The organism is Virgisporangium aurantiacum (assembly GCF_016863635.1).
In the GTDB taxonomy this organism is placed as follows: Bacteria; Actinomycetota; Actinomycetes; order Mycobacteriales; family Micromonosporaceae; genus Virgisporangium; species Virgisporangium aurantiacum.
The window spans coordinates 173,015-287,042 of record NZ_BOPG01000003.1; the positions used below are offsets into that span (position 1 = coordinate 173,015).

The following is a 114,028-nucleotide window of genomic DNA, read 5'->3' on the forward strand; positions in this document are numbered from 1 at the left end:
CCGCGGGCCGGCGTAGCCGCCGGTCTCCAGCGCGTCGACGGTCCAGAACGCCCCGCGTAGGTTGCCGGCGCCGAACCGGAGGTCCTGGTCGAAGCGCGGACCGTGCTGGCCGTTCAGGTCGATGTGGTAGAGCTTGCCGTGCCACATGGCCTGCGCGATGCCGTGGGCGAAGTTCAGCCCGGCCATCTCCTCGTGCCCGATCTCGGGGTTCAGCCCCACCCGGTCGGGTTCGTCCAGCGACGAGATGAACGCCAGCGCGTGCCCGATCGTCGGCAGCAGGATGTCGCCGCGCGGCTCGTTGGGCTTGGGCTCCAGCGCGAACCGGATGTCGTAGCCCTGCTCCCGCACGTACTGGCAAAGCACGTCGACGGCTTCCTTGTACCGGTCGAGCGCCGCCGCGACGTCCTTGGAGGCGCCCGACTCGGCGCCTTCCCGGCCGCCCCACATCACGTACGTCGGCGCGCCGAGTTCGGCGGCCAGATCCAGGTTCCGGGCGACCTTGGCGATCGCGAACCGGCGCACCGCGCGGTCGTTGGCGGTGAACCCGCCGTCCTTGAAGATCGGGTGCGAGAACAGGTTCGTGGTGGCCGTGGTGACCACGACGCCGGTGGCGCTCAGCGCCTCCTTGAACCGCGCGATCAGCTTGTCGCGCTCGCCGTCGCTGGTGCCGAACGGGATGACGTCCTCGTCGTGGAAGTTCACCCCGTGCGCGCCGAGTTCGGCCAGCTTGTGCACGGCCTCCACCGGGTCGAGCGGCGGCCGGGTCGCGGAACCGAACACGTCTTGGGCACCCCACCCGACGGTCCACAACCCGAAGGAGAACCGGTCGGCGGGGGTGGGCGTGTAGTCGCTCATGCGGGGGCCTTTCACAACACGGTGGCGGAACCGGATGCGAGCACCTTACGCCCGGGAGGGGGGTTAGTTCAAGCTCCTGATTAAGCTCGGAACACCACGCGGTAGTAGGTCTCCGACTGCTGCAACGCGAGCAGCACCGCGCCGCGCACCTCGGCGTCGGGCCCCAGCGCCGACACCCTGATCTCCGTTCCCGCAGGCCCCAGCGTGAACTCCGTCGACGTCTCGGTCATGTGCGGCAGGAGCAGGTCGGCGATCGCGGCCAACCCGCCGCCGAACACCAGCACCGCGGGGTTGTACGCGTTGACCACCCAGGAGGCGGCCAGCCCCAGGTTGCGTCCCACCTCGGCGACGGCCCCGGCCGCGACGGCGTCACCGCCACGCGCGGCCGCGGCCACATCGGTCGCCTCAAAAAGATCATCCAGGACGCTGTGCGCACCGCCCTCGATGGCCCGTCGCGCGAACCGCACGAGCGCCGGACCCGACGCGACCGTCTCCAGGCACCCGACGTTGCCGCACTTGCACGGCTCGGTGCCGCCCGGAACGCGGCAGTGGCCGATCTCGCCGGCGGTGCCGCCGGTGCCGTGCAGCACCCGGCCGCCGGAGAGCACCCCGGCCGACAGCCCGGTGCCCGCGTACAGCAGGGCCAGGTCGTCGACCCGCCCGCCGACCCCCTCCAGGTTCTCGGCGACGGCCGCCGCCTGCCCCGCGTTGTGGACGTGCACCGGCGCGTCGAGTTCGGCGGTGAGCAGCTCGGCGACGGGCACGTCGCGCCAGCCGAGGTTCGGGGCGAGCAGGCACACGCCGCGGTGGAAGTCCGTCAGTCCCGGAAGCACCGCACCGACGGCCGCGAGTTCCGCTCCCGCCGGGAGCACCGCGCGGGCCTTCTCCGCGATCACCGTGAGCGAGTCGCCGGCCGGACCGGACGGGGTGTCGAACTGACGCCGGGCCGACTCGGCGCCGCTGCCGTCGGCCACCGCCACGGTGGTGCGCCGGGCGCCGATGTGCACGCCGAGCACCAGCTGCGAGGACGCGTTGTACTCCAGCATGATCGGCGGACGCCCGCCGCTGGTGGCGGTGGTGCCGGTGCCCACCTCGCGCACCAGCCCGTCGGCGATGAGCTCGTCGACGATCGCCGACACGGTCGGCTTGGCCAGCGTGGTGGCCCGGGCGATGCTCGCCCGTGACACCCGGCCGCCTTCTTTGACCACCGCCAGCACGAGCGACCGGTTGACCTCGCGCATCACGTTGTGATCCGCCCCGCGGCGAGGCTCCGGATTGCCCATCGGGTAAAACTACCGCGCCGATCATTCACGCAGGAGACACCCGTATGCTGCGATGGGCGGGCTTTTGGAGGCAGGGCAGAGTGCATATCTCGGCGCGTAGCGACTATGCGGTACGGGCGGCGCTGGGTTTGGCGTCCAAATATCCGGCCACCGTGTCCAGCGCCACTCTCGCGACGGAGCAGGATCTTCCCCGCAAGTTCCTCGAAGCGATCCTGGCCGATCTGCGGCGGGCCGGGCTGGTCCGCGGCCAGCGCGGCGTCGAGGGCGGCTACGTGCTCACCCGCGCGCCCGACGAGGTCACCATCGGCGAGGTGCTGCGCGCGGTCGACGGCCCGCTGGCCGAGGTGCGCGGCCGCCGCCCGGAGGAGACGAGCTACGAGGGCACGGCCGAGCACCTACAGCAGTTGTGGGTCGCGGTGCGGGCCGCCGTCCGCAACGTCCTCGACGAGGTGTCGCTCGACGACATCGTCCGGGGCCGGCTGCCCGGCCACATCCGCCGCCTGATCACGGCGCCGGACGCCTGGCAGCCCCGTTAGCTCAACCGCCGACGCGGCGGAGCAGACCCTCCTGCACGGCCGTCGCGATCAGGCGGCCGTCCTCGGTGAACATCCGGCCCCGGGCCAGCCCGCGGGCGCCCGACGCCGACGGGCTCGTGCAGTCGTACAGGAACCACTCGTCGGCCCGGAACGGGCGGTGGAACCACAGCGCGTGGTCGAGGCTCGCGCCGATGAAGCCGCCCTTCCCCCAGACCTTGCCGTGCCGCGACAGCACGGCGTCGAGCAGGGTCAGGTCGGAGCAGAACGTCAACGCGCAGGCGTGCACGAGCGGATCGTCGGGCAGCGTGCCGTCGACGCGCAGCCAGGCCCGCTGGTTCTCCTCGACCGGCCGCTCGCCGGGTGAGGCGAAGCCGGCACCGCTGAGGTACCGCACGTCGATCGCGCGCGGCATCCGGTTCCACTCCTCCAGCAGCTTGGGGAACGGCGCCAGGCGCTCGGCCATCGTGGGCACGTCGTCGGGGCCGGGCAGGCCGGTCGGCATCTCGTCGGCGTGGTCGAGGCCGGGTTCGGCCCGGTGGAACGACGCCGACATGAAGAAGATCGTGCGGCCGTCCTGCTCGGCGACCGACCGGCGGACGGAGAACGAGCGCCCGTCCCGGATGTTCTCCACCCGGTACGTGATCGGCGCGGACTCCTCCCCCGCCCGCACGAAGTACCCGTGCAGCGAGTGCACCGTGCGCGACGGGTCGACCGTGCGGCCGGCTGCCACGAGCGCCTGCGCGGCCACCTGGCCGCCGAACACCCGTAGCCGCCCGGCCGGTGGGTTCACGCCCTGGAACGTCATGTCGTCGACCTGGGCCAGGTCGAGCAGTTTCACCAGGGCGTCGACGGGACTCACTCTTCGACCAGCGACCCGAGCTGGTGCATCCGCAGCGTGTTCGTGGCACCCGGCGAGTTCGCCGGCGTACCGGCGACGACCACCACGTAGTCGCCCCGACGGAACTCGCCCAGCCCGATCAGCGCCTGGTCGACCTGGCGGAACATGTCGTCGGTGTGCTCGACGAACGGCACCAGGAACGTCTCGACGCCCCACGACAGCGCGAGCTGGTCGCGCACCGCGGGAACCGGGGTGAACGCCAGCAGCGGCAGCTTGCAGTGCAGCCGGGCCAGCCGGCGCACGGTGTCGCCGGTCTGCGAGAACGCCACCAGCGCCTTCGCGCCGGTGACGGTAGCGATGTTCGAGGCGGCGACGGTGATCGCGCCGCCGCGGGTCCGCGGGTCGTGCTGCAGGCGCGGGACGTCGAACGAGCCGCCCTCGGTGGTCGCGACGATCTTCGCCATGGTGCTCACCGTGAGCACCGGGTAGCGGCCGACGCTGGTCTCGCCGGAGAGCATGACGGCGTCGGTGCCGTCGAGCACGGCGTTGGCGACGTCGGACGCCTCCGCCCGGGTGGGCCGCGAGTTCTCGATCATCGAGTCGAGCATCTGGGTGGCGACGATGACCGGCTTGGCCTGCTCGCGGCACAGCTGGACGGCCCGCTTCTGCACCAGGGGCACCTGGTCGAGCGGCAGTTCGACGCCGAGGTCGCCGCGGGCCACCATGACACCGTCGAACGCGTCGACGATCGGCTCGAGCGCGGCGACCGCCTCGGGCTTCTCGATCTTCGCGAGCACCGGCCGGCGGACGCCGACCTCTTCCATGATCTCGTGGACGAGCTTGATGTCGCCGGGCGACCGCACGAACGACAGCGCGACCAGGTCGACGCCGAGCCGCAGCGCGAACCGCAGGTCTTCGGTGTCCTTGTCGGACATGGCCGGGACGCTCACCGCGACGTTCGGCAGCGAGATGCCCTTGTTGTTGGAGACCGGGCCGCCCTCGACCACGAGGGCGGTGATGTCGTTGCCGTCGACGCCGGTGACCTCGACGGCGACCTTGCCGTCGTCGATGAGCAGCCGGTCGCCCGCCTTCACCTCCTGCGGCAGCTTCGTATAGGTGCAGGAGACCCGGTCATGGGTGCCGACGATGTCGTCACTGGTGATGACGACCGTTTCGCCGGTACGCCATTCGACCTTGGTCTCGGCGAACCGACCCAGGCGGATCTTCGGGCCCTGCAGGTCGGCCAGAACGCCGACGGCCCGCCCGGAGGCTTCGGCGGCCTCCCGGACCAGGCGGTACGTGTTCTCGTGGTCGGTGTGGCTGCCGTGGCTGAAGTTCAGCCGGGCGACGTCCATACCGGCGTCGACGAGCCCCCGGATGCGGTCCGCGTCTGATGTTGCCGGACCGAGTGTGCAGACGATTTTTGCGCGACGCGTCACATTCACGAGGCTAAACCGTGGAGGTTACGACCGATCGCCCGGCCCGCCAACAGCGGTAGCATGTGGGATTCGACGTGTGGGGTGGTGACGGGTGACCAGCAGGCTGCGTGTGCTGTCGGCGCCGCTCGTCTGGCTCCTGGTCGTGTTCGCCCTCGCCGGCTTCGCCGGCTCAGCCGGCAGCGCCGGGCCGCTTGCGCTGAGAAGCCAGGAGAGCCCGGGAATCCAGCCGAACCACGCCGTCACGAACCCGCACCTGCAGGCGGCGGCACCGGAAACGTCAGACGACGACACCGAGGGGTCACCCGGCGTCCTCGGCCTGCCGTCGAGGATTCATCTCGTCGTCAACCGCACCGGCACCGGAACGGCTCCGACGGCTCCGGTGCTCGCCGTGCTGTCGGCACCGGTCGACCGCACCGACGCCGGCATCCGGATCGTCACCGACCGGGCCGGCACCACGCCGGCCGACGCACCACCGGCGAACTCCCGTTGGGAACGGGCTCCGCCACGCGCATGAGCGTGACGTAGCAGCCCACACCGTTCCCAATTTCATAAGGAGTTCACTACCGTGACGCGCGCCACCACCGTGCGCGCGGTCCTCGCCCTCGCGGTTCTCGCGGTCTCCGGGTGGCTCGTCGCCACCCGACCGCCGAACCTCGGCCTGGACCTGCGCGGCGGCACCCAGATCGTGCTGGAGACAAAGGACGGCGAGCTGGCCAAGGCCAACGCCGACACCACCGACGAGGCCCTGGAGGTCCTCCGGAGAAGGGTCGACCAACTCGGCGTCAGCGAGCCATCGCTGGCCCGGTCGGGCGAACGGCGGATCATCGTCGAACTGCCCGGCGTCACCGACCCCGAGGAGGCCGTCAAGGTCCTCGGCCGCACCGCCCAGCTCACGTTCCATCCGGTACTCGGCCTGGCCGATCCAGCCAAGAGCGGATCAACGACGCTGATCGACGAGGACGGCCGCGACACGCTCGAACTCGGGCCGGCCGCGATCGACGGTGCCCTCATCGAAGAGGCCCGCGCCGTCACCGGCCAGCTCGGCGAGCGCACCATCGACATCGAGTTCCGCGGCCGCGGGCCCGGTGCCTGGCAGGACCTCACCGGCAAGGCCGCCTGCGCCCCGGTCGGCGACCCGACCCGGCGCGTCGCGATCGTGCTCGACGGGAAGATCATCTCCTCGCCGCAGGTGAACCCGGACATCGCCTGCGACGTCGGCATCACCGGCGGCCGCACCAGCATCACCGGCCAGTTCACCGCCGACGAGGCGAAGGACCTGGCGCTGCTGGTCCGCGCGGGCGGGCTGCCGGTGCCGGTCGAGGTCATCGAGCAACGGATCGTCGGGCCGAGCCTGGGCGCCGCCGCGATCGAGGCGTCGGCGCGGGCCGCCGTCATCGGGCTGATCGCCACGATCCTGTTCATCATCGCCGTCTACCGCCTGGTCGGCGGCCTGGCGGCGATCGCGCTGGTCGCCTACGGGCTCATCTCGTACGCGGCGCTGCTGGCGATCGGCGCCACGCTCACCCTGCCCGGCCTCGCCGGGTTCGTGCTCGCGATCGGCATAGCTGTCGACGCGAACGTGCTCGTGTTCGAGAGAGCCCGGGAGGAGCACGCGGAGGGGCGGAGATCGCTGTCCGGCTCGATGACCACCGGCTTCAAACAGGCCTGGTCGGCGATCATCGACTCCAACATCACCACCCTGCTCGCCGCCGGCCTGCTGTTCTTCCTGGCCGCCGGCCCGGTGCGGGGCTTCGGGGTGACGCTCAGCATCGGCGTCGTCGCCTCGATGTTCACCGCGCTCGTGCTCACCCGCGTCCTCACCGGGTTCGCGCTCAGGCGGGGCCTCATCAAGCGGCACCCGAAGGTGTCGGGCCTGGCCGGCATCGGCGCCGTCCGCCGCTGGCTGGAGGCGAAGGGCCCGGACCTGATGGGCCGCCGCCGGCTGTGGATGGGCATCTCGGCCGGCCTCGTGGTCGTGGCCCTCGCCGGCATCCTCGTGCGCGACATCAACTGGGGCGTCGAGTTCACCGGCGGCCGGCTCGTCGAGTACTCGACCACCGACCCGGTGAGCGTCGACAAGGCCCGCGAGGCGGTCGGCGACGCCGGCCTGGACCGGGCCGTGGTCAACGCGTCCGGCGACGGGAACGTCAGCGTGCGGTCCGGGTCCTTCAGCGACGCGGACGAGAGCCGGGTCCGCGCGGCCCTGGCCGAGCTCGGCGGCGGCGCGGAACGGATCCGCGACGAGACGATCGGACCGAGCCTCGGCGTCGAACTGCGGAACAAGGCGCTGATCGCGCTCGGCGTGGCGCTGCTGGTGCAGTTGGCCTACCTGGCGATCCGGTTCCGCTGGCAGTGGGCGCTGGCCACCGTGCTGGCACTCGCGCACGACGTCATCCTGCTGGTGGGGGCGTTCGCGTGGTTCGGGCGTCCGGTCGACGGGGTGTTCCTGGCGGCCGTGCTCACCGTGATCGGATATTCGGTGAACGACACCGTGGTGGTGTTCGACCGGGTTCGCGAACTGGTCCGCAATCCGCAGCGGCGCCAGTTCGCCACGCTCGCGAACCTGGGCTGCCTGCAGACCGTGCCCCGTACCGTGAACACCGGCCTCGGCGCCCTGTTCGTGCTGGTGGCGCTCGCCGTGCTCGGTCGCGACTCGCTCGTCGATTTTGCCGTGGCGTTGTTGATCGGGATCATCGCCGGCACCTACTCTTCGGTGTTCCTGGCCGCGCCGCTCGCGATCGTCTTCGAGTCACGACCGGGCGGCCTGGTCGGGAAGCTCGCGGTCCGCGCTTCGGTGAAAACGACCGGTGGACGCGCGCAGCAGCGCCGCCGCGCTCCCACGAGAACCACTCCCGCCGCATCTCGAAAGGGCTGAAATGGACATCGAACGGGTCAACCTCCCGGGAATCGGGATGCGCCACGCCATCACCACCGAGCGCGGCCGGCGCATGGGTGTGGTGTCGCACCACACCGGGCGGCGCGACCTCGTCGTCTACGACGCCGACGACCCGGACAGCGCGGTGGTCTCCGTGGCTCTCACCGGCAACGAGGCGAACGCGCTGGCGGAGCTGCTCGGCACCGCCCGGATCGTCGAGCGGCTCACCGAGCTGAACCGGCAGGTGGAGGGGCTGGTCACGGAACAGATAGTGCTCGCCGAGGGCTCCCCGTACGACGGGCGGACCCTCGGCGACACCGCGTCCCGCACCCGCACCGGCGCATCGATCGTGGCCGTCGTGCGGGGCGGGCAGGTGTTCGCCAGCCCACGGCCGGACTTCCGGTTCAGCGCCGGCGACGTCGTCGTCGTGGTAGGCACGGCCGAAGGCACCACCGCGGTCGCCCAGATCCTCACCGACGGATAGGGGGCGGATGTGCATCATGGCTCGGTTCTGCTGATCGAATTCGGAGCGATCGTCCTCTGCCTCGGGCTCCTGGCCGCGTTCGCGGCCAGGTTCTCGATCTCGCCGATCCCCTTCTACCTGCTCGCCGGGCTGGCCTTCGGCCAGGGTGGCGTGCTCGACCTGGAGACCAGCAAGGAGTTCGTCGAGGCGGGTGCCGAGATCGGCGTGATCCTGCTGCTGTTCACGCTGGGCCTGGAGTACACCGCGCAGGAACTGGTGGGCACGCTGCGCTCGTCGGCCCTGACCGGCGTCATCGACCTGGCACTGAACGCGGCGCCCGGCGTGGCCGTGGCGTTCATTCTCGGCTGGGGACCGGTGGCGGCGCTCGTGATGGGCGGCGTCACGTACGTGACGTCGTCCGGCATCACGGCGAAGGTCATGGGCGACCTGGGCTGGCTGGGTAACCGCGAGACGCCGGTGGTCCTGTCGTTGCTGGTGTTCGAGGACCTGACCATGGCCGCCTATCTGCCGATCCTCACCACGATGCTCGCCGGCGTGGGGCTGGCGTCGGGATCGGTCTCGCTGGCGATCGCCGCGGCGACCGTCACCGTGGTGCTGATCGTGGCGCTGCGGTACGGCCGGTTCGTCGAGAAACTCGTGCACAGCGACAGCGACGAGGTGCTGCTGCTCAAGGTGCTGGGGCTCACCGTGCTGGTCGCCGGCGTGGCGCAGGAACTGCAGGTGTCGGCGGCGGTCGGCGCGTTCCTCGTCGGCATCGCGCTGTCGGGTCCGCTGGCCCATACCGCCCGCGACCTGCTGAACCCGCTGAAGGACCTCTTCGCGGCGGTCTTCTTCGTGTTCTTCGGCCTGCAGACCGACCCCACCGACCTGCTACCGGTGGCCGGAGTCGCCCTGGCCCTGGCCGTGGCCGGGATCGTCACCAAGGCACTCACCGGCTGGATCGCCGGCGCCAGAGCCGGCCTGGGCGTGGCCGCGAGAATCCGCACCGGAGCCGCGATGATCCCGCGCGGCGAGTTCAACATCGTGATCGCCGGCCTGGCCCTGGGCGTCACCGGAATCGACCCCAGGCTGGGCCCGCTGGCCGCGGCGTACGTCCTGATCCTCGCGGTGACCGGCCCCCTGGCCGCGAGGGCCGCCGAGCCCCTGGCCAAGTGGGTCGTGTCCCGCCGGGCCGGGGGGACCCCCTCCCACCGTTAGGCGGGAAGGGGTTCCAGCTGGAAGTGCTGCTTCAGCCACGGAAGGAGGATCTTGTACGCCTCGATCGTCGTGGGCTGCTTGTTGTCGTGCGACAGGACGATCGCGCCGGGTTTCGTGTCGCGCTTGATGTCGTGCACCAGGCGGTCCACGTGGGCGGTCGCGGATTCTTCCTTCTTGTGCTCCCAGTCGCGCGGGTCGACCTGCCAGTAGATCGAGGTCATGCCCAGCTGCTTGGCCGCGCGCACCAGGTCCTTGGTGAAGTTGCCGCCCGGTGCCCGGAAGTACGGGATCTTCGCGTCCGGCACCGCGGCCCGGATCACCTCGTTGGTGTGCTCCAGGTCTTGGGCGATCTCGGCCGGCGGCCGCTTCGCGAGGTCGAGGAGGTGCTGCCAGGAGTGGTTGCACAGCGTGTGACCCTCGGCCACGATGCGACGCACCAGGTCGGGATTGTCGCGGGCGCGGAACCCGACGAGGCAGAACGTCGCCTTGACCCCCTCCTGCTTCAGGAGGTCGAGGATCAGCGGCGTGTTCACGGGGTCGGGCCCGTCGTCGAACGTCAGGGCGACCGCGTCGGACCCGGTCCGGCGCAGCGCACCGGTCGACGTGAACTGCGGCTGCTTGACGGGTCCCGACGCCGACGCCGAGGGCGAGGGCGTACCGGGGCCGCCACCCGCCGAGGTCGTCGGGGCGGGATTCGCCGGGGCGGCCGTGCTACCCGCGTCCGACACCGGTGGCGCCACCGCCCTGTTGGCAGGCAAATCGGGCGCATACCGCGCGACCGCATTGTGCTTGCTGAATCCGTTGAGCTGCCCGGCGTTGGACGGGCTGAGCAACAGGGCGAAGGCCGCACCGACGAGGACGCCGAGGCCGACCCGACGTTGAGTGAGACTCAACCGACGGAAAGTCATCAGTCTCCGGAGGGATCGGGGACACGAACCCGGACACGCTAGCGCGAACGCGAACACCGATCAACGTCGGTATTCGCGTCCGATACAAAGCGTCAGGTCGATGCCTGTCATCATGGCGGCGTCGCCTGAGCGGACGGAGTCGATGTGAGACGCGGCCTGGGGTATCGCGATGCTGTTCGATTGCTGGGCGGAGATCCGCCGTTACTCAGCGCACTCGATCGGGCCAGCGGGGCGGCGTTGTCGATGGCCACGGGCGGGCTCAGCGACACCGTCCTCGGCGTCTTCAACGCGCAGGGCCGCATCCTCAGGTTGGGCCGGGGCCTCGCCGCCGGACTTCGCGACCGGCTCACCGGCGCCGGCCGGGTGGCCCGGAGCCAGCGGCTGGAGGCCGCGCACGCGGTGATCGTGGTCGCCGCCTACTTCGAGGCGCTCGGCGAGGTCGACCTGCCGTTCCGGGTCGACGACCTGAACCTGACGGCGGCCGACCAGTTGCGCCTGTCCGGCGACGACGGCGCCGCCCGCGACCTGCTCGAGACGCTGCTCGACGCGGCGCTGCCCTGCCCGGCGCCGCACATGTCCAGCGAGCGGCTCGCCGACCAGTTGCGGCAGTGGTACCTCGAGCTGTCGGTCCGGGTCGTGACGTTCGTGGAAGGGCTGGCGGTCTGGGACGGCCTGACCGAGGCCGACCGGCGCCGGGCCAGCCGCGCCCTGCGTGAGGAGGTCCCGCCGCAGGCCCTGGTCCGGTACCAGGAGCTGTTCGCGCAGCTCTCCCAGGAGATTCCCGAGTTCGCGTTGTGGACCGGTCAGCTGGACCACCAGGCGACCCGGGAACAGGTCCGGTACGCGCTGTCGGAGGTGCGGTCGCTGCTGCGCTCGATGTCGTCGGCCACGGCGCCGTCGGCGGCGGCCCGGGCCCTGTCGAGCACCTACCGCGCGATGCTCGACCGGCCGATCCTCAGCGACGGCGACGCGCCCGGCGTCGTCCTGCCGACCCTGGGAGCCGGGTACGTCGATCCGGACTTCCGGGTCCGGTCCGTCCGCTCCGGTGCCCGTCCCGCCGACGAGGAGTGGTGGGTGCAGGCCCGGGTCCGCAGCGACCTGTCGGTGTACCTGGCCGGCGCGATGACGGCACCGGCCTCCTGGGCCGCGCCGATCGTGGTGCTCGGCCAGCCGGGTGCCGGGAAGTCGGTGCTGACGAAGATGCTCGCGGCGCAGTTGCCCGACACCGACTTCCTCGTCGTCCGGGTGATCCTGCGTGAGGTCCCCGCCGACGCCGACCTGCAGGACCAGCTCGAGGCCGCGGTCCGCGCGGCGACCGGCGAACGGACCAGCTGGCCCGACCTCGCCCGGGCCGCCGCGGGAGCCCAACTCGTCGTGCTGCTCGACGGCTTCGACGAGCTGCTCCAGGCCACCGGCGTCAGCCACAGCGACTACCTCGTCCGGATCGCCGCCTTCCAGCAGCGGGAGGCGGACCTCGGCCGGCCCGTCGCCGTCGTCGTCACCAGCCGGATCGCGGTGGCCGACCGCACCCGCTATCCCAGCGGCTCCGTCGCGTTGCGACTGGAGCCGTTCCGCGCCGACCAGGTGGCCGAGTGGGTCCAACGGTGGAACCGGCACAACGAGAGCCAGTTGCGCGACCGCGGCCTGGAACCGTTCCCGGCCGACATCGCGCAGCGGTACCCGGGCCTGGCCTCCCAGCCGTTGCTGCTGCTGATGCTCGCGCTCTACGACGCCGAGGCGAACGGTCTGCACCGCGGATCCGCCGTCGGGGCCGTGCCGCTGGACGAGTCGGCCCTCTACGAGCGGCTCCTCACCGCCTTCGCCGCCCGGGAGGTCGCCAAGACGGTCCCGGAGCCGACCGGCCCGCTGGTGGAGGCCGAGCTTCAGCACCTTTCGCTGGTCGCGTACGCGATGGTCAACCGGCGCCGGCAGTGGGTGACGGAAGCGGAACTCGACGCCGACCTGCGCGCCCTGCTCGGAGAGAGCCGGTCGACCGGCCGCACCGACTTCCGCACGCCGATCACCCGGGCCGGCCGCGCGCTCGGCAGGTTCTTCTTCATCCAGCGCGCCCAGGCCGTCCGCGACGGCATTCCGTTGCAGACGTTCGAGTTCCTGCACGCCACGTTCACCGAGTACCTGGTCGCCCGGCTGGCGGTCCGCCTCGCCGCCGGACTCTCCCGGCAGGGATCGGCGCTGGTCGTCGGCCCGACCCACGTCGACGACGACCAGATGTTCGCGCTGCTGTCGTTCGCACCGCTGTCGTCGCGCCAGCAACTCCGGTTCGTGCGCGGCTGCGCCGCCCGCATGATCGACGCCGACGAACGGCAGCGGTTGGCCGGCGTGCTGCTCGACCTGTTCGGTGCGAGCCAGTTCCGGGCGGAGCACCGGCTCGCCGCCTACGAGCCGGTCGCCCGGCCGGTGTTCGTGCGGCACGGGATGTACAGCCTGAACCTGCTGCTGCTCCTGCTCGCCCTGCGCCCGGTCGTCCACGCCGGCGACCTGTTCCGCACGGACGCCGATCCCGGCGACGCCTGGGCCCGCACCGTGCTGCTGTGGCGGTCGGCCATCGAGGAACAGGACTGGTCGGACCTCGCGCAGGCGTTGGTGTTCGGCTACGCCTGGAACGGAGCGCGCCGCGATCTGGAGCTGCGGCTGGCATCCGAGCCGCCCGAACCGGCTCCGCCGGTCGACCTGCACTGGCACTACGGTGTTCCGCCGGGCGATCCGCGCCGCGGCAACAGTCTGTGGAGCCGCGAGTTCGTGCCGGCGATCGCGGCCATTCAGTCCGCGTCGAACGGATCGGCGGCCGCGGCCGCGAAACATGCGATCGAACCGATGATCGACCGCTTCGCCCCCGCGCTGATGCTGTTCTCCAGCCACGGCGACCGGGCCACCTCGGTCGCCCACGACCTGCTCGACGTGTGGCTCGCCGGCGCCCTCGACGCCGGGGACCTCGACGCCCGGTACGCCCGGCTGGCCACCCACCTGAGCGCGGCGAGCGGTGACGCGATCCGCCCGGTTCTCCTCGTCGCGCTCAGCCAGCTCCGGCACGACATCGACCGGCTGACCGGGTCGGCCGAACTCGTCCTGGACCGGGTGCTGAACAGCCGCGCCAGCCGGGACCCGGAGATCGCGACCGCGTTGGCCGAGTGCGTCCTCGTGGGGCTGAGCGCGGGTCGCCACGGGAGGTTCGACCCCGTGGCCCGTGAAGTGATCCGGAACGCGTTCCTGAACTGCGCCCCCAGTGACCGCCTGCGCGTGTGGACGAGGCTGCACGAGTCCGGGCGTCCCCCCGAACTGATCCTGCAGAACCCGTTGGCGGCCCTGGTCAGGATTCTCCACGACGGCCGGGTCCCGAGCGAGGACGCTCAACGCGCGCGGGACCTCGCCGCGACCCGCTACCCGGGAGAACCGCTACCGCAGCACTGACAGCGGTCGCGACCCCGGCACCACCGGCGCCGGCAGAGAGCCGGCACCACCGAGATAGCTGTGGATCGCCGCCGCCGCGGCGCGGCCCTCGGCGATCGCCCACACGATCAACGATGCGCCGCGGTGCATGTCGCCGGCCACGAAGACGCCCGGCACCGAGGTCTGCCAGTCGGGACCGCAGTCGACCGTGCCGCGGGTGGCCAGGCCCACCTGGCCGAGCAGCTTGTGGGCGTCGGTGCCCTCGAAGCCGATCGCCAGCAGCACCAGGTCGGCCGGCAGGTCGCGCTCCGTCCCCTGGCGGGGCGTCACCACCCGGCGGCCGTCGTGCTTTTCGACCTGGACCTCGGCGACGCGGATCGCGCCCACGACGGACGGATCGGACCCGGACGGCACGAACCTCTGCACCGCCACCGCGAACAGCCGATCCCCGCCCTCCTCGTGGGCCGGGTACTTGAGCAGGACCTTCGGCCAGGTCGGCCACGGGTCGCGCTCCTCGTCGCGCTTGCCCGGCGGTTCGGGGTAGATGTCGAGCTGGGTGACGCTCGCCGCGCCCTGGCGGTGTGCGACGCCGAGGCAGTCGGCCGCCGTGTCGCCGCCACCGATGATCACGACGTGCTTGCCGCGCGCGTCGATCGGCGCCTCGGAGTCGAGGCCGGCCACCACCCGGTTCGAGCCCACCAGGTGCTCCATCGCCAGGTGCACGCCGCGCAGCCGGCGGCCCGGCGTCTCCGGTGTGTCGCGGCCCTTCAGGGCACCGCAGGCCAGCAGCACCGCGTCGTGACGCGAGCGCAGCTCCGCCATCGTCATGTCGACGCCGATGTTGCACCCGGTGACGAACGCGACGCCCTCGGCCTCCAGCTGGAGGAGACGGGCCTCGATGACCCGCTTCTCCAGCTTGAAGTCCGGGATGCCGTAGCGCAGCAGCCCGCCGACGGCGTCGTCGCGCTCGTACACGGTGACGTCGTGACCGGCCCGCGCGAGTTGCTGCGCGGCGGCCAGCCCCGCCGGGCCCGACCCGATGACGGCCACCGACCGGCCCGACCGCTCCGGCGCCGGCCGCGGGCGCACCATCCCGCCGTCGAACGCGTGGTTGGCGATCTCCACCTCGACCAGCTTGATCGCGACGGCGCCGCCCGAGTTGGACGACTGGAGGGTGTCACCGATGTTGAGGACGCAGGCGGCCTCGCACGGCGCCGGGCACAGCCGCCCGGTGAGCTCCGGGAAGTTGTTGGTCGCGTGCAGCGACTCCGACGCGGCCCGCCACGCGCCCGTGCGCACCAGGTCGTTCCAGTCCGGGATGCGGTTGCCCAGCGGGCACCCGTCGTGGCAGAACGGGATGCCGCAGTCCATGCAGCGGGTAGCCTGTTCCCGGGTCAGCGCGTCGGGCGCCGGCGGGTACACCTCGCCCCAGTCGCGCAGGCGCAGCGGCACCGGCCGGCGGGCCGGCTGTTGCCGCGTGTGCTTGAGGAATCCACTCGGGTCAGGCACGGAGGGCCTCCATCACGGCCGTGTCGGGGTCCTGGCCGTTCGCTTCGGCCTGCCGGATGATCGAGAGGACCCGCGCGTAGTCGCGCGGCACCACGGCGGAGAACTCGCCCACCGCGTCCTCCCAGCGGGCGAGCAGCCGCGAAGCCACCGCCGAGCCGGTCTCCTCGAAATGCCGCAACACAAGCGCATGCACGTCGGCGACGGCGGAACCCTCCAGCGGCCCCACGGACACCAGTTCGTGGTTCACCAGCGACGAATTGAGCTTCCACACGAACGCCGTGCCGCCCGACATGCCGGCCGCGAAGTTGCGGCCCGTCGGCCCGAGCACCACCACGGTTCCGCCGGTCATGTACTCGCAGCCGTGGTCGCCCACGCCCTCGACCACCGCCACGGCGCCGGAGTTGCGCACGCAGAACCGCTCCCCCACGCGTCCCCGCACGAACAACTCACCGGCGGTCGCGCCGTACAGGACCGTGTTGCCCGCGATGATCTGATCCTCGGCCGTGAACGCGGCCGACTCGTCGGGCCGGATGATCAACCGGCCGCCCGACAAGCCCTTGCCCACGTAGTCGTTGCCGTCGCCGAGCAGCCGCAGCGTCACCCCGTGCGGCACGAACGCGCCGAACGACTGCCCGGCCGTGCCGCGCAGCACGATCTCGATGGTGTCGTCGGGCAGGCCGGCCCCGCGGTACCGGCGCACGACCTCGCCGCCGAGCATCGCGCCGACCGAGCGGTTCTCGTTGCGCACCGGGAACTCGACCTTCACCGCGCGGCGTTCGTCGAGCGCCGGGCCGACGGCGGCGATGAGCTGGTTGTCCAGGGCCCGCTCCAGTCGGTGGTCCTGCTTGGTGGTCTGGCGCCGGGCCGCGGCGTCGTCAAGTTCGGGGACGTGGAGCAGCGCGGCCAGGTCCAGTCCGTGTGCCTTCCAGTGGTGGACGGCGGGACGCGTCTCGATCAGGTCGGCGCGCCCGATGGCCTCGTCGATGGTGCGGAACCCGAGTTCGGCCAGGTATCCGCGCACCTCCTCGGCGAGGAACAGGAAGAAGTTCTCGATGAACTCCGGCGTGCCGGTGAACCGCTTGCGCAGCTCGGGGTTCTGGGTGGCGATGCCGACCGGACAGGTGTCGAGGTGGCAGACCCGCATCATGATGCAGCCGGCCACGATCAGCGGCGCGGTGGCGAAGCCGAACTCCTCGGCGCCGAGCAGCGCGGCGATGATCACGTCGCGTCCGGTCTTCATCTGACCGTCGACCTGCACCACCACGCGGTCGCGCAGCCCGCTCAGCAGCAGCGTCTGCTGCGTCTCGGCGAGGCCGAGTTCCCACGGGGTGCCGGCGTGCTTGAGCGAGTTCAGCGGGGACGCGCCGGTGCCGCCGTCGTGCCCGGAGATGAGGATGACGTCGGCCTTGGTCTTCGCCACGCCGGCGGCGACCGTGCCGACACCGACCTCGCTCACGAGCTTGACGTGGATGCGCGCGGCCGGGTTGACGTTCTTCAGGTCGTAGACCAGCTGGGCGAGGTCTTCGATCGAGTAGATGTCGTGGTGCGGCGGCGGCGAGATGAGCCCGACGCCGGGCGTGGCGTAGCGGGTCTTCGCGATCCACGGCCACACCTTGTTGCCGGGTAGCTGGCCGCCCTCGCCGGGCTTGGCGCCCTGGGCCATCTTGATCTGGATGTCGTCGGCGTGCACCAGGTACTCGGTGGTCACCCCGAACCGGCCGCTGGCCACCTGCTTGACGGCGGATCGCCGGGCCGGGTCGTACAGCCGCTCGACGTCCTCGCCGCCCTCGCCGGTGTTCGACTTGCCGCCGAGGCGGTTCATCGCGATCGCGAGCGCCTCGTGCGACTCCGCCGAGATCGACCCGTACGACATGGCGCCGGTGGCGAACCGCTTGACGATCTCGCTGACCGGCTCGACCTCGTCGAGCGGTACCGGTGGCCGTACACCGCTGCGCAGCCCGAACAGGCCGCGCAGCGAGCCGGCCTCGATCGCGAGCCGGTCGACCTCGGCCGTGTACTGCCGGAAGACGTCGAACTGCCTCGACCGGGTGGCGTGCTGGAGGAGGAACACCGTCTGCGGGTTGAACAGGTGCAGTTCGCCCTCGCGGCGCCACTGGTACTCGCCGCCGACCTCGAGCCGGCGGTGGGCGCGCTCGGCGTCGTTGGCCGGGTACGCCTTGTCGTGCCGGGCCTTGACCTCCTCGTGCACCTCGGCGAGGTTGATGCCGCCGATCTTCGACGACGTGCCGGTGAAGTACCGCTGCACGAACTCGGGCGCGAGGCCGACCGCCTCGAACACCTGGGCACCGGCGTACGACGAGACCGTCGAGATGCCCATCTTCGACATGATCTTCAGGACGCCCTTGCCGAGCGCCTTGACGTAGTTGCGCACCGCCTTGTCGGGCGCGATGCCGGTGATGGTGCCCGCCCGGATCAGGTCCTCGACGGTCTCGAACGCCAGGTACGGGTTGATCGCCGAGGCACCGAACCCGAGCAGCACCGCCACGTGGTGCACCTCGCGGCAGTCGCCCGACTCGACGATCAGGCTCACCTGGGTGCGGGTCTGCTCGAAGATCAGGTGCTGGTGCAGGGCGGCGGTGAGCAGCAGCGACGGGATCGGCGCCAGGTCGGGCGTCGAGTCGCGGTCGGAGAGGACGAGGATGCGCACCCCGTCCTCGATCGCCTCGGACACGCCGCGCAGGATCTCGACGAGCCGCGCCTTCAGGCCCTTCTCGCCGTCGCGCAGCTTGTACAGGCCGGAGACCCGCACCGCCTTGAAGCCCGGCTTGTCGCCGTCGGCGTCGATGTTGAGGAGCTTGGCGAGCTCGTCGTTGTCGATCACCGGGTACGGCAGCACGACGCGGCGGCAGCTCGCCGGGCCCGGCTCCAGCAGGTTGCCCTCGGGGCCGATCGTGCCCGCCACGCTGGTGACCAGTTCCTCGCGGATCGCGTCGAGCGGCGGGTTGGTGACCTGCGCGAAGAGCTGGGTGAAGTAGTCGTAGAGCAGGCGGGGACGGGTCGACAGCGGCGCGATCGGCGTGTCGGTGCCCATCGATCCGATCGGCTCGGCGCCGGTGCGGGCCATCGGCGCGATGAGGATCTTCAGCTCCTCCTCGGTGTAGCCGAACGTCTGCTGGCGACGGCGCACCGAGTCCTGCGTGTAGACCATGTGCTCGCGGGCGGGCAGCGTCGACAGGTTCATCAGGCCGGCGTCGAGCCACTCCTCGTACGGCTCGGCCGTGGCCAGGTCGCGCTTGATCTCGTCGTCGTCGAGGATGCGACCCTTGGTGCTGTCGACCAGGAACATCTTGCCGGGCTGCAGGCGGCCCTTGCGCACGATCGTGGCCGGGTCGAGGTCGAGCACGCCGGCCTCGCTGGCCATCACGACGAGCCCGTCGCTGGTCTCCCACCAGCGCCCCGGACGCAGGCCGTTGCGGTCGAGCACGGCGCCGATCACGGTGCCGTCGGTGAACGCGACGCTGGCCGGCCCGTCCCAGGGCTCCATGAGCGTGGCGTGGTACTGGTAGAAGGCCCGGCGCTCCGGGTCCATGCCGCCGTCGTTCTCCCACGCCTCCGGGATCATCATCAGCACGGCGTGGGGCAGGCTGCGGCCGCTGAGGTGCAGCAGTTCGAGGACCTCGTCGAAGTTCGCCGAGTCACTCGCGTCGGGCGTGCACACCGGGAACACCCGGCGCAGCGGGCCGGGGATCTCCTCGGTCTCCAGCAGCGCCTCGCGGGCGGCCATCCAGTTGCGGTTGCCGCGGATCGTGTTGATCTCGCCGTTGTGTGCGATGTACCGGTACGGGTGCGCCAGCGGCCACGACGGGAACGTGTTCGTGGAGAACCGCGAGTGCAGCAGCACCAGCGCGGAGGTGACCCGCTCGTCGGCCAGTTCCGGGTAGAACGTCTCGACCTGCTGCGGCGTCAGCATGCCCTTGTACGTGATCGTGCGCGGCGACAGCGAGACGACCGAGCAGGTGAGGCCGCGTTCGCGGGTCTCGCGTTCGGCCTGCTTGCGCACGCAGTACGCGATCCGTTCGAGGTCGAGGCCGCCCAGCGGCTCGCCGGCGCCCACACCCGTCTTCGGGTCGGCGGCCAGGCGGTCGGCGGCCAGGAACACCTGGACGACGCGGGGCATGCAGTCGAGCGCCGACTTGCCCAGCCCGTCGGGGTTGACCGGCACGGTGCGCCAGCCGAGCACGTGGGCACCCTCGACCAGCGCGTACTTCTCCACGACGCTCTTGACCCGGCCGGCCTTCTTCGGGTCGGTGTCGAGGAACACCAGGCCGACCGCGTACTCGCCGGCCGGCGGCAGGTCGAAGTCGACCACGGCGCGGTAGTACTCGTCGGGAATCTGGATCATCACGCCGGCGCCGTCGCCCGTGTTGGGCTCGGCGCCCCGGGCGCCGCGGTGGTCCATCCGGCAGAGCGCCTCGAGCCCCTTGCGGACGATCCCATGCGATCGCCGGCCCTGGACGTCGGCCACGAAACCCACACCGCAGGCGTCGTGTTCGTTCGCCGGGTCATAAAGCCCTTGGGAAGGCGGCGGCGAATGGATCATCCAGGCCTCCTGACGTCATCGAGCTTTCGAGAAGTGGGACGACGTCGGCCCAGGGCAGCACGGAGCCCCGAGGGGCCGGTCCCAGCAGTGTACGCGAAGGATCTCGGCCCCATGCGCGGTCACATGGGCCACTCCAGCTGTTGTGGACTTCACATTGGTGAAACAGCGCCGGCCGGGTCAGCCTCGGTGTTCGCGTTGCACGCACCCGAAGGAGCTGGCCGATGACTCTACGTATCGCAGAGGGCGCATCGGCGTCCGAAATCATTGCCCGCGCCCGGGCCGCGACGCCCGAGGCGTTCGCCCCGAACGGGATGCCACGCAATCTGATCGCCGGCGAATGGTCCGACGTCGGTGTGCCCGCCCCCGTGCTGACGCCGGTCGACAACACCGTGCTCACGGCGGTGGCCCGGGTCGACGCCGGCACCGCCCGGGCGGCCGTCCGGGCGGCTCTCGACCAGCACCGGGAGTGGGCCGCCACGCCGCTGGCCGACCGGGTCGAACGCGTGTCGCTGGCCGTGGCCGCGATGTCGGGCGAACGCGACCTGCTCGCCCTGCTGCTGGCCTGGGAGATCGGCAAGCCGTGGCGGCTGGCCTGCGCCGACGTCGACCGCGCGCTCGACGGCGTGCGCTGGTACCTCGGCGAGATCGCCGCGATGCTCGACGGCCGCACCCCGCTCGACGGGCCGGTGAGCAACATCGCGTCGTGGAACTACCCGATGAGCGTGCTGGTGCACGCCGAACTGGTGCAGTTGCTGGCCGGCAACGCGGTGATCGCGAAGACCCCGTCGCAGGGCGGCGCCCTGTGCCTCACCGTCGCCCACGCGCTGATGCGCCGCGCCGGCCTGCCCGCGACGCTGCTCTCCGGCGGCGGCGAGGAACTCGGCCAGGTGCTGGTGCGGGCGCCGGAGGTGGGCGCGGTGGCGTTCGTCGGCGGCCGGTCGAACGGCGGCAAGGTGGCCGCCGCGCTCCTTGACACGCCATCGAATTCTTTGGCAAAGCGCCACTTCATCGAACAGGAGGGCCTGAACGCCTGGGGCGTGTGGGATTTCTCGCAGTGGGACCTGCTCGCGGGCTTCCTGAAGAAGGGCTTCGAGTACGGCAAGCAGCGGTGCACCGCGTACCCCCGGTTCGTCGTCCAGCGCGACCTGGTCGACAAGTTCCTGGACATGTACCTGCCGGTGGTCCGCTCGGTGCGGTTCGGCCATCCGCTGGCGGGTGATCCCCTGCCGGACCTCGACTTCGGCCCGCTGATCAGCGCGGCCAAGGCCGACGAGCTGCGCCGCAAGGTCGACGAGGCGATCCGCGGCGGCGCCGTCCCGCTCCACCGCGGCTCGCTCGACCGTGGCCGGTTCCTCGACGGCCAGGACACCTCCGCCTACGTCGCGCCGAGCGTGCTCCTCGCCCCACCCGGCCGCTCGCGCCTGATGCACGCCGAGCCGTTCGGCCCGGTCGACACGATCGTCGTCGTCGACACCACCGACGAGCTGCTGTCGCAGATGAACGCCTCGAACGGCGCCCTGGTGGCGAGCCTCGCCTGCGACGACGAGGAGCTCGCCGCCAAGCTCGCCGTCGACCTGCAGGCGTTCAAGGTCGGCATCAACAGGCCCCGTTCGCGCGGCGACCGGGCCGAGCCGTTCGGCGGCCGCGGCGCTTCGTGGAAGGGCGCCTTCGTCGGCGGCGAGCACCTCGTCCGGGCGGTCACCGCCGGTGTCGACGGCGACCGCCTGTACGGCAACTTTCCCGAGTACTCCCGCTATCCCGTGGTCTAGCAGGTCCAGCGGACGGCCTCGATCACGTCGGTGGTGCCCGGCACCCGCAGGGCACCCACGACCGTGCGGCCGTCGTCGCTCAGTTGCAGCCGGTCGACCACCTGCCGGCCCGGCGGCATCGGCAGCCTGGCGACCTTGCCGTTCGGCAGACCGAGCGCCGCCCGCCCGTCGGCATCGGCGTAGGCGACGGTGCCGTTGGCGCTCACGCCCGGCACCACCGTGCCGTCCGCGCCGGCGATCCGGTCGACCGCGCCGGTGGCGAGGTTGAACCGCACCGCCACCGGGCCGCTGGTCGCACCCCAGACATTGATCCCGACGACCTCCGGGTGCCCGCGCTCCATCGCCGTGCCGACCGCCCAGTCCCCGGTGACCTGCGCCGCGTCGTGCGTCATCAGACCGTCGGGCAGCGCCAGGGTGCGCTCCTGACCCTCGGGGAAGCGGACGACGTACCGGTCCGGGTCCCATCGGATGCCCACCGTGACCCCGGTGGCGCCGATCGCCAGCGGCTTGAAGTCGGGCACCGACTCCGCCTCGTCGTCCGGGAAGTACGGGCGCGGGTACCTCTTCCCCACCTCCGGCGTCGACGACCACACGGCGGCGGCGTACCTGGCCTGGAACGTCCGTTCCTGCTTCCATCCGGCGACCCGGCCGTCCGGCCCGATCCAGCCGAGCCCGATGAAGCCGAGGAGCCGAGGAGCGGTCTCCGCGCGCTCCCCGGTGCGGAGTCTCACCCCGAACGGGAGCCGCTTGCTGCTCGCCAGCACCGTGCCGTCGGGCAGAGCGGTCGCCACCTCCTCGCCGTCTTCGAAATCGACGCCCAGGTCCACCGGCCCGGCCGTGCCGTCCCACCGCACGATCCCGGCTTCCCCCTCGCTCGCCGGGCCCCGGTTCCGGTGGTACTTCCCGATCACGTACCGACCGGACGGGTCGAGGTCGAGCACCACCTTCAGGTTGCGGTTCGGCAGGTTCGGCAGCGTCGCCACCTGGCAGGCAGCCGTCGCCGCCGGTTCCGGGCCGGTCAGGGTCCGGCGGACCGCGACGGTGCCCAGTCCCATCGCCACCGTCACCACCGTCGCGGCCGCGACCGCCGCGACCCCGCGCCGGCGGCGGCGCTTGCGGCCGCGCACGACCGCACCCGCCACGTCGGCGTTCGACCGCGGTGCCTCGACCGCCCGCAGCAGGTTGCCCACCCGCCGTTCCTCGTCGGTGATCATGACTTGCCTCCCAGGTCCCGCGTGAGGGCGGGTTCGAGCAGCGGGCGCACGGCCGCGAGCGCCCGGGCCGTCTGGCTCTTGACAGTGCCGGTGGAGCACCCGAGCGCGCGGGCGGTGTCCTCGATCGACTGGTCGCACAGGTAGCGCAGCACCAGCACCGCGCGCTGGCCCGGCGGCAGCCGACGCAGCGCGTGGAGCACGGCGTCGCGGTCGTCGGCGCGATCGGGATCGTCCGGGGGTGGTGCCGGTTCGGGTGCCGGCCACATCAGGCGGACCCGCGCCGCCCAGCCGCGCCGCTTCGAGTCGACGAACTTGCGGGCGAGCATCCGCTGCACGTACGCGTCGAGGTTGTCGGCCCGGCGCGCGCGGTTCCAGTGGACGTACAGCGCCTCGATCGTCGCCTGGACGATGTCGTCGGCCGTGTGCCGGTCGCCGCCGCACAGCAGGTAGGCACTGTGCTGCAGGCTGGGCAGGCGCGCCGAGACGTACTCGACGTAGTCGCCGTCGGGATCAGTCCCCATGGATGTCGGCCTCCTTCACGCCCCCTCGACGTCAGCGGGTCGCCGGAAAGTTGCGTCGCCTGTGCGAGGATTGCAGCCTTGATCGGCAAAGGAGCTGACGTGCGTTTCGGGTTGCTGGGAACCGGCCATTGGGCCGCTGACACGCACGGCGCCACGCTGGCGACCCACGCCACCGCGGAGCTGGTGGCCGTGTGGGGGCGCGACCCGGCCAAGGCCGCCACCGTGGCCGGTCAGCTCGGGGCCCGGGCCTACGACGACGTCGAGGAGCTGTTCGCCGACGTCGACGCCGTCGCGATCGCGCTGCCGCCCGACGTGCAGGCCGGGCTCGCGGTGCGGGCCGCCCGGGCCGGCTGCCACCTGTTGCTCGACAAGCCGCTGGCGCTCACCGTCGAGGCCGCCGACGAGGTGGTCGAGGCCGTCGACAAGGCCGGGGTGGCGTCGCTGGTGTTCTTCACCAACCGGTTCCGGCCGGAGATCGAGAAGTTCCTGGCGAACGCCAACCGGGTCGGCGGCTGGTACGCCGGCCGGGGCGTGATGCACGCGTCCATCTTCCAGCCGGGGAACCCGTACGGTGCCTCGGCGTGGCGGCGGGAACAGGGCGGGCTCTGGGACATCGGGCCGCACGCGCTCTCCGTGCTGCTACCGGTGCTCGGCGACATCACCGAGGTCACGGCCGTCGACGGGCCGAGGGAGACGGTCAACGTGATCGCCCGGCACGCCACCGGCGCGGCCAGCGAACTGTCGATCACCCTGAACGCCGCGCCCAACGCGACCGTCGTCGAGCAGGTCTTCTACGGCGAGCACGGGGTGGCCGTCGTCCCCGAGCGCGGCACCACCGCCCTCCAGGCCCTCAGCGCGGCGATCGACCGCCTCCTCGCGGCGGCGACCGGTCCGGCGCCGCGCCGGGACCCGTGCGATGTCCACTTCGGCCGCACCGTGGTCCGCATCCTGGCGGCGGCCGACACCGCGCGCCGGGAGCGCCGCGCCGTCACCCCCTGAACGAAAATCGTCGAGCGATGGGACCGCGTGCCCGCCTGCAACACGGCCCCATCGCTCAACGTAGGGGTAAAGCTTCTATGCGGCCTCGACGATCTCGGTCGGCGCCAGGTGGTCGCCGAGAACCAGAACCGCCGCGTTGACCAGCTGTCCCATCCGGTCGACCTCGCTGGCGTGGAACGGCGGCGCGATCGCGCCGTCGGCCGCCGACGTGCGACCCGGGCCGTCCGGCCCGCCCCTCGCCGCGACCAGCACCAGGCCGGCCTTCTGCAGCGGCACCGCCACGTAGTGCGTGCCGTCGGCCGAGGTGACCGCACGGGGACGCAGTGGCGCGATGTCGGGGATGGCCGGCGCCAGGGGGGCGCCCCAGCTGGCGTACCGCACCGTCAACGGCGCGCTCGCCGGGGCACCCGCCCAGGCCGGATCGACGGAAGTCACCGCGGCCCAATCCGCCGCGACAAGGCCGGGAATTCCGTCGACGAGGGTTGCCAGGCCTCTTCCTGCGTCGGCCGCCACCTGACCCAGGAGAGCCACATCCCGACCGATCGGCGCGGGCAGTTCAGTGCACCGCCACACCCCCACCACGCGTACACCGGGTACCGCGCCGAGGCCGACCAGGATCCGCCCGACCAGCGCCGAAGCCGGCCAGACGACGGTGAAGTCGTCGACCGCACGTCCCTGGGACCGCTCCAACACGATGACCGACACGATGTCGGCGCCAACGACGCCGAGCGTGCGGGCCACCTGTCCGAGAGATCCCGGCCGGTCGGGCAACTCAACCCTCAACCGCAACAACATGCTGAGTAGATTGCCGGCCGCTCGTTTCGCTGACGTTGCGTCGCCGTATCGACGCCAAGAAACCGTCGCTACCGGGTCAGAGCGGCCAGACCCTCGGCCCAGGAGAAGGATCCGTCGGTTGCCACCAGCACGGTGACGCCCTCGGCGCGCAACGACTCCACCGCACGCCGGAACGGTGCCCGGCTGCCGAGGGCGGCGCCGACGACCGGCATGACGGCCACCGGCTTGCCCAGCCCGATCGCCTCGGCCACCACGCCCAACGCGTAGTCGTCCGCGATGCCCGCCGCGAGCTTGTTGACGAAGTTGAACGTCGCCGGAGCGACCAGCACCGCCGTCGCGGTGGCGGCGGACGCCTGCCGGGGCTGCCCGGGTACGCCGTACGCGCTGCGCACCGGCCGACCGGTGCGTGCCGCCAGCGCCTCGGTGTCGAGGAACGGCAGCGCCGACCGCGTCGCCACCACGAGCACCTGCCACCCGTCGGCCAGCGCCAGCTCGACCAGCGTGTCGGCGTCGGCCGCCGGCCCGGCACCGCACACCACCACGCACAACACCCGCTCGCCCGTCACCTGCTGAGCTTGACACGCCGGTAACAACTGGCTGAACTGCCTGGATGACCGCCGCCGACACGCCCGTTGATCGGGACCCGCCCGGCCTGAACCGCGACGCGCTCGCGGCCTACCTGGCCGGCCACCGCCCCGACCTCGCCACCGGCCCGCTCCGGGCCACGCTGGTGGCCGGCGGCCGGTCGAACCTGACGTACTTCGTCACCGACGGGGTCACCGAGTACGTGCTCCGCCGCCCGCCGCTCGGGCACGTCCTGGCGACCGCGCACGACATGGGCCGCGAGCACACCGTGATCTCGGCGCTGGGCGGCACCGCGGTGCCCGTCCCCGAAACGCTTCTCATGTGCGGCGACGACACCGTGCTCGGCGCGCCGTTCTACCTGATGTCGCGCGTGCCCGGCGAGGTGCTGCGGACCCGCGCGCAGACCGACCCGCTGCCGCTCGACGCCCGCCGCGACCTCGCCCACGCCATGATCGACACCCTCGTGGCCCTGCACCGGGTGGACCCGTACGAGGTGGGTTTGGGCGAGTTCGGCCGGCCCGACGGGTTCCTGGCCCGGCAGGTCCGCCGGTGGGCGGCCCAGCTCGACCGGTCGCGCAGCCGCGACCTGCCCGGCGCCGACGACCTGCGCGACGGCCTCGCCGCCACCGTGCCCACCTCGCCGAAGCCGGCGATCGTGCACGGCGACTTCCGCCTCGACAACCTGATCGTGGACCCGGAGAAGCGCGCGGTCAGGGCCGTTCTCGACTGGGAGATGGCGACCATCGGCGACCCGCTCACCGACCTCGGCCTCCTGGTGACCTACTGGGACGTGCTGGGCAGCGAGACCGCGGCGGACAACCCGATCGCCACCGCGATCGGACCCGCGGCCGGCTTCCCGCCCGCCTCCGACCTGCTCGACCGGTACGCGAAGACCTCACCCGTCGACCTGTCGGCGCTGCCCTGGTACACGGCGCTGGCCTGCTACAAGTTGGCCGTGATCCTGGAGGGCATCCACTACCGCTACACCCAGGGCCAGACTGTGGGCGCGGGCTTCGACCAGATCGGCGCCATCGTGCCGACGCTCATCGCGTCCGGTCGCACCACGCTCGCATCGCTGTAAAGCAGCTGATTTGTCGCCGAGGGAGGCGACGGGAAAGGTAACCCCATGGACTTCAGCTTCGACGAACGCACCGCCGAACTGCACGAGAAGCTCACCGACTTCATGGCCGAGCACGTCTACCCGGCCGAAGCGGTGTTCGAGGAGCAGCTCGCGGCGCAGTCCGACCCCTGGTCACGTCCCCCGGTGATCGAATACCTGAAGCAGAAGGCACGCGAGGCCGGGCTGTGGAACCTCTTCCTGCCCGACCCCCGGTTCGGCGCCGGCCTCACCAACCTGCAGTACGCGCCGCTCTGCGAACTGCTCGGCCGCAGCCCGCACCTGGCCCCCGAGGCGCTGAACTGCGCCGCGCCCGACACCGGCAACATGGAGCTGCTGGCCGACTTCGGCTCCGCCGCCCAGCACGAACGCTGGCTCACGCCGCTGCTGCAGGGCGAGATCCGGTCGGCGTTCTGCATGACCGAGCCCGACGTGGCCAGCTCCGACGCCACCAACATCGCCACCCGCATCACCCGCGACGGCGACGACTACGTGATCAACGGGCGCAAGTGGTGGTCGTCCGGCGCGATGAACCCGAACTGCGCGGTGTTCATTGTGATGGGCAAGACCGACCCGGACGCCGACCGGCACAAGCAGCAGAGCATGATCTGCGTTCCGCGCGACACGCCGGGCATCACGGTCAAGCGGGGCATGCACGTGTTCGGCTACACCGACGGCTCGCACGGCGGCCACGCCGAGATCGTGTTCGACGACGTGCGGGTCCCCGCCGACCACCTCATCGGCGCCGAGGGCGACGGCTTCGCGATCGCGCAGGCGCGGCTCGGCCCCGGCCGGATCCACCACTGCATGCGGCTGATCGGCAAGGCCGAGCGGGCGCTGGAGCTGATGTGCCGACGGACCAGCGAACGGGTCGCCTTCGGCAAGCCGCTGGCCGAGCAGGGCGTGATCCAGGACTGGATCGCCGAGTCACGGGTCCGCATCGAACAGGCCCGCCTCCTGGTGCTGAAGACCGCCTGGCTGATGGACACGGTCGGCAACCGGGGCGCCCACTCCGAGATCCAGGCCATCAAGATCGCCGTTCCCTCGATGACCGAGTGGGTCATCGACAAGGCCATCCAGGCCCACGGCGCGGCCGGCGTCAGCCAGGACACCCCGCTGGCCGTCCTCTGGGCCAGCACGCGGACGCTCCGGCTGGCCGACGGCCCCGACGAGGTCCACAAGGCGTCACTGGCACGGCGTGAGCTGCGCAAATACCGCTGACAAACCCCAGCGCACCGGGCCTCAGGCCGTATTTCAGGCAGAGGCCCGGTGCACGAGGTGCGTCTGAAGGAGGACGTCGGGCACGTCCTCGCCGTTGATCAGGTCGAACAGCAGGCGGGCCATCGCGCGTCCCATGCCCTCCACCGGCTGGTGGATGGTGGTCAGCGGCGGGTCGGACTGCTTCGCGACCCACGCGTCGTCGAAGCCGACCACCGCGATGTCGTCGGGAACCCGGCACCCGGCCTGGCGCAACGCGCGGAGAGTTCCCAGCGCCATCACGTCGCTGCCGACGAAGATCGCGTCGAGATCCGGGACGCGCTCCAGCAGCGCCCGGGTGGCCACCGCGCCGCTCTCCTCGCTGAAGTCGCCCGGCTCGACGTCGGACGGGCGCACCGGCCGGCCGGCCGCCGCGAGCGCCGACCGGTAGCCGGCCAGCCGCTCGATACCCACGGCCATGTCCTGCGTGCCGGCGACGTGCGCGATCCGCTGCCGCCCGGAGGCGATCAGGTACTCGACGGCGGTGCGGGCACCGCCCTCGTTGTCGCTGTCGACCCAGCGGACCGGCCAGTGCGGCGCGATCGCGCTGACGGTGCGGCCACCGAGCACGGTCGGCAGGCCCCGTTCGCCGAGCATCGCCGGCAGCGGGTCGGCGCCGTGCAGCGAGAGCAGCATGACGCCGTCGACGTGCTGGGTGGTGAGGTGGTGCTCGACCCGCTGCCGCTCGGCCGGCCGCTGGGCCATCGCGAGCCAGAGCTGGAGCGGGGTGGTGGCGAGTTCGGCGCTGATGCCGCGCACGACGCCGGCGAAGAACGGCTCACCGAAGACGCGTTCCTCGGATTCGGACACGACCAGGGCCACCGAGTCGGTGCGGCGGGTGACCAGGGCACGGGCGGCGCGATTGGGCACGTAGCCCAGTTCGTCGATGGCGCGCTGAACGGCTTCGCGGGCCTGCGGGCTCACCTGTGCCGAGCCGTTGACCACGCGCGAGACCGTGCCCCGGCCCACGCCGGCACGCGCCGCGACCTCGTCGAGGGTCGGGCGCGTACCGGGGGGTCGGGCGCGGGTCATCGGTTCCTGATCACATCCGAGTACCAGTGTGCACTGGCTTTCGGGACGCGGCGCTGCGCGTCCTCATAGTCGACATACACCATGCCGAACCGGCGGGTGTACCCCCAGGCCCATTCGAAGTTGTCCATCAGGGACCAGGCGAAGTAACCGCGCAACGGTACACCAGCTTCGATGGCTCGTGCGCACGCGCCGAGATGCCCCTCGAAGTAGTCGATGCGCTCCTGATCGTTGACCGTGCCGTCGGCGTCGAGCTTGTCCTCGAACGCGGCGCCGTTCTCCGTGATGTAGATCGGCAGCGACGTGTACCCGGCGACCTGCTGGAGCACCTCGTACAGGCCCTGCGCGTCGATCTCCCAGTCCATCGCGGTGACCGGCACGCCTTCCCGGTGCACGAACTGCACGAACTCGCTGCCCGGGTAGGCGCTGGGCTCGCCGTGGTGGCTCTCCCGCTCGGCGGCGTCGGACCCGGAGACCACGTGCCGGCTGTAGTAGTTGACGCCGAGGAAGTCGAGCGGCGCCTTGATCACGTCGAGGTCGCCGTCGCGCACGAAGCTGAAGTCGCTGAGCGGCGCGAGATCCTGCTTCACGTCGTCCGGGTAGCGACCGAGGAGGACCGGCTCCAGCCAGATGCGGTTGCACATGGCGTCGATGCGGCGGGCCGCGTCGGCGTCGGCCGCGGAGTCGGTCTCCGGGGAGACGGCGTACAGGTTGAGCGTGATGCCCACCTCCGCGCCGCGCGTCTTCAACTCCCGCGCCGCGAGCCCGTGCGCGAGCAGCAAGTGGTGCTGCGCCGGCACGGAGAGCGACGTGTCGTCGGTGCGACCGGGCGCGTGGACGCCGGCCGCGTAGCCGAGGTACGACGAGCACCAGGGCTCGTTGAACGTCGTCCACCGCTTGACCCGGTCGCCGAGGGCGTCGTGCACGGTGACGGCGTACTGGCAGAAGCGCTGGGCGACGTCGCGGTTGGGCCAGCCGCCCGCGTCTTCGAGCTCCTGGGGCAGGTCCCAGTGGTAGAGCGTCAGCCAGGGCTCGATGTCGCGTTCGAGCAGGCCGTCGACCAGCCGGTTGTAGAAGTCGAGGCCCTGGGGGTTTGGCCTGCTGCCGCCGTTGGGCAGGACCCGGGACCAGGAGACGGAGAAGCGGTAGGCCTGGAGGCCGAGATCCTTGATCATGTCAAGGTCTTCGTCGAGGCGGTGGTAATGGTCGCAGGCGACGTCACCGGTGTGCCCTTCGAGCACCTTCCCCGGGGTACGGGAGAACGTGTCCCAGATCGAGGGCGTGCGGCCGTCTTCGGCTGCCGCTCCCTCGATCTGGTAAGCGGCGGTGGCGGCACCGAGGACGAAGTCCGCTGGCAGGGCTGTCACGCGGTCACCTTTCGTCGATATTGGCGATCTTGACTCCGTATGTACCGACATCGATACGCGGAGCCAGGAGCGCGGGCGCTCAAGGGGTGGGAGCGCTCCCACTGGGAGCTTAGGTCATTCTCCGCAATAGCGTGGATGCCTGAGTTGCGTCCCAGCGATCGGGTTCGAAGTCGGCGAGCCAGTCGCGCAGTCCGGCCGGGTCCGGTTTGGCCGGATCCGCGAGGACCTCGATCAGGTCGGCGTACCCGCCGGCGCCGCCGACGTCCTCCGGCGGACCGGCCCGCTCGCCGGCCACACAGGCCGGGTAGCGCTCGTCCGGATCGGCGTCGAACACGCGCTCGACCAGCACTTCGTGCTCCCACCAGTCACCGAAGTCGTAGACATAGGTGATCTTCTTGCCCTCCGCGGCGACCGCGTCGAGCCGCACGTCGAGCTCGTCGGCGAGCTCCAGTTCCTCGAGCGGATCGGGCTCGCCGTACTGCTCGCCGCCGATCTCGAAACTGTGCAGGTGGTACCCCTGCCAACCGAGCGAGAGCTGGATGATCCGACTCACCCGATCGAGGGTGTATCCGCCCGGCACCAGGATCCGCCGCCAGATCGGCGGATCGGTGTCGAGCACGGTGACCTTGAGCTGGTAGATGCGGCGGCGTTGCATGTCGTCCTTTGGGGTCCGTAGTGCGTGCCGACATTGTTGACCGCCGTCGACCGTCGGTGCACGCTATCTGGCGTGATCGGCGCGTGACCAAGATCCTCCAGTTCGAGCGTGGCGAGGCCCCCCTCGGCGACGACGACCTACTGGCCGCGTACGCCACCGACCCCGGCGCGCCGTGGCTGCGGGTCAACTTCGTCACGAGTCTCGATGGCGCGGTAACGGCCACCGACGGGTTCTCCGCGGGCATTTCCGACGAAGCCGACAAGCGCGTCTTCGGCCTCCTCCGCATGACCTGCGACGCCCTGATGGTGGGCGCCGGCACGCTGCGCCACGAGGGCTACGGCGCGATGCGGCTGGGCGAGCGCCGCGAGGACTGGCGGGTCGCGCACGGCCTTCCCGAGAACCCGCTCCTGATCATCGTGTCGAGGCGGCTGGACCTCGACCCCGCGTCGCCGATGTTCACCGACGCACCGGTCCGCCCGTTGATCGTCACCTCCAGCGCCGCACCGGTGGACCGCCGCCAGGCCCTGTCGGAGGTCGCCCACGTCCTGGCCATGGGTGACGACGAGGTGGACCTCCCGGGCGCGCTGGAAGCGATCCACGCGCTGGGCTTCCCCCAGATCCTCTGCGAAGGCGGCCCCCACCTCCTCGGCTCCCTGACCGCAAACGACCTGGTAGACGAGCTCGACCTGACGCTGTCCCCCCTCCTGATAGGCCCCGGCCCCGGCCGAATCACCGCCGGCCAGGCCCCGGAGTCCCCCCGCTCCCTGCAGCTCCACCACATCCTGACGGCCGGCAACCTCCTCCTCCTGAGATACACCCGCCCCCCTGCTCCCAGTTGATCTTGCAGTTGTGGTGCCAGGCTCACCCGTGTTTGTCCGGGTTTGTGGGGCACCACAACTGCAAGATCGACGCGTATGGGGGTGGCGGCAGGGCGTGGTGACGTCGGCTACCCGGCGCATTGGGGCAGGATGCTATGCGAACGTACGTGCGATCATGAGGAGGCGCCGCGTGGACCCTGAGACCGCCGGCAGCCCGGTCGGCCGGGTGCTGGGCACCTCCGACGCCACGCCGCTGCAGTTCTGGGTGGCCGTCGCCAGCGGTGCCTACCTCCAGCTCGACGACGTCGTGGTCACCAGCCGCGAGCTCCCCGACGGGTCCAGCGTGAGCATCGCCGGCGTGGTCACCGCTGTGCGGGCCCGACACGAGGGCGCCGCCTTCGACTCCGACGTGTTCGCGATCGCCGACGGCACGCTGCCCGCCCAGGTGCAGGAGGCGGCCGAGATCACCACCACCCGGGTCACCCCCGAGGTCTACGTGCCGCCGCAGCCGGGCGCGATCGTCCACCGCGCCAAGGGTGAAGCCCGCGCACAGGCGCTCTACTTCGACCGCATGGACCGCCAGGTGCCGATCGGCTTCGGCCGCGACGGCGAGCCGCTGTTCCTCAACGCCGACTTCATCGACGGCCAGCGAGGCGCGCACGTCTCCATTTCCGGAATCTCGGGTGTGGCCACGAAGACCAGCTTCGCCACGTTCCTGATGTACTCGATGCTGCGGAGCGGCGTGCTCGGCGGCGCCGGCGAGAGCGCCAACACGAAGGCGCTGATCTTCAACGTCAAGGGCGAGGACCTGCTGTTCCTCGACCACCCCAACACCAGGCTCGACGATGCCACCCGGGAGAGCTACGCCCGCCTCGGCCTGCCCGCCGGCCCGTTCCCCGACGTCCGGGTCTACGCGCCGCCGCGGGCCGGCGGTGCCGACGCCACGCCCGACACGAACGCGAGAATGACCGGCGTCGACCCGTTCTACTGGACGCTCGCCGAGTTCTGCGCCGACGGCCTGCTCCCCTACGTCTTCGCCGACGCCGACGACGAGCGGCAGCAGTACACGATGGTGGTCCACTCGGTCGCCGCGCACCTCAAGAAGGTCGCCGCACCCGCCGAGGGCGCCATCACGCTCGAGGGCACCCGCATCGCCAGCTACGAGCACCTGGTCGACCACCTGGTCGAGCAGCTCGGCGACGAGGCCACCCGGTTCGCCTGGACCGGCACCGCCGTCGGCCTGGGCACGGTGAACGCGTTCGCCCGGCGACTGATCAACAGCAAGCGCGACCTGTCCCGGCTGATCCGCGGCGACCTCGCCCAGCGGCGGCCGCACTCGATCAACACGGCCGAGAGCGCCCAGCTCACGGTCGTCGACTTGCACAACCTGCCCGACCGGGCGCAGCGGTTCGTCGTCGGCGTCACGCTGAAGACGGAGTTCGAGCGCAAGGAGAAGTCGGGCACCGCGAAGCCGCTGCTGTTCGTGGTGCTCGACGAGCTGAACAAGTACGCGCCGCGCGAGGGCTCGTCGCCGATCAAGGACGTGCTCCTCGACATCGCCGAACGCGGAAGATCACTCGGCGTCGTCCTCATCGGCTGCCAGCAGACGGCCAGCGAGGTCGAGCGGCGCATCGTCACCAACGCCGCGATCAAGGTCGTCGGCCGGCTCGACCCGAGCGAGGCCAGCCGCACCGAGTACGGCTTCCTGCCGCCGGCACAGCGCCAGCGCGCGCTGATCGCCAAGCCCGGCACGATGTTCCTCAGCCAGCCCGACATCCCGGTGCCGCTCTGCATCGAGTTCCCGTTCCCCGGCTGGGCGACCCGGCCGGGCGAGGCGGGCGAGCCACCGGTCAGCGCGTTGCGCTCGATCGTTCAGACGAAGGACCCGTTCGCCGTGGTCGGCGCCTCGGTCGGCGGCCTGTCCGACGACGACATCCCGTTCTAGAGAGGGCCCAGCGTGCGACTGCTGCACACGTCCGACTGGCACGTCGGGAAGGTGCTCAAGGGCCAGTCCCGGCTCGACGAGCAGATCAAGGCGCTCGGCCAGGTCGTCGAGGTAGCCCACAAGGAGCGGCCCGACCTGGTGATCGTCGCCGGCGACCTGTACGACACGGCCAGCCCGACGGCCGACGCCACCAAGGTCGTCACCCGGGCCCTGAGCGCGCTCAAGGCAACCGGCGCCGACGTGGTCGCGATCGGCGGCAACCACGACAACGGGCCCGCCCTCGACGCGCTGCGGCCGTGGGCCGAGGCCGCCGGCATCACCCTGCGCGGCGCGGTCAGCGCGAGACAGAGCGACCACATCGTCGCGGGAACCACCGAGGGCGGGGAGGAGTGGCGGCTGGTCGCGTTGCCGTTCCTCTCGCAGCGGTTCGCGGTGCGGGCGTCCGAGATGTTCGACCTCACCGACGCCGAGGCCACCCAGACGTACGCCGATCACATCGCGCGCCTCCTCGAGAGCCTGACAAGAACCGCGTTCGGCACCGACACCATCAACCTGATCACCACCCACCTCACCGTGCTGGGCGCCACCCAGGGCGGCGGCGAGCGGGAGGCGCACACGATCATGGGCTACGCGGTCCCGGTCAGCGTGTTCCCGCAGAAGGCGCACTTCGTGGCGCTCGGCCACCTGCACCGCGCGCAGACCGTCCCCGGGCCGAGCGTGGTGCACTACTCCGGCAGCCCGCTCGCGATCGACTTCGGCGAGACCGAGAACATGCCCGGGGTGTCGATCGTCGACGTCACGAAGAACACCGCGGCCAAGGTCCGCACGGTGGAGATCACCGCCGCCACCCGCCTGCGCACCATCCGCGGCACGATCGCCGACCTGGAGAAGTTCCCCGACGACGGCTCGTGGCTGCGCGTCTTCGTCCGGGAACAGCCCCGGGCCGGCCTGCGCGAGGAGGTGCAGGCCATGCTGCCGAACGCGCTGGAGGTCCGGATCGACCCGGCGATGCTCCCCGAGACCACCACCGACCGGCCCACCGGAACCCGGGCCGGCCGCTCGCCGCGGGACCTGTTCACCGAGTACCTGAACAGCCGGGGCCACGTCGACGACGCCACCCTGGACCTGTTCGGCACGCTCTACGAGGAGGTGGGCTGATGCGACCGCTGCGGCTCGACCTCGCCGGGTTCACCGTCTTCCGCGAGCCCACCACCGTCGACTTCACCGACACCGACTTCTTCGCGCTGGTCGGCCCGACCGGCGCCGGCAAGTCCACCGTGCTCGACGCGATCTGCTTCGCGCTCTACGGCACCGTGCCCCGGTGGGGCAACCGGACGTCGATCGGCAACGCGCTCGCGCCCAGCGTCACCGAGGGCCGGGTACGGCTGGTGTTCGAGACGGCCGGCGCCCGGTACGTGCTCACCCGCGTGATCCGGCGCGACGGCAAGGGCGCGGTGACCACCCGCCAGGCCGGCATGGAGGCGCTGCCGCACGGCTTCGACCTGAGCCGGTTCGACGACGACGGCGGGACGCTCGACGGCGAGCTCGGCGAGGTCCTGGCCGGCACCCCCGGCGAGGTCGACCAGGCGGTCGCCGACGTCGTCGGCCTGCCGTACGAGCAGTTCACCAAGTGCGTCGTGCTGCCGCAGGGCGAGTTCGCCGCGTTCCTGCACGCCAAGCCGGCCGACCGGCAGAAGATCCTGGTCAACCTGCTGGGCCTGGAGATCTACGGCCGGGTGCGGGAGAAGGCCGGCGGGGTCGCCGCCGAGGCCGACCTCAAGCTGAAGGCCGTCGACGGCCTGCTCGCCGGGTACGCCGACGCCACCGACGAGACCAGAAGGATTTCCGTAGCCAGGGTCGAGGAAACGCGTCATCTCGCAGTTGAAATTGATCTGGCCTTGCCGCAACTCGCCGCCGCGACGCAACAAGCGGCCAACGCCCGCGACTCGTTGAGCGCGCTCGATGCCGAGATCTCGCGGTTGGCCGCGGTGCACAAGCCGCCGGCCGCCGACGGCCTGACCCGGACGGCGCTCGATGCCCGCGCGGCGGCGGCCGAGGCCGCGACGGCGGTGACCCAGGCCGAGGAGCACGAGGAGAAGCTCCGCGCCGAACTGACGGCCGCCGGTGACCCCGCCGCCCAACGGCGCTGGCTCGACGCCCATGCCGAGCGGGCCAAGGTGGAGCGCGAGGCGAAGGCGCTGGAGAAGCAGCTCGCGTCGGCCGCTCAGGAGCATGCGACGGCGGAGGCGGCCGTGGCCGCGGCGCGGGCGGATGCCACCGCGGCCCAGCAGGCGCTCGACGACGCCCGCGAGGCCTACCAGACCGCGCTGGCCCTCGACCGGGCCGGCGAGTTGCGCCCCCACCTGAAGCTCGGCGAGCCGTGCCCGGTGTGCGAGCAGAAGGTCGCCGCACTGCCATCGAGCGGCCAGGGGCACGCGGCCGAAAGCGCGAAGGCGGCGGGTGTCGTGGCCCGGAAACAGGCCGACACGGCGGCCGCTGTCGTCGAGACGCGCGCCACCGCGCTGCGCGACCTCGACCGCGCCGTGGCCGCCGGCCGGGCGCAGGCCGAGGCGTCGGCCCGTCGGATGTCCACATTGGACAGTCAGCTCGCCGGTGCGCCCGACCCCGCGACCCTGAAGCGCTCCCTGGCCGAGCTCGACGCCAAGCGCAAGGCCTGCGACGACGCCACCGCCGCCGTGCGCAAGGCGCGCACGGCGGCACGGGCCGCGGCGGCCGCGGCGGAGACGTCCGAGGCGGCGGTCCGGGCCGCGTGGCGGGAATTCGATGTGACGCGGGATGCGCTCGCTCCGTTCGGCCCACCCCCGGCCGACCGGGAGGACCTCGCGGGTACCTGGACGGCGTTGGCATCGTGGGCGTCCGAGCAGGCCGGCACCCGGCGCGACGCGCGCGACACCGCCGCGGCCGCCGTCTCCGGTGCCGACGCGGCTGTCGCGACGGCGCGGGCCGCCCTGGTCGCGCTGTTCGAGAACGCCGCGGTGCCGGTGCCGGTCGGCGACTACGCGCGGGCCGCGGCGGTCGCCGTGGAACGCGCCGAGGCGGCGCAGCGGCGGATCGAGGAGCGCATCGCCGAGGCGTCCAGGCTCCGCGACGACCGCGCGACCCACGAGCGCACCGCCCAGGTGGCCCGGACCCTGGCCACCCACCTGCGGGCCGACCGGTTCGAACGGTGGCTGCTCGCCGAGGCCCTCGACGCCCTGGTGGCGGGCGCCTCCCGCATCCTGCGCGAGTTGAGCGGCGGCCAGTACGACCTGGTGCACCAGCGGGGCGAGTTCTTCGTCGTCGACCACCACGACGCCGGGTTGCGGCGGGCGGTGCGCACGTTGTCGGGCGGCGAGACGTTCCAGGCGTCGCTCGCGCTGGCCCTGGCGCTGTCCGAGCAGCTCGCCGGCATGTCGGCGGGCACGGCGTCGCTGGAGTCGATCGTCCTCGACGAGGGCTTCGGCACGCTCGACGCCGCCACCCTCGACACGGTGGCGGCCACGCTGGAGAACCTCGCGGCGCGCGGCGACCGGATGGTGGGCGTGGTGACGCACGTGCGGGCGCTCGCCGAGCGGATCCCGGTACGGTTCGAGGTCACTCGGGACGCGCGGACGGCGCGCGTGGAACGGACGGCGCTGTGAAGCTCTTCGTGGAGGCGTGGGACCCGACGTACGGCGCCGCGGTCGAGAGCCCCGACTTCGCGGGCGGCGGCGGCACACCGTCCGAGGCCCGGCTGGAGCTCGACGTCGAGCGCTCCGCCGAGGCGTGGGAGCCGATCTCGCCGCCGCCCGACGTCCGGGCGCCCGACGTGGCCCTGCTGGTCGACGGCGTCCGCCGCACCGACGCCCGGGTGTGGGTCGGCGACGAGAACACGGTCCTGCCCGGGCTGGCCGCGTCGTACGCCGCCGGGGTGGTGCGGTGCGACCTCCGGCGGGCCGTCGCCGAGGTGGTCACCGCCCGGGTGCAGCGCGGGGTGTTCACGCCGTTCACCAACGGCGCGCCGGCGCTGGTCACCTCCGCCGGCCGGTATCCGGTGCTGCCGGCGAAGAGCGGCGACCTGATGGCGATGTCGTCGGCGGTGCAGCAGCACCTCCAGGCGCTGGAGTCGTCGGTGCTGGCCGAGTCCCGCGACGAGTCGACGGCCGACGAACTGCTGGTCGCCGACGGCCCGCTGCGCGGGCGGGCCGGGATCTCGCGCATGCTCGGCTACATCAAGAGCCACGAGAAGCGGTACCTGAACGGCCATCAGTCTTCTGTGGTCATGGCGTTGAAGGCCGGCCAGCGCAGCCCGGTGTTCAAGCTCGGCACCCGGTGGGAGCAGTACACCTGGTACCTGCGCCTGCCCGGCCCGGGCGGCGCGCCGTGGAGCAACCTGGCCCGCATCGAGTGCTCGGTGGAACTGCCGGCGCAGGCCGCGATCGCGCTGGCCGACCTGTCGATGGTGACGCTGCCGCGCTTCGCCGCCACCTCGTACAAGGACCCCCGCGCGCCGCAGAACCTGGTGCCGATCGCGGGGCTGGAGCGCCGCCTGCGCACCATGCTCGGTGACGGGCGGCTGCTGCACCGGGCGCTGACGCTCGCCGCCCACCGGGAGCCCGCGGGTGTCTGACCGTTCGTTCGCGGTTCCGGATCGCTACGACCTCGCCCGGTCGATGCGCCACCTGGCCGTGATCCCGAACGACCCGACGCTGGTGGTGAGTGACCGCGAGGCCTGGTGGGCCACGCGGACGCCCGACGGGCCGGGTTCGCTGCATCTTCGGGTGTCCGGCGCCTCTTTGTCGGCTTTCGCCTACGGACCGGGCGCGTCGTGGCTGCTGTCGCGCGCCGACGCGATCGCCGGCCTGCACGACGACGTGAGCGGGCTCGCCGCGTTCGACCACCCGCTCGTGCGCCGGCTGGCGCGCACGTTCGCCGGGGTGCGGATCCCGGCCACGGGACGGCTGTTCCACCACACGGTGGCCGCAATCCTCGGCCAGAAGGTGACCGGCGGGGAGGCGTCCCGCGGCTACCGCGGCCTGCTGCGACACTTCAAGGCGCCCGTCCCCGGTCCGGCACCGCCCCGCCTGATGCTGTCGCCCGACCCGGCCGACGTCGCGGCCACGCCGTACTGGCAGTTCCACCCGTGGGGCATCGAACAGAAGCGCGCCGACACCGTACGGCGGGCCGCCGCGTTCGCCGTCCGCCTGGAGAAGGCCACCGACCCGGCCCTGGCCACCCGCCTGCTGACCTCGGTGCCCGGCATCGGCGCGTGGACGGCCGCCGAGGTGGTACGGGTCGCCTTCAGCGACGGCGACGCCGTGAGCGTCGGCGACTACCACCACAAGAACGTGGTCGCCTGGGCGCTGGCCGGCGAGCCCCGCGGCACCGACGAACGCATGCTCGAACTGCTCGAACCCTTCCGCGGCCACCGCGGCCGCGTGGTAACCCTGCTACAACTGGCCGGCCACTCCGCCCCAAAATTCGGCCCGAGGATGCCCATCCGCTCCTTCGCCCGCTTCTAACCCCCCTCCCCGTTGATCTTGCAGTTGTGGTGCCGGGTTCAGTGGGTTTTATCCCCGTTTGAGAGGCACCACAACTGCAAGATCGACTGGCTGGGTGGGGTCAGGGGGCGGGGTCAGGCGGACAGGACGCGGCGGAGACGTTGGGTGGAGATGCCGAGTTGCTTGGCGAGGTCGTCCGTGGTGGCGTCGGGTTGCCTCGCGGCCAGCTCGGCCGCCAGGCGACGGGTCTCCTCGACGGGGCGGCCCCGGCGCGCGGGGGCGGCCTGCGCGGGGATGCGGGCACCGGTGGGCACGCGGGCGCTGGCGGTCGCCCGGGCGGTGGCGGGTGACGTGGTGGTGCGTTGACGCGGACGCACGGCGGCCAGCCGTTCACCGAAGTGCTCGCCCAGGTGCTCCCGGAGGTTCTCGCGGAGGTTCTCGCTCAGGACCGGCGACCCGGGCTCCGGCTGGAGCAGCGGCTTGGTCTCGACGAGTTCGGACCCACCGGAGGTGGGGACCTCGGCCATGGCCGAGGTGATCGTGGTGACGCCGTTCCCGGGCAGCGGGGTCGCTTCCGGGACGGGCGCAACGCGTCCCATATTGTCCTTTTCCTGCATGGCCCGCAGCCGCCCCGCGAGCTCGACCAGCGACACGCTCGCGACCACCACCAGGCCGTCGACGCTCAGCGGCAGCAGGTACGGGGCGGCGCCGGTCTCGCCATAGCGGGCGGCGACGCCGGCCATGTGCCAGTAGGAGACCCAGGCGGCGATGCCCGCGATCGTGGCCGTGGCGCCCAGGCGCACGGCGGCGAGCGAGCGCCGGTAGACCGGGACCCGCGAGATCAACTCGACCGTGAGCAGCAGCGCCAGCGGCGGCCAGGCGGCGATGGCCTGCGCGATCGGGTTCTGGTTGGCGTGCAGGATGTTCGCCGCGACACTCGCGGCCACTCCGAGCGTGAGGACGGCGCGAACCGCCCACCTGACGCGTCGTAACTGGCGAAGTGACACGAGAACTCCTCACAATCCGGGTCGGACTGAGTCATCCTCGACAGCGGCCGTCCATAGCGCACGCAGCGACGGCGGCGTGTCGCCGAGGTTGGCGTGGCTGATCACGAATCGATGACAATCGGACACCTTTCTTGCCCCGAGGCGTCACCATCCACCCGTGAAGACCCTGTTCGCATTCCTGCTCCGGATCGCCAACTCCGCCAAGGCGACCGTCGCCACGTTCCTGCTGCTCGTGCTCGCGAGCGCGGTGATCTACAGCCTTCTCGAGAACAAGGGCGTCGGTGACGCCGTGTGGTGGGCGGTCGTGACCGCGACCACCGTCGGTTACGGCGACACCTACCCGACCACTCCCGGCGGGCGGATCCTCGCCGGCGTGCTGATCTCCAGCATGGTGCTGCTGGTGGTGCCGCTGATCACGGCCCACTTCGCCAGCAAGCTCATCGTCGACCAGGACGCGTTCCGGCACGAGGAGCAGGAGGAGATCAAGGCCAACCTGCGGGCCATCCGGGCCTACGTGGACCGGATGGAAGCCGCTTCTAGCGCGCCGGACAGCTCTGACCGACCGGCGGCACCTTGAGGTTGATCAGGTACTCGTTGACGGCGTTGTTGATGCACCGCGTCTGCGGGTACGCGGTGTGCCCCTCGCCCTCCCAGGTGAGCACCACGCCGACCCCGAGCATGGTCGCGAGCGCCGGTGTCTGCTCGTAGGGCGTGGCCGGGTCGCCCTTCGTGCCGACCACCACGATCGGCGGCGCGCCCTCGGCCTTGCCGACCGGGTACGGGTCGCGCTTGCCGGGCCACTGCGCGCAGATCAGGTTCAGCGCGAGCGACGCCCCGAACAGCGGGTACTTGGTGCGCCACTCGCTCTGCAGCCGGCGCGCCTCCTCGACCGTGACCGACTTGTCGTCGTCGGTGCAGTTGACCGCGAGGTTGGCGTCGAACAGGTTCGAGTACTTCCCGCTGGAGTCGCGCTCGGCGTAGCTGTCGGCGAGTTCGAAGATGCCCTTCGGGTCGCCGCCCTTCAGGTTCGCCAGCGCCTCGGCCAGGTCGGGCCAGCGCTGCTCGCTGTACAGCGACGAGGTGACCGCCGTGAAGACCCAACCGGCGGTCGCCTTCCGGCCACCGGGCTGGCCGACCGGCGCCGTGCGGGCCGCCTGCAGCGCCGTGGTGACGGCCGCGCGCGCGTCGGGCCCGATCGCGCACTTCGCCCCCTCCGCCGTGCACCAGTTCGCGAAGTTGGTGAACGCCCGTTCGAAGCCCTTCGCCTGCCCCTCCGACGAGTCCTTGCCGCTCTGCGCGGGGTCGACGGCGCCGTCGAGCACCAGGGCGCGGATCTTCGTGGGGAACAGTTGGGCGTAGGTGGCGCCGAGCAGCGTGCCGTACGAGTAGCCGAGGTAGGTCAGCTTCTCGTCGCCGACGGCGGCGCGCACCGCGTCCATGTCGCGGGCCGCCTGCTCGGTGGAGAACAGCGACAGCGTGTCGCCGTACTTGTCGCCGCACTCCTGCGCCATCTTCCGGGCCAGCGCCACCAGCCCGTCGAAGTCGGCCTGGCTCACCGGGTCGGGGTCGTAGCCGAAGTTCGCGTCGAGGTCTTCGTCGGAGAAGCACTCGACCGGGCTGGACTTGCCCACGCCGCGCGGGTCGAACCCGACGATGTCGAACTTCCAGATGATGTCTTCGGGCAGCCCCTGCGAGAGGTAGTACGCCAGGTCGACACCGGAGCCGCCCGGGCCGCCGGGGTTGACCACCAGCGACCCGATCCGCCGGCTCTGCCGGCTCGACTTCGCCTTGAGGAGCGCGATGTCGAACGTCTTGCCGTTGGGCGCGGTCCAGTTCTGCGGCACCTTCATCACGCCGCATTCCAGCGTGACGTTGGGGACGTCGCGGTAGTCGTCGCACGGACCCCACACGGGCGGCGTGACGCCGGCCGCCGTGGATCCCGAGGGCGCCGGGTCGCCCGAGATCGGCGCCGCCCACCGCGTAGGCGGCGAGACACAGCCGGCGAGCAGCAGGACGACGGCCGCGACGACGGCAAGTCTTGGGGTGGGGTGCCTCACGTTCTTGAGCCTAACTTCGGGGTGGGCGCATGTGCCGCCCCGGACGGAGACCTCAGGCCGTTTTAACGCGGCCTTAGGCTGTTCCGTCGAGGACCGAGTCCACGTCGATCCGTGACGGGCGTTCCAACTGGTCGTAGGTGCACGAGCGGGGCTCGCGGTCGGGACGCCAGCGCTTGAACTGGGCGGTGTGGCGGAACCGGTCCCCCTCCATGGCGTCGTAGCCGACCTCGATCACCAGCTCGGGGCGCAGCGGGACCCAGCTCAGGTCCTTCTTGCCGGTCCAGCGGCTGACGCCGCCGGGCAGCCGCTGGGCCGTTCCGACCGGGTCCGGTACCTCCTCGCCGGGCTTGAGGGGGTCGAACGCGGCGCCGACCGGTGCGTGACCCCACTGCCACGGGTGCGTCTCGGCGGCGTTCTCCCGGTACGGCGCGAGCTCCTCGACCAGTTCCTTGCGGCGCTCCATCGGGAAGCTCGCGGAGACGCCGACGTGGTGCAGGTTCCCCTCGTCGTCGAAGAGGCCGAGCAGCAGCGACCCGATGATCGGCCCGGACTTGTGCCACCGGAAGCCGGCCACCACCGCGTCGGCGGTGCGGGAGTGCTTGATCTTGAACATGAGCCGCTTGCCGGGCTCGTACGCGATGTCGGCCGGTTTGGCGATGATGCCGTCGAGGCCGGCGCCCTCGAACAGCTCGAACCAGTGCTTGCCCACCTCGGGATCGGTGCTCACCGGGGTGACGTGGACCGGGGGTCGCACGTGTCGCATGGCCTCTTCGAGCTTCGCGCGCCGTTCCTTGAAAGGGGTCTCCATCAGGTTCTCGTCGTTCAGCGCCAGCAGGTCGAACGCGATGAAACTGGCCGGGGTCTTCTCCGCCAGCATGTTCACGCGGCTGGCGGCCGGGTGGATGCGCTGGCCGAGCAGTTCGAAGTCCAGCTTGGGCTGCTGACCCTCCTCGCGGCGGATCACCACGATCTCGCCGTCTGTCACTGATCTTTCCGGTAGTTGAGCTCTTGCCTGCTCGACCACCTCGGGGAAGTAGCGCGTGAGCGTCTTGCCGCCCCGGCTGGCCAGTTCCACCTCGTCGCCGTCGCGGAAGACGATGCAGCGGAACCCGTCCCACTTCGGCTCGTACGACATACCGTCAGCGGTGGGGATCTTGGCGACGCTCTTCGCGAGCATCGGTTCCACCGGCGGCGCGATAGGTAGCTTCACCTGGCCATCCTCACATGTCCCGCACCGGGTGACGGAACTGAAATGCCAGCAGATCGTCGGCTTGCCGGGCAAGCTTGCTGAGAACGTTGTCGAGCCGCAGGAAGGCGTCCCACTCCTCGCCGTTCATCCGCTGCAGCACCGCCTGTTCGAGCGCGGTGACGCGGGCGCCCTTCCACACCTTGTCGGCGAGGCTCACCAGGAGATCCTCGGTGGGCGAGTCCGGGTTGTGCCAGCTGCTGCCGTGGGTGCCCGCGAAGCGGGCCAGCTCGTGCGGCACCCCGTAGTTGAGCAGCAGCTCGTACCCGGCTGGCTCGTGCGCGTGCCCGGGCTGTTCCAACTCCTCGGGGTGGCGGACCTTGCCGATATCGTGGGTGGCGGCCCCGAAGAGCACGGCGGCGCGGTCGACGGCGAGCCCCTCCTTCTCGAGGTCGCCGGTGAGCCGGTGCGCGACGTGGTGCACGGCCCGCAGGTGCGCGCCGAGACGCGGTGGTGCGGCGAGCGCCTCGAGCAACTCGGCCGCGGTGGCGGGCAGCGGCAAAATCGTGTCGTCGGAATCCGTCAACGCACGTCGCAAACCCACCCGATGGACGGTACTCCGCGTGGTACGCGTGGGCCGCTTCCATATACGACGCTCGATGCGTGGCCTCGCACGTTGCCCGCGCGGCCTCGCCGCTCCGACGCACTCGCCGTCGTGCCCGTCCACGTGCTGCGCCAGGCAGTCGCGGCATCCCCGGCCTGCGCCGGCAGGTGCCGGTCCGAACCCGGAAACGAACGGTCTACCTCGACGTGTTCGACCCCACCACCCGCACCAACTTCGAACTTGACGGCGCCCACGACCGTCTCACGAGGTCGCCCGACGAGGTTCGGGCGGAGGTGTCGGCAATCCTCACAGCAGTGGCGTAGAGCGCGCGCACCGTGAAGGCGCGGCCTACAGTAGCGGCTGCCGACCAAGGACGGCCGAGAACCGTGGGGGTGACGGGTGACCGCGCAGGGCGCGGGTACGACGCGCTGGTGGCGGCGGGGCCGCGACGAGGCGTTGCTGCGCGCGCGGGACGCCGCGGCGACGGCCGCCACGGCGTTCGTCGACCTCGACAGCGTCCAGCGGTCCACCGCCCTCCAGGTCGACGCGTACGCCGCCCTGGAAAAGGGTCCGACCAGCGCGGTCCTGAGCACCGAGTGGGGGAACGTCCTCGCGGAGGCCGACGGCGCCGCGGCCGGCTATCTGCGGGTCACCGAGCAGTACGACGTCGAGACCGATCTCACCGAGCGCCGTGCCCGCGAGGCCGAGGCGTCGCTCCGCCGCGCCGAGCATGTGATGAAGCAGGCACTCGCGAACACCACCGCGTTCACCGAGCGGCACCGGAGCCGCTTCGCCACGGTCGAGGGTGCGCTCGCCCGTCTCGCCGCCGCCGGACGCGACGCCGACGCCGCGATCGCGGCCGCGCACGCGGCGGTGGCGCGCGCCGATCAGGCGGGCACCCCCGCGCACGATGCGGTCGCGGCGTTGGCCGAGGCCGAGCGGGCCCGCGCCGTCCTGGCCGAGGGCGCCGCGGCGCACGGGCTCCGCGCGGCGGTCGAGGCCGCCGACACGGTCATCGCGGCCGCCGTCCGGGCCCGCGAGCTTGCCGACACGATCAAAGAGCAACGGGACGACGTGACGCGCGCCCTGGCCTCCGCGCATACCCGGTACGACGCGGTGGCCAACCGCCGTCAGCGGCTCGACGAGACGCTCAGCGCGCTCCGCCGCACGTTCGTCAGCAGCTCCTACGCCGACGTCGAGCAACGGCCGGCGGAGGCCGACGCCGCCATGGACACCGCCCGCCAGCAGGTCGCCGAGGCCGAACGCCAGCTGGTGCGGCGCAACCTGCCGGCCGCCCGGGCGGCGATCACCACCGCCCGTCAGGCCCTCGACACGGCCGGTGCCGCCGTCGACGCCGTCACCCAGCGGCACGATCTCCTCCGCGAGCTCAAGCGCGACCCCCAGACGGCCGTGCAACGCACCCGGTTCGCGGTGCGGGAGGCGCAGAAGCTGTTCGTGTTCATGGGCGGTCGGGTCGACCAGCGTTACGCCACGCAACTCGACTCGCTGGTGCGCCGGGTGACCACCGTCGAGGACGCCTTCACGGCACCTCACCCGGACTTCTGGCGCCTCGACCGCGACCTCGCCCGGATCCGCGACGAGACGGCCGATGTGGTCCGCCGCCTGCGCGGAAGCTAAAGCGTTAGGGAGTGGGTTCCCGGGTTCGGGCGCGGCGTAGTTAATGTTGTGGTCGTGGCAGGGGGCTTTCGGCTGGGGGTCGACTTCGGGACGACCAACACCGTCGCCGTGCTCGCCACCCCCACCGGCACGATGCGCCAGTTGCTCGTCGACGGCGCGCCGGTGCTCCCGTCCGCCGTCTGCCTCACCCGCGACCGTCGCCTGCTCGTCGGCCGTGACGCCCTGCACGCGGCCCGCTCCGCTCCGGAGGGCTTCGACCCGAACCCGAAGCGCCGGATCGCCGCCCGCTCGGTGCGGCTGGGCGGCGTCGACGTGGCGGTCGTCGACATGATCGCCGCCGTGCTGGGTCGCGTGGTCGGCGAGGCGCGCCGGGTCGCCGGTGGCGCCATCGAGGGCGCGACGCTGACGTATCCCGCCGGGTGGGACCGCAACCGCTGCGGCGTGCTCCAGGCCGCCGCGAGCCGGGCCGGCCTGCCGTCGGTGACGCTGGTGCCGGAGCCCGTCGCGGCCGGCTGGTCGTTCCTGAACACGCCCGACGTCTCCGTGCCGGTCGGGTCGAGCATCGTGGTCTACGACTTCGGCGCCGGCACCTTCGACGCCTCGGTGGTGCGGCGCAGCCCCACCGGTTTCGAGGTCCTCGCCAGCGACGGCCTGGCCGACACCGGCGGCATCAACATCGACGCCGCGATCGTCGGCTACCTGGGCACCGTGTACGGCCCGCAGGACGCCGCATCCTGGCAACGCCTGGTGGAACCGGGCACGCCGGCCGACCTGCGTTCGTCGATTCTTTTATGGGACGACGTTCGCGCCGGCAAGGAGATGCTGTCCCGCCAACCGGCGACGCTGGTGCACGTCCCCCTCTTCGAAACCGACGCGCCGCTCGGCCGCGAGCAGTTCAACGAGCTGGCCCGGCCGATCCTGGTCCGCACGGTCGAGGCCACCCGGGCGGTGATCGCGCAGGCCCGGGTGGCGCCCGACGGCATCGCGGGCCTGTTCCTGGTGGGCGGGTCGAGCCGCATCCCGCTGGCCGCCACCCTGCTGCACCAGCAGTTGGGCATCCCGCCGACGGTCATCGAGTCCCCGGAACTCGCGGTGGCCGAGGGCGCTTTGCGGTCGCTGGGCGCGGTCCGCGCGGCCCGGCCGAACGAGCGCGTGGACCTGATGCGCGGCGGGGTGGGCGGCCCGTACGCGGCACCGAGCGGCTTCCAGTCCGGGCCGGCCCCGGCCTACGCCGGCCAGACCGGCGCCTACCCGGCCGGTCCCGCCTACGCGACGGGCTCCTACCCGTCCGGCCCGTACTCGCCCGGCCCGACGTCCGGTAGCCCGGCATACGCCGCCGGCCCGACCTCCGGCGCCCCGACGTCCGGTGGCCCGGCGTACTCGCCCGGGCCGACGTACTCGCCGGGGCCGGGATACCAGTCGGGTCCGCAGCAGCCCGCGACGCCACCGACCGCCCCTCCGCACCGGCCCGCGCAGCCACCGGCCGGCCCGCAACCCATCTGGGCCCAGACCGGCACGGTGCAGCCCGCCGCCCCACCGGCACCACCCCGGAACGAACCGTCCCGCCGATCCGAGCCACCCCGAGCCGAACCGCCCCGATCCGGACCGTCGGGCGGTGGACGGCACGCGGCACCGGAAGAGGACCGCACCGCGCCCCTGTGGCCGAGCTCCGGTCCACCGGCCTCCCCACCCCCACCCGCCGGACCCGCCCGCCCCCTGCCCGGCGACGAGCCCACCGGCATGTGGCGGGTTCCGGCCGAGGAGGCCGGCGCCCGTCCGTCCGGCGACGAGCCGATCCCCGACCAGGTCCCGTTCGAGCCGCCACCCCTGCCCGACGCGTCCCGCCCGCTGGCCCCCGTGCCGGCCTCCACCGACGACGAAGACGGCGACTTCGACTTCCCCGACGAGGAGTTCCCGGAGGCGGCGGCCGGTGTGATCTGGGCCGGCAACGTCCCCACACCCCCGCCGCAGGCCGCCGCACCCGCCCCACCCCGCCAGCCGACCCAGCCGTCTCAACCCCGCCGCACCGAGCCGACCCCGCCCGCCGCGGGCCGCGCCGCACCCGGCCGCGCCGAACCCGCCGCACCCGGCACCGGCCGCGCCGCACCCGGCGCACCCGCCGCCGGCCGCTCCGGGCCCAGCGCGCCCACCGCCGGCCGCTCCGGGCCCGGCGCGCCCACCGGTGGCCCCACCGGCCGGGCGACGCCACCGACCGCGTCCCGGGCCACCCCTGCGATGCCGCCGGCCGCCCCGCCGCCGCCGGCGACGCCTCCCCGGGTCCAGAACCCGGTCTCCGGGTCGAGCTCCCGACCCGCCGCCGACCCGGCCGCCGAGCAGGAGGAGCTGCGCCGCGCGCTGAGCTCCGTCCGCACCCGGATCGACGTGGTGGAGCACCACATCACCAAGCTCACCGAGGCCCTGAGCACGATGCGCCGCAGGTTCGTGCACGGCACGTTCCGCGACATCGAGCCGATGGAGCCGCGGGCCAAGCGCCAGTTCCGCACCGCCAAGGAGATGTTCACGATCGCCGAGCGGCACGCCGGGAACGGCAACTGGTCGCTGGTGCGCACGGCGATCGCCGACACCCGTCAGGCGCTGGAGGAGGCGACGGCCGCCGTGGCCGAGGTCACCGGCCGGCTGGCGACGTTGGAGAAGCTCGCCGAAGACCCGAAGGGTCCGGTGGAGCGGGCCCAGTTCGTGGTCCGCGACGCCCAGCGGCTGTTCCAGATGCTCTCACCGGCCGTGCCGGCCGAGTACGGCCAGCGGCTCGACGCCCTGGCCAGCCGCGCGCAGACCGCCGCCCGGGCGGCCTCGGTGCCCCGTCCCAACTACTGGGACCTGCACAACGAGGTCACCGCGATCCGGGACGAGACCCAGGCGACGATCGTCGCCATGCGCGCCGCCCGCGGTTAGAGGTACGTCTTCCGGGCATAGACGGCGTGGGCACCCGCCACCCGGTCGAGGAACAGCAGGCCGGCGCAGTGGTCGATCTCGTGCTGCAGCGCGCGGGCCTCGAACGCGTCGGTCCGGATCTCCACTTGCTCGCCCGTGCCCGGTGCCACCCCGGTGACCACCAGGTTGCCGGCGCGCCGTACGTCGCCGGTCAGGTCCGGCACCGACATGCAGCCCTCGCGGCCCTTCTCCCATTTGCTGGCCGACACGACCTCGGCGTTGCACAGCGCGAAGGGCCCGTGGCAGGTACGGGTCTTCGGATGGTCGACGACATTGACGACGAACACCCGGGCCGACACCCCGATCTGCGGCGCGGCCAGCCCCACGCACCCGGGCGAGACCGCCATCGTGGCGAACAGGTCCTCGACCAGTTGCCGGATCTCGGGCGCCGACGGGTCCACCGGTTCGCCCGCCGTGCCGAGCACCCCGGCCGGCGCCCTGAACACCGGCCGGACGGATCCCGTCACGGCTGCACCTCGCTCCGCGAGATGCAGCCTCGGAGCCGCTGAACCCGCTCCGCGAGTTCACCGGCTCCACTGAACCGAATGGTGCCCTCGCACACGTGCTCGGTCACAGGACGTCGGCTTCGCCGGGGCGCAACGCCACGTCGACGTTCAACACGCCGGCGACCCCGGCCAGCCGCTCGGTGAGCCGCCCGGCATCGGCCGGCGGGATGTCGACCTCGGCCACCAGCAGGTACAGGTCGCCGGCCAGCCGCGTGGTCAGATCGGTGACGTTGCCGCCGAACTCGGCCACCGCGCGGGCCACCGTGGCGACGATGCCCAGGCGGTCGGCGCCGTGCACGGTCAGCACGTACGGCAGCCCACCGGCGGCCGGTTCGGGTTCCGGTCGCACGGGCCGCACCGAGACGTCGAGCGTCCCGTCGGCGGCGAGCGGGGCGAGCCCCGCCTCCACGTCGGCCGGGTCCGGGTCGCCGGTGCAGATGAGCGTCATCGCGAAATGACCGCGCAGGCGCGTCATCGTCGAGTCGGTCAGGTTCATGCCCAGGCCCGAGAGCACCTCCGCCACGTCGGCGATGATGCCCGGCCGGTCGTGGCCGATGACCGTGACGGCCAGTTCCCCCACTATTTGTCCTTCAGGTCTCGGTCCTTGCTCGGCTGCACCCGCTTCGGTTCACCCGGCATCTTCGGATACTCCGGCGGGTACGGCATGTCGCCGCGCCCGTCGGCCTCGTCGCGCGCGAACCACTCCAGCAGCGGCGTGATGTCGACCGCCGAGTCGTCGATGCCGGCGTGCGGGTCGCCGATCTCGGCGAACCGCTTCGGCATGGTGCGCAGGTCGAAGTCGTCGGGTTCCACCTCGGTGAGTTCGTCCCAGGTGACCGGTGCCGACGCGGTGGCGCGGGCGTTGGCGCGCAGGGAGTACGCGCAGGCGATCGTGCGGTCGCGGGCCATCTGGTTGTAGTCGATGAACACGCGCTGCCCGCGCTCCTCCTTCCACCAGTTGGTGGTGACCTTGTCGGGCCGGCGCCGCTCCACCTCGCGGGCCAGGGCGATGCCGGCCCGCCGCGCGTCGACGAAGTTCCAGTCGGGTTTGATCCGCACGTAGACGTGCACCCCGCGCCCGCCGGACGTCTTCGGCCAGCCGGTCCAGCCCAGTTCCTCGAGCACCTCGCGCAGGGCGCCCGCCGCCTCCACCGCGTCGTCGAAGTCGGTGCCCGGCTGCGGGTCGAGGTCGATGCGCAGCTCGTCGGGGTTGTCGACGTTCGCGCTCCGCACCGGCCAGGGGTGGAACACGATCGTGCCCATCTGCGCCGCCCACGCCACGTGGGCGAGGTCGCCCGGGCACAGTTCGTCGGCGGTGCGGCCGCTGGGGAACGCGATCGTGGCGGTTTCGACCCACGGGGGGACGCCGCGCGTCGGCACCCGCTTCTGGAAGAACATCTCGCCCTCGATGCCCTCCGGGAATCGCTGCAACGTCGTCGGCCGGTTCCGGAGCGCCCGGAAGATCCCGTCGCCGACGGCGAGGTAATACTCGAAAACGTCGCGCTTGGTATAACCACGCTGCGGGAAGTAGACCTTGTCTGGGCTGGTCAACCGCACCGGGCGACCGGCCACCTCGATCTGCGCCACTTCCGGTTTCGCCATAGGGGCGACCCTAATGCAGCCCGCCCCGATCCGGGGGCGGGCACCGTCCAGGGCAAAAGCTTTACTGGACGCCGGCAGCCCGCGGCCGCGGCGACGGACGGCGCCGCGCCCGTCCCCCGTACACGAGCAACCCACCGGCCGCGACGAGCGCCGCACCGCCACCCGCCAACGCCCCGACCGGCGCACCGGTCGTGGCCAGACCACCCTGACCGCCACCGCCCGGGGTACCGGTGTCCGGGACGCCGGTGATGCCACCCCCCGGCCCCTCGGGCGACTCGCCGCCGGGCACCTCACCGCCACTGGCCCCACCGTTGCCGGTAGGCACCTCGCCGGGAACCTCACCACCGCTCCCGGTGGGAACCTCGCCGCCGCTGGCTCCCCCGTTGCCGCTGGGCTGCCCGCCCCCCGGCCCGCCGGGACCCTCACCACCGGGAACCTCGCCGCCGCTGGCACCCCCGTTGCCGCTGGGCTGCCCACCTCCCGGCCCACTCGGACCCTCACCGCCCGGCGTGTCCGGCCCCGCACCACCGGTCCCGCCGGGAACCTCGCCGCCGCTGGCACCCCCGTTGCCGCTGGGCTGTCCGCCACCCGGCCCACCGGGACCCTCGCCACCCGGCGTACCCGGACCTTCGCCACCGGTCCCGCTGGGGCCACCGACGCCCGGCCCCTCACCCCCGGTACCGCCGTACCCGTTGCCTCCCTGACCACCGGTCCCACTGCCACCGGTCCCCTGCCCGCCACCGGGCCCGCCACCAGTCCCGGGCCCGCCACCAGTCCCGGGCCCGCCGCCGGTCCCGTGACCGCCGCCGGAACCGTGACCGGACCCGCCCCGTCCCCCACCATTGCCATAACCCGCATCCGACGCCGCACCGCCGCCCGACGCCCGACCGGCCTTGACCACCCGGCCGCCGCCGGACGCCGAACCCGCGCCAGAGGCAGAACCCGGGCCATACGCAGAACCCGCGCCATAGCTCCGGCCCGCACCGTGCCCGTCCGCGTCACCGCTCATGCCGACCCCGGTGCCGGTGTCGCCGCCGGGGAGCCACTGGCCGAAGGCTCCGCAGCCGCACGCCTCGAGCACCGGCGCGGCCGGGACGGCCTGTGCCGAGGCAGGTGCCAGAGCGAGCGCGCCGACCGCGCCGGCCGCGCTCATGGCGAGCGCGCCCACCAGCTTCCTCATTAGGACTCCCCGTCATCATCCGCATCATGAACAGCAGGGGCACCATAGCCGTCAAATAGCAATAAAACGGGCAGGCGCGCCGACGTACCGTTGTGGGATGACCGAAGACACAAACGACGGCGCCACCCGGGAGTTACCCGGCACCGAAGACGAATGGCGGGTCCGGCTGACCCCGGCCGAGTTCCGGGTGCTCCGTCAGGCCGGCACCGAGCCGCCGTGGAGCGGCGAGTACGTCGACACCAAGACGGCCGGCGTGTACCACTGCCGCGCGTGCGGGGCGAAACTCTTCGACAGCACCGCCAAGTTCGACTCCCACTGCGGCTGGCCGAGCTTCGACGACGCGATCCCGGGCACCGTCGTCGAGATCGAAGACCGGACGCTGGGCATGGTGCGCACCGAGATCCGCTGCGCCAACTGCGATTCCCACCTCGGGCACGTGTTCCGCGGCGAGCGGGTGACCCCGAAGGACACCCGCCACTGCGTCAACTCGTTGTCGATCCGCCTCGAACCGGGCGCGTAGGAACGGGTCAGCTCGTGGTCGCGAGATCCGCGTGGCCGGCCAGGAACGCCGCCACCCGGTTCTCGCGCACCGCGGCCAGCAGTTCCAGCGTCAGGTCGTCGAGGGCCTCCGCGCCGCGGTTCTCCGGCGAGGCGTTGAACGTGCCGTTGTTGGTCTTCACGGTCACCACGTCGTCGCCGCCGATGCCCTTCATCGCGAACGCCCAGTCTTCCAGGTCGATGCCGCCGGTATCGACGGTCATCGCCTTGCCGACCACGTCGACCACCTTGTTGAACTGCAACGGGTTGGTGACGACGTCCTTGCTCAGCATCTTCTTGAACAGCGCCTTGATGAACTGCTGCTGGTGCCGCTGCCGGTCGTAGTCGCTGTTCGGCAGCGTCTCGCGCTGGCGCACGTAGTCGAGCGCCTCCCACGGCTCCAGGTGCTGGTACCCGACGTGGTACTTCTTCGGCGTCACGCCGGGGATCGCCTGCAGGCAGGTGGCGCCGCCGTTGCAGTTGTACTGCTTGTACGGAACCTTCTGCTCGCCGCTGGCGGTGAACCCGACGTGCACCGACGTGACCTCCTGGTCGACGTACATGTCGACGCCGCCCAGCACGTTCACCACGTCCTTGAAACCGGTGAAGTCGACGATCGCCGCCGCGTCGAACGTGATCTGCCAGTGCTCCTTGATGGTCAGCGCGAGCAGCTCGATCGCCTTGGCCCGCGCCTTCGTGCCGGTGAGCCCCTTGCCCCCGAGCGCGTACGCGCCGTTGATCTTGTCGTGCTGGCGGCCGAACTTCTCGACGCCGTTGTCGAAGGGCGGGATCTCCACCCAGGTGTCGCGCGGGATCGAGATGAGGTACGCCGACGCGTGGTCGGCCGGGATGTGCAGGATGATGATCGAGTCGGCCCGGATGAGGTCGCTGCCCTCTTCCTCCCACGGCCGCTGGTCGACGCCCACCAGCAGCACGTTCTTCGCGCCGGTGATGTCGACGTGGCCCTTCTGCAGGTTGGCCGACCCAGCCGAGCCCAACAGGTCTTGCTCCGCCACGCTGCGGGTGGCGTAGCTGAACAGCACGTTCTTCCCGACGATCGCGCCACCGGCGGCGACCATCAGCAGGGCACCGAACAACACGAACAGTTTCGCCCAGAGTGGGTCGCGGCGGCGCACGGGTCGCGGTTGACCCGTGCCCGCACGTGCTGGCCGCGCTCCGGCGCTCATCCGTGTGGACCCCATACCTCTAGAACGGGCCAAGCCTCGTGTTCCGTTGTTTGAGTAATGATCAAATCCACGTTAATACGGGCGCGCCATCTTCAAGCTCAAGGGTTGCTGAGAGTAAGTTTAAAGAATGTTCAGGAAGGCCGGCCAATGACAACGATCCATAACGAGTCATTCGCCGATCTGGCCCCGGATGTCCTGTATGCCCTGCTGAAACTGCGGGTCGACGTGTTCGTGGTCGAGCAGGCCTGCCCCTACCCCGAGCTCGACGGCCGCGACACCGAGCCGGGAACCCGACACCTGTGGGTCACAGCCGGTGCCGACCCGGCCGAGCCGCTCGCCTACCTCCGCCTCCTCACCGAACCCGACGGCACGATGCGCATCGGGCGCGTCGTCACCGCGCCGAAGGCCCGTGGCGAAGGACACGCCAGGCGGCTGATGGCGGCGGCCCTGGAGGCCGACCCGGCGGCGCCCACGGTGCTCGACGCGCAGAGCCACCTCGTCGCCTGGTACAGCAAGTTCGGCTTCGAGCCGGCCGGCACGGAGTACCTGGAGGACGGCATCCCCCACATTCCGATGCGCAAGCCTTAGGGCCTAAGGCAATCCGGCCACCAGGTCGACGACGTCACGGCGCCGGCCGGTGTAGAACGGCACCTCCTCGCGCACGTGCCGCCGCGCCCGCGACGCCCGCAGCTCGCGCATCAGGTCCACGATGCGGTGCAGCTCGTCGGCCTCGAACGCCAGCATCCACTCGTAGTCGCCCAGCGCGAAGCTCGCCACCGTGTTCGCCCGCACGTCGGGGTACCCGCGCGCCTGCCGGCCGTGCTCGGCCAGCATGTCGCGCCGCTCCTCGTCGGGCAGCAGGTACCACTCGTACGACCGCACGAACGGATACACGCACACGTACGCCCGCGCCGGCTCGCCGGCGAGGAACGCCGGGATGTGGCTCTTGTTGAACTCGGCCGGCCGGTGCAGCGCCATCGACGACCACACCGGGGTCAGGTGCCGCCCCAGGGTCGTCTGCCGGAACGCGCCGAACGCGTCCTGCAGCAGGTCGGCCGACGGCGCGTGCCACCAGATCATCAGGTCGGCGTCGGCCCGCAGGCCGGCCACGTCGTACAGCCCGCGCACGGTGACGTCTTTGCCGGCGAGCTGCCCGAAGAACTCGTCGGCCTGCGCCGCGACCTCCGCCCGTGAATCCCCGAGCGGCGAGGACACCTTGAACACCGACCACAACGTGTACCGGATGGTGTCGTTCAGGTCCCGGATCCGGGAGGCGTTCGACGTCATGCCATGGATTGTTCCACCGCCGCCACGACGGCCTCCGCCGCCGTCCGGCCCGACCGCACGCACGCCGGAATGCCCACGCCGTCGAACGCGGCGCCGGCCAGCGCGAGCCCGGCCGGCAACGACGCGCGCGCCGCCGCCACCCGCGCCGGATGCCCGGGCGCGTACTGCGGCAGCGCCCCGCCCCAGCGGTGCACCGCCGACTCCAGGGCCCGGCGCGGCGTCCCGACGATCGCGGCCAGGTCGGCCACCGCGATTTCCACCAGGTCGCCGTCGGGCCGCTGCAGCACGCTCTCCTCGCCGAACCGCCCGAGCGAGACACGGGCCAGCGTTCGACCGGGTCGGCGCAGATGGGGCCACTTGCGGTCGAGGAAGGTCGCGGCTTTTATATGATTACGCCCACCGGCCGGCACGAGGAATCCCGAGTACTCGGGCAGGGCTGCCTCCGGCAGCGCCACGGTGACCAACGCCACACTCGCGTAGTCCAGTTTCAGGTCGGCCGGCGCCACGTTCGCCAGCAGCCGCTCGACCGGCCGCGCCGGTATCGCGAGCACCACCCCGTCGGCCAGCAGGTTCTCCGGGTCGCGGGTCGAGCCCACGGTGAGCCGCCACTGGCCGCGGCCGGCCCGGCACAGCTCCCGCACCGGCCGCCCGGTGTGGATCCGGTCCTCCCCCACCGCGGCCGCCAGCGCGTCGATCAGTCCACCCAGGCCGGCGCCCAGCGTCTTGAACAGCGGCGTGGTGTCCTTCGGTCGCGCCGCCAGCACCGCCCGCACCGCGCCGGTGAGCGTCGGGAACTCGGTGCAGGCGGCGGCGAGCGCCGGGATCGTCGCCGCGAGCGACAGGTCGTCGGCGCGCCCGGCGTACACGCCGCCCAGCATCGGGTCCACCAGCCGTTCGACCACCGCGGCGCCCAGCCGCCGCCGGACCAGCTCGCCCACCGCGACGTCGGCGCCCGCCGCCAGCAGCGGCCCGTTGAACGGCGCGGTCTCCAGGGCCGCGTCGCCCGGGATGCCCATCAGCGTGCCGGCCGGGATCGGCTCCAGCCCGCCGGAACCGAGCACCGCGGCCCGGCTCACCTGCGGCGACACCAGATCGCCCGCCATGCCCAGCTCGTGCGCCAGCTGGAACGCCGGGCTCGGCTCCCCGGTCTGCGGATCGCGCACCGCGAACGCCTCGGCGCCGGAGTCGACCCGGGCACCCGACGGCAACGGCACCGTGCGCAGCTTCCCGCCCACGGCCGGCGACTGCTCGACGACGTGCACCTCGGCTCCGAGCTGGGCGGCCCGGTGGGCCGCGGCCAGACCGGCGACCCCGCCGCCGACGACAACGATCCGCATGCGTCCTATTCTGCCCACCATGTCGCGAGTCGCAGTTGTCACGGGTGCCGCACAGGGCATCGGCCGGCGCACCGCCGAGGTCCTCACCGCCCAGGGGTACGCGGTGGCCGTCCTCGATCGGCAGCCGGTCGACGGGTTCGCGCTGAGCGTCACCGGCGACGTGGCCGACGACGCGTCCGTCGACGCCTTCGCGGGCCGGGTGCTGGACGCCTTCGGCCGCGTGGACGTGCTCGTGAACAACGCCGGGATCGCCGACATCGGCCCGGCCGAGGGCATCGAGCCGGCCCGGTTCCGCCGGGTGATCGACGTGAACCTCACCGGCTCGTTCCTGCTGTGCCAGGCGTTCGGCCGGCCGATGCTGGCGGCCGGTGCCGGCTCGATCGTCAACGTCGCCTCGGTGGCCGGGCTGATGGGCATCGCCGACCGGGCCGCCTACAACGCCAGCAAGCACGGGCTGGTCGGGCTCACCCGCACGCTGGCGGTGGAGTGGGGCGGCCGGGGCGTCCGCGTCAACGCGGTCTGCCCGGGCTGGGTCAAGACGGAGATGGACGTCGACGCGCAGGCCAGCGCGCTCTACGTCGACACCGACATCACCGAGCACGTGCCGATGGGCCGGTTCGCCCAGCCCGACGACATCGCGCAGGCGATCGCGTTCCTCGGCGACCCGGCGCGCAGCGGGTTCGTCAACGGCACGATGCTGAACGTCGACGGCGGCTGGTACGCCGACGGGTCGTGGCCGGGCCTACGGCTGGGCGCCCGGAACCGCTGAGTACTCGTGCACCAGCTCGACCACGCGGGTCAGCTTGCCCGGGTCGGTCTCGGGCAGCACGCCGTGGCCGAGGTTGAACACGTGCCCCGGCGCCCGGCGGCCGTCGGCGAGCACGCGACGCACCTCCAGGTCGATCACGTCGTCGGGGGCGAGCAGCACGCACGGGTCGAGGTTGCCCTGCAACGGCGTGCCGGGCACCCGGGCGGCGGCGGCCGACAGCGGGGTGCGCCAGTCGACACCGATCACGTCGGCGCCCGCCTCGGCCATCGCGCCGAGCAGCTCACCGGTGCCGACGCCGAAGTGGATCCGCGGCACCCCGCCCGGCAGGCCCTCGAGCACGGTCGTCGAGTGCGGCAGGACGTAGTGCCGGTAGTCGGCCTCCGACAGCGCGCCGGCCCACGAGTCGAACAGCTGCACCGCCGCGGCGCCCGCCCCGATCTGGATGTTGAGGAAGGTCGACGTGATCGCGGCCAGCCGCTCGCAGAGCGCGTGCCACACCTCCGGCGCCGAGTACATGAGCGCCTTGGTCTTCGCGTGGGTACGCGACGGCCCGCCCTCCACGAGGTAGCTGGCCAGCGTGAACGGGGCACCGGCGAAGCCGATCAGCGGCGTGCCGCCGAGCTCCTTGACCAGCAGCTCCACCGCCTCCGCGACGAAGCTCACCGAGTCGGCGTAGAGGTGCGGCAACTTCGCCACGGCCGCCTTGTCGCGCACCGGCTCGGCGACCACCGGCCCGACGCCGGGCTTGATGTCGACGTCGACGCCGGCCGCGGCGAGCGGCACCACGATGTCGCTGAACAGGATCGCCGCGTCGACCTTGTGCCGCCGCACCGGCTGCATCGTGATCTCGCAGATCAGATCCGGTTGCCGGCACGCCTCCAGCATCGGCAGCCCGGCCCGGAGCGCCCGGTACTCCGGCAGCGACCGCCCGGCCTGACGCATGAACCAGACCGGCGTGTGCGGACCTGCCTCACCGCGGCAGGCGGCCAGAAAAGGGGTGATACGCGACTCGTTCATCGCCCGTCATGCTATCCGTGCCCCTTGTCCGGTGTGGCGCGTAGCACCTATCGACGGTCGCCCGCCTAGGCTCGAAACATGACCGCCGCGCCACCCGCCGCTCCGCCGGCGTTCACCCGTGCGGTCGCGGCCCTGCGTTCGGTGCAGCCCCGGCCGGAGATCGAGCTCAGCGAGATACCGCCACCGCAACGGCTCGCGCCGTACGCGTTCGCGCTCTCCGGTGCCGTGGTCCGGCAGGACGACGAGGTGGCCACCGGCCGGCTGATCCTGCTCTACGACCCCGACGGGCACGAGGCCTGGGAGGGGACGCTGCGGCTGGTCACCTACGTCACCGCCGAGCTGGAGCCGGAGCTGGCCACCGACCCGCTGCTGCCCGGCGTCGGCTGGAGCTGGCTCACCGACGCCCTCGACGGCTACGGCGCCGAGCGCCGCGCGATGGGCGGCACGGTGACCCAGACGCTGTCGACCCGGTTCGGCGCCCTGGCCGGTCCGCCACCGGCGGCCGACATGGAGATCCGCGCCTCGTGGACCGCCGTCGACGCGGACCTCGCCCCGCACCTCAATGCCTGGTGCGAAGTGCTCGCCTCGACGGCCGGCCTGCCGCCGCCGGGCGTCACCGAACTCGCCGACCGCCGGGCCTGACAAAACGCCCGGCCTAAAAACAGCCGCCGCGCCCGGAGGCCCGGACGCGGCGGTCGGTGTCGATGCTCAGTCGAGGTACCGGTCGGCCTCGTTGCAGACCGGCGTGGCCTCGGCCTCCTTCTGCTGCGCGAGCGCGGTGTTGCCGGCCCGCGACGCGGCGCCCATCTCGCCCAGCAGCTTGATGCAGTTCGAGATGACCTGCTTCTGCCGCTTCAGCTCGTCGGCCTGGTCCTGGGCGCCACCGAGATCACGCTTGGTGCTGGCCAGGTCGTCCTGCGCCTTCTTCAGGTCGTCCTGCGTCTTCTTCAGGTCGCCGGAGAGCTGCTGCTCCTTGGTGGCGGCCGCCTTCTTGTGGTCGTTGTAGTTGCCGTTCGTGGTGATGTACAGCACCGTGACGACCGCCGTGGCGAGCAGGAACACCACCATCAGCGACGCGAAGAGCGGCATCAGCTTGCTCTTCGGCTGGCCGGACGGCGGGGTCGGCCCCATGAACCCCGGGCCGCTGGCGGGCGGCAGCCCGCTGGCGTAGGGGTCGTTGCCGTAGCTGGGACCACTGAAGGAAGGGGCCGGCTCCGGGCCGTACCCGGGCGGGGCCGAGTAGGGCTGCGACGCCGGCGGCGACGAGTAGGGCTGGCCGGCGGGTGCCGGCGGAGCCGACTGCGGCTGCGGTTGGCCGAACGGGGCGGGCTGTGCCGGCGGGGGCTGGAAGCCACCCTGGTTGCCGTCGCCGTAAGGGGGCTGCGCCGCCGCCGGTGGCGGCTGGAAGCCGCCCTGGTTGCCGTCGCCGTAAGGGGGCTGCGCCGGCGGGGGCTGGAAGCCGCCCTGGTTGCCGTCGCCGTAAGGGGGGTAGGACATTGCTCCTCCAGCTTGCAAATGCGCGTTCAGCAGATTCCGAGGCTCTGGCAGACAACGGCGACCGGGATGCCGAGGCTGATGCCCTCGGCGTTGACGAGTTTGGCGTTGACGACGCCGACCAGCTGGCCCTGTGCGTTGACGATCGGACCACCCGAGTTACCCGGGTTCACCGGCGCGTCGAACTGCAGCACCGTGACTCCGTTGATCGTCCGCTGCGCGCTGATGACGCCGCTGGTGACCGAGTCCTCCAGGCCGAGCGGCGACCCGACGACCACGACGGGCTGGCCGGGCTTGGCCGGCTCCGGCGCGGCGGCGAGGCGCGTGAAGGCCTCGGTGGTCTGGATCATCGCCAGGTCGGCCTTCTCGTCGACCTTGACGATCGTGCCCTTGAACCGGCGGTTCTTCTGTTCCAGGTCGACCTGCTTCTGGCCGGACTCCCAGTTCTGGTCGACCACGTGGTAGTTCGTGATGACGTAGGTGCCGCCCTCGGGCGTCGCGTTCGCGAACGCGAAGCCGGTGCCGGTGCCGGTCTTCGACTGGACGCGGAAGACGCTGGGCAGCACGTTGCCGGCCACCGCGGCCGCGTCGAGGGTGTTGCCCGCCTGGCGCTCCAATTCCTTGGTGCGCGCCTCCAGGCCCTTGGCCTCCTCCTGCGCGGCGGTGCGTTCGGCCGCCGTGTCGCGGCGGAGTTTGTCGTATTTGTCGCGCGTGTCCATTAGCATGAGCGCCTGGACGGCCACCGCGGCCGTGAGCAGCACGACGAGGAAGAGCGTCACGGCGGGCAGCAGGCTGCGCCGCGGTGCCGGGGGCTGCGGACCCAGGGCCGACCCCGACGGGAACGACCCGGTGGGCGAGCTCGCCGGTGCCGGGCCCGGAGGCGTCACCGGGAACGACGAGGTAGGCGACGGCCGGTGGGCCTGGAACGCCGGTGCCGGGCCCAGCGCCGGGGACTGCGGGGGGACCTGCGCCGGGAATCCGCCGGTGTGCGGCTCCATACGCGGCGGGTGCGGCCCGAGCCGCTGGGTGCTGCTACCGCTCTCGCCGAAGTCGTCCGGCGGGGTTCGGGCAGCCTGATGGGCGGCTTCGTACCCCGTCATGCGTCCTGTCCTCCCCTGGCCGGCCACCGGCTCGTACGCCGGCTCAGCCAACCCTAGCGATGGGCGGCAACTGTCCGGTCCGGGCGACCGTACCCGGCCGACGTGACAGTTGTCTTCATCGGATGCGGCGACGATTAGGACCGATTTTTCTGCCCCGTCTACCGACAGCGCCGCGACGCGCCGCCGGACCAGTCCGTCACCTGTTCTTTGGGGCGCCGTAACGTGGTCAAGGTGACGGTTGCATCCGCAGGTGACGAGCCACCCGAGGTCGGTCCGGAGACCCCGGGCGATGAGGCCGCGCCCGAAGCGGTGCTGCTGCTCGCTCCCCGTGACGGAACCCCGACACCCATCACCACCGAAGCTGAGCTCGCGGCCGCCGCCGCGCGGTTCGCCGCCGGCACCGGGCCGGTCGCGGTCGACGCCGAGCGGGCGTCCGGCTACCGGTACACCCACCGGGCGTACCTGGTGCAGTTGCGCCGCGAGGGTGCCGGCACGGTCATGGTCGATCCGCTGCCCTTCGCCGATTTGTCGGTGCTCCAGGCGGCGATCGTCGACTCCGAGTGGATCCTGCACGCCGCCAGCCAGGACCTGCCCTGCCTCGCCGAGTTGAAGCTGCTGCCCGGCCGGCTGTTCGACACCGAACTCGCCGCCCGGCTGTGCGGGATGGAACGGGTCGGGCTCGCGGCGCTCACCGAGAACCTGCTCGGGTACCGGCTGGAGAAGCACCACTCGGCGGCCGACTGGTCCACCCGGCCGCTGCCCGCCTCGTGGCTCGCCTACGCCGCGCTCGACGTGGAACTGCTGCTCGAGTTGCGCGAGATCCTCGGTGACGAGCTGGAGAAGCAGGGCAAGGCGGAGTGGGCGGCGCAGGAGTTCGCGGCGCTGGCCGCCTCGGCCGGTGCGCCGCCGCGGCAGCGGGCCGATCCGTGGCGCCGCACGTCGGGCATCCACCGGGTGCGTGGGGCCCGGGCGCTGGCCCGGGTGCGCGCCCTGTGGCAGGCCCGCGACCAGATCGCGTCGCGCCGCGACGTGAGCCCGGGCCGGGTGCTCGCCGACGCCGCGATCGTCGCGGCGGCCGAGAGCGATCCCATGGACGAGCGGACGCTGCTGCAGATCACCGGCTTCGGCGGCCGCTCGGTGCGGCGGCTCGCCGGCGTATGGCTCGACGCGTTGTCGGCGGCCCGGGCGTTGCCCGAGTCGGCGCTGCCGGTGTCGCCGCCCGCCGACGGCCCGCCGCCGCCGCACCGCTGGGCCGAACGCGACCCGGTGGCCGCCGGACGGCTGGCCCGGTCCCGCGCGGTGGTGGCCGACCTGTCGGCGACCCACCTCCTGCCGCCGGAGAACATCCTGGCGCCCGACCTGGTGCGCCGGCTGGCCTGGACGCCGCCCCGCCCGCCCACCGCCGAATCGGTCACCGTGGTGCTCCGCGCCCTGGGCGCCCGCCCGTGGCAGACCGACCTGACCGCCGACCGGCTCGCGGAGGCCCTCAACCCGCCGGCATAAGTGAGGGGGAGCACCGGCGCGGAGACGCTACTCACGGGTAACATGGCGGAAAGGTCATGTAGTCCGCTACAGGAGGCTCTCCGTGCCCCGTCCCTCCCGAGACGTCGTCTTCGTCGACGGCGTCCGCACGCCGTTCGGCAAGGCCGGCGGCATGTACGCCAACACCAGAGCCGATGATCTGGTCATCCGGTGCATCCGTGAACTGCTGCGGCGGCACCCCGAACTGCCACCCGAGCGGGTCGACGAGGTGGCCGTCGCCGCCACCACGCAGATCGGCGACCAGGGCCTGACCATCGGCCGCACCGCCGCGCTGCTCGCCGGCCTGCCGAAGAGCGTCCCCGGCTTCGCGATCGACCGCATGTGCGCCGGCGCGATGACCGCGGTCACCACCGTGGCCGGCGGCATCGCGATGGGCGCCTACGACGTCGCGATCGCCGGCGGCGTCGAGCACATGGGCCGGCACCCGATGGGTGAGGGCGTCGACCCGAACCCGCGCATCCTCGCCGAGAAGCTGGTCGACCCGTCCGCGCTGGTGATGGGCTCGACCGCCGAGAACCTGCACGATCAGCTGCCGAACATCACCCGCGAGCGGGCCGACCGGTTCGGTCTCGCCTCGCAGCAGAAGACGAAGGCCGCCTACGAGGCCGGCAAGCTGCAGCCCGACCTGGTGCCGGTCGCCACCCGCGACCCGGAGACGGGCTGGGGCCTGGCCACGATCGACGAGGCGCCGCGCCCCGACACGGCCCTGGAGAAGATGGCGACGCTGCGCACGCCGTTCCGGCCGCACGGGCGGGTCACGGCGGGCAACGCCGCCGGCCTGAACGACGGCGCCACGGCCTGCCTGCTGGCGGCCGAGGACGTGGCCGTGGAACTCGGGCTGCCGATCGCCATGCGGATGGTCAGTTACGGCTTCGTCGGCGTCGAGCCGGAGGTGATGGGCGTCGGGCCCATCCCGTCCACCGAAAAGGCCCTCACGAAGGCCGGCCTCACCATCGGCGACATCGGCCTGTTCGAGCTGAACGAGGCGTTCGCCGTGCAGGTGCTGGCGTTCCTCGACCACTTCGGCATCGCCGACGACGACCCGCGGGTCAACCCGTGGGGCGGCGCGATCGCGGTCGGGCACCCGCTGGCCAGCTCCGGCGTGCGGCTGATGACCCAGCTGTCCCGCCACTTCGCCGAGCACCCCGAGGTGCGTTACGGCCTCACCGCGATGTGCATCGGCATCGGCATGGGCGGCACCGTGATCTGGGAGAACCCGAACTGGAAGGGCGAGAGCAAGTGACCTCAGAGGTAGTCACCAAGTCGCTGCTGCGCTTCGTCACCCTGCCGGGTCTTCCGCGCCCGGCGGCGCTGATCACCCTCGACAACGGCCACGACCACACCAAGCCGAACACGTTCGGCCCCGACGGCCTGCGCAGCCTCGACGCCGCGCTCGACGAGGCGTTCGCGGCCGACCCGTCGTTCATCGCCGTGACCGGCAAGCCGTACATCTTCGCGGTCGGCGCCGACATCACGTTGATGCCCGGCGTCACCGAGCGCGACCAGGCGCTGCAGATGGCGCAGGGCGGCCACAAGATCTTCGCGCGGGTCAGGGAGTCGACGATCCCGACGTTCGCGTTCGTCAACGGCGCTGCGATGGGTGGCGGCCTGGAACTGGCGCTGCAGTGCCACTACCGCACGATCAGCGGCGGTGCGGCGGCCCTGGCGCTGCCGGAGGTCTCGCTCGGGCTGGTGCCCGGCTGGGGCGGCACGCAACTGCTGCCGAACCTGATCGGCGTCGCCGAGGCGGCGATGGTGATCCTGCAGAACCCGCTCACGCAGAAGACGCTGAAGCCGGCGGCCGCGGTCAAGATGGGCCTCGGCGACGTCCTCCTGGAGCCGGCCGACTTCCTGGAGCGGTCGCTGGAGTGGGCGGCCGGGGTCGTCCGCGGCGAGATCACCGTCGAGCGCAAGGCCGTCGAGACCAAGGACTGGGACGCCGTCATCGAGTTCGCCCGCGCGACGCTCGACGAGCGCCTGCACGGCGCGATGCCGTCGGCGAACCGTGCGCTCGATCTTCTCGCACAGGCAAAGGGCGGGGTGACGCCCGCAGGACTGGCCGCCGAGACCGAGGCGATCGCCGACCTGGTGATGAGCGAGGAGCTGCGCAGCAGCCTGTACTCGTTCGACCTGGTCCAGCGGCGGGCCAAGCGCCCGGCCGGCGCGCCCGACAAGCAGTTGGCCCGGCCGGTCACCAAGGTCGGCATCGTCGGTGCCGGGCTCATGGCGTCGCAACTGGCGCTGCTGTTCGCGCGCCGGCTCGAGGTGCCGGTGGTGCTCACCGACCTCGACCAGGAGCGCGTCGACAAGGGCGTCGGGTACGTCCGCGCCGAGATCGACAAGCTGGTCGGCAAGGGGCGGCTGCCCGAGCGCACCGCCGCCAAGCTGCGGGCGCTGGTCTCCGGCACCACCGACAAGACCGCGTTCGCCGACGCCGACTTCGTGATCGAGGCGGTCTTCGAGGACCTGAAGATCAAGAAGCAGGTCTGGGCCGAGATCGAGACGATCGTGCGCGAGGACTGCGTCCTGGCCACGAACACGTCGAGCCTGTCGGTCACCGACATGGCCGCCGACCTGGCCCACCCGGAGCGGGTGGTCGGGTTCCACTTCTTCAACCCCGTCGCCGTCCTGCCGCTCCTGGAGATCGTGCGGGCGACCCGCACCGACGACGCGACCCTGGCCACCGCGGTGGCCGTCGCCAAGCAGCTGCGGAAGTCGGCGGTGCTGGTGAAGGACGCGCCGGCGTTCGTGGTGAACCGCCTGCTCACCCGGTTCCTGAGCGAGGTGTACAAGGCGATCGACGTCGGCACGCCGGTCGACGTGGCCGACAGCGCGCTCGACCCGCTGGGCCTGCCGATGCGGCCGCTGGCGCTGCTGCAACTGGTCGGGCCGGCGGTGGCGCTGCATGTGGCCGAGGTGATGCACGCGGCGTTCCCCGACCGGTACGGCGTCAGCGGCAACCTGGTGACGCTGGTCCAGAACGGGCGCACCAGCTTCTACGACGCCGACGGGAAGATCGACCCGTCGGCCGTGGAACTGCTGTCGGTCGGCAACGCGCCGCTCACGGCGGAGGAACTGCGGCAGCGGGCCCTCGACGCACTGGCCCAGGAGGTGCGGCTGATGCTCGACGAGGGCGTCGTGGCCGAGCCGCAGGACATCGACCTGTGCCTGCTCCTCGGCGCCGGCTGGCCGTTCCACCTGGGCGGCATCACGCCCTACCTGGACCGGGCCGGCACCAGCGAGCGGGTCACCGGCAGCCGGTTCCTGCCGCGCGGGGTCGCCAGCCTGCCAGAATTGTGAAGAAAGTCCGACATTGCGGCAAATAGCTGAATAAGAGTCGCGAATCGTCCTAGTCTTCCCCCCGGTAGTCGTCCAACGGGGGGAAAGACGATGACACGAGGCCGCCTTTTCGCAGCTTCGATCTGGTTACTCACCACTGTCACCGTGGCCGGGGTGGGCGCCGTCACCGGCGTCCGCCCCGCCGCCGCGAGCATCACGGCGACGGTCAACTCGCCCGGGTCGAATCTCAACGTGCGCACCGGCCCGGCCCGCTGGTATCCGCGGGTCGGCCGGCTCAGCCACGGCACGGCCCTGAACCCGGTGTGCCAGGAGCAGGGCGAGTTCGTCGCCGGCACCGAGCGCGACACGAACATGTGGGACCGCCTGGCCGACGGCAGGTACGTCCACGACGGGCACGTGCGGCGGAGCGGGTCGCTGCCCCGGTGCCCGGCCGCGGTGAACGCGCCGCACCTCGAGTGGACCCACCCGCTCCCGGGCTTCCCGGCGCAGGGCGGGTTCCGCACCGCCGCGCGTCCGACCCACCGCGGCGTCGACCTCATGTCGTTCCGGGGCACGCCGATCCACGCCGCCGCCGAGGGCACCATCGCCGAGGTGGTGTGCAACATCCAGGCCGGCGGCAGCTGCGACGTCAACGGTTCGCCGCAGTCGCGGGGGTGCGGCTGGTACGTCAAGATCGCGCATCCGGGCAAGGTGGCCACGCTGTACTGCCACATGATGAGCAAGCCGCCGGTCACTGTCGGTCAGAAGGTGAAGGCCGGCCAGGTCATCGGCTACGTCGGTAGCTCGGGCCGGTCGTCGTTCCCGCATCTGCACTTCGAGGTACATGTGAACGCGCCTCCGACGTCGGACCTCACGGCGGTCGACCCGATCGCGTTCATGCAGTCGGTCGGGGCGCCCATGCCCCGAGCCTGACTACATTCCGTGAAAATCGTCGAACCAGACCCGCCCCCCGGCCGTATATCAGGCCGTGGGGCGGGTCCACGCTTGGCAACAGCGGCTAAAATAGGTATTCAACGATCTTCGCTGGTCCCTCCCTCAGTCACCGACACGGCATTTACCGCCGGCACTCACATGCGGCACTTACACGCACAGTGCACGATGATTGGAGGCGCAACCTGTGGGATCACCCGGGAGTCGGACGTGACGTCTGGGCCATCGTGTCCGTAATATGCCCAGGGGGTGCGCGAACGGGCGAAGTCCGTTGCCACCCCTTACCCTGCAGTGCGCACAGGAGGCGGTGATAGATGGGGCCCATGCCTGCCAACCGGCCGCCCGTCCCTAAGGCACTGAAGATCCTTGTGGCCGGAGCATTTGGTGTCGGAAAGACGACACTTGTCGGTGCGGTCAGCGAGATTTACCCGCTGAACCTCCTCGGGATGACCGAGGATGCGCCGACGCCGGTCGATCTCGGACGGATCACGGTCGACCACGACATCGTGGTCTACCTCTTCGGTGCTCCCGAACTCGACCATCCCACCCTGCCCAACCCCGAACAGATCTGGGTCATGTGGGACGAGTTGGCAACGGGAGCGCTCGGCGCTGTGGTGCTGGCCGACATCCACCACCTCGCCGACTGCACGGTCGCCGTCGACTACTTCCGCCGTCTCCGGATTCCGTTCCTGGTGGCGGTCAACAGCTTCGACGGCAAGTACTACTACAGCGCCTCGCAGGTCCGTAACGCGATGGATCTCGATCCGTTCGTTCCGGTGGTCATGTGCGACCCGCGCGACCGACACTCGGTCAAGGGCGTGCTCGTCTCGCTCGTCGAGCACGTGATCTGGACCCCCCGCCTGCCTTCCTGGAACTGACTAGCCGGCTCCCGGCACCGCCGCCGTCCCCGTGAGAACCGGGGTGGTGGCGGCGGCCGGGAGTCTCGCTATCACCTCGAGCCCGCCGCCGGCCCGCGCCACCGCGCTCACCGTGCCGCCGTGCGCCTCGCACACGGCCCGCACGATCGACAGCCCGAGACCCGAACCGCGCGCACCGGTGCGTTCCCGCCCGCCCCGCCGGAACGGCTCGAACAGCGCCGGCACGTCGGCCGGATCCACCTCGAACCCGGTATTGCCCACCACCAGCCACGAGTGCGTGGCGTCGCTGCCGGTGCGCACCCACAGCCGTCCGTGCAGGTGGTTGTAGCGCACCGCGTTCTCGATCAGGTTGCCGGCCAGCCGTTCCAGCAGGCTCGAGTCGCCGACCACCGGCGCCGACGACAGGTCCTGCTGCACCTCGATGCTGGTGCGCCGCATCTCCGGCCCGACCGCCGACAGCGCCGCCGCCGCACCGGCGGCCAGGTCGGCGGGCAGCTTCCGGGCCAGCCGCCGGCCGGCCTGCGCCTCGGTGCGCGCCAACAGGAGCAGCGCGTCCACCAACGCGTTCGCCCGGATCGACGCGTCGCGGACCACGGTGCCCATCCGCCGGTACTCGGTGACGTCGGCCTCCGCGTCGCCGAGGGTCACCTCGACCTCGGTGCGCATCACCGCCAGCGGCGTCCGGAGCTCGTGCGACGCGTTCGCGACGAACCGTTTCTGGGTGTCGAACGCGGCGGCGATCCGGTCGAGCATCGCGTCGAACGTGTCGGCCAGTTCGGCGACCTCGTCCTCCGGGCCGGTGTAGCTGATCCGCTGGTCGAGCGTCTCGCCGGAGAGCCGCCGCGCGGTGGTGGTGACGCGGTGCAGCGGCCGGAGCGCCCGGCCGGCCAGCACGTACCCGGCCGCCACGCCGAGGCCCGTGGTGGCCACCAGGGCGACCGCGCCGAACGCCAGCGTCTCCCGCTTGGCGGCGCGGGCGCGCTCGCGCTGCCAGGTCGACGCGTCGACCTTGCTCCCGTCGGAGCGCACCAGCATGGTGCCGTCCGGCGGACGGTTCGCGTCGACGGCCTTGCCGACGATCAGCCACGCCAGCAGCACCAGGAACGCGCCGCCGACGAACAGGAGGATGCCGGCGAGCATGGCCAGCCGCAGGCGCAGGGTCAGCCGCAGCTTGCCCGGCCCACGGGCGTCGTAAAGGGTCATGACTCTGCCTTCGAAATCCCGCACAAGAACGCGGTCATGCCCGCCTCCGCTTCGCTACGGCAGTCATGACCGCAGCCGGTACCCGGCGCCCACCACGGTTTCTATCAGCGGTGGCTCGCCGAGCTTCTTGCGCAACGTCATCATGGTCACCCGCACCGTGGTCGTGAACGGATCGGCGTTGGCGTCCCAGACCCGCTCCAGCAGTTCCTCGCTGGAGACCACGGCGGGATGCGCCTTGAGCAGCTCCTCCAACAGGCCGAACTCCTTGCGGGTCAGGTCGAGCGGCTTGCCGCCGCGCTCCACCGTGCGCCGGCCCTGGTCGAGCACCAGGTCACCGATCGCGAGCACCGGCGGCGCCGCCGGGGTGGCCCGCCGGCCGAGCGCCTGCACCCGCGCCACCAGCTCGTCGAACGCGAACGGCTTGGGCAGGTAGTCGTCGGCGCCCAGCTGGAGGCCCTCGACCCGGTCGGCGACGCTGCCGCTCGCGGTGAGCATCAGCACCCGGGTGAGCGCGCCCGACTCGACGAGCGCGGCGCAGATGTCGTCGCCGTGCATGCCGGGCAGGTCGCGGTCGAGCACCACCACGTCGTAGCGGGTGACCATGGCCAGCTCGTGCCCCTCCGAGCCGTTGTAGGAGACGTCGACCGCCATGCCGTGCCGGCGTAGCCCCCGGGCAATCGCGTCGGCCAGGTTCCGCTCGTCTTCGACCACCAGTACCCGCATGCGGCGATTATCGACGCCGCCCACCATCAGCGGGAGGGCACGTGCCGCCAGACCATGATCTCGCCGGACCGGACCGAGCACGCGACGTGCGTCGCCGAGCTCTGGCAGGACCGTTCCCCGGCCGCTTCGAACGTGCCCAGCGGGTACGCGGTGCCCGTTTCCATGCTGAGCGCGGCGATCGTCCAGGTGAGGCCGCGGTCGCGATGGATGATCGGCGTCCAGTCGGAGTAGTTCTGGTTCACCAGGTGCCAGCCGCGGTGGTGGCTCAGGGCCCGGCCGGTGACCGCGTCGAACACCGCGACGTCGAGGTCGGTGTCGGCGTCGGTGTAGCCGAGGAGGCGGCGGTCGTTCCCCGACAGCACGTGCGGCCAGCCGACCCGGCGCAGCTCCGCGCCGGTCGCCGGATCGAGCACCTGCGACTTCGCGCCGTCGGCCAGGCAGACCCACGGGCCGCACGGCAACGCGGGCGCCCACGTGCCGGTCAGCCGGACCCAGCGCGGCGCGCCGGCGCCGGGCCCGTACGCGACCAGCGTGCCGGGCTGCGCGATGTTCGCGGCGCCCTCGGCCGGCTCGGAGCCGACCGCGAACACCAACGTGATGTCGCCGGCCCTGATGCCGACCTGGTAGCCGGCGGCGGTGCCCGGCTGGACCTGCTCCTCCCACGGGGACGGCGCGGGCGGCACGCCGGTGATCGTGCTCCACGTCCCGGCGCGCAGGTCGAGCACGTCGGCGGTGCCGTCGGTGCGCACCCGGGCCCGCGCGACGTCCCGGACGCTGCCGAATCCGGACACCCGCAGAATCCGTTCGCCGGCCGCCAGCGGCGGGATCACCTCGTGCCACAGCTCGCGTCCGGTCGCCGGGTCGATGCCGGTGAGGTTCCGGATCCGGATGTTCGTCTCGAGCTCCACCGGTCCGCGGCCGACCACCACGACGCCCTCGGCGACCGCGCTGAGGTCGCCGTCGACGGTCCACCGGACCTGCCCGGTGGCCAGGTCGAGCGCGACCACCTCGTCGGGCCTGGTCGGCGTGACGACCAGGAGCACGCCGCCGACCACCGGGTACGGACCGGCCCGCTGGAACGGAACCGCGGTCGCCCAGCGCAGGGTGCCGTCGAGGCCGTAGGCGCGCAACACCCGCTCGTTACCGGAGTGCACCACCACGAGGTCACCGGCGAAGAAGAACTCGTCGGCGCCGGAGCCGGGGATGCGACTCGGGCCGTCGAAGCGGGCCGGCAGCGGCAGCGTCGCCGGGCCGATCACCAGCGCGGCGAAGGCCACCACGGCCACCACGAGAGCGGTGCGCAGCCGGGTGTTCGGCGGTCCCTGCCACGGACGCAGCCACAGGCGCAGCCACGGCGGCGGCCACGGACGGCGGCGGTCGGCCGGTGGAGGGTCCTCCCGGTCGAGTTCGCCGAGTTCGATCAGGGTCTCTGCCACGGCAACCGGCTCGATGCCACGGTGGCGGCCCGGCCGCCGCACGACGGTGAACAGTCGACCGGGAGCCGCCAGACCTGCAGCTGTCCGTCGGAGTTGCGGCAGGCGAGGTACCGGCCGCCCGCGTCACAGTTGGCGTACGGCCCGGGAAGCACGGTGACAGTCTTGAACGTTCCGGCCGCCAGGTCCAGCTGCCAGAGGCGGGCGTCCTGACCCTCCCGCTCGTCGCTGCGGCGCAGCAGCGGGTCGCCGTAGTTGCGGTTGAGGAGGTCGGTGTCGCGCAGTTCGGAGACGGTCGCGCCGGTGGCCAGCTCGTGGACGACGAACATCGGCACGTCGGCGACCGGCGGCGCCTTCATGAACAGGGCGTGCCCGGTGCCGACCCGCAGCGGCCGCCCGGGTGCCCGCCAGCGCTCCGCACCGGTGTTCCGGTCGAGCCCGATCGTCTCGGTGGCCGGGCCCAGGCAGATCACCTGGCCGCACTCGCGGGCGGTGACGCCGTCGAGATCGACGCGGTTGGTCCGCGGCGGCGTCACCGCGTTGGTCCAGCGCGGCCGCAGGCCCGGAATCTCGTGCGCGGTGATCGTGAAGCCGGCCCGGGTCGAGGTGACGGCGAGCAGCTGATCGCCGGCGCCCATGATCCGGGGCGGCGGGCCGGAATGGTCCGGCTGCTCCGCCGCCGGAACCTCGTAGCGCCCGACGTCGCGGCCGGTCGTGAGGTCGTAGGTGGTGATCGTGCCGCGCTCGGCGACGGCCAGCCAGCTCGCGCGTCCACCGGTGTTGACGCCGACCGCGAGATTGACGCCCGGCGGTACCTCGATCTCCCAGCGCTTCTCGCCGCTGGCCACGTCGAGCCCGATCCAGGTGGCCTTCGTGCCCGGCTGGGCGTCGAACCCGATGGTGGCCTCGGAGCAGCGCTGGGTCTGCTTGATGATGACGATCGGGGCGTCCTCGACCAGCCACAGCGGAGCGCCGCGGATCTCCCACATGCGCCGGCCGGACGCGACGTCGACGCCGTACGTGTCGAACGGTGCCCGCTGGCTGCACGACACCGGCGCGATGACGACCGTGTCGCCGGCCGGCTGCACCAGCATCCGCCGCGGCGGCTGGTACTCCCACCGCACGCGGCCGGTCGTGAGGTCGTACGCGGTGACCTGGACGCCGGTCGGCCCCTCAACCGTGGCGAGCAGGTTGTCGCCCATCACCTGCGGCGAGTCGACCACCCCGGCGGCGGAGAACACGAGCCGGGCGGCGGCGGCCGGCTGGGCGGCCGCCGTGGCGCCCGCGGTGCAGCACGCCAGGAGAAGCAGAACGACCAGCCACGGGTTGGGCCGTGGCCGGCCGTTCGGACCTGGAACGCCCCACTCGTCGTCCGCGTCGTGTCCCAGGACGCCCAGTTCGATAACAATTGGGCCACTAGAACCTACCGATTCGGACGCGAATTCCGGGTGCACTCCCCCATTGTGCGTGGACGACCGCCGTTCAGCACGGGTCAGCGGTAAATATTGGCATCTATCGATCGGCGGCGGAGACGATCCCGGCCAGCCAACCGGTGACCGTTCGGGCCACGTCCTGCGCGGTGAGGCCGAGGTCGGCGAGCAGTTCCGGACGCGTCCCGTGCGGGTGCCAGTCCGGCTCGACGCCCAGGTCACGCAGCGGAACGTCGGCACCGGCGTCGCGCAGGGTCTTGGCGATCGCATCGCCGACGCCGCCGGAGCGCACGCCGTCTTCGATCGTGACCACCAGCCGGTGCGCCGTCGCCAATCCGACCAGCTCCACCGGAACCGGACGCACCCATCGCGGGTCGACCACGGTCGCCCCGTAGCCCTGCTCGGCGAGCCGCGCCGCGGCCTCGACCGCGATGTGCCCCATCGCGCCGACGGCGACGATCAGCACGTCCTTCCGGCCGTCCGGGTCCTGCAGCAGCACGTCGATCGGGCCCACCCGGTCGACCGCCGGCAGGTCGGCCGGCACCGCACCGGTCGGGAACCGGACGATCGTCGGGCCGTCCTCGACGCCCACCGCCTCGCGCAGTTCGGCCCGCAGCGTCACGGCGTCGCGCGGTGCGGCGATCCGCAGCCCGGGAACCACCCCGAAGACCGACATGTCCCAGATGCCGTAGTGGCTCGGGCCGTCGGGACCGGTGATGCCGGCCCGGTCGAGCACGAACGTCACCGGCAGCTTGTGCATCGCGACGTCGAGCAGGACCTGGTCGAAGGCGCGGTTGAGGAACGTCGCGTAGACCGCGACGACCGGGTGCAGGCCGCCGATGGCCAGGCCCGCGGCGGACGTCGCGGCGTGCTGCTCGGCGATGCCGACGTCGTACGCCCGCTCCGGGTATTTCGCCATCAGCTTCGCGATGCCGGTCGGGCCGGACATCGCGGCGGTGATACCCACGATGTCGGCCCGCTCGTCGGCGATCGCCACGAGCTCGTCGGCGAACACGCCCGTCCACTTCAGCGACGACGGCGCGAGCGGCTTGCCGGTCTCCGGGTCGAACGTCGACGGGCTGTGCAGGCAGTCGGCCTCGTCGTCCTCGGCCGGCCGGTAGCCGTAGCCCTTGCGGGTCACCGCGTGGACGATCACCGGACCGCCGAAGCCCTTCGCCCGGCGCAGCGCCGACTCCATGGCCGCCTGGTCGTGGCCGTCGACCGGGCCGACGTACTTGATGCCCAGGTCTTCGAACATCGCCTGCGGCGCCACCGCGTCCTTGATGCCCCGCTTCACGGCGTGCAGCACCTCGTACAGCGGCGCGCCGACCAGCGGCGTGCGCCCGAGCTGCTCCTTGACCAGGTCGAGCACCTTCTCGTAGCCGGGGTTCAGGCGCAGCGTCGACAGGTGCTCGGCGAGGCCGCCGATCGTGGGCGAGTACGAGCGGCCGTTGTCGTTGACGACCATCACCACCGGGTTCTTCGCGGCGGCGATGTTGTTCAACGCCTCCCAGCACATGCCGCCGGTGAGCGCGCCGTCGCCGACCACCGCGGCCACCCAGCGCTTCTCGCCGCGCAGCGCGTACGCCTTGGCCAGGCCGTCGGCGTAGGAGAGCGCGGTGGACGCGTGCGAGTTCTCGATGATGTCGTGGTCGCTCTCGGCCCGGCTCGGGTAGCCCGACAGCCCGCCCCGGCTGCGCAGCATCTCGAACCCGTCCTGGCGGCCGGTGACGATCTTGTGCACGTACGCCTGGTGGCCGGTGTCGAACAGAATCCGGTCTTTCGGCGAGTCGAACACCCGGTGCAGGGCCAGCGTGATCTCGACGACACCCAGGTTCGGCCCGAGGTGCCCGCCGGTGCGGGCAACCTTGGTGACCAGGAAGTCGCGGATCTCGGCGGCGAGTACCACCACCTCGTCGGTGGTGAGCTCCTTGAGGTCCTGCGGACCGCCGATACGGTCGATGATGCGGTCACTCATGCCGTGCACGTCCACAACGTCATGAGCGGCCAGTCTAGCGGCGTCACCCGCTCGCGCACCCCGGCCGAACGAACCTACCGGGAATCTCCACAAGGTTTGTCGAGACGGCCGCCACGGCCCCGTCTACGCTGCGACATCGCCCGACCGGACCGAGGGGACCACCGTGAAGTACCTTCTGATGATCTACGGAAACCGGGAGAAATGGGACTCGATCCCGGCCGACGTGTGGCAGACCGAACTCGCGAAATACGCCGCGTTCACCGAGAAGTACCGGGCGACCGGCGAACTCCTCGGCGCGTACGGGCTCGCCGACGCGGTCAACGCCAAGCTCGTCCGCCGGGTCGACGGCGTGCCGGCCGTCACCGACGGGCCGTACCTGGAGACCAAGGAGCACATCGCGTCCTTCTACCTCGTCGACTGCGAGAGCGAGGACCGCGCCCGCGAGATCGCCGCCGACCTGCCGCACGCCAACACGGAGCCGGTCGAGTTGTGGCCGATCCTGCACGAAGCCGCCGCCGACCTGTGACCGCACCCGACGAGGACCTGTTGCGCGAACTCGCGCCGCAGGTCCTCGCGGCCATGGTGCGTCGCTACGGGCAGTTCGACCTCGCCGAGGACGCCACCCAGGAGGCGCTGCTGCAGGCCGCCCTGCGGTGGCCGGTCGACGGCCGGCCCGACAACCCCCGCGCCTGGCTGGTCACCGTGGCCTCCCGCAAGCTGGTCGACCAGCTGCGCAGCGAGGTCGCCCGGCGCAACCGGGAGGAGCAGGTGCACGACGCGACGCCGCGGTCGGACCTGCTCGGCCACGCCGCCGACGCCGGCACCGGGCAGGACCGCGACGACTCGCTCCACCTGCTGTTCCTGTGCTGCCACCCGGCCCTGTCGGCGCCCAGCCAGATCGCGCTGACGCTGCGCGCGCTGGGCGGCCTCACCACCGGTCAGATCGCCAACGCCTTCCTCGTTCCGGAGGCGACCATGGCGCAGCGGATCAGCCGGGCCAAGCAGACGATCAAGACCAGTGACCGTCCGTTCGGCGGGGCGGAGGGGCTGGCCGTCGTGCTCCACGTCCTCTATCTGATCTTCAACGAGGGCTACACCGCGACCACCGGGCCGGACCTCACCGCGCCGCACCTCAGCGACGAGGCGATCCGGCTCGCCCGCTGGCTGCACCAGCTGCTCCCCCACGACGCCGAGGTGACCGGCCTGCTCGCGCTCATGCTGCTCACCGACGCCCGCCGGCCGGCCCGCACCGCCGCCGACGGCAGCCTCGTGCCGCTCGCCGAGCAGGACCGGTCGCGATGGAACGCGGCGATGATCGCCGAGGGGGTGACGCTGGTGACCGCCGCCCTCTCCGGCGGGCCGGCCGGTCCGTACCAGGTGCAGGCGGCGATCGCCGCGGTGCACGACGAGGCCGCGACGATCGGTGACACCGACTGGGCCCAGATCCTCGGCCTGTACGACCTGCTGGAGCGGCTCGCGCCCAGCCCGATGGTGAGCCTGAACCGGGCGATCGCGGTGGCCGAGGTGCACGGCGCGGCCGCCGCCCTCACCGTCCTGGACGCCCTCGCGACCGACTCCCGCCTGGCGACGCACCACCGCCTGCTGGCGACCCGGGCCCACGTCCGCGACCTGGCCGGCGACCGGGCCGGCGCGAAGGCCGACTACACCGAGGCCGCCCGACGGACCCTGAGCACCCGGGAACGGGCCTACCTGCTCAGGAAGGCCGAAGCGCTTTCATGACGGGGTGAACAGGCCCACGCACTCCACGTGGTGGGTCATCGGGAAGGCGTCGAAGGCCCGCACCTCGGCCAGGTCGTAGCCGTGCTCGGCGAAGGTGGCCACGTCGCGGGCGAAGGCCGCCGGGTCGCACGCCACGTAGGCGACGGCCCGGGGGCGCCGGCGCGCGATCTCCTCGACCACCGTCCGGCCGGCGCCGGACCGCGGCGGGTCGAGCACCACCACGTCGACCCAGCGCAGCGGTTGCGACGCGAGCACCTGCCGCACGTCGCCCTCGATCAGGTGCACGTTGGGCAGGTCGGTGAGGCTGCGCCCGGCGGCGGCCAGGCCGCGCGGGTCGCTCTCCACCGCGGTCACCCGGTCGACGACCGGAGCCAGCGCCGACGCGAACAGCCCGGCGCCGGAGTACAGGTCCCAGGCCCGCTCGCCCGGCGCGGGCCGCAACAGCTCCAGGACCGTCGCGACCAGCACCGCGGGGGCCGCCGGGTGCACCTGCCAGAACGCGTCCGCGTCGACCTCGAACACGCGCGCGCCGAGCGCCTCGCGCACGACGTGCGGGCCCTCGATCACCCTCGCCCGGCCGGTGCGCGACCGTCGGGTCAGCACCGACACGTCCCCCTCCGACGACGCGACGACCTCGACCGACGCCAGCGACGGTGACCATCGGTCGGCCAGCACGTCGAGCGCGGCCGGCAGCGCGATGGGGCAGTCGTCGACCGGAACCACCCCGTGCGACCGGAACGGGTGGAACCCCAGCCGGCCGTCCCGGCCGACCGCGTACTGCACCCGGGACCGCCAGCGCAGCGGCCCGCCGGGCAGCGGGTCCACGTCCACCTGGAGGTCGGGGCGACGGCCGAGCCGGGCCAGTTGCTCGCGCACGACGGCGGCCTTCAGCTCGCGCTGCGCCGCCGGCGCGGCGTGTTGAAGGTCACACCCACCGCAGCGACCGGGCCGCGCGTACGGGCACGGCGGCTCCACGCGGTCCGGCGACGCCTCCAGCACCTCGACCGCGTCGGCCCGCCAGAACCCCGACTTCCGTTCGGTGACCTCGACCCGCACCCGCTCGCCCGGCAGCGCGTGCCGGACGAACAGCACCGGCCCGTCGGACGGACGCGCGACGCAGTGCCCGCCGTGGGCCACCGGCCCGACCGTGACCTCCATCAGTCGGACTTCTCGGCGGAGCCGCGCGCCTCGCCGCGCGGACCGCGCGCCGGTCCCCGGGCGAACGTGGCGTCGAGGCGTTCGATGTTGCGGTTCTCCAGCGACTTGAGCTGCCAGGGGACGCTGGTGACCATCACGCCGGGCTCGAACAGCAGCCGGCCCTTGAGCCGCAGCGCGCTCTGGTTGTGCAGCAGGTTCTCCCACCACCGGCCGACGACGTACTCCGGGATGTAGACGGTGACGACGTCGCGGGGCGAGTCGCGGCGCAGCGACTTCACGAAGTCGATGATCGGGCGGGTGATCTCCCGGTACGGGGAGTCGACCACGGTCAGCGGCACCGGGATCTCGCGGCGTTCCCACTCGGTCTGCAGGGCGCGGGTGTCGGCGTCGTCGACGTTCACGGTGACGCCGGTGAGCGAGTCGGGCCGGGTGGCCCGGGCGTACGCCAGCGCCCGCAGCGTCGGCAGGTGCAGCTTGCTGACCAGCACCACCGCGTGGTTGCGCGACGGCAGCATCAGGCGCTCGTCGGTGGGCGTCAACTCGGCCGCGACGACGTCGTAGTGCTTCCGGATGCCCAGCATGATCACGTAGATGACCGCCATCGCCGCGATCGCGATCCAGGCGCCGAGCAGAAACTTGGTGACGAGCACGATCACCAGCACGGTGCCGGTGAGGGTCAGGCCGAACATGTTGATCAGGCGGGACTGTTTCATCCGGCGGCGGGCCTTCGCGTCGCGCTCGGTGCGCAGCAGCCGGTTCCAGTGCCGCACCATGCCGGTCTGCGACAGCGTGAACGACACGAACACGCCGACGATGTACAGGTTGATCAGGCGGGTGATCTCCGCGTCGAACGCGACGATGAGCACGCACGCCATCAGCGAGAGCGTCACGATGCCGTTGGAGAACGCCAACCGGTCGCCGCGGGTGTGCAACTGCCGGGGCAGGTACCGGTCCTGGGCGAGGATCGAGCCGAGCACCGGGAACCCGGAGAACGCCGTGTTCGCGGCCAGGAACAGGATCAGCGCGGTCATGCCGGCCACGATCAGCACCAGCACCCCGCCGCCGAACACGGTCTCGGCGAGCTGCACGGTGACCGTCTTCTGCACGTAGTCGCCGAGATCGAGGATCTGGTCGGCGGGGGTCTCCACGAACTGCAGTCCGGTCTCGCGGGCCAGCGTCACGATCCCGATGATCATCGTGATCGCGACGCCGCCGAGCAGCAGCAGCGTGGTCGCGGCGTTGCGGCTCTTCGGTGGCTTGAACGCGGGGACGCCGTTGGAGATCGCCTCCACACCGGTCAGCGCCGCACAGCCGGACGAGAACGTGCGCAGCAGTAGGAACGCGAACGCGAACGAGGTCAGGCTCTCGTGGCCGGGTTCGGGCACCACGTGCAGGTCGGCGCTGGGTGCCTTCAGGTCGTCGCCCAGTACGAAGATGCGGAAGAATCCGGTGAGCAGCATGCCGATGATCACGATCATGAAGCCGTAGGTCGGGATCGCGAACGCCGCACCGGCCTCCTTGATCCCGCGCAGGTTCATCGCGGTCAGGATCGCCACCGCGCAGACCGCGACCAGGACCTTGTGCTCCGCCACGACCGGCACCACGGAGCCCAGGTTCGCCACCCCGGACGAGACCGACACCGCCACGGTCAGGATGTAGTCGACGAGCAGCGCGCTGGCCACCCCCAGCCCGAACTTGGGCCCGAGGTTGACCGTGGCCACCTCGTAGTCGCCGCCGCCGGACGGGTAGGCGTGCACGTTCTGCCGGTAGGACGCCACCACCGTGACCATCACCACGGCCACCGCCACCGCGATCCACGGCGAGTACATGTACGCGGCCGCGCCGGCGATCGACAGCGTCAGCAGGATCTCGTCGGGCGCGTACGCCACCGACGACAGCGCGTCCGAGGCAAAAACGGGCAGCGCGATGCGCTTCGGCAGGAGCGTGTGTTGCAGCCGGTCCGACCGGAACGGACGGCCGACGAGCAGCCGTTTGAGCATCGAGGTTGGGCTCGGCACAGGTTGACAGGGTACGGGTGTTCCGGCGTGGTGCACGCCCCACCGGCCATCGCGGCGTCACATGCGCATGGGATGCTCCCCAGTGGGTTCACCGAGAGTCAGGGGGCACGGGCCTTGCACGTTGTGATCATGGGCTGCGGCCGGGTCGGTTCGACCCTGGCGCAGAGCCTGGAACATCGCGGCCACACGGTCGCGGTGATCGACGTGAATGCCGACGCGTTCCGGCGCCTCGGCGCCGACTTCCAGGGCCTCACCATCACCGGCATCGGGTTCGACCGGGAGATCCTCATCACCGCCGGCATCGAGCGCGCCGACGCGTTCGCGGCCGTGTCGAACGGCGACAACTCCAACATCATCGCCGCCCGGGTGGCCCGCGAGACGTTCGGCGTCGAACGCGTCGTCGCCCGCATCTACGACTCCAAGCGGGCCGAGGTCTACGAACGGCTCGGCATCCCCACCGTGGCCATCGTCCGCTGGACGGCCGACCGCATGCTCCGCCACATCGTCCGCGACGACCTGCTGGAGATCTGGCGCGACCCGACCAGCACGATCTCGATCGTCGAGGTGCCGCTCGACGCGGGCTGGATCGGCCGGCCGGTGCGCGCGCTCGAGGAGGCGGCCGGTGCGCGGGTGGCGTACGTGGTGCGCTTCGGCAAGAGCGTCCTGCCCACCCCGTCGATGGCCCTGCAAGACAGCGACCAGGTGTTCATGCTGGTCGACGACGAGATCGCGGTCACCGTCCGCACGATCACCGCGGCCCCGCCGGAGGAGAAGCACTCATGAGGGTCGCGATCGCCGGAGCCGGCAACGTGGGGCGCTCGATCGCCCAGGAACTGATCGAGAACGGCCACCAGGTCATGCTCATCGAGCGCGACCCGCACGCGCTGCGCCCCGAACGGGTCCCGCAGGCCGAGTGGATCCTCGCGGACGCCTGCGAGCTCACCAGCCTCCAGGAGGCCGACCTCAGCGGCTGTGACGTCGTGGTGGCCGCCACCGGCGACGACAAGGTCAACCTGGTGGTGTCGCTGCTCGCGAAGACCGAGTTCGCGGTCAACCGGGTGGTCGGCCGGGTCAACCGGGCCGAGAACGAGTGGCTGTTCACCGAGCAGTGGGGCGTCGACGTGTCGGTCAGCACGCCGCGCCTGCTCGCCGCGCTCGTCGAGGAGGCGGTCAGTGTCGGCGACCTGGTGCGCCTGATGACGTTCCGGCAGAGCGAGGCCAACCTGGTCGAGATCACGCTGCCGGAGACCGCGCCGTTCGTCGGCCGCCCGGTGAGCGACGTACCGCTGCCGCCCGACGCCGCGCTCGTGGCGATCCTGCGCGGCAAGCGGGTGCTGGTGCCGTCGCCGGACTCGCCGCTGGAGAGCGGCGACGAGCTGGTGCTGGTGTGCACCGCGGCGGTCGAGGAGGCGGTGCGGATCGTGATCCTGGGCGCCGACAGCGTCGAGAAGACGCGGAACGCTACGCCGCCCCGGACTCCTGGTGCCGGGTCACGCGCCGCACGGACCAAACCGTGATCGCGAGCAGGAGCGCGTAGGGCGGCCAGCCGAGCACGAGCCGGGCGATGCCCAGCGCCGACTCCTTGTCGGCCAGGTACAGGCCGTACTGGATGCCGACCTTGGCCATGTAGACCGCGGCCCAGAGCACGGTGAGCCAGCCGAACACGCGCAGCAGCACCGGATCCTCGCGCCAGCGGGTCTTCCCGCCGTCGAGCACCACCGACCAGATCCAGCCGACCAGCGGCCAGCGGAACACCGCTGACATCATCAGCGCCACCGCGTAGCCGGCGCTGATGATGATGCCGGGCAGGTAGAAGTCGCGGGCGTCACCGCTGCGCCACGCGATGAACGCGCCGACGAAGATGCCGAACAACCCGTTGACGGCGTGCCGCACCGACTGCCGGCGGAAGAGCCGGAACACCGCGATGAGCAGCCCCGACGCCACCGCCACGATGATCGCCGGACGCAGGTCGACCACGATGTTCGCGATGACGAACACGGTGACCGGGATGCTCGACTCGATCAGCCCCCGCCAGCCGCCGAGCTGGTCGGCGAGCTGTTCGGAGAACGACGGGAGCGGCTCCTCCCCGGACGTGTTCACTTCTTCGCCGGTGACCGGATCCTCCACCGATTGTTCCGCCGTGCGCTCGGGCCGCGTCATGTGATCGCTTCCAGCTCGTAGTACGGGTTGTAGATGACCTTACGGTTCTCGCGGACGGCGATCCGCCCCTTGGCTGTGACCGCGGCGCCCGGCTGGATGCCGGGAATGTGTCGACGGCCGAGCCAGACGAGCGTGACCAGGTCACTGCCGTCATAGAGCTCGGCCTCCAGGGTCGGCAGCGTCGTCCGCGGCGTGTACACGACGGTACGCAACCTCCCCGTGACCGTAGCCAGCTCACCCCGGCGGACGTCGCACATCGGCGTACAACCCACCTTGGCGGCGTCGCGTTGCAGCTCCTCCGCCTCGAGTTCCGCCTCGGACGCGAACATCCGCCGGAAGAACCGGCTCATCTTGCCCGGGCGCTCGTCCCGGGAGAGTTCGTCAGGTGCCATGGCGGTGTCGTCATCCCCTCGTGGCCGGCTGGGACGACCACTCCTTCCATCATCGCGGTTCACCGCGATACCGCCAGCACCAGTTCTCCGCGACTCAGCCGCGGCGGGGGCGAGGGGACGGGCGACGACGGGTGCCGGCCTGGCCACCGCGACCGGCCGGTGCGGGCTTGCGGGGCTCTCCCCCGGTAGCCTGCCCGGGTGCCGGTGCGTCACCGGCGTCCTCCGCCTGGGCCTGCTGGGCCTGGGCCTGGTCGGCCAGCTCACGCGGCAGCCGCAAGGGCAGCGGCTCGCGCACCGGCATCGCCGCCGACCCGCGGTCGACCACCAGGCCGTGCAGCACCGAGTCGAGCGGCCTCGCGGCCACCGGGTCGGTGGCCGCCGGCCCTTGGTAGACCGCGCGCACCATCCATCGCGGCCCGTCGACGCCGACGAACCGGATGTCGGTGAGCCCGTCCGGGGTGCGGACCCGGGCCCGCAGCTCCGGGCCGTACTCGCCGGTGCCGTCCTCGGCCGCCACGCCGTCGGTGAAGAGCTGCTTGCGGATGTCGTCGCGGACCTCGTCCCAGATGCCCTCGGAACGGGGCGCCGCGAACACGCCGAGTTGCAGGACGCTCTCCCCGCTGGCCAGCAGCACCTGCTGGATCTGGCCGTCCGGGTCGGCCTGCACCCGCAGCTCGACGCCGTCGGGCACGGGCACGTGCAGGCTGCCGAGGTCGAGCCCCTGGAACCCGTCGGGCGCGTCGTCCATGTCGTACGGGCCGTGCTCGTCGTCCGCCGTGTCGCCGTCTTCGACTTCGTCGAGGTCGTCGAACTCCGCGGCCTCGTCACGCTCGCGCCGCGGCGCCGCGTGGCGGCCACTGTCCCGCTTCCGCGAGAAGATCACCGTGTGCCTCCGAAAATTGGGGTCGTCACCCCGACGCGTGCCCGGACAGGCCCGAGTGTCCACCGGTCGACCCGTGACCACCAGCGCCTCGACTGGATTCCGTCAACCCGTCGACCGGGATGAACCGGGCCCGTTCCACCCGCTGAACGACCAGCTGGGCGATCCGGTCACCCCGGGAGATCTTCGCCACGTTAACGCGGTCGTGGTTGATGAGGTTGACCAGGATCTCCCCGCGGTACCCCGAGTCGACCGTGCCGGGCGCGTTGAGCACCGTGACGCCCAGCCGGGCCGCCAACCCGGACCGCGGGTGCACCAGACCCACGTACCCGTCGGGCAGCTCGACGGCCACCCCGGTCGGCACCAGAGCGCGTTCCCCCGGCGCCAGTTCGACCTCGCGCGCCGCGAGCAGGTCGGCACCGGCGTCGCCGGGGTGCGCGTAGGCGGGCACCGGCAGGTCCGGGTCGAGGCGGCGCAACGGCACCGGGACGATTTCGGACACGTGCGGGTTCCTTCCGGGCGGTGTTGGTTGGCCCCACTCTGCCACTGGTCCCGAGCGGCCTCGCACGTACCCTCTTCACCGTGTACCGCGAGCGGCTCAACGTCCCCCTGTGGTGGTGGCTGGCGGCGCCGGCCGCGGCCGGTCTGCTGGCCGCCGAGGTCTATCTCGGCGCGCCCGGCTACGCCACGGTGCTGCCGTACACGGTGCTCGTGCCGGCCGTCGTGTTCGGCCTGTGGTGGGCCGGGCGCGTCCGCATCGCGGTGACGCCCGACGAGCTCCAGGTCGACGACGCGCGCCTGCCGCTGCGATTCGTGGGTGCCGTCGCCCCGCTGAGCCCGCTGCAGACCCGCGATCTCCTCGGGCCGGTGGCCGAGCCCTACGCGTTCGTGATCCAGCGGCCCTGGGTGGGCACGGCGGTGCGCGTCGACCTCACCGACCCGGCCGACCCGACGCCCTACTGGGTGATCAGCACCCGGCACCCCGGCGAACTCGCCGCAGCTATCGACGCGTCCCGCGTGGGATCGGACGGCTAGCCGGCCAGCTCCTTCTGCTTGCCGAGGTCCTTGCGGATCTTGTTGCCGAGGCTCTGGGTGGCCCGGCGGTTCAGGAACCCGGCGACGGCGGCGCCGGTGAGCAGCGGACCGAGCGTGGTGAGATTGCGGCCCAGCCGCTTGAGCAGCTGGTCGCGCAGGTCCTTGCGGGCGGCCACGCCGAGGGCCGCCGCGATGCCCCGCCCCGGCGCCAACGGGTTGACGCCGCGCTGGTGCGCCCATGCCTGCACCAGTTCGACCGCCCGCTGGGTACCGGTGCCGGGCACCGGCCGCCGGTAGACCTCGTGCAGCTCGCCGATGAGCTTTATCTCGACCGCCACGACCGCCACCGTCTCGGCGGCCAGCAGCACCGGCGCCGAGAGCAGCGTGGGCGTGGCCACCCACTCCACCGCGGCGACGCCACCACCGGCGGCGCCGATCGCGGCGGTGACCCGGGACGCGTTGCGCACCAACCGCTCGGCCAACTGCTCGCCGTCGAGGCCGTCGTAGTGCGCGCGCAGCGTCTCCAGGTCGCGGATCGGCAGATGCGGGGCGACCTCGGCGATCGCCTCGGTCATCCACGTCGCCGCCTGCTTCGGCTTGAACAGGTCGCGGACGCCACGCTTGGCTGTCTGATCCCTGACAAGCCGGCCCAGCAGCTTTCGCCGCCGGGCCGGTTGGACATCTTCTTCAGCTAGTTCCTGGACGGTTTCGGTCAGTTCCGGATCCGGGTCTGCCATGTCGTGCTGCCTCCCGTAAGTCGGTATCTGCCATACCCGATACCGGTCAGGCGCACTCGCGGCAGATGTAGTCCCCGTTGCGCTCCGCCGCCAACTGGCTGCGGTGGTGCACCAGGAAACACCTGGAACAGCGGAACTCGTCGGCCTGCATGGGCAGGACCCGCACGGTCAGCTCTTCATCGGCCAGATCCGCACCTGGAAGCTCAAAACTTTCGGCGACCTCTGTCTCGTCCACGTCGACGATCGCAGACTGAGCGTCGACCCGCCGGGACTTCAACTCCTCGAGGCTGTCCTCGCCGAGGTCGACCTCGTCGCGCCGAGGGGCGTCGTAGTCGGTGGCCATCGGTTGTCACGCTCCTATGTTTCTCGCGCCGGGCTGTCGCTCCCGGTGTAACACCGCAACCCGTCGATTTCGTACCCGCGCACCGTGATTCGCCGGTGGCGCGCGGCACCTTACCCTGCCAAGCGTGGAATTTGTACGCCTGGACGCGGGAACTTGTTCCCGATGTGACCCAGTCGACACCCGCCCGAGTGACAACGGACGACCTGCCGCACCGGTTGCGGGTGTCGCTCCGTTGGCTGTTGACCTGGTCGTGACCGGTCGGAGGCTACCCTCAACGGCGGTGGGCAACGACGCGGTCCTGCACGGGGAGCGGTTGGCATGAGCTTTGCGCGCCTTCGGGCACTGATCATCGTTGGCGTGCTCGTCGTGGTCGCCACGATCTTCGTCGTGGTCGCCATCGTCCGCGACAAACAGGACGACGCGGTGGTGGCCGCCGACTGCCAGGCCGGCGACGTTCCGGCCAACCTGAAGATGCCCGACGACAACAAGGACATCAAGCTCAACGTCTTCAACGCCACCACATCGCCCGGGCTCGCCGGCCAGGTGGCCAACGACTTCCGCAGCCGCCAGTTCACCGTGCTCAAGGAGGAGACCGCGCCGCCGCCCGCGTTGCAGGCCGTGGCCGAGATCCGGTACGGGCCCAAGACCGTCGGCTCCGCGTGGGTGGTGAGCGCGTTCCTGCTCAACGATGCCACCAAGAAGTTCGACATCAGCCGCACCGACGACACGATCGACGTCGTCATCGGCACGAAGTACCTGGAACTGGCCACGTTCACCGAGCAGCGGCAGTCGCTCGGCCAGGCCGGGGTGCCGGTGCTGCCGCCAGGCACCTGCGACGCGAAGGCCTAGCTGTTGGCGCTCGCCTCCGCTCGCGCGGGCCCGGGGCCTTCTCGGCGCCGCCTTCCCTCGTCGCTCCGGTCGCTGCGCTCCCTGCGCTCCTCAGTCCAGGCGACGCCGGCCCCGGGCCTAGGGCCCACCGGCGGCATCGAGTTCGGCGAGTTCGGCGTGGAGGAGATCGTGGATCGTCGGCGGGGCCGCCAGCACGAACCCCGGGCCGGGCGGCGCACCGTTCAGACCGGTGACGAGCGCGCCCGCCTCCGTGGCCACCAGCCCGCCGGCCGCGCTGTCCCAGGGGTTGAGCCCCTTCTCGAAGTAGGCGTCGAGCGAGCCCTCCGCGGTGAGGCACAGGTCGATCGACGCCGCGCCGAACCGGCGGATGTCGCGCACCCGGGGCAGCAGGGCGGCCACCACCGTCGCCTGGTGCGCCCGGCGGGCCGGGTCGTACCCGAAGCCGGTGCCGACGAGGGCCTGCCCCAGGTCGGTCACCGTGGAGCAGGCGAGGCGACGGCCGGCGCGCCAGGCGCCGCCGCCGAGCGTGGCCGTCCACTCGTCGCCGGTGGCCGGGTTGCGGACGACGCCGGCCACCACCTGGCCGCCCACCTCCGCGCCCAGCGAAACCGCGTACTGGGGCAGGCCGTACAGGTAGTTCACGGTTCCGTCGATGGGATCGAGGATCCACCGGACGGCGGACGGAGCAACCATTTCGCCGGTCTGTCCCGTCTCTTCTCCGAGGACCGCATCGTCGGGACGGGTCTCATGAAGAAACTCGATGACATGGCGTTCGACCGCCCGGTCGGCCGCCGTGACCACGTCGGTCGGCGTCGACTTGGTGCTGACCTCGCCGATGCCCTGCGCGCGCAGGGTTCGGGCAAGTTCGGCCGCGGAGCGCACAATGGACACCGCGACCGCGAGCAACTCGTTTGGATCCGCCACGGATACCCATCCTCCCAGGACGGCCAGTTCACGGTTCATCCGGAGGCTCATCGGGGCGCGCGGCTGCCGTGGTCGGAGGATCCGGGACGACGGCGTTACAATTCACCCCTGCCCGTGCTTCAACGCCCGGGACGACAGACCACCACCCGGCCCCCGAGTTCGGTCCTCCCCTGCCCGGGTCAGCCGCTCTCTGCAAGCCGATTCTCAGCAAACCCGCTCGATGCGAGGCCCGGCCCACCGCCAAGCCCGCGAGATGAAAGACACGGGAAGGTCGCTTCGTGACAGCTGCCCGCCAGACTGGCGCCGACATTCGATCGCTCGCCGACGCGCTGATCGCCCGCGCGGCCGCCAACGGTGGTCAGGTGACCTCCGCGGAACTGGCCGCGTCCGTCGAGTCCGCCGACGTGAACGCCGCGCAGGCGAAGAAGCTGCTCCGCAGCCTCGCCGACGCGGGGGTCACGGTGGTGGTCGACGAGTCCGGTAACGGGCGTCGCCGGGTTGCCGCGGCACGGGCCACCACGCCCGCGTCCAAGGCCGCCACGGCGCGCGCTGAGGCCCGTCCCGCCGGTGTTGCCGCACCCGACGCGGAGCCGGCAGCAGCCGGCGGCGCCGCGAAGACGGCGCCCAAGCCGCCGGCCAAGCGCGCGAAGCCCGCGCCGCCCACCAAGGCCGCCGCGCCGGCAGCGCCGGCCAAGGCCGGCGCCGCCAAGGCCGCTCCGGCCAAGGCGCCGGGCGACCCGAACGCCCCGCCCGGTGAGGGTGGCGACGAGCCGGGCGCCGCCGACCTCGAGGCCGAGGCGCTCGCCGCCGAGATCGAAGACGTCCCGGTCGAGGAGGAGACGCCGGAGCTGGTGCAGGCCGCCGCCACCGATGCTCAGGCCGCCGACGACTTCGCCTGGGACGACGACGAGTCCGAGGCGCTGAAGCAGGCCCGCAAGGACGCGGAGATGACCGCGTCGGCCGACTCGGTACGGGCCTACCTGAAGCAGATCGGCAAGGTTCCGCTGCTCAACGCCGAGCAGGAGGTGGAGCTCGCCAAGCGCATCGAGGCCGGGCTGTACGCCGCCGAGCGGGTGCGGGCCGCCGAGGAGTCCGACGAGCCGCTCCAGATCCCCATGCGGCGCGACCTGGAGTGGATCGGCCGCGACGGTGAGCGGGCCAAGAACCACCTGCTCGAGGCGAACCTGCGGCTCGTGGTGTCGCTGGCCAAGCGCTACACCGGCCGCGGCATGGCGTTCCTCGACCTCATCCAGGAAGGCAACCTCGGCCTCATCCGGGCCGTCGAGAAGTTCGACTACACCAAGGGCTACAAGTTCTCCACCTACGCCACCTGGTGGATCCGCCAGGCCATCACCCGCGCCATGGCCGACCAGGCCCGCACCATCCGCATCCCGGTGCACATGGTGGAAGTGATCAACAAGCTCGGTCGTATACAGCGTGAGCTTCTTCAGGACCTCGGGCGCGAGCCCACTCCTGAAGAATTGGCCAAAGAGATGGACATCACGCCCGAAAAGGTACTGGAGATCCAGCAGTACGCACGGGAGCCCATTTCACTCGATCAGACCATCGGTGACGAGGGCGACAGCCAGCTCGGCGACTTCATCGAAGACTCCGAGGCGGTCGTCGCGGTCGACGCGGTGTCGTTCTCGCTGCTGCAGGACCAGCTTCAGCAGGTCCTCCAGACGCTCTCCGAGCGCGAGGCGGGCGTGGTGCGGCTGCGTTTCGGCCTCACCGACGGCCAGCCCCGCACGCTCGACGAGATCGGCCAGGTGTACGGGGTCACCCGCGAGCGCATCCGGCAGATCGAGAGCAAGACGATGTCAAAACTGCGTCACCCGTCGCGCTCTCAGGTCCTCCGGGACTACCTTGACTGACCGTGGTGTCATGATTGCGTTCAGCCCTCGCGGAATGTGATCCGCATCCCGTGGGTATGGCGGGAACGATGCCACGTCACCGGTTGTTGTGGATGACGTGGTAGCAAGGACAACGACAACGTCGGTGACGAGTAGGAGGTAGGCGATGACCCCGACCCTCACGCCGCCGCCGGAAACGGTGGCACCTTTCGCCGCCGATGAACGGTGCGACCGATGCAGCGCAGCGGCAAAGTTGCGAGTGCGGCTTGCTGAAGGTGGCGAGCTGATCTTCTGCGGGCATCACGCCAACAAGTACGCGGAACAACTGGTGAAGATCGCGGTAGAGGTCGCGGTCGCGTCCGACTTCACGTGGCGCGGTCACGAGCTCAAGCCCAACTGATAGCGACTGAACGGTGAAGGGCCCTGGCGCTGGCGCGCCGGGGCCCTTCGTCTTGGCCTGCTACTTCATCGTTTGGGCGGTCGCTATGCGTTCCTCGAGCTGCTCGATGGTGGCCTGAGCGCTGGGCGGGCCGCCGCACAGGCGGCGCAGTTCGGCGTGGATCTTGCCGTGGGGTAGCCCGGTGCGGTGGTGATGGGCGTTCACGAGTGCGTTCAGCTGTTGGCGTAACGCGAGCCGCCGCTCGCCGGCCGTCCGCGGGCCGGCGCTCGCCGGAGCCGCGTTGGTGGGTTGCGCCGGCGCGGCCGCCTTCCGGCGCTTCTGGGCCGCCAGCTGGTCGGCCTGGCGCTTGGTGAGCAGCGCCGACACCTGGTCGGGGGTCAGGAGCCCGGGCAGGCCCAGGTACTCCTCCTCCTCGGGGGTGCCGGACTGGGCCGGCACGCCGAACGTGCCGCCGTCGAAGATCACCTGATCGAGTTCGGCGGCCGACGACAGCGCCTCGAACTTCTTCTCCAGCTCGCCGCTGGCCTTCTCGTCGCGCTGCGCCCGCTCCAGCAGGTCGTCGTCGAGGCCGTCGCCCTCCTTCGGCGCGCCGAGCACGTGGTTGCGCTGGGCCTCCATCTCGCTCGCCAGCCCCAGCAGTTGCGGCACCGACGGCAGGAACACGGAGGCCGTCTCGCCGGGGAGGCGGGCCCGCACGAAGCGCCCGATCGCCTGTGCGAAGAACAGCGGCGTCGACGCGTTCGTGGCGTAGACCCCGACGGCCAGCCGCGGAATGTCGACGCCCTCGGACACCATCCGCACCGCGACCATCCAGCGCTCGTCCCCCTTCGCAAAAGACGCAATTCGCGCGGACGCCCCGACGTCGTCGGAGAGCACCACGACCGCCTTCTCGCCGCTGATCCGTTCGAGCAGCAGGGCGTAGGCACGGGCCGAGTTCTGGTCGCTGGCGATCACCAGGCCACCCGCGTCGGGCATGCCACCGGCCCGCTTGACCTGCAGCCGGGCGTCGGCGGCCCGCAGCACCTGGGGCATCCAGTCGCCCTTGGGGTCGAGCGCGGTGCGCCAGGCGTGCGCGGTGACGTCGGAGGTCATCGGCTCGCCGAGCCGCACCGCGAGCTCGTCGCCGGCCGAGGTCCGCCAGCGGGTCTCGCCGGAGTAGGCAAGGAAGATCACGGGACGCACCACGCCCTCGCGCAACGCGTCGGCGTACCCGTAGACGCTGTCGGACCTCGACCGTTGCAGCCCGTCGCCGCCCCGCTCGTAGCGCACGAACGGGATGGGGTTCTCGTCGGTACGGAACGGGGTTCCGGTGAGCGCCAGCCGTCGCACGGCGGGCTCGAACGCGGCGTAGATGCCGTCGCCCCACGAACGGGAGTCGCCGGCGTGGTGGATCTCGTCGAGGATCACCAGCGTCTTACGGGTCATCGTGCGGCGCCGGTGCACCTGCGGCGCCATGCCGACCTGCGCGTACGTGACGACGGCGCCGTGGAAGTCGGCGGCGGAGTGCACGTCGGCGTTGCGGAACGTCGGGTCGAGGTGGATGCCCACCCGGCTGGCCGCCGACGCCCACTGCGCCTTCAGGTGCTCGGTGGGCGCCACCACCGTGACCGCCTCGACCGTGCCGTCGGCCAGCAGTTCGGCGGCGATCCGCAGGGCGAACGTGGTCTTGCCCGCGCCCGGTGTCGCGACCGCCAGGAAGTCCTCGCTGCGCCGGCGCAGGTACTCCACGAGCGCCTTTCGCTGCCAGGCACGCAGGTCAGGGCTGTCCTGTGGATTCGGGCGCGGTGGCATGGGCCCCCTTCGGTGACGGCGCGCAAAAGCATCCTTCTGTCGCCGAGTTCGCTCGGCGGCAGAACGACTCGGTGCCGCCGAGCTCGCTCGGCGGCACCGAGTCGCAGACAGAAGCGCCCTCGCGGCTGTTGTGGCCCGCGAAGGCGTCCCGAAGGAGTTTACCGGTGCGGCACCCGCATCAACGGGCGCCGCACGGGGTGTCAGCCGTCCTGGACCACGTTGTCGTAGAGGTCCTTGCACACCGGGCACACGGGGAACCGCTTCGGGTCACGCGTGGGGACCCAGAGCTTGCCGCACAGGGCGCGAACCGGGGTGCCCTCGATCATCGCCTGCATGATCTTGTCTTTGGGCGCGTAGTGGGAGAACCGTTCGTGGTCGCCCGCGTCGTAACGGTAATCGGTGCGTTCTTCGGTGGTTTCCTCGGTGAGGATGTCACCACCGGTTTCCGGGTTCGTCACCCGTCCAGTCTGCCAGCCCGGGCTCACTGCGAGCAGGACGGGCCGAGCACCGACAGCGGACGCCCGGTGCCGGGGTCCAGGTTGATCTCCTTGTCGGCGTACGAGGTGGAGATCGTGACCGCGTCGCGACTGGCGAACTTCACCACCGTCGGCCCGCACGGGTAGCCGATCTCGCCCGCGTACTTCCGGCCGAGGCCGGTGCCCGCCCACACGTGCAGCCGCTGGAGATTGGTGTCGGGGTCGTACATCACGATCGTCCGCTGGCCGTCGGCCGACGTGGCGACGATGCGGTAGTCGGGAATGAACTGGTTCCCGAACAGCCCGTACGCGATCAGGCTGAACACCACCAGCAGCCCGAGCGTGATCCGCACCCGGCCCCGCCACTTCTGGGCCGCCTCGTCGGTCACCGGGGTGACCAACCAGCTCGCGACGAACGCGAACGCGAACACCAGCACGGCGCCGAGCAACGGGTTGCGCCCGTACCGCCACAGCACCACGAGGTCGGCCGGATTCCACGTGCCCAGCACGAACAACACCAGCAGCAGCACCGCCAGCACCAGGCACACCCAGCCGATGATCCGGCGAACGAGGACCCCCATGGCCGGGCATCTTTCCACGCCTCCCGGAGCCGGTCGAAAGGATATGTTCCGTACGTGATCAGCTTGGGTTCCCGGGTCGAGGCCGCGTTGGCGGCGGGGCGCCCGGTGGTGGCGCTGGAGAGCACGATCATCTCGCACGGCCTTCCCCGGCCCGACAACCTGCGGGTCGCGCGCGAGATCGAGGAGACCGTCGAGGTCGCCGGTGCCGTGCCGGCCACCATCGGCATGATCGGCGGGCGGCTCGTCGTGGGGCTCACCGACGCCGAGATCGAGCACCTCGCCACCGCCGACGGTGTCGTCAAGTTGTCGGTCCGCGACCTCGCACCCGCGTCCATGAGGAAGGCCGACGGCGCGACCACCGTGGCCGCGACCGCGATGCTGGCCGCGCGCGCGGGCATCGCGGTCTTCGCCACCGGCGGACTCGGCGGCGTCCACCGCGACGCGCCCTACGACGAGTCGGCCGACCTCTTCGCGTTGGCCAGCGCGCCGATCGCGGTGGTCTGTGCCGGGGTGAAGTCGATCCTCGACGTCGGCGCGACGCTGGAGCGGCTGGAGACGCTCGGCATCGCCGTGCTCGGCTACCGGACCGACCGCTTCCCCGGCTTCTACCTCCGCGACTCCGGCTTCGGGCTGGACTGGTCGGCGGAGACCCCGGCGGAGGTCGCCGCGGTGCTCCGGGCCCGCGTGTCGGACGCGGCGGTGCTGGTCGCGAACCCCCTGCCGCTCGACGAGCAGATCGACCCGGCACTGCACGACCGGGTGCTCGCCGAGGGCATGGCCGGGCTCGCCCGCGGCCGCATCACCGGCAAGGACGTGACGCCCTACCTGTTGGCCCACTTCCACGCCGCGACCGGCGGCGCCAGCCTGGCCGCGAACATCCGGATCATCCTGCGAAACGCCGAGTTGGGTGCCAGGATCGCGGCCGCGCTGGCATGAGGGTCGTGGTTGTCGGTGACGTGGTCACCGACGTCGTGGCCGTCCATGCCGGCGAGCTGGCGGTCGGCTCCGACACCGACGCGCGCATCACCGTCACCGGCGGCGGTTCGGCCGCGAACACCGCCGCCTGGCTGGCGAACCTGGGCGTCGACGTCACGCTGGTCGGCGTCGTGGGTGACGACGACGCCGGTGCGGCCCGGCTGGCCGAGCTCCGGACGGCGGGCGTGCGGTGCGCGGTGCGGGTCGTCCCCGGTGCCACGACCGGGTCGATCGTGGTCCTCTCCGGCGGCGGCGACCGCACGATGCTCGCCGACCGTGGCGCCAACGCCCTGCTCCGGGCCGACGACGTCGGGCCGGTGGTCACCGGGGCCGCGCTGGTGCACGTGTCGGGGTACACGCTGTTCGATCCGGCCACCCGGCCGGCCGGCATCGCCGCGCTGGGCGCGGCCGCCGCGGCCGGCGCGACGGCGTCCGTCGACGCGGCGTCCGCCGCACCGTTACGCGCCGTCGGTGGTTCGGCTTTTCTCGAGTGGACGCGCGCAGCGCACGTCCTGTTCGCCAACGTCGACGAGGCGCGGGCGCTCCTGGGCGTCCCGCCGCCGGCACCCGACCCGGGCGCCCGGCACCTGGCCGCGACGTTCGGTGGCGAGGTGGTGCTGAAGCACGGCGCCGCCGGCGCGGTGTGGTCAGACGGCGCCGACGTGATCGCCGTACCGGCGGCGCCCGCCGAGGCGGTCGACCCGACCGGCGCCGGCGACGCCTTCGCCGCCGGCTACCTCGCCGCCCGCCTCGCCGGCGCGCGCCCCGCCGAAGCCCTGCAAGCCGGCGCAAAGCACGGCGCCCGGGCGGTCTCCCGGGTCGGCGCCCGCCCCTGACCCGCCGCCCGCCCTCGCCCCACGCCCACCCCGCCCGGCGATCTTGCAGTTGTGTCCGCTCGGAAACGGGGCGAACCCGGTCGAAAGGGCGAGCACAACTGCAAGATCGCCGGGCTAGTCGGCGTCGATGACCTTGGGTGCCTCGCGCGCGGGGAGGGTGCGTTGCGCGGGTGGGGCGGGTGCTTGGCGGCGGAAGCGGTTCGCCAGCTTGTACTCGGGGCGCGGGCCGCGGTCGTTGGCCAGGATCACCGCCAACCAGGGCAGGACCACCGCACCCACCAGGCACAGGGAGACCCACAGCGCCAGCAACGGCACGTGCTGCATCGCCAGCACTGCGGCGAGCACCAGGCACCCGGCGCGCACCAGCATCATCACGATGTAGCGCGTCTGGCGCCGGCGGAGTTCCTCGGCCGGGTTCTGCGCCGCATCGGTGATTATCAATGCGGATCGGCGGCGTCGCACCCGTCGAGTCTTACACCGCCAAAGGTCGCCCGCCCAACCGACCTCGGTAACGCGTCGATTGGACGGGCGGACGGGTCAGATCCGGCGGTGCTGCTGGGCGACGAGCACGTCGCGGATCTCGGTGAGCAGGCGGACGTCCTCGGCCGGAGCCTCGGGCTCGGGCTCCTCGCCGCGCGCCCGCCGCTCGGCGAGCTTGTTCATCGGAAGCACGATCAGGAAGTAGAGAGCGGCCGCGGTCAGCGCGAACGTGATGACCGCGTTGAGGAAGCCGGCCCAGTCGAAGATCACCTCGCGCACCTTGAAGGTGCCCGAGAGCTCCTTGCCGCCGGAGATCAACTTGATCAACGGCTCCAGAAACGACTTGGTGAACGCGGTGACCAGCCCGTTGAAGGCGGCACCGATGACGACGCCGACGGCAAGTTCCACGACGTTGCCGCGCGAGATGAAGTCCTTGAATCCCTTGAGCACGCAGGAAGCTTAGGGCCACTCCGAACGGCCCGCGACTCAGGGCAACCATGATCTTCCGGTCGTATCAACCCACCGGTCACCCGGGCGCCGTATCGTGCGCGATCGATGCACTCACACCGTCTCCCCAAGGGGTTTCCGATGCGCAGACGACTAGCCAGCGCCCTCGCGATCAGCGTGCTCACGACGGTGGCCGCCGTCGTACCCACCACCGTCGCGGAGGCCGGACACCACGACCGGGCCATCGCGATCGGCCACCGCGGCGCCAGCGGCTACCGGCCGGAGCACACGCTGGCCTCGTACCGCCTCGCGATCGCGCAGGGCGCCGACTACGTGGAGCCCGACCTCGTCGCCACGAAGGACGGCGCCCTCGTGGCCCGCCACGAGAACGAGATCTCCGGCACCACGAACGTGGCGCAGCAGCCGGAGTTCGCCGACCGGCGCACCACGAAGACCATCGACGGGGTCCCGGTGACCGGGTGGTTCACCGAGGATTTCACGCTGGCCGAACTCAAGCGGCTGCGCGCGATCGAGCGGCTGCCCGCCGTGCGCCCGGGCAACACGGCCTACGACGGGCTGTTCGAGGTGCCGACGTTCCAGGAGGTCATCGACCTGGTGACGAGCGAGAGCCGCCGGCGCGGCCGGCAGATCGGCATCTATCCGGAGACGAAGCACCCGACGTACTTCCAGTCGATCGGGCTGTCGCTCGAGGAGCCGCTGGTCCGCACGCTCAGGAAGAACCATCTCGACGACCGGAACGACGCGGTCTACATCCAGTCGTTCGAGACCGCCAATTTGCGCAAACTGGATAAATTGACCCACAACAAGCTCGTGCAACTGGTGCAGGTCGCCGGTAGGCCGTACGACTTCGTCGTCGCCGGTGACCCGCGCACGTACCTCGATCTGGTGAAACCCGACGGGCTGCGGTGGATCGACCGCTACGCCGACGGGATCGGCGCCGAGAAGGCGCTGATCATCCCCCGCGACGCCAACGGCTTCCTGCTGGCGCCGACCACCCTCGTGCGTGACGCCCACCGCGCCGGCCTGATCGTGCACGCGTGGACGTTCCGCGCCGAGAACCAGTTCCTGCCGGCCGACTTCCGGATCGGCACCGACCCGAACGCCCATGGTGACCTCGCGTCGGAGTTCCGCGTCTTTCTCCGCACCGGCCTGGACGGCGTCTTCTCCGACTTCCCCGATCTCGCCGTAGCGGCGGTACGCCGCTGATCAGCCCTTGGCCTTCTGCTCCTTCTTGAACGCCCGGACCTTCTCCAGGGCCGCCTGGCTCGTCACGTCGGCCACGGAGCGGAAGGAGCCCTCCTCGGCGTACGCGCCCGCCGCCGCTTCCCAGCCCGGCGGGCGCACGCCGACCTGCTTGCCCAGCAGCGCCACGAAGATCTGCGCCTTCTGCTTGCCGAAGCCGGGCAGGGCGGTGAGCCGCTTCAGCAGCTCGGCGCCCGACGCAGCCGTCTCCCACAGCGTGGCGGCCGAGCCGTCGTACTGCTCGACCAGGATCCGGCACACGGCCTGGGTCCGCTCGGCCATGGCCTTCGGGTAGCGGTGCACCACCGGCGTGGTCGCCATCGCCGCGGCCAGGGTCTCGGGATCGAGCGCGGCCAGCGCCGTGGCGTCGAGCGAGGTCACCCCGATGCGCTGGGCGAGCACGTACGGGCCGGCGAACGCGCGCTCCATCGGGAACTGCTGGTCGTAGAGCATGCCGAGCAGCAGCGCCAACGGATCGGTCGACAGCAGCCGGTCTGCCTCCGGCACCTGGGATATCTGCAGCGTGGCCATGTCGTAGAGCCTGCCAGACCACCGGGCCGGTTGGCACCGCCGCCATGCCGACGAGGCAGGATGGCACCCGTGACCCGACCGCTCATGGACCCCGCCGGCATCGAGGAGCTCCGCGCCGCGCTCGTCGCCGCCGACTACACCGGCACCGGCATTGCCAACCGGCTCGGCGCCGCCGCCGTGCAGGCCATCCAGCGCGGCGACTACCGTCCGGCGTTGCGCGCCACCGCCGACCGCGATCCGCTGGCCACGCTGATCCGCCTGTTCATCTGCGGGCAGAGCGAGAGCGAGTCGGTGGTCAAGGCCGCGGTGCCGGTCCAGGCTTCACTCTTTGAAAGGGACGGGGACCGCGTGCGCGCGGCCGTCGAGTTGGAGCCGTACGGCGACTGGTGGGTGATCTCCGACCTGTCGGCGGCGCTCCGGCCGGGGGTGCCGCTGGCCTCCGACCACGTGCTCGGGGTGGGTGGCGCGTCCTCGACGCTCGCCCAGGCCACGATCAGGGAGCCGGTCGACAGCGCCCTCGATCTGGGCACGGGCTGCGGTGTCCAGGCGCTGAACCTGTCCGGGCACGCTCACAGCGTCACCGCAACGGATGTATCGGACCGCGCGTTGCGGTTCGCCGCGACCACCGCGGCGCTCAATGATCTCGAATGGGATCTCCGGCTCGGCGATCTCGCCGGGCCGGTGCGGGGCGAGCGGTTCGACCTGGTGGTGAGCAACCCGCCGTTCGTGGTCGGGCCCGGCTCCTTCGAGGGCGGAGCGACCCACACCTACCGCGACTCCGGGCGGCCGGGCGACGAGGTGTGCGCCGAGCTGGTCCGGCTGGCGCCCGGCCTGCTGGCCGACGGCGGCACCATGCAGTTCCTCGCGAACTGGGCGCACGTCGCCGGCGAGGACTGGGAGGACCGGGTGAACGGCTGGCTCACCGGCACCGGCCTCGACGCGTGGGTGATCCAGCGCGAGGTCTCCGACCCGGTGGCGTACGTGAACCTGTGGTTGTCGGATGCGGGAACAGCCGACTCGTCCCGGCGGATCGAGTGGCTCGACTGGTTCGACGCGCACAAGATCGAGGGCGTCGGGCTGGGGCTGATCACGCTGCGGGCCGGCGGCCACGACGACCCGACCGTGCGGCTGGAGGATCTGCGCCAGCAGGTGGAGCAGCCGTTCGGCGAGCATGTGGCGGCGTGGTTCGCGCGTCAGGACTGGTTGCGGGCGCATCCGTTCGAGTCGCTGCTCGGCGCGCGGCTCCGGGCGGCCGAGGGGCTGACGCTGCGCCAGGACGCGGTTCGCGACGGCGACGGCTGGCAGGTCGTCCGGCAGCGGCTGGCGCTCACCACGGGGCTGCACTGGGTCGACGACATCGACCCGGTGACGCTCGCGCTCGTCGGCGGCTGTGACGGGACGCTGACCCTGGGCGATCAGGTCGAGCTACTGGCGTTGGCGAACGACGTCGATTCCGCCGTTCTCGCGGAGGCGGCGGGGCCGTTGGTGGCCCATTTGGTCGAGCGCGGCTACCTGGAGCCGGCTCGGTGAGAGCGGTTATACAGACGGTGAGCAAGGCGTCGGTCACGGTCGATGACGCGGTTGTCGGCGAAATTGCCGACGGCCTACTCGTGCTTGTCGGGGTCACGCACGACGATTCGCCGGAAAAGGCCCGGACGATGGCCCGCAAAATCCATGAACTGCGCATCCTGGACGACGAGAAGTCGGCGGCTGAAACCGGGGCGCCACTCCTGGTAATCAGCCAGTTCACGCTGTACGGCGACGTCCGCAAGGGCCGGCGGCCGAGCTGGATCGCGGCGGCCCGCCCGGAGCAGGCGGAGCCATTGATTAACGACTTAGTGGTTGCGCTCCGTGAGCGCGGAGCACACGTGGAGACGGGCCGTTTCCGCATGCACATGTTGGTCGAATCGGTCAATGTCGGACCGCGGACGATCGTGTTGGACATCTGACTACCAGATTCGTGCCACCTAGCCTTTCGGCTCACTCCCCCTTCACCTCTCGGCGGGCAAGCTGTCCTCACCAACGACGAGACAGATCCCGCAGACGGGGGAGGCGAGCAAGATGGCACAGCCGACCAGCAACCAGGACTTCGATGCTTCGGCTGAGGGCGCGGTTGCCGACGAGGTTTCAGACATGGACTACGACGCCGGCGAGCGTGGGGTGTCCGCCGATCTGGTCCGCGCGTACCTGAACGGTATCGGCCGCACCAAGCTCCTCACCGCCGCGCAGGAGGTCGAGCTGGCCAGCGCCATCGAGGCCGGGCTCTTCGCCGACGAGTGCCTCACCCGCGGCACCTACGGCAACATCGAGATCGACGACGCCGACCTGCGGGCCGACCTGCAGACGATCGTCCGCGAGGGCAAGGCCGCCAAGGCCCACCTGCTGGAGGCGAACCTCCGGCTCGTGGTGTCGATCGCCAAGCGCTACACCGGCCGCGGCATGGCGTTCCTCGACCTCATCCAGGAAGGCAACCTCGGCCTCATCCGGGCCGTCGAGAAGTTCGACTACACCAAGGGCTACAAGTTCTCCACCTACGCCACCTGGTGGATCCGCCAGGCCATCACCCGCGCCATGGCCGACCAGGCCCGCACCATCCGCATCCCGGTGCACATGGTCGAGCAGGTCAACAAGATGGTCCGGGCCCGTCGCGACCTGAGCACCGCGCTCGGCCGCGACCCGTCGATCGCCGAACTGGCCACCGCCCTCGGCATGCAGGACTACCAGGTCCTCGAACTGATCTCCTACGACCGCGAGCCGGTCAGCCTCGACCAGGCCGTCGGCGCCGACGGCGAGAGCGCCCTCGGTGACTTCGTCGCCCGCATCGACCCGCGCGAGGAGCCGGCTGACAGCGTCACCAGCGGCATGCTCCGCTCCGAGGTCGAGATCGTCCTGTCGACCCTGTCCCAGCGCGAGCAGGCCGTCATCCGCCTCCGCTTCGGCCTCGACGACGGCCGCCAGCGCACCCTCGACGAGGTCGGCCGCGAGTTCGGCCTGAGCCGCGAGCGCATCCGCCAGATCGAGAAGGTCACCCTGCTGAAGCTCCGCCACCCGTCCCGCGCCAAGCGCCTGGAGGCCTACGCCAGCTGACCCAACTCCTAGCGAGTTCTTGGACTCTCAGACACGCCATGGCGGCGTGTACGGGAGTCCAAGATCGCGTTTGGGCACTCAAAGCCGGCGGGGGCCGGTGTCCGGGCGCGACGCGGGTGGGCCCACCTGGGCCTCGGCGTACAGAACCGACAGGCCGCGCTCGTGCGCGAGTACCGGGTTCAGTTCGAGGAAGGCCAACCGCACCTGGTCGTCGGCCAGGTGGCCGACCCGGATCAGCAGGTCGCTGAGCGCGGCCACGTCGACCGGTGGGGTGCCGCGGTAGCCGTGCAGGAGCGGGGCCGCCCGCGGGCCGCGCAGGAGGCGGGCGGCGTCCCGGTCGGTCAGCGGGGCGGGGCACCAGGCCAGGTCGCCCAGCAGGTCGGTGGCCAGGCCGCCCAGGCCGAACCCGACAACCGGGCCGAACGCGGGGTCGTCGACCACCTTGACCACGCAGGGCACCCCCGGTGGCGCCATGCGTTGCACCACCACCTCGACCGCCGTGCCGAAGCGGTCCTGGAGTTCCGCGTGGGCGCGCACCACCTCGTCGACGGTGCCGAGGTTCAGCCGCACCGCGCCCAGGTCGAACCGGTGCCGCCACGGGGTGGCGGCCACCTTCAGGGCAACCGGCAGCCCGAGCATCTCGGCGACCGCCGCGACCGCGTCCGGGTCGCCGCCGACCCGCTGGCCCGCCACCATCTCGATGCCGTAGGCGGCGATCAGGTCGCCGGCCCTCGTGTCGACGCCGGGGGTGGAGCCGGTCCAGCCGTCCTCCGACCCGATCACCGCGGCGGCGGCCGCGCGGTCGACCGTCACCTCGTCGAAGACGCCGGCCGGATCGCGCCGCCACGCGGCGTACGCCGCGACCTTGCCGAGCGCCCGCACCGCCTCCTCGACCGACGGGTAGACCGGCACCCGCCCGACCGCGGAGCCGGGCCCGGGATAGACCGCGATGATCGGCTTGTCCGCGTCACCCACGTCGAGCACGAGCGGCGGCGCGTCCGGCGAGACCGGCGCGTACGCCACCAGAACGGCGTCGACGGCCGGGTCGGCGACGGCCGCGCTCACCGCGTCACCCGAATAGGGCCGCACCGACGTGACCGCCAGGCCCGCGGCGGGCGCCGCGGCGGCCGCCAGCAGACCGAACACCTCGGCGTCGGCGACCACGCCGAGCCGCGACCCGGCCGGCAGCGGCTGGCTGGCCACCAGCGCGCCCACGTCGAACAGTTCGGCGACCGTGTCGACCCGGATCACGCCGGACGACGCGAACAACGCGGCCCCGAACTCGCCCTTCGCCGCCGCGACGGCCACCACGGGCTTGTGCCGGGTCAGTTCGCGGGCGATGCGGGTGAACTTGCGCGGGTTGCCGAACGTCTCCAGGTAGAGCAGCACCGCGTCGGTCTGCGGGTCGTCGCGCCAGTACTGCAACAGGTCGTTGCCGGAGACGTCGGCGCGGTCGCCGGCCGAGACGAACGTCGACAGCCCGATGCCGCGCGCCCCCGCCGCCGCGAGCAGCGCGATGCCCAGCGCGGCCGACTGACTGAAGAAACCGACCCGGCCGGGAACCGGCAGGGCCGGCGCCAGCGTCGCGTTCAGGCCGATCGCGGTGTTCGCGACGCCGAGGCCGGCCGGGCCGACCAGCCGCATGCCGCGGTCGCGGACCAGGCGCACGAGGTCGTCGCGCAACGGCTTGTCGAATCCGGCCGAGATCACCACCAGGCCGGTGACGCCGGCGGCCGCGCACTCCGCGACGACCTCGGCCACGCCGGGCGCGGGCACCGCGATCACCGCAAGGTCGGCCTCGCCTTCCGGCGGTTTCGGGACGGCGGGAAGCCCGCCGATCCGCTTCGCCCGCCGATGCACGGGGTGGATGGGACCGGTGAATCCGGCGGCCACGAGGTGGCGGAGGACCGCGGCGCCCAGCCCGGTGCCGTCGGCGCGGGCGCCGTACACCAGCACTCCACGCGGGTTGAGGAGGCGGGCCACCGACCGGGCGTCGGCCCGCTGCTCGCGGCGCCACTGCACCGACAACGACCGGCTGGTGGTCGCGATCGGGAACGTCAGGTGCACGACGCCGTCGGCGTACTGGCGGGCGACCTCGTAGCCGGCCTCGGTGAACGTGCGGATCATGCGGGCGTTCGCCGGCAGCACCTCGGCGACGAACCGGACGATGCCCTCCTCGCGGGCCCGGGCGGCCAGGTGCTCCATCATCACCGAGCCGAGCCCGCGGCCCTGGTGGGCGTCTTCGACCACGAACGCGACCTCGGCCTCGTCGGCGCCCGCGCCGAGCCGCTCGTACCGGGCCACCGCGATCAGGTCACCACCGGACTCGGCGACGATCGCCTCGCGGTCGTGGTGGTCGACGGTGGTGAACCGCTCCAGGTCGCGCGGCGGGATGCGCGGGTACGGCGAGAAGTAACGGAAGTAGCGGGTGCGCTCGGAGAACCGGCTGTGCATCTCGACGATCGCGTCGGCGTCGACCGGCTCGATCTGCCGCAGCCGCACGGTGGAGCCGTCAGACAGAACCACGTCGGCCGGCTTCATGGGGTCAGTCTCTCGGATCGTGCGGGTCGAGGCCGTGCAACGGGAAGACCGCGTTGCGGGTGGCGGTGATCGCGCGGTCGGTGCTGCCCTCGCCGCCGGGCTGCCACTGCTCGTACAGCGCCCGGCTGCCGTCGGTCATCGTGGTCGGGATCTCCCGGTCCGGGAAGCGGGTCCGGGCCAGTTCGCGCCAGGTCTCCGGGGTGGCCGTGGCCGGGTCGAGCGGGTCGCCGGTGGCGACGGCGAGCAGGTGCGTCCAGGCCCGGGGCACGGCCTCGACCAGCGCGTACCCGCCGCCGCCGGTGGCCACCCACCGGCCGTCGGTGAGCTCCTCGGCGAGGTCGCGCAGGGCCAGGTAGGCGGCCCGCTGCCCGTCGACGGTGAGCTGCAGGTGGGCCAGCGGGTCGAGCCGGTGGGCGTCGGCGCCGCACTGGGTCACCAGGACCTGCGGTCGGAACGCCCGCAGCAGCCCGGGCACCACGGCGTGGAACGCGCGCAGCCAGCCGGCGTCGCCGGTGCCGGGCGGCAGGGCGACGTTCACCGCGAAGCCCTCGGCGCCCTCGCCGCCGGTCTCGGCCGGAAAACCGGTGCCGGGGAACAGAACCATCGGTGACTCGTGCAGGCTGATCGTGAGCACGCGGGAGTCGTCGTAGAAGACCTCCTGCACGCCGTCGCCGTGGTGCACGTCGATGTCGACGTAGGCGACCCGTTCGGCGCCGAGTTCGAGCAGCCGCTTGATCGCCACCGCCGGGTCGTTGTAGACGCAGAAGCCCGAGGCGTAGCCGGGCATCGCGTGGTGCAGGCCGCCCGCGACGTTGACCGCGCGCTTCGTCTCCCCCGACCACACCGCCTCGGCCGCCCGCCGGGTGGCCCCGCACACCAGCGCGCTGGCCTCGTGCATGCGCGGGAACACCGGGTTGTCGGCCGAGCCGAAGCCGTAGCCGGTGAAGTCCGTCGAGCTGCCCGCCTTCTTGACGGCGTCGACGTACTCGGCCGTGTGCACGGTCATGATCTCCTGATCGGTGGCCGGCGCCGGCTTCTCGACGGTGACGCCGGCCCGGTCGAGCACGCCGAGGTCGCGGGCCAGCGCGATGGTGAGTTCCAGCCGCACCGGGTCGAGCGGGTGGTCGCCCAGGTTGTAGCCGAGCATCGACTCGTCCCACAGCACGAGGGTCATGTCGCCGGTCCCTTCGCGATCGGACGGTTCGGGTCGGTGATCCACTCGCTCCAGCTGCCCACGTACAGGGCCGGCGTCTCGTACCCGGCGGCCGTGATCGCGAGCGCGGTGTGCGCCGCCGTGATCCCGGAGCCGCAGTACGTGCCGACGCTGTCCGCGTCACCGATGAGCTTTTCGATCTTCGGACGTAGCTCGGCGGCCGGGCGGAACCGGCCGTCGGCCCGGACGACGTCGCCGAGCGGCAGGTTCCCGGCGCCGGGAATGCGGCCGGCGATCGGGTCGAGCGGCTCCTCCTCGCCACGGAAGCGCACCGCGACGCGGGCGTCGAGCAATGCGCCGGTGCGGGCGAGTTCGGCGGCGCCGGCCGCGTCGAGCACCGGCATCGATCCGGGACGGACGGTGAAGTCGCCCCGTGGCCTCTCCACCGTCGCCGTCTCCGTGGGCCGGCCCTCGTTCTTCCATGCGGCGAAGCCGCCGTCGAGCAGGCGTACGTCGGGGTGACCGGCCCAGCGCAGGATCCACCAGGCCCGGGCGGCCGACCCGACCGGTGGCGCGCCCTCGTCGTACACCACCACCGGGTGATCCGCGGTCAGTCCGAGGTCGCGCAGGGCCTCCTGGAGCGCGGCCGGATCGGGCAGCGGATGCCGGCCGCCGGTGGGGCCGGGCGTGGTTCCGGGCGGACCGGCGAGCACCGCGTCGCGATCGAGGAACACCGCGCCGGGAACGTGTTCCTCCTGGTAGGCGGCCCGGCCGGAACTCGCCGGCGGGAACCGGACATCGAACACCAGGGGCGGCGCGGCCGACGCGAGGGCGGTGGCCAGCTCCGAGACGTCGATCAGCGGGTTCACCACACCAGTCTGTCCTACCCAGCGGGTACCATTCCCACCCGGGAGGCAAGGCTGTGAATGACCTGGTCGACACCACAGAGATGTACCTACGAACCATCCTCGAGCTGGAGGAGGAGGGGGTCCAGCCGCGGCGCGCGCGCATCGCCGAGCGGCTGCACCAGAGCGGCCCCACCGTCAGCCAGACCGTGGCCCGCATGGAGCGAGACGGGCTGCTCGTCGTCGAGGGTGACCGCATGCTCCGGCTCACCGACCACGGCCGCACGTACGCGGTCGCGGTGATGCGCAAGCACCGGCTCGCCGAGCTGCTGCTGGTCAACGTCATCGGGCTGCCCTACGAGGAGGCCCACGGCGAGGCCTGCCGCTGGGAACACGTCATGAGCGACAGCGTCGAGAAGCGCGTGTACGAGCTGCTCGGCCGTCCCACCCGTTCCCCGTACGGCAACCCCATCCCCGGGCTCGACGAGTTCGACGGGCTGCCCCACGACGAGCCGACCGACGGCGAACGCAACCTCGCGTTCCCCGGCCTCGGTGGCCAGGTGGTGGTCAGCCGCATCTGCGAGAGCGTGCAGACCGACGCCGACGTGCTGCGGCTGCTCCACATCGCGGGCGTCGGCCCGGGTGCGAAGGTCACCGTCGCGCAGGAGCGCGACTCGGTGCGCATAGACCGGGGCGATGAGCAGGTGCGCCTGCCCCGCGAGGTGGCGTCGCGCGTGTTCGTCACGGCCGAGCGCTAGCGCGGCCGCGCGGTAGTCAGGCCACCACGGGGCTGCGGCGTTCGATCAGTACGACGTCGCGCCAGGTGCCGTGGTGGCGGGCGATCCGCTCGCGGGTTCCGACCGCCCGGAACCCGCAGGCGACGTGCAGTGCCAGGCTGGCCGTGTTCTCCGGGAACACGGCCGCCTGAATGGTCCAGATCCCGGCGCGCTCGGTCGATTCGATGAGCGTGCCGAGCAGCGTGCGTCCCACGCCCAGGCCGCGGGCGTCCGGGTGGACGTACACCGAGTGCTCCACCACTCCCGCGTACACGTCCCGGCTCGACGTCGGTCCGCACGCCACCCAGCCCAGCACCCGGTCGTTCTTCACCGCGACGTACCGGTGGCCCTTCGTCGCGACGAACCGCTCCCACGCCGGCGGCTCGGTCTCGAACGTGGCGTGGCCGGTGGCGATGCCGAGCCGGTAGATGTCGATGACCTCGGTGGCGTGTTCGTCACCCATCGTCGCGACGGCGACCCTGTCGTGTTCTGACACCCATCCAGTCTGGCGGGCAGCCACGAATGTCCTCATGACCGCATTCACACGCGCGCTTATTGCCCGATCTATGCAACAACGGCAGAACGGCAATATGCTGGCGACGCGATCTACCCAGGGAGGACGCCGTGGACGCCCCCATAACCACCGAAGCGATGCACATTGCCAACGGCATCGTGAACGGCCCCGTCTCCGCAGTTTTCGCCATCATCGCCGCGGTCGGGCTCGCGTTCTGCGTCCTTCTCGCCCGGCAGGACCTCGACGACCGGCTCGCGCCCGTCGCCGGGCTGGTGGCGGCGTTCATCTTCGCGGTGCAGATGCTCAACTTCCCGGTGCTGCCGGGCGTCTCCGGGCATCTGCTCGGCGGCGCGCTGGCCGCCATGCTCGTCGGCCCGTGGGTCGGCGCCCTGTGCGTGGCGACCGTGCTGGTGGTCCAGTGCCTGTTGTTCGCCGACGGCGGCCTCACCGCGCTGGGGTTGAACATCACCAACATGGCGCTGCTCGGTACGGCGGCCGCCTACCTGCTGATCGTGGTGCTGATGCGGGTGCTGCCGAAGACCGTCGGTGGCGCGGCGACCGCCGCGTTCATCGCCTCGGTGGTCAGCGTCGTGGTCGCGTCGCAGGGCTTCGTGCTGCAGTACGCGCTCGGCGGCACCACCGAGCTGTCGCTGGCCACGATCTCCGCCACGATGGCCGGCTCGCACCTGCTCATCGGCATCGGTGAGGGGCTCATCGCCGCCACCACGGTGGCCACGGTCGCCCGGGTGCGGCCCGACGTCGTCTACGCGCTGCGCCGGTTCCGGTCGGGCGCGCCGGTCCTGGTGGAGAGTGCGGCATGAGTGCCGGAGCGAAGCGTAGGCGCTCGTGCCGCAGGCTTTTGTCCTTTGCTTTGAGAGGCACAGCGTGAATAAAAAACTGGGCTTCTTTCTGCTTGGCGGGCTGCTGGTCTCGTTGCTGCTGGCCGGCGTGGTGAGCAGTTTCGCGTCGTCGAGCCCCGACGGGCTGGACTCCGCGGCCCGCGAGGGCTGCACGTTCGACGCCGACGGCAACATCACCGGCGGCACCTGCATGGCCCAGAACGAGCAGGAGCACCAACTGGGCGGTGGCCCGCTCGCCGACTACGGCATCAAGGGCATCGGCAACGAGTACCTGTCGACCGGCCTGTCCGGCGTGCTCGGCGTGCTGGTCACGTTCGGGATCGGTGCCGGCGTCTTCTGGCTGGTGCGGCGGCGCACCCGGGAACCGGCGCATTAATGGGCGCCGGGCACGCCCATCCGCTGTACCTCGACCGGGCGAGCCCGCTGCACCGCCTCCCGCCCGAGGTGAAGATCGCCGCGATGGTGGCGTTCACGATCGTCGTGGTCGCCACGCCGCGGCACTACCTGTGGGCGTTCGGCGGGTACGCGCTGCTGCTGGTGCCGGTGGCGGTGCTCGGCCGGGTGCCCGCGTGGTGGCTGGTCAAGCGCGCCACCATCGAGCTTCCGTTCGTGCTGCTCGCGGTGGTGCTGCCGTTCGCCGGCGGCGGTGAGCGGGTCACCTGGCTCGGCCTGTCGCTGTCGGTCGACGGGCTGTACGGCGCGTGGAACATCGTCGCCAAGGGCACGCTCGGCGTCCTCGCGTCGCTGCTGCTGGCCGCCACCACCCTGATGCGCGACCTGATCGCGGGCCTCGACCGGTTGCGCTGCCCGCAGATCGTGGTGCAGATCGCCACGTTCATGCTGCGTTACCTCGACGTGATCGGTGCCGAGGCGCGCCGGATGCACGTGGCCCGGCTCTCCCGGGGCTACGATCCGCGCTTCGTCTGGCAGGTCCGGGCGTTCGCCGCGAGCGTCGGCACGCTGTTCCTCCGCGCGTTCGAGCGGGGCGAGCGGGTCTATCTCGCGATGGTGTCGCGCGGGTACGCCGGCCGGCTGCCGGCTCCCGACCGCGCACCGGCAACCGCCGGCCAATGGTTGTCCGCCGCGGTGCTCCCGATATCGGCCGTTATCGTGGCCGCCGCCGCATTCCTGGTGTGACCTGCGCCGTTGACAGCGGGCTCCCAGCATCAGCAGGATGACTGTCACAACTCGATAGCCGTGCGTTGATGGGGGAAGTCCGGTCGAATTCCGGCGCTGGCCCGCAACGGTAGGCGGCGAACACTGCGTGTTCGTCGCGAGCCCGAGTACCCGTCCACGTGCGTGTTCCACCAACACCCGTCGTGGCCCACGGGTCGGAAGCCGCCGGGTCGTACCGGCCCTTTTGACAACCAGGGCCGGAGAGGCCCGCCTCATGGCTGTCCGCCGGCACCGCGCCGTCACCCTGCTCGTCGGGGTACTCGCCGCGCTCGCCTTCACCGCCGCGCCCGTTGCGGCCGCAACCACCATTCCGGCTAATCCCACTGACGCCGCGGCCGGCTGGCTCGCTCGCCAGCTCGTCGACGGCGAACGGTTCGAGGTCGTCTTCGACGGCGTCGCCTATCCCGACCAGGGCCTCACCATCGACGCGATCCTCGCGTTCGCCGCCGCGAAGGTCGCCGACGCCGACGCCGCGAGGGCCACCGCCTGGCTGGCCCGGCCGGAGATCCTCACCGGCTACATCGGCGACGGCACCGAGGCGTACGCGGGTGCCACCGCGAAGGCGGCGTTCGCCGCGCAGGTCCGCGGCCGGAACCCGGCGGCCTTCGGCGGCGTCGACCTGATCACCCGGCTGCGCGGCCTGCTGGCGCCGTCGGGCCGGTTCTCCGACCGGTCGGCGTTCGGCGACTACAGCAACGCGTTGACCCAGTCCTTCGCGCTGCTTACGCTGCGGCGCACCGCCGCCGGCGCGCCCGCGTCGGGGGGCGCGTACCTGGCCGCCAGCCGCTGCCCGGACGGCGGGTTCCCGGTGCAGTTCGAGCAGCCGACGTGCGCCAGCGAGGTCGACGCCACCGCGTTCGCCGTGCAGGCGCTGATCGCGGTCGGCCGGTACGCCGACGCCGCCCCGGGCGTCCGGTGGCTGGCGTCGAAGCAGGCAGCCGACGGTTCGTTCGCCGACTTCGCCGGCGTCGTCAACGCCAACAGCACCGGCCTCGCCGCGCAGGCCCTGCTGGCCGCCGGCCGGCCGTTCGCCTGGCTGAAGGCCCGCTCGTTCCTGCTGACCCTCCAGGTCGGCTGCTCCGGTGCCGCCGCCGATCGCGGCGCGATCGCCTACACCGGCAGCGGTCGGTCTGTCGCCGAGAGAGGCGACGGCACGGGTTTCGACCCGTCGACCGCGCCCCGCGCCACCGCACAGGCCGTGCCGGGTCTCGCGGCGGCTCCCCTCGCGACCCTCACCGCGGCCGGTTCCCGGGCCGCCGCCCCCGTTCTCGCCTGCCGCTGACCCCAGGAGTTGAGATGACACTCGTTCCACGTCGGTGGCTCGCCACCGCTCTCGCCGCCCTCGCCGTCTCCACCGCGTTGCTCGTCGTCGACTCCGCGCCGGCGAGCGCCGCGGCCTGCTCTCCCGGCACCGGGGTCACCGTGGTCGTCGACTACGGCCCGCTCGGTGGCGGCGTCGTCGTCGGCTGCCGGCTCGGCGACCCGCCCACCGGCGTCCAGGCGTTGCAGGGCGCCGGGTTCACCGTCACCGGCACCACGCGGTGGGGCCTGGCGTTCGTCTGCCGGATCAACGGCAAGCCCACCGCGGCGCAGGACCCGTGCGTGAACACCCCGCCGGTCACGGCGTACTGGTCGTACTGGCACGCCGCTCCGGGCGGCACCTGGACGTACAGCACCGCCGGCGCCAGCACGTACAACCCGGCACAGGGCACGGTCGAGGGCTGGCGGTTCGGGTCCGGCCAGCAGCCGTCGATCGCCCCTCCCGCCTAGGAAGGCAGTTTCATGCGTCGCACTGTTCTGGCCGGTCTCGCGGCCGCCTCCGTCGTCGGGGTGACCGTGGCGACGGCCGCGCTCGCCGCACCCGACAACGAGCACGCCGCCGCCGGCCGGACCGCCGCGACCTGGCTGACCACGCAGTTGCGGGACGGGCTTCTGCAGAACCAGTTCGGCGACGAGTTCTCCCCCGACGTGGGTCTGACCATCGACGCCCTGCTGGCGATGAAGGCCACCGGTATCGACGCGGTGACCGTCACGACGGTCACCGACGCGGTCGCCCGCAAGGCGGCCACGTTCGCCATCAACGACATCCCCGTCGACACCGACGACGACGGGGAGGTCGACACGACCGTCCGCACCGTCGACGCCGGGTCCACGGCCAAACTGCTCTTCGCCGCGGTCGTGTCCGGCCGCGACCCGAAGGCGTTCGGCCTCGACCTCGACGACCTGATCCGCGGCCTGATCGCCACCGACGGACCGCACCAGGGCCGGGTCCGCGACATCAACCCGGAGAACTGGGGCGGCGACGGAAGCAACGTGTTCGACCAGTCGCTCGCCGTGCTGGGCCTGGCGGGTAGCGGCGGGGCGCCGCCCGACGTCGTCAATTTCCTGATCAAGCAGCAGTGCCCGGCCGGTGGATTCCGGCTCAACCCGGCCACCGACGGTTCGGCGTGCGCCGACGACGGCCGGGCCGACGTCGACGCCACGGCGATCGCCGTGCAGGCGCTGGTCGCGGCTGGCTCCGACGATGCGGCCGGCAAGGGTGGCGACTGGCTGGCCGGCCTCCAGGCGGCCAACGGGTCGTTCCGGAACGGGCCGCAGGCGCCGGATCCGTTCATCGTCCCGGTCGAGAACAGCAACAGCACCGGTCTCGGCGGGCAGGCACTCGCCGCGACCGGGCACTCCGAGGAGGCCGGGAAGGCGGCCGCGTGGGTCGCCGCGCTGCAGTGGACCGCCGGCGCCGACCGCGGTGCGATCGCCTACGACAAGGAGGCGTTCGACGCCGGCGCCCCCGACGACACCAGCCGCGACCAGTGGCGCCGGGCGTCCGCGCAGGCGCTGCTGGGGCTGGCGCAGGTGCCGTTCGGTGAGATCTCTAAGGTGCCGGCGGGTGAGCCCTCGTCCTCGTCCCCGTCGGCGTCCGCGTCGGCTTCTTCTTCGGCGTCGTCATCGGCGTCGGCGTCTTCGTCGACGTCCGCCTCGGCGTCGGCGTCCGCGTCGGCGACGACCACGCCCACGCCCACGACCACGCCCACCGGCAACCTCGCGACCACCGGTGAGCCGGTGATGCGGTTCGCGATCTACGCGCTCGGCCTGATCCTGGCCGGCGCGATCCTGGTGATCGCGGCGCGGCGCCGGCGGTCGTCGGCATGATCCGCCGGTTTCTGGGCGCGGCCGCGGTCGTCGTCCTCGTGGTCTTCGGCGGCGCGGTCCTCGCCGCGCCGCCGGCACAAGCGGCCGGGACCGCGGGGTACTGCCCGGACGCCGCCGGCGTGACGGTCGTGGTCGACTTCCACGACCTCGGCGGCGGCGTGGTGATCCGGTGCGCTCCCGGCGATCAGTCGACCGGGCTCAGCGCGATGAAGAACGCCGGGTTCTCGGTCGCCGGCACGGTCCACGACGGACCGGGGTTCATCTGCCGCATCGACGGTAAGCCCACCGTCGCCACCGAGCCGTGCGTCAAGACGCCGCCGGTCACGGCGTACTGGTCGTACTGGCACGCGTCGGACGGTGGGTCGTGGACGTACAGCCAACTCGGCGCGGCGAACCGTAAGCCACCGTCGGGCAGCTTCGAGGGCTGGTCGTTCTCGAAGGGCCAGGCGTCCGAAAGCACCGTGCCGCGCCCGGGCGTCGCGCCGAAGCGGCCGGTTGCCCCGCCGCCGCCGGCGGGTGGCGGGACGCAGCCCGGCGGACCCCAGCCCGGCGGTGGTGGTCAGCCCGGCGCCCAGCCCGGCGGCGGAGGTCAACAGCCCGGCGGAGCCCAACCCGGCGCTGAACCCGGCGCCGCCGGTTCCGCCGGCGCTTCGGGCTCTCCCGGCCCGCCCGGTGCCTCCGGCGCGGCCTCGGGCGGTGCTTCCGGTGCGGCCTCAAGCGATGCGGTGCCGGGCGGAACGGACACCGGCGCGCCGGCGACCGACGTGGCCACCCGGCCGACCGGCTCGACCGGGATGCCCGCCGGCACCCTCGCCGGGGTCGGCCTGCTGCTGGTGTTCGCGGTCGCGGCGGGGATCACGGTGTGGCGGCGCAAGCGGTCAGCCGTCGAGGAGCCTTGATCCTCCCCCGGACCCTGCATCCGGGCGCCTGGTGGATCTGGGCGCTCGGCCTCGCCACCGCTGCGAGCCGGACCACCAACCCGGTCCTGCTCGCGCTGATCGTCGCCGCGGCGTCGTTCGTGGTCGCCCGGCGCCGCGGCGACGCGCCGTGGGCGCTGGCGTTCCGGCTGTACCTGTGGCTGGGCGCGCTGATCGTGGCCAGCCGGTTGCTGTTCCGCGTGATCTTCGGCGGGGGCGGCGGGACGCACGTCCTCTTCACCCTGCCGGAGATTCCGCTGCCGGAGTTCGCCGCGGGCATCCGGTTGTTCGGGCCGGTGGCCGCGGAGGAACTGCTCTCCGGCCTGTACGACGGGATGCGGCTGGCCGCGATGGTCGTCTGCGTCGGCGCCGCGAACGCGCTGGCGAACCCGAAGCGGCTGCTCAAGCTCGTGCCGGCGGCCCTGTACGAGGCGGGGACGGCGATCGTCGTGGCGCTGTCGGTGGCGCCGCAACTGGCCGAGAGCGTGCTGCGGGTGCGCCGGGCGCGCCGGTTGCGGGGCGGCACGGGCGCGGGCGTCCGGGCGTTGCGGGCCATCCTGCTGCCGGTGCTCGCCGACGCGCTCGACCGGTCGCTGACGCTGGCAGCGGCCCTGGACTCGCGCGGCTACGCCCGGGCGGGCACCACACCGTTCCGGGTGCGGTTGGCCTCCGGCACGTTGGTCGTCGGCGGGCTGATCGGCGTGTGCGTCGGCGTCTACGGGCTGCTCGACGGGACTACGCCCCGCGCCCTCGGTTCACCGATGCTGTTCGCGGGCGCCGCGGCGGCCGTCACAGGGATGCTGCTCGGCGGGCGGCGGATCGGGCGGACGCGGTACCGGCCCGACCGGTGGGGCACGCCCGAGACGGTGACCGCGCTGTGCGGCGTCGGCACCGGTGCGCTGCTGTTCGCCACGGTCTCGCTCGACCCGGGCAACCTGTACCCGTCGCTGAGCCCGCTCACCTGGCCGGCGCTGGCCCCGCTGCCCGCCGCGGCGATCACGCTGGCCGCGCTGCCGGGAGTCGTCACGCCCCCACCGGTCCCCTCATGATCATTTTCGACCGGGTGAGCGTCACTTATCACGAGGCCACCGAGGCCGTTGTCCGCGATGTGTCCCTGACCATCGACGAGGGCGAGCTGTGCCTGGTCACCGGTGCGACCGGCGCCGGCAAGTCGACGCTGCTGCGGGCCGTGAACGGGCTGGTGCCGCACTTCACCGGCGGGACGCTGGCCGGGCGAGTGGTCGTCGACGGCCGCGACACCCGGGACTTTCCGCCGCGGGAGCTGGCCGACGTGGTCGGCATGGTGGTGCAGGACCCGCTGCACGGGTTCGTCACCGACACGGTCGAGGAGGAACTGGCGTACGGGATGGAGCAGCTCGGCGTCCCGGCGTCGACGATGCGCAAGCGCGTCGAGGAGACGCTCGACCTGCTCGGCATCGCCGAGCTGCGGAACCGTCCCCTGCGGACGCTCTCCGGCGGCCAGCAGCAGCGCGTCGCGATCGGGGCCGTGCTCACCGCGCACCCGCGCGTCATCGTGCTCGACGAACCCACCTCGGCGCTCGACCCCACGGCCGCCGAGGACGTGCTCGCCGCCGTCACCCGGCTGGTCCACGATCTCGGCATCACCGTGCTGATCTCCGAGCACCGCCTGGAGCGTGTCGTGCAGTACGCCGACCGGATGCTGTACCTGCCCGGCGACGGCACGGTCGTCGACGGTCCGCCCGCTGCTGTTCTGGCGACGACGGCGATCGCGCCGCCGATCGTGGAACTGGGCCGGCTCGCCGGCTGGGACCCGCTGCCGCTCTCGGTCCGCGACGCCCGCCGCCGGGCTTCCTCCCTGCGCGAGCGGCTGGCCGGCGGCAATCCGCCGGCGCGGTCCCCATCCGATGGCGAGCCGCGGCTGACCGCGCGCGGCGTCGTCGTGCGGTACGGCGATCTGGTGGCCGTGAACCGGATCGATCTCGACCTGCGCGCGGGCGAGGTGGTGGCGTTGATGGGCCGCAACGGGTCCGGGAAGTCCTCGCTGCTGTGGGCGGTGCAGGGCGCGGGTGCCCGGCAGCGGGGCACGGTCGACGTCGACGGCGCGGATCCGGCGCGCCTGGCGCCGGCGCAGGCCCGGCGACGGGTCGGGCTGGTGCCGCAGACCCCGGCCGACCTGCTCTACCTCGACACGGTCGCGGCGGAATGCACTGCCGCGGACCGCGAATCGGGTTCCGACGCGGGCGTTTGCCGCGCGCTGCTCGACCGGCTCGTCCCCGGCATCGCCGACGACCGGCACCCGCGCGACCTGTCGGAGGGGCAGCGGCTCGCGCTCGTGCTCGCGGTCCAGTTGACGGCCGCGCCGTCGGTCGTCCTCCTCGACGAACCCACGCGTGGCCTGGACTATCCGACCAAGCGCCGGTTCGCGGACATCGTGCGCGACCTCGCGGCGCGCGGCGCCGCGGTGGTGGTCGCCACCCACGACGTCGAACTGGTGGCCGCGCTCGCCGACCGGGTCGTGGTGATGGCGCAGGGCGAGGTGGTCGCCGACGGGCCGACGGCCGAGGTGGTCGTGGCGTCGCCGACGTTCGCCCCGCAGACCGCGAAGATCCTGCACCCGCTGCCGTGGCTGACCGTCACCGACGTTGCTTCGGCGTTGGCATGAGCGAGCGCAGCGAGCGAATCATCAACTCAGTGCTTAGGCTCATGCGTCGCGGAGCGCAGCGGAGCGATGCATGAGCGTGCTGCGCCGGTCTCCGCGGTCTCCGCGTTCTCCGCGGTCTCCGCTTTCGCTGCTTTCTCCGCGCACCGCGTTCGTACTGGCGCTCGCCTCGCTGGCC

General features: G+C 72.0%; 102 protein-coding genes, 4 pseudogenes and 1 riboswitch (2 of these 107 cut by a window edge). Of the genes and pseudogenes, 54 read left to right on the forward strand and 52 right to left on the reverse strand.

Annotated elements, in window-relative coordinates; translation table 11 throughout:
• Window positions 1-855 carry the 5' portion of a xylose isomerase gene (xylA, locus tag Vau01_RS01450; protein ID WP_203986138.1) on the reverse strand. 303 nt of this gene lie to the left of the window's left edge, so 855 of the gene's 1,158 nt are visible here — the first part of the coding sequence; it begins with the start codon at window positions 853-855; its stop codon lies off the left edge, out of view.
• A gap of 80 nt (window positions 856-935) precedes the next feature.
• Window positions 936-2,096, reverse strand: coding sequence for an ROK family transcriptional regulator (locus Vau01_RS01455; RefSeq protein WP_239151236.1), 1,161 nt, complete (start codon window positions 2,094-2,096; stop codon window positions 936-938).
• A gap of 86 nt (window positions 2,097-2,182) precedes the next feature.
• On the opposite strand from Vau01_RS01455, the gene Vau01_RS01460 reads away from it, so the two are divergent.
• Window positions 2,183-2,674 (forward strand): RrF2 family transcriptional regulator, encoded by a 492-nt coding sequence (locus tag Vau01_RS01460; protein WP_373320147.1) that lies wholly within the window; start codon window positions 2,183-2,185, stop codon window positions 2,672-2,674.
• A 1-nt stretch (window position 2,675) separates the two neighbouring features.
• Here the strand turns inward: Vau01_RS01460 and Vau01_RS01465 are convergent, their stop codons facing one another.
• Together Vau01_RS01465 and pyk are read right to left on the reverse strand one after the other, a co-directional pair.
• Complete coding sequence (locus tag Vau01_RS01465; protein ID WP_203986597.1) at window positions 2,676-3,479, reverse strand: acyl-CoA thioesterase; 804 nt, start codon at window positions 3,477-3,479, stop codon at window positions 2,676-2,678.
• 50 nt (window positions 3,480-3,529) lie between these two features.
• A complete protein-coding gene (gene pyk, locus Vau01_RS01470; RefSeq protein WP_203986145.1) occupies window positions 3,530-4,957 on the reverse strand; it encodes a pyruvate kinase in 1,428 nt (475 codons plus the stop codon).
• Between the two features lie 85 nt (window positions 4,958-5,042).
• On the opposite strand from pyk, the gene Vau01_RS01475 reads away from it, so the two are divergent.
• Genes Vau01_RS01475 through Vau01_RS01490 form a run of 4 tightly spaced genes read left to right on the forward strand, consistent with a single transcriptional unit; the run spans window position 5,043 to window position 9,507 of the window.
• Window positions 5,043-5,465 carry a hypothetical protein gene (locus Vau01_RS01475; RefSeq protein WP_203986147.1) on the forward strand — a complete coding sequence of 141 codons (423 nt, stop codon included), beginning with the start codon at window positions 5,043-5,045 and terminating at the stop codon, window positions 5,463-5,465.
• A 51-nt stretch (window positions 5,466-5,516) separates the two neighbouring features.
• Window positions 5,517-7,826 (forward strand): protein translocase subunit SecD, encoded by a 2,310-nt coding sequence (gene secD, locus Vau01_RS01480; RefSeq protein ID WP_203986149.1) that lies wholly within the window; start codon window positions 5,517-5,519, stop codon window positions 7,824-7,826.
• 1 nt (window position 7,827) lies between these two features.
• Entirely contained in the window at window positions 7,828-8,310 is a 483-nt protein-coding gene (locus Vau01_RS01485; RefSeq protein WP_203986151.1) for a cation:proton antiporter regulatory subunit, read from the forward strand.
• Window positions 8,311-8,319: 9 nt separating this feature from the next.
• A complete protein-coding gene (locus Vau01_RS01490; RefSeq protein ID WP_203986154.1) occupies window positions 8,320-9,507 on the forward strand; it encodes a cation:proton antiporter in 1,188 nt (395 codons plus the stop codon).
• Here Vau01_RS01490 and Vau01_RS01495 read toward each other — a convergent pair.
• Window positions 9,504-10,400 carry a polysaccharide deacetylase family protein gene (locus tag Vau01_RS01495; protein ID WP_239151208.1) on the reverse strand — a complete coding sequence of 299 codons (897 nt, stop codon included), beginning with the start codon at window positions 10,398-10,400 and terminating at the stop codon, window positions 9,504-9,506. The two genes, Vau01_RS01490 and Vau01_RS01495, sit on opposite strands and share 4 nt — an antisense overlap.
• Before the next feature lie 159 nt (window positions 10,401-10,559).
• Here Vau01_RS01495 and Vau01_RS01500 point away from each other — a divergent pair, with 159 nt between their 5' ends.
• The gene (locus tag Vau01_RS01500) at window positions 10,560-13,844 is read left to right on the forward strand and encodes an NACHT domain-containing protein (protein WP_203986158.1); all 3,285 of its coding nucleotides are present in this window, start codon (window positions 10,560-10,562) and stop codon (window positions 13,842-13,844) included.
• On the opposite strand, the gene Vau01_RS01505 is transcribed toward Vau01_RS01500, so the two are convergent.
• Window positions 13,830-15,332: a glutamate synthase subunit beta gene (locus Vau01_RS01505; protein ID WP_203986160.1), complete on the reverse strand. Its 1,503-nt coding sequence runs from the start codon at window positions 15,330-15,332 to the stop codon at window positions 13,830-13,832. The genes Vau01_RS01500 and Vau01_RS01505 overlap by 15 nt on opposite strands.
• Entirely contained in the window at window positions 15,325-19,893 is a 4,569-nt protein-coding gene (gene gltB, locus Vau01_RS01510) for a glutamate synthase large subunit (RefSeq protein ID WP_203986162.1), read from the reverse strand. The genes Vau01_RS01505 and gltB overlap by 8 nt, the downstream gene beginning before the upstream one ends.
• Before the next feature lie 221 nt (window positions 19,894-20,114).
• Between gltB and Vau01_RS01515 the strand changes: the two genes are divergently transcribed.
• The gene (locus Vau01_RS01515; protein ID WP_203986164.1) at window positions 20,115-21,662 is read left to right on the forward strand and encodes an aldehyde dehydrogenase family protein; all 1,548 of its coding nucleotides are present in this window, start codon (window positions 20,115-20,117) and stop codon (window positions 21,660-21,662) included.
• Here the strand turns inward: Vau01_RS01515 and Vau01_RS01520 are convergent.
• Window positions 21,659-22,876, reverse strand: coding sequence for a hypothetical protein (locus Vau01_RS01520; protein WP_203986166.1), 1,218 nt, complete (start codon window positions 22,874-22,876; stop codon window positions 21,659-21,661). The two genes, Vau01_RS01515 and Vau01_RS01520, sit on opposite strands and share 4 nt — an antisense overlap.
• Window positions 22,873-23,397 carry a SigE family RNA polymerase sigma factor gene (locus Vau01_RS01525; protein WP_203986168.1) on the reverse strand — a complete coding sequence of 175 codons (525 nt, stop codon included), beginning with the start codon at window positions 23,395-23,397 and terminating at the stop codon, window positions 22,873-22,875. Before Vau01_RS01525 ends, Vau01_RS01520 begins: the two co-directional genes overlap by 4 nt.
• Before the next feature lie 99 nt (window positions 23,398-23,496).
• Between Vau01_RS01525 and Vau01_RS01530 the strand changes: the two genes are divergently transcribed.
• Window positions 23,497-24,396, forward strand: a complete 900-nt coding sequence (locus Vau01_RS01530; protein WP_203986171.1) for a Gfo/Idh/MocA family protein — start codon at window positions 23,497-23,499, stop codon at window positions 24,394-24,396.
• Window positions 24,397-24,471: 75 nt separating this feature from the next.
• Here Vau01_RS01530 and Vau01_RS01535 read toward each other — a convergent pair whose 3' ends face one another.
• Both Vau01_RS01535 and Vau01_RS01540 read right to left on the reverse strand, forming a co-directional pair.
• On the reverse strand, window positions 24,472-25,179 hold the full coding sequence (locus tag Vau01_RS01535; RefSeq protein WP_308440427.1) for an ACT domain-containing protein: 708 nt from the start codon (window positions 25,177-25,179) through the stop codon (window positions 24,472-24,474).
• An 80-nt stretch (window positions 25,180-25,259) separates the two neighbouring features.
• Window positions 25,260-25,757, reverse strand: a complete 498-nt coding sequence (locus tag Vau01_RS01540; protein ID WP_239151209.1) for a flavoprotein — start codon at window positions 25,755-25,757, stop codon at window positions 25,260-25,262.
• Window positions 25,758-25,801: 44 nt separating this feature from the next.
• Between Vau01_RS01540 and Vau01_RS01545 the strand changes: the two genes are divergently transcribed.
• Window positions 25,802-26,857 (forward strand): phosphotransferase family protein, encoded by a 1,056-nt coding sequence (locus Vau01_RS01545; protein ID WP_203986178.1) that lies wholly within the window; start codon window positions 25,802-25,804, stop codon window positions 26,855-26,857.
• Between the two features lie 45 nt (window positions 26,858-26,902).
• A complete protein-coding gene (locus Vau01_RS01550) occupies window positions 26,903-28,114 on the forward strand; it encodes an acyl-CoA dehydrogenase family protein (RefSeq protein WP_203986181.1) in 1,212 nt (403 codons plus the stop codon).
• A gap of 33 nt (window positions 28,115-28,147) precedes the next feature.
• Here Vau01_RS01550 and Vau01_RS01555 read toward each other — a convergent pair whose 3' ends face one another.
• The 3 genes from Vau01_RS01555 to Vau01_RS01565 form a co-directional block, all read right to left on the reverse strand.
• Window positions 28,148-29,182: a LacI family DNA-binding transcriptional regulator gene (locus Vau01_RS01555; RefSeq protein ID WP_203986184.1), complete on the reverse strand. Its 1,035-nt coding sequence runs from the start codon at window positions 29,180-29,182 to the stop codon at window positions 28,148-28,150.
• The gene (locus tag Vau01_RS01560) at window positions 29,179-30,546 is read right to left on the reverse strand and encodes a GH1 family beta-glucosidase (RefSeq protein WP_239151212.1); all 1,368 of its coding nucleotides are present in this window, start codon (window positions 30,544-30,546) and stop codon (window positions 29,179-29,181) included. The genes Vau01_RS01555 and Vau01_RS01560 overlap by 4 nt, the downstream gene beginning before the upstream one ends.
• Window positions 30,547-30,655: 109 nt before the next feature.
• A complete protein-coding gene (locus tag Vau01_RS01565; protein ID WP_203986190.1) occupies window positions 30,656-31,201 on the reverse strand; it encodes a plasmid pRiA4b ORF-3 family protein in 546 nt (181 codons plus the stop codon).
• Between the two features lie 83 nt (window positions 31,202-31,284).
• On the opposite strand from Vau01_RS01565, the gene Vau01_RS01570 reads away from it, so the two are divergent.
• From Vau01_RS01570 to Vau01_RS01595, 6 genes are all read left to right on the forward strand, one after another.
• Window positions 31,285-32,040 (forward strand): pyrimidine reductase family protein, encoded by a 756-nt coding sequence (locus tag Vau01_RS01570; protein WP_203986192.1) that lies wholly within the window; start codon window positions 31,285-31,287, stop codon window positions 32,038-32,040.
• A 154-nt stretch (window positions 32,041-32,194) separates the two neighbouring features.
• On the forward strand, window positions 32,195-33,964 hold the full coding sequence (locus tag Vau01_RS01575) for an ATP-binding protein (protein ID WP_203986195.1): 1,770 nt from the start codon (window positions 32,195-32,197) through the stop codon (window positions 33,962-33,964).
• 12 nt (window positions 33,965-33,976) lie between these two features.
• On the forward strand, window positions 33,977-35,122 hold the full coding sequence (locus Vau01_RS01580; protein WP_203986198.1) for an exonuclease SbcCD subunit D: 1,146 nt from the start codon (window positions 33,977-33,979) through the stop codon (window positions 35,120-35,122).
• Window positions 35,122-37,605, forward strand: a complete 2,484-nt coding sequence (locus tag Vau01_RS01585; protein ID WP_203986200.1) for an AAA family ATPase — start codon at window positions 35,122-35,124, stop codon at window positions 37,603-37,605. Before Vau01_RS01580 ends, Vau01_RS01585 begins: the two co-directional genes overlap by 1 nt.
• Entirely contained in the window at window positions 37,602-38,573 is a 972-nt protein-coding gene (locus Vau01_RS01590) for a hypothetical protein (RefSeq protein ID WP_203986202.1), read from the forward strand. Before Vau01_RS01585 ends, Vau01_RS01590 begins: the two co-directional genes overlap by 4 nt.
• Before the next feature lie 43 nt (window positions 38,574-38,616).
• Window positions 38,617-39,465 (forward strand): DNA-3-methyladenine glycosylase family protein, encoded by an 849-nt coding sequence (locus tag Vau01_RS01595; RefSeq protein ID WP_203986600.1) that lies wholly within the window; start codon window positions 38,617-38,619, stop codon window positions 39,463-39,465.
• 113 nt (window positions 39,466-39,578) lie between these two features.
• On the opposite strand, the gene Vau01_RS63115 is transcribed toward Vau01_RS01595, so the two are convergent.
• Window positions 39,579-40,451, reverse strand: a complete 873-nt coding sequence (locus Vau01_RS63115; RefSeq protein ID WP_239151214.1) for a DUF2637 domain-containing protein — start codon at window positions 40,449-40,451, stop codon at window positions 39,579-39,581.
• 154 nt (window positions 40,452-40,605) lie between these two features.
• Here Vau01_RS63115 and Vau01_RS01605 point away from each other — a divergent pair.
• Window positions 40,606-41,028, forward strand: a pseudogene (locus Vau01_RS01605) (potassium channel family protein); the annotation flags it as partial.
• Here the strand turns inward: Vau01_RS01605 and Vau01_RS01610 are convergent.
• The 3 genes from Vau01_RS01610 to Vau01_RS01620 form a co-directional block, all read right to left on the reverse strand.
• The gene (locus Vau01_RS01610) at window positions 40,988-42,508 is read right to left on the reverse strand and encodes an alpha/beta hydrolase (RefSeq protein ID WP_239151215.1); all 1,521 of its coding nucleotides are present in this window, start codon (window positions 42,506-42,508) and stop codon (window positions 40,988-40,990) included. The pseudogene Vau01_RS01605 and the gene Vau01_RS01610 overlap by 41 nt on opposite strands.
• A 73-nt stretch (window positions 42,509-42,581) precedes the next feature.
• Window positions 42,582-43,685 (reverse strand): ATP-dependent DNA ligase, encoded by a 1,104-nt coding sequence (locus tag Vau01_RS01615; RefSeq protein ID WP_373320151.1) that lies wholly within the window; start codon window positions 43,683-43,685, stop codon window positions 42,582-42,584.
• Window positions 43,686-43,728: 43 nt separating this feature from the next.
• Window positions 43,729-44,298, reverse strand: coding sequence for an HD domain-containing protein (locus Vau01_RS01620; protein ID WP_203986205.1), 570 nt, complete (start codon window positions 44,296-44,298; stop codon window positions 43,729-43,731).
• Window positions 44,299-44,697: 399 nt separating this feature from the next.
• Between Vau01_RS01620 and Vau01_RS01625 the strand changes: the two genes are divergently transcribed.
• Together Vau01_RS01625 and Vau01_RS64495 are read left to right on the forward strand one after the other, a co-directional pair.
• Window positions 44,698-45,936 (forward strand): hypothetical protein, encoded by a 1,239-nt coding sequence (locus Vau01_RS01625; protein ID WP_203986206.1) that lies wholly within the window; start codon window positions 44,698-44,700, stop codon window positions 45,934-45,936.
• A 54-nt stretch (window positions 45,937-45,990) separates the two neighbouring features.
• A complete protein-coding gene (locus Vau01_RS64495) occupies window positions 45,991-48,849 on the forward strand; it encodes an Hsp70 family protein (RefSeq protein ID WP_203986208.1) in 2,859 nt (952 codons plus the stop codon).
• Here Vau01_RS64495 and def read toward each other — a convergent pair.
• From def to Vau01_RS01650, 4 genes are all read right to left on the reverse strand, one after another.
• Window positions 48,846-49,355, reverse strand: a complete 510-nt coding sequence (def, locus tag Vau01_RS01635; protein ID WP_373320148.1) for a peptide deformylase — start codon at window positions 49,353-49,355, stop codon at window positions 48,846-48,848. The genes Vau01_RS64495 and def overlap by 4 nt on opposite strands.
• 103 nt (window positions 49,356-49,458) lie before the next feature.
• A complete protein-coding gene (locus Vau01_RS01640; protein ID WP_203986211.1) occupies window positions 49,459-49,974 on the reverse strand; it encodes a glycine cleavage system transcriptional repressor in 516 nt (171 codons plus the stop codon).
• On the reverse strand, window positions 49,974-50,996 hold the full coding sequence (gene ligD / locus Vau01_RS01645) for a non-homologous end-joining DNA ligase (RefSeq protein ID WP_203986213.1): 1,023 nt from the start codon (window positions 50,994-50,996) through the stop codon (window positions 49,974-49,976). The genes Vau01_RS01640 and ligD overlap by 1 nt, the downstream gene beginning before the upstream one ends.
• Window positions 50,997-51,057: 61 nt before the next feature.
• On the reverse strand, window positions 51,058-52,176 hold the full coding sequence (locus Vau01_RS01650) for a hypothetical protein (RefSeq protein WP_203986217.1): 1,119 nt from the start codon (window positions 52,174-52,176) through the stop codon (window positions 51,058-51,060).
• 97 nt (window positions 52,177-52,273) lie between these two features.
• Between Vau01_RS01650 and msrB the strand changes: the two genes are divergently transcribed.
• A complete protein-coding gene (gene msrB / locus Vau01_RS01655; RefSeq protein WP_203986220.1) occupies window positions 52,274-52,696 on the forward strand; it encodes a peptide-methionine (R)-S-oxide reductase MsrB in 423 nt (140 codons plus the stop codon).
• A gap of 7 nt (window positions 52,697-52,703) precedes the next feature.
• On the opposite strand, the gene Vau01_RS01660 is transcribed toward msrB, so the two are convergent.
• The gene (locus tag Vau01_RS01660; protein ID WP_239151216.1) at window positions 52,704-53,849 is read right to left on the reverse strand and encodes an LCP family protein; all 1,146 of its coding nucleotides are present in this window, start codon (window positions 53,847-53,849) and stop codon (window positions 52,704-52,706) included.
• Window positions 53,850-54,047: 198 nt separating this feature from the next.
• On the opposite strand from Vau01_RS01660, the gene Vau01_RS01665 reads away from it, so the two are divergent.
• Window positions 54,048-54,488, forward strand: a complete 441-nt coding sequence (locus Vau01_RS01665) for a GNAT family N-acetyltransferase (RefSeq protein ID WP_203986224.1) — start codon at window positions 54,048-54,050, stop codon at window positions 54,486-54,488.
• Window positions 54,489-54,491: 3 nt separating this feature from the next.
• Here Vau01_RS01665 and hemQ read toward each other — a convergent pair whose 3' ends face one another.
• Together hemQ and hemG are read right to left on the reverse strand one after the other, a co-directional pair.
• Window positions 54,492-55,187: a hydrogen peroxide-dependent heme synthase gene (hemQ, locus tag Vau01_RS01670; protein WP_203986226.1), complete on the reverse strand. Its 696-nt coding sequence runs from the start codon at window positions 55,185-55,187 to the stop codon at window positions 54,492-54,494.
• Window positions 55,184-56,524 carry a protoporphyrinogen oxidase gene (gene hemG, locus Vau01_RS01675; RefSeq protein WP_239151217.1) on the reverse strand — a complete coding sequence of 447 codons (1,341 nt, stop codon included), beginning with the start codon at window positions 56,522-56,524 and terminating at the stop codon, window positions 55,184-55,186. The genes hemQ and hemG overlap by 4 nt, the downstream gene beginning before the upstream one ends.
• Window positions 56,525-56,543: 19 nt before the next feature.
• On the opposite strand from hemG, the gene Vau01_RS01680 reads away from it, so the two are divergent.
• Window positions 56,544-57,293, forward strand: coding sequence for an SDR family NAD(P)-dependent oxidoreductase (locus Vau01_RS01680; protein ID WP_203986230.1), 750 nt, complete (start codon window positions 56,544-56,546; stop codon window positions 57,291-57,293).
• On the opposite strand, the gene hemE is transcribed toward Vau01_RS01680, so the two are convergent.
• Window positions 57,267-58,310, reverse strand: a complete 1,044-nt coding sequence (hemE, locus tag Vau01_RS01685; RefSeq protein WP_203986233.1) for a uroporphyrinogen decarboxylase — start codon at window positions 58,308-58,310, stop codon at window positions 57,267-57,269. The two genes, Vau01_RS01680 and hemE, sit on opposite strands and share 27 nt — an antisense overlap.
• Window positions 58,311-58,388: 78 nt before the next feature.
• Between hemE and Vau01_RS01690 the strand changes: the two genes are divergently transcribed.
• Complete coding sequence (locus tag Vau01_RS01690) at window positions 58,389-58,952, forward strand: DUF3000 domain-containing protein (RefSeq protein ID WP_203986235.1); 564 nt, start codon at window positions 58,389-58,391, stop codon at window positions 58,950-58,952.
• A 66-nt stretch (window positions 58,953-59,018) separates the two neighbouring features.
• Here the strand turns inward: Vau01_RS01690 and Vau01_RS01695 are convergent, their stop codons facing one another.
• Complete coding sequence (locus tag Vau01_RS01695; RefSeq protein WP_203986236.1) at window positions 59,019-59,807, reverse strand: hypothetical protein; 789 nt, start codon at window positions 59,805-59,807, stop codon at window positions 59,019-59,021.
• Window positions 59,808-59,833: 26 nt separating this feature from the next.
• Window positions 59,834-60,904 carry a S1C family serine protease gene (locus tag Vau01_RS01700; protein WP_203986238.1) on the reverse strand — a complete coding sequence of 357 codons (1,071 nt, stop codon included), beginning with the start codon at window positions 60,902-60,904 and terminating at the stop codon, window positions 59,834-59,836.
• A 231-nt stretch (window positions 60,905-61,135) separates the two neighbouring features.
• Here Vau01_RS01700 and Vau01_RS01705 point away from each other — a divergent pair, with 231 nt between their 5' ends.
• From Vau01_RS01705 to Vau01_RS01725, 6 genes and pseudogenes are all read left to right on the forward strand, one after another.
• Window positions 61,136-62,407: an HRDC domain-containing protein gene (locus Vau01_RS01705; RefSeq protein WP_373320149.1), complete on the forward strand. Its 1,272-nt coding sequence runs from the start codon at window positions 61,136-61,138 to the stop codon at window positions 62,405-62,407.
• A gap of 82 nt (window positions 62,408-62,489) precedes the next feature.
• Window positions 62,490-63,689: a thiolase family protein gene (locus Vau01_RS01710; RefSeq protein WP_203986240.1), complete on the forward strand. Its 1,200-nt coding sequence runs from the start codon at window positions 62,490-62,492 to the stop codon at window positions 63,687-63,689.
• Window positions 63,686-65,411, forward strand: a pseudogene (locus Vau01_RS01715) (3-hydroxyacyl-CoA dehydrogenase NAD-binding domain-containing protein); the annotation flags it as partial. The gene Vau01_RS01710 and the pseudogene Vau01_RS01715, both read left to right, overlap by 4 nt.
• Window positions 65,412-65,482: 71 nt before the next feature.
• Window positions 65,483-65,746 (forward strand): annotated as a pseudogene (locus tag Vau01_RS65140) (3-hydroxyacyl-CoA dehydrogenase NAD-binding domain-containing protein); the annotation flags it as partial.
• A gap of 153 nt (window positions 65,747-65,899) precedes the next feature.
• Window positions 65,900-66,658: a peptidoglycan DD-metalloendopeptidase family protein gene (locus tag Vau01_RS01720; RefSeq protein ID WP_203986242.1), complete on the forward strand. Its 759-nt coding sequence runs from the start codon at window positions 65,900-65,902 to the stop codon at window positions 66,656-66,658.
• A gap of 332 nt (window positions 66,659-66,990) precedes the next feature.
• The gene (locus Vau01_RS01725; protein ID WP_203986244.1) at window positions 66,991-67,554 is read left to right on the forward strand and encodes a GTP-binding protein; all 564 of its coding nucleotides are present in this window, start codon (window positions 66,991-66,993) and stop codon (window positions 67,552-67,554) included.
• On the opposite strand, the gene Vau01_RS01730 is transcribed toward Vau01_RS01725, so the two are convergent.
• From Vau01_RS01730 to dxs, 5 genes are all read right to left on the reverse strand, one after another.
• The gene (locus Vau01_RS01730) at window positions 67,555-68,757 is read right to left on the reverse strand and encodes a sensor histidine kinase (protein ID WP_203986246.1); all 1,203 of its coding nucleotides are present in this window, start codon (window positions 68,755-68,757) and stop codon (window positions 67,555-67,557) included.
• Window positions 68,758-68,820: 63 nt separating this feature from the next.
• The gene (locus tag Vau01_RS01735; RefSeq protein WP_203986248.1) at window positions 68,821-69,480 is read right to left on the reverse strand and encodes a response regulator transcription factor; all 660 of its coding nucleotides are present in this window, start codon (window positions 69,478-69,480) and stop codon (window positions 68,821-68,823) included.
• Between the two features lie 26 nt (window positions 69,481-69,506).
• Window positions 69,507-70,916 carry an outer membrane protein assembly factor BamB family protein gene (locus tag Vau01_RS01740; protein WP_203986251.1) on the reverse strand — a complete coding sequence of 470 codons (1,410 nt, stop codon included), beginning with the start codon at window positions 70,914-70,916 and terminating at the stop codon, window positions 69,507-69,509.
• Entirely contained in the window at window positions 70,901-72,154 is a 1,254-nt protein-coding gene (locus Vau01_RS01745; protein WP_203986254.1) for an outer membrane protein assembly factor BamB family protein, read from the reverse strand. The genes Vau01_RS01740 and Vau01_RS01745 overlap by 16 nt, the downstream gene beginning before the upstream one ends.
• Window positions 72,155-72,425: 271 nt before the next feature.
• Window positions 72,426-74,321, reverse strand: coding sequence for a 1-deoxy-D-xylulose-5-phosphate synthase (gene dxs, locus Vau01_RS01750; RefSeq protein ID WP_203986257.1), 1,896 nt, complete (start codon window positions 74,319-74,321; stop codon window positions 72,426-72,428).
• Window positions 74,322-74,484: 163 nt separating this feature from the next.
• Between dxs and Vau01_RS63125 the strand changes: the two genes are divergently transcribed.
• Complete coding sequence (locus tag Vau01_RS63125; protein WP_239151218.1) at window positions 74,485-74,847, forward strand: YciI family protein; 363 nt, start codon at window positions 74,485-74,487, stop codon at window positions 74,845-74,847.
• A complete protein-coding gene (locus Vau01_RS01755; protein WP_239151219.1) occupies window positions 74,844-76,061 on the forward strand; it encodes an RNA polymerase sigma factor in 1,218 nt (405 codons plus the stop codon). Before Vau01_RS63125 ends, Vau01_RS01755 begins: the two co-directional genes overlap by 4 nt.
• Here the strand turns inward: Vau01_RS01755 and Vau01_RS01760 are convergent.
• Both Vau01_RS01760 and Vau01_RS01765 read right to left on the reverse strand, forming a co-directional pair.
• Entirely contained in the window at window positions 76,056-77,219 is a 1,164-nt protein-coding gene (locus tag Vau01_RS01760) for a class I SAM-dependent RNA methyltransferase (protein ID WP_203986264.1), read from the reverse strand. The genes Vau01_RS01755 and Vau01_RS01760 overlap by 6 nt on opposite strands.
• Window positions 77,219-79,237, reverse strand: coding sequence for an APC family permease (locus Vau01_RS01765; protein ID WP_203986266.1), 2,019 nt, complete (start codon window positions 79,235-79,237; stop codon window positions 77,219-77,221). The genes Vau01_RS01760 and Vau01_RS01765 overlap by 1 nt, the downstream gene beginning before the upstream one ends.
• Before the next feature lie 114 nt (window positions 79,238-79,351).
• Here Vau01_RS01765 and Vau01_RS01770 point away from each other — a divergent pair, with 114 nt between their 5' ends.
• Window positions 79,352-80,020 (forward strand): potassium channel family protein, encoded by a 669-nt coding sequence (locus tag Vau01_RS01770; protein WP_203986267.1) that lies wholly within the window; start codon window positions 79,352-79,354, stop codon window positions 80,018-80,020.
• Window positions 80,017-80,754 carry a potassium channel family protein gene (locus tag Vau01_RS01775; protein WP_203986269.1) on the forward strand — a complete coding sequence of 246 codons (738 nt, stop codon included), beginning with the start codon at window positions 80,017-80,019 and terminating at the stop codon, window positions 80,752-80,754. Before Vau01_RS01770 ends, Vau01_RS01775 begins: the two co-directional genes overlap by 4 nt.
• Here the strand turns inward: Vau01_RS01775 and Vau01_RS01780 are convergent.
• The 4 genes from Vau01_RS01780 to dut form a co-directional block, all read right to left on the reverse strand.
• Window positions 80,699-81,397: a DUF3159 domain-containing protein gene (locus Vau01_RS01780; protein WP_203986271.1), complete on the reverse strand. Its 699-nt coding sequence runs from the start codon at window positions 81,395-81,397 to the stop codon at window positions 80,699-80,701. The genes Vau01_RS01775 and Vau01_RS01780 overlap by 56 nt on opposite strands.
• Window positions 81,394-81,789 carry an OB-fold nucleic acid binding domain-containing protein gene (locus Vau01_RS01785; protein ID WP_203986273.1) on the reverse strand — a complete coding sequence of 132 codons (396 nt, stop codon included), beginning with the start codon at window positions 81,787-81,789 and terminating at the stop codon, window positions 81,394-81,396. The genes Vau01_RS01780 and Vau01_RS01785 overlap by 4 nt, the downstream gene beginning before the upstream one ends.
• A 94-nt stretch (window positions 81,790-81,883) precedes the next feature.
• On the reverse strand, window positions 81,884-82,672 hold the full coding sequence (locus tag Vau01_RS01790; RefSeq protein WP_239151221.1) for a DUF3710 domain-containing protein: 789 nt from the start codon (window positions 82,670-82,672) through the stop codon (window positions 81,884-81,886).
• Window positions 82,673-82,697: 25 nt separating this feature from the next.
• Entirely contained in the window at window positions 82,698-83,171 is a 474-nt protein-coding gene (gene dut / locus Vau01_RS01795; protein ID WP_203986275.1) for a dUTP diphosphatase, read from the reverse strand.
• A gap of 80 nt (window positions 83,172-83,251) precedes the next feature.
• Between dut and Vau01_RS01800 the strand changes: the two genes are divergently transcribed.
• Complete coding sequence (locus Vau01_RS01800; protein ID WP_239151222.1) at window positions 83,252-83,704, forward strand: DUF3093 domain-containing protein; 453 nt, start codon at window positions 83,252-83,254, stop codon at window positions 83,702-83,704.
• Here the strand turns inward: Vau01_RS01800 and Vau01_RS01805 are convergent.
• Window positions 83,701-84,441: a hypothetical protein gene (locus Vau01_RS01805; RefSeq protein ID WP_203986277.1), complete on the reverse strand. Its 741-nt coding sequence runs from the start codon at window positions 84,439-84,441 to the stop codon at window positions 83,701-83,703. The two genes, Vau01_RS01800 and Vau01_RS01805, sit on opposite strands and share 4 nt — an antisense overlap.
• A 46-nt stretch (window positions 84,442-84,487) precedes the next feature.
• Window positions 84,488-84,784: a DUF4193 domain-containing protein gene (locus tag Vau01_RS01810; protein WP_203986280.1), complete on the reverse strand. Its 297-nt coding sequence runs from the start codon at window positions 84,782-84,784 to the stop codon at window positions 84,488-84,490.
• Between the two features lie 318 nt (window positions 84,785-85,102).
• On the opposite strand from Vau01_RS01810, the gene Vau01_RS01815 reads away from it, so the two are divergent.
• Window positions 85,103-85,633, forward strand: coding sequence for a LytR C-terminal domain-containing protein (locus Vau01_RS01815; protein ID WP_203986282.1), 531 nt, complete (start codon window positions 85,103-85,105; stop codon window positions 85,631-85,633).
• A gap of 117 nt (window positions 85,634-85,750) precedes the next feature.
• Here the strand turns inward: Vau01_RS01815 and Vau01_RS01820 are convergent, their stop codons facing one another.
• Window positions 85,751-86,596: an inositol monophosphatase family protein gene (locus tag Vau01_RS01820; protein WP_203986285.1), complete on the reverse strand. Its 846-nt coding sequence runs from the start codon at window positions 86,594-86,596 to the stop codon at window positions 85,751-85,753.
• Between the two features lie 239 nt (window positions 86,597-86,835).
• On the opposite strand from Vau01_RS01820, the gene Vau01_RS01825 reads away from it, so the two are divergent.
• Together Vau01_RS01825 and Vau01_RS01830 are read left to right on the forward strand one after the other, a co-directional pair.
• The gene (locus Vau01_RS01825) at window positions 86,836-88,431 is read left to right on the forward strand and encodes an RNA polymerase sigma factor (RefSeq protein WP_203986287.1); all 1,596 of its coding nucleotides are present in this window, start codon (window positions 86,836-86,838) and stop codon (window positions 88,429-88,431) included.
• Window positions 88,432-88,576: 145 nt separating this feature from the next.
• On the forward strand, window positions 88,577-88,810 hold the full coding sequence (locus tag Vau01_RS01830; protein WP_203986289.1) for a DUF7455 domain-containing protein: 234 nt from the start codon (window positions 88,577-88,579) through the stop codon (window positions 88,808-88,810).
• A gap of 60 nt (window positions 88,811-88,870) precedes the next feature.
• Here the strand turns inward: Vau01_RS01830 and Vau01_RS01835 are convergent, their stop codons facing one another.
• The 3 genes from Vau01_RS01835 to Vau01_RS63135 all read right to left on the reverse strand — a co-directional run bounded on the left by Vau01_RS01835 (window position 88,871) and on the right by Vau01_RS63135 (window position 91,658).
• Window positions 88,871-90,601 carry a DEAD/DEAH box helicase gene (locus Vau01_RS01835; RefSeq protein ID WP_203986291.1) on the reverse strand — a complete coding sequence of 577 codons (1,731 nt, stop codon included), beginning with the start codon at window positions 90,599-90,601 and terminating at the stop codon, window positions 88,871-88,873.
• Window positions 90,602-90,801: 200 nt separating this feature from the next.
• On the reverse strand, window positions 90,802-91,059 hold the full coding sequence (locus Vau01_RS63130; RefSeq protein WP_239151223.1) for a DUF3039 domain-containing protein: 258 nt from the start codon (window positions 91,057-91,059) through the stop codon (window positions 90,802-90,804).
• Between the two features lie 23 nt (window positions 91,060-91,082).
• On the reverse strand, window positions 91,083-91,658 hold the full coding sequence (locus Vau01_RS63135; protein WP_239151224.1) for a hypothetical protein: 576 nt from the start codon (window positions 91,656-91,658) through the stop codon (window positions 91,083-91,085).
• A 54-nt stretch (window positions 91,659-91,712) separates the two neighbouring features.
• Here Vau01_RS63135 and Vau01_RS01845 point away from each other — a divergent pair, with 54 nt between their 5' ends.
• Window positions 91,713-92,594 carry a pseudouridine-5'-phosphate glycosidase gene (locus Vau01_RS01845; RefSeq protein WP_203986294.1) on the forward strand — a complete coding sequence of 294 codons (882 nt, stop codon included), beginning with the start codon at window positions 91,713-91,715 and terminating at the stop codon, window positions 92,592-92,594.
• A complete protein-coding gene (locus Vau01_RS01850; RefSeq protein ID WP_203986297.1) occupies window positions 92,591-93,469 on the forward strand; it encodes a carbohydrate kinase family protein in 879 nt (292 codons plus the stop codon). Before Vau01_RS01845 ends, Vau01_RS01850 begins: the two co-directional genes overlap by 4 nt.
• Before the next feature lie 114 nt (window positions 93,470-93,583).
• Here Vau01_RS01850 and Vau01_RS01855 read toward each other — a convergent pair whose 3' ends face one another.
• Window positions 93,584-93,931, reverse strand: coding sequence for a DUF3099 domain-containing protein (locus tag Vau01_RS01855; protein ID WP_203986299.1), 348 nt, complete (start codon window positions 93,929-93,931; stop codon window positions 93,584-93,586).
• 75 nt (window positions 93,932-94,006) lie between these two features.
• A complete protein-coding gene (mscL, locus tag Vau01_RS01860) occupies window positions 94,007-94,399 on the reverse strand; it encodes a large conductance mechanosensitive channel protein MscL (protein WP_203986301.1) in 393 nt (130 codons plus the stop codon).
• A gap of 138 nt (window positions 94,400-94,537) precedes the next feature.
• On the opposite strand from mscL, the gene Vau01_RS01865 reads away from it, so the two are divergent.
• Window positions 94,538-95,623 (forward strand): glycerophosphodiester phosphodiesterase, encoded by a 1,086-nt coding sequence (locus Vau01_RS01865; RefSeq protein WP_203986303.1) that lies wholly within the window; start codon window positions 94,538-94,540, stop codon window positions 95,621-95,623.
• On the opposite strand, the gene Vau01_RS01870 is transcribed toward Vau01_RS01865, so the two are convergent.
• Window positions 95,624-96,190, reverse strand: a complete 567-nt coding sequence (locus tag Vau01_RS01870; protein WP_203986305.1) for an HhH-GPD-type base excision DNA repair protein — start codon at window positions 96,188-96,190, stop codon at window positions 95,624-95,626.
• Between the two features lie 84 nt (window positions 96,191-96,274).
• Between Vau01_RS01870 and Vau01_RS01875 the strand changes: the two genes are divergently transcribed.
• From Vau01_RS01875 to sigB, 3 genes are all read left to right on the forward strand, one after another.
• Window positions 96,275-97,720 (forward strand): DUF7782 domain-containing protein, encoded by a 1,446-nt coding sequence (locus Vau01_RS01875; RefSeq protein WP_203986616.1) that lies wholly within the window; start codon window positions 96,275-96,277, stop codon window positions 97,718-97,720.
• Window positions 97,717-98,139, forward strand: coding sequence for a D-aminoacyl-tRNA deacylase (gene dtd, locus Vau01_RS01880; RefSeq protein ID WP_203986307.1), 423 nt, complete (start codon window positions 97,717-97,719; stop codon window positions 98,137-98,139). Before Vau01_RS01875 ends, dtd begins: the two co-directional genes overlap by 4 nt.
• 112 nt (window positions 98,140-98,251) lie before the next feature.
• Window positions 98,252-99,277, forward strand: coding sequence for an RNA polymerase sigma factor SigB (gene sigB / locus Vau01_RS01885; protein WP_203986309.1), 1,026 nt, complete (start codon window positions 98,252-98,254; stop codon window positions 99,275-99,277).
• Between the two features lie 78 nt (window positions 99,278-99,355).
• Here sigB and Vau01_RS01890 read toward each other — a convergent pair whose 3' ends face one another.
• From Vau01_RS01890 to Vau01_RS01900, 3 genes are read right to left on the reverse strand one after another with little or no spacing between them, the layout of a single operon-like run.
• Window positions 99,356-101,818 (reverse strand): bifunctional acetate--CoA ligase family protein/GNAT family N-acetyltransferase, encoded by a 2,463-nt coding sequence (locus Vau01_RS01890; RefSeq protein ID WP_203986310.1) that lies wholly within the window; start codon window positions 101,816-101,818, stop codon window positions 99,356-99,358.
• Between the two features lie 4 nt (window positions 101,819-101,822).
• The gene (locus tag Vau01_RS01895) at window positions 101,823-102,992 is read right to left on the reverse strand and encodes an acetoin utilization protein AcuC (RefSeq protein ID WP_203986312.1); all 1,170 of its coding nucleotides are present in this window, start codon (window positions 102,990-102,992) and stop codon (window positions 101,823-101,825) included.
• Window positions 102,989-103,840: a sulfurtransferase gene (locus tag Vau01_RS01900; RefSeq protein WP_239151225.1), complete on the reverse strand. Its 852-nt coding sequence runs from the start codon at window positions 103,838-103,840 to the stop codon at window positions 102,989-102,991. Before Vau01_RS01900 ends, Vau01_RS01895 begins: the two co-directional genes overlap by 4 nt.
• A gap of 53 nt (window positions 103,841-103,893) precedes the next feature.
• Here Vau01_RS01900 and Vau01_RS01905 point away from each other — a divergent pair, with 53 nt between their 5' ends.
• Window positions 103,894-104,574 carry an iron-dependent transcriptional repressor DtxR gene (locus tag Vau01_RS01905; RefSeq protein ID WP_203986314.1) on the forward strand — a complete coding sequence of 227 codons (681 nt, stop codon included), beginning with the start codon at window positions 103,894-103,896 and terminating at the stop codon, window positions 104,572-104,574.
• 16 nt (window positions 104,575-104,590) lie between these two features.
• Here the strand turns inward: Vau01_RS01905 and Vau01_RS01910 are convergent, their stop codons facing one another.
• Window positions 104,591-105,055 carry a GNAT family N-acetyltransferase gene (locus Vau01_RS01910; RefSeq protein WP_239151241.1) on the reverse strand — a complete coding sequence of 155 codons (465 nt, stop codon included), beginning with the start codon at window positions 105,053-105,055 and terminating at the stop codon, window positions 104,591-104,593.
• 188 nt (window positions 105,056-105,243) lie between these two features.
• On the opposite strand from Vau01_RS01910, the gene Vau01_RS01915 reads away from it, so the two are divergent.
• The 10 genes and pseudogenes from Vau01_RS01915 to Vau01_RS01960 form a co-directional block, all read left to right on the forward strand.
• On the forward strand, window positions 105,244-105,927 hold the full coding sequence (locus Vau01_RS01915) for an energy-coupling factor ABC transporter permease (RefSeq protein WP_373320152.1): 684 nt from the start codon (window positions 105,244-105,246) through the stop codon (window positions 105,925-105,927).
• Between the two features lie 64 nt (window positions 105,928-105,991).
• The gene (locus Vau01_RS01920; protein WP_203986318.1) at window positions 105,992-106,342 is read left to right on the forward strand and encodes a PDGLE domain-containing protein; all 351 of its coding nucleotides are present in this window, start codon (window positions 105,992-105,994) and stop codon (window positions 106,340-106,342) included.
• Window positions 106,342-107,103, forward strand: a complete 762-nt coding sequence (gene cbiQ, locus Vau01_RS01925) for a cobalt ECF transporter T component CbiQ (protein WP_203986320.1) — start codon at window positions 106,342-106,344, stop codon at window positions 107,101-107,103. Before Vau01_RS01920 ends, cbiQ begins: the two co-directional genes overlap by 1 nt.
• A gap of 21 nt (window positions 107,104-107,124) precedes the next feature.
• Window positions 107,125-107,275, forward strand: a riboswitch (cobalamin riboswitch).
• Window positions 107,276-107,356: 81 nt separating this feature from the next.
• On the forward strand, window positions 107,357-108,424 hold the full coding sequence (locus tag Vau01_RS01930; RefSeq protein ID WP_203986322.1) for a peptidase: 1,068 nt from the start codon (window positions 107,357-107,359) through the stop codon (window positions 108,422-108,424).
• A gap of 14 nt (window positions 108,425-108,438) precedes the next feature.
• Window positions 108,439-108,912, forward strand: coding sequence for an SCO2322-related protein (locus Vau01_RS01935; RefSeq protein ID WP_203986326.1), 474 nt, complete (start codon window positions 108,439-108,441; stop codon window positions 108,910-108,912).
• A gap of 12 nt (window positions 108,913-108,924) precedes the next feature.
• The gene (locus Vau01_RS01940) at window positions 108,925-110,292 is read left to right on the forward strand and encodes a prenyltransferase/squalene oxidase repeat-containing protein (RefSeq protein WP_203986328.1); all 1,368 of its coding nucleotides are present in this window, start codon (window positions 108,925-108,927) and stop codon (window positions 110,290-110,292) included.
• Window positions 110,289-111,191, forward strand: coding sequence for an SCO2322-related protein (locus Vau01_RS01945; RefSeq protein WP_239151226.1), 903 nt, complete (start codon window positions 110,289-110,291; stop codon window positions 111,189-111,191). The genes Vau01_RS01940 and Vau01_RS01945 overlap by 4 nt, the downstream gene beginning before the upstream one ends.
• Window positions 111,155-112,258 carry a CbiQ family ECF transporter T component gene (locus Vau01_RS01950; RefSeq protein WP_203986331.1) on the forward strand — a complete coding sequence of 368 codons (1,104 nt, stop codon included), beginning with the start codon at window positions 111,155-111,157 and terminating at the stop codon, window positions 112,256-112,258. Before Vau01_RS01945 ends, Vau01_RS01950 begins: the two co-directional genes overlap by 37 nt.
• Window positions 112,255-113,853 (forward strand): ABC transporter ATP-binding protein, encoded by a 1,599-nt coding sequence (locus Vau01_RS01955; protein WP_203986334.1) that lies wholly within the window; start codon window positions 112,255-112,257, stop codon window positions 113,851-113,853. Before Vau01_RS01950 ends, Vau01_RS01955 begins: the two co-directional genes overlap by 4 nt.
• Before the next feature lie 70 nt (window positions 113,854-113,923).
• Window positions 113,924-114,028 (forward strand): annotated as a pseudogene (locus Vau01_RS01960) (ECF transporter S component) (its annotated part continues 726 nt past the right edge of the window); the annotation flags it as partial.

What these genes read in the sequence shown, in the direction of transcription:
- Vau01_RS01760 (WP_203986264.1), bottom strand. Translation starts at nt 77,219, where the DNA reads ATGGAGGTCACGGTCGGGCCGGTGGCCCACGGCGGGCACTGCGTCGCG.
- Vau01_RS01835 (WP_203986291.1), bottom strand. Translation starts at nt 90,601, where the DNA reads ATGCCACCGCGCCCGAATCCACAGGACAGCCCTGACCTGCGTGCCTGG.
- Vau01_RS01810 (WP_203986280.1), bottom strand. Translation starts at nt 84,784, where the DNA reads ATGGCCACCGACTACGACGCCCCTCGGCGCGACGAGGTCGACCTCGGC.
- cbiQ (WP_203986320.1), top strand. Translation starts at nt 106,342, where the DNA reads ATGGGCGCCGGGCACGCCCATCCGCTGTACCTCGACCGGGCGAGCCCG.
- Vau01_RS01955 (WP_203986334.1), top strand. Translation starts at nt 112,255, where the DNA reads ATGATCATTTTCGACCGGGTGAGCGTCACTTATCACGAGGCCACCGAG.
- Vau01_RS01945 (WP_239151226.1), top strand. Translation starts at nt 110,289, where the DNA reads ATGATCCGCCGGTTTCTGGGCGCGGCCGCGGTCGTCGTCCTCGTGGTC.
- Vau01_RS01575 (WP_203986195.1), top strand. Translation starts at nt 32,195, where the DNA reads ATGAGGAGGCGCCGCGTGGACCCTGAGACCGCCGGCAGCCCGGTCGGC.
- Vau01_RS01785 (WP_203986273.1), bottom strand. Translation starts at nt 81,789, where the DNA reads ATGGCACCTGACGAACTCTCCCGGGACGAGCGCCCGGGCAAGATGAGC.
- ligD (WP_203986213.1), bottom strand. Translation starts at nt 50,996, where the DNA reads ATGGCGAAACCGGAAGTGGCGCAGATCGAGGTGGCCGGTCGCCCGGTG.
- Vau01_RS01595 (WP_203986600.1), top strand. Translation starts at nt 38,617, where the DNA reads ATGCGCCACCTGGCCGTGATCCCGAACGACCCGACGCTGGTGGTGAGT.
- Vau01_RS01565 (WP_203986190.1), bottom strand. Translation starts at nt 31,201, where the DNA reads ATGCAACGCCGCCGCATCTACCAGCTCAAGGTCACCGTGCTCGACACC.
- msrB (WP_203986220.1), top strand. Translation starts at nt 52,274, where the DNA reads ATGACCGAAGACACAAACGACGGCGCCACCCGGGAGTTACCCGGCACC.
- Vau01_RS01895 (WP_203986312.1), bottom strand. Translation starts at nt 102,992, where the DNA reads ATGACCCTCGTGCTGTGGGACGAGTCGATGCTCGGCTACAACCTGGGC.
- Vau01_RS01830 (WP_203986289.1), top strand. Translation starts at nt 88,577, where the DNA reads ATGACCCCGACCCTCACGCCGCCGCCGGAAACGGTGGCACCTTTCGCC.
- Vau01_RS01935 (WP_203986326.1), top strand. Translation starts at nt 108,439, where the DNA reads ATGACACTCGTTCCACGTCGGTGGCTCGCCACCGCTCTCGCCGCCCTC.
- Vau01_RS01485 (WP_203986151.1), top strand. Translation starts at nt 7,828, where the DNA reads ATGGACATCGAACGGGTCAACCTCCCGGGAATCGGGATGCGCCACGCC.
- hemQ (WP_203986226.1), bottom strand. Translation starts at nt 55,187, where the DNA reads ATGACGTCGAACGCCTCCCGGATCCGGGACCTGAACGACACCATCCGG.
- Vau01_RS01515 (WP_203986164.1), top strand. Translation starts at nt 20,115, where the DNA reads ATGACTCTACGTATCGCAGAGGGCGCATCGGCGTCCGAAATCATTGCC.
- Vau01_RS01615 (WP_373320151.1), bottom strand. Translation starts at nt 43,685, where the DNA reads ATGCTCGCGAAGAGCGTCGCCAAGATCCCCACCGCTGACGGTATGTCG.
- Vau01_RS01815 (WP_203986282.1), top strand. Translation starts at nt 85,103, where the DNA reads ATGAGCTTTGCGCGCCTTCGGGCACTGATCATCGTTGGCGTGCTCGTC.
- Vau01_RS01730 (WP_203986246.1), bottom strand. Translation starts at nt 68,757, where the DNA reads ATGACCCTTTACGACGCCCGTGGGCCGGGCAAGCTGCGGCTGACCCTG.
- hemG (WP_239151217.1), bottom strand. Translation starts at nt 56,524, where the DNA reads ATGCGGATCGTTGTCGTCGGCGGCGGGGTCGCCGGTCTGGCCGCGGCC.
- Vau01_RS01775 (WP_203986269.1), top strand. Translation starts at nt 80,017, where the DNA reads ATGAGGGTCGCGATCGCCGGAGCCGGCAACGTGGGGCGCTCGATCGCC.
- Vau01_RS01940 (WP_203986328.1), top strand. Translation starts at nt 108,925, where the DNA reads ATGCGTCGCACTGTTCTGGCCGGTCTCGCGGCCGCCTCCGTCGTCGGG.
- Vau01_RS01850 (WP_203986297.1), top strand. Translation starts at nt 92,591, where the DNA reads ATGAGGGTCGTGGTTGTCGGTGACGTGGTCACCGACGTCGTGGCCGTC.
- hemE (WP_203986233.1), bottom strand. Translation starts at nt 58,310, where the DNA reads ATGAACGAGTCGCGTATCACCCCTTTTCTGGCCGCCTGCCGCGGTGAG.
- Vau01_RS01915 (WP_373320152.1), top strand. Translation starts at nt 105,244, where the DNA reads ATGCACATTGCCAACGGCATCGTGAACGGCCCCGTCTCCGCAGTTTTC.
- Vau01_RS01695 (WP_203986236.1), bottom strand. Translation starts at nt 59,807, where the DNA reads ATGTCCTACCCCCCTTACGGCGACGGCAACCAGGGCGGCTTCCAGCCC.
- Vau01_RS01735 (WP_203986248.1), bottom strand. Translation starts at nt 69,480, where the DNA reads ATGCGGGTACTGGTGGTCGAAGACGAGCGGAACCTGGCCGACGCGATT.
- gltB (WP_203986162.1), bottom strand. Translation starts at nt 19,893, where the DNA reads ATGATCCATTCGCCGCCGCCTTCCCAAGGGCTTTATGACCCGGCGAAC.
- Vau01_RS01585 (WP_203986200.1), top strand. Translation starts at nt 35,122, where the DNA reads ATGCGACCGCTGCGGCTCGACCTCGCCGGGTTCACCGTCTTCCGCGAG.
- Vau01_RS01700 (WP_203986238.1), bottom strand. Translation starts at nt 60,904, where the DNA reads ATGACGGGGTACGAAGCCGCCCATCAGGCTGCCCGAACCCCGCCGGAC.
- Vau01_RS01465 (WP_203986597.1), bottom strand. Translation starts at nt 3,479, where the DNA reads ATGACGTTCCAGGGCGTGAACCCACCGGCCGGGCGGCTACGGGTGTTC.
- Vau01_RS01545 (WP_203986178.1), top strand. Translation starts at nt 25,802, where the DNA reads ATGACCGCCGCCGACACGCCCGTTGATCGGGACCCGCCCGGCCTGAAC.
- Vau01_RS01805 (WP_203986277.1), bottom strand. Translation starts at nt 84,441, where the DNA reads ATGGCAGACCCGGATCCGGAACTGACCGAAACCGTCCAGGAACTAGCT.
- Vau01_RS01780 (WP_203986271.1), bottom strand. Translation starts at nt 81,397, where the DNA reads ATGACGCGGCCCGAGCGCACGGCGGAACAATCGGTGGAGGATCCGGTC.
- Vau01_RS01650 (WP_203986217.1), bottom strand. Translation starts at nt 52,176, where the DNA reads ATGAGGAAGCTGGTGGGCGCGCTCGCCATGAGCGCGGCCGGCGCGGTC.
- dxs (WP_203986257.1), bottom strand. Translation starts at nt 74,321, where the DNA reads ATGAGTGACCGCATCATCGACCGTATCGGCGGTCCGCAGGACCTCAAG.
- Vau01_RS01865 (WP_203986303.1), top strand. Translation starts at nt 94,538, where the DNA reads ATGCGCAGACGACTAGCCAGCGCCCTCGCGATCAGCGTGCTCACGACG.
- Vau01_RS01820 (WP_203986285.1), bottom strand. Translation starts at nt 86,596, where the DNA reads ATGAACCGTGAACTGGCCGTCCTGGGAGGATGGGTATCCGTGGCGGAT.
- Vau01_RS01525 (WP_203986168.1), bottom strand. Translation starts at nt 23,397, where the DNA reads ATGGGGACTGATCCCGACGGCGACTACGTCGAGTACGTCTCGGCGCGC.
- Vau01_RS01680 (WP_203986230.1), top strand. Translation starts at nt 56,544, where the DNA reads ATGTCGCGAGTCGCAGTTGTCACGGGTGCCGCACAGGGCATCGGCCGG.
- Vau01_RS01550 (WP_203986181.1), top strand. Translation starts at nt 26,903, where the DNA reads ATGGACTTCAGCTTCGACGAACGCACCGCCGAACTGCACGAGAAGCTC.
- Vau01_RS01460 (WP_373320147.1), top strand. Translation starts at nt 2,183, where the DNA reads ATGCTGCGATGGGCGGGCTTTTGGAGGCAGGGCAGAGTGCATATCTCG.
- Vau01_RS01520 (WP_203986166.1), bottom strand. Translation starts at nt 22,876, where the DNA reads ATGATCACCGACGAGGAACGGCGGGTGGGCAACCTGCTGCGGGCGGTC.
- Vau01_RS01690 (WP_203986235.1), top strand. Translation starts at nt 58,389, where the DNA reads ATGACCGCCGCGCCACCCGCCGCTCCGCCGGCGTTCACCCGTGCGGTC.
- Vau01_RS63135 (WP_239151224.1), bottom strand. Translation starts at nt 91,658, where the DNA reads ATGGGGGTCCTCGTTCGCCGGATCATCGGCTGGGTGTGCCTGGTGCTG.
- Vau01_RS01665 (WP_203986224.1), top strand. Translation starts at nt 54,048, where the DNA reads ATGACAACGATCCATAACGAGTCATTCGCCGATCTGGCCCCGGATGTC.
- Vau01_RS01870 (WP_203986305.1), bottom strand. Translation starts at nt 96,190, where the DNA reads ATGGCCACGCTGCAGATATCCCAGGTGCCGGAGGCAGACCGGCTGCTG.
- Vau01_RS01875 (WP_203986616.1), top strand. Translation starts at nt 96,275, where the DNA reads ATGGACCCCGCCGGCATCGAGGAGCTCCGCGCCGCGCTCGTCGCCGCC.
- Vau01_RS01910 (WP_239151241.1), bottom strand. Translation starts at nt 105,055, where the DNA reads ATGGGTGACGAACACGCCACCGAGGTCATCGACATCTACCGGCTCGGC.
- Vau01_RS01930 (WP_203986322.1), top strand. Translation starts at nt 107,357, where the DNA reads ATGGCTGTCCGCCGGCACCGCGCCGTCACCCTGCTCGTCGGGGTACTC.
- Vau01_RS01455 (WP_239151236.1), bottom strand. Translation starts at nt 2,096, where the DNA reads ATGCGCGAGGTCAACCGGTCGCTCGTGCTGGCGGTGGTCAAAGAAGGC.
- Vau01_RS01555 (WP_203986184.1), bottom strand. Translation starts at nt 29,182, where the DNA reads ATGACCCGCGCCCGACCCCCCGGTACGCGCCCGACCCTCGACGAGGTC.
- sigB (WP_203986309.1), top strand. Translation starts at nt 98,252, where the DNA reads ATGGCACAGCCGACCAGCAACCAGGACTTCGATGCTTCGGCTGAGGGC.
- Vau01_RS01725 (WP_203986244.1), top strand. Translation starts at nt 66,991, where the DNA reads ATGGGGCCCATGCCTGCCAACCGGCCGCCCGTCCCTAAGGCACTGAAG.
- Vau01_RS01890 (WP_203986310.1), bottom strand. Translation starts at nt 101,818, where the DNA reads ATGAAGCCGGCCGACGTGGTTCTGTCTGACGGCTCCACCGTGCGGCTG.